Genomic DNA, 111,778 nt, shown 5'->3' on the forward strand with positions numbered 1-111,778 from the left:
CACGCTGGCGTTCGCCTATCCGCGCACCGGCGATCCCGCCAAGCACGCGCGCGAGAACCAGCGCGAGGCATTCTTCCGCGACGAGCTGGCGCAACTGTTCGCGCTGGCGCGGGAGCAGCAACTCGACATCGCCACGCTCAAGGGCAGTTATGCCGGCGCGATGGGCTGGGGCCAGTTCATGCCGTCCAGCTATCGCGATTACGCGGTGGATGGCGATGGCGATGGGCGCGTCGACCTGTTCAACAACCTCGACGACGTGTTCGCCTCGGTCGCCAATTACTTCGCCAAGAAGGGCAAGTGGGAGCGTGGCGGTCCGGTGATGCAGCGAGCGGTGCGCGATGCATCCGCCACGGATTTCATCAATCCCGGCAATGCGGTGACCCTGGATCAGTCGCTGGCTAGCCTGGCTGCCGCCGGCTATCGCCCGGTCGCGGCTCCGCTGGTCACCGGCAAACCGGTCACGTTGATCACGCTCGAAGGCGTGGCCGGCCCGGAATACTGGATCGTCTACAACAACTTCAAGGCGATCACCACGTACAACATCTCGCGCCTGTACGCGACCGCGGTGTACCAGCTGTCGCAGTCGATCGCCGGCCGCGAGCCGGGGACGCCGTGAACCGGCGCGTGCTTCTGCTGGCCGCCTTGCCGTTCGCGCTGGCGGCCTGCGCGACGACCGGCACCGCATCGAAGAGCAAGCCCCCGTCGCCAGGGCTCAAGGTGGTTGTGAAGCCCGCGGGCACCGTGAACGCCACGCCGCCCCTGCAGCGACCAAAGGCGTCGCCGTATGCCGCGGCACAGGAAGACCCGAGCAAGCGCGGCGATTACGTCGCCGGCGGCCTGTTCCGCCCCGGCGAGGCGGACACCGTTCCCGACTACGTGCCGGATGTCGATGCGATTCCCGAGCCAGAGGTGCGCGACGAGCCGCGGTCGCGCGCCGGCAACCGGAAGACCTACAGCGTGCTCGGCAAGCGCTACGAAGTGCTGGACAGCGCACACGGTTACGCCGAGGACGGGTTGGCCTCGTACTACGGCAAGAAGTTCCATGGCCGGCGCACCTCCAACCAGGAGGTGTACGACATGTACGCCTTCACCGCCGCCCACAAGACCCTGCCGCTGCCCAGTTTTGCCCGTGTCACCAACCTCGACAACGGCCGTTCGATCGTGGTCCGGGTCAACGACCGCGGCCCGTTCCATGCCGGCCGTGTGATCGACCTGAGCTATGCCGCTGCGGTCAAGCTGGGCTATCGCGACCAGGGCACCGCGCGGGTGCGCGTCGAGGCACTGACCCAGGCCGATGGCGGTGGCGTGCTGGCATCGACCACCAAGCCGGCCGCTGATACTGCGATGGACCGGCTGGTCGAGCAGTTGCCCGAGGCGCTGGCGAGCGCCGGTGCGGTCGATCCGTCGGTGCCGACCAAGCCCGCGCCCGACATCGGCTACCGCTTCGACATGCAGCAGAACGGCAAGGTCATGTCGGCCGACGAATTCGATGCCTGGATGCAGTCGCGCCGCGTCCGCGTGGCCACCGGCAAGCCGGGAAAGCCTGATCCCGTGCCGGTCTCCGCCGATGCCAAGGCGTCGGCACCCACGCCTGCTGCGGTCGCGCCGCCACCGCCGTCGCCGGTCAACGCGGCCGCGCTGGTTGCCGCCACTACGGCCACCCCGACGGCCACGGCCGACGACGTGACCCTGCAAGTCGCCAGCTTCGCCAACCAGCAGAACGCGCAGCAGGCGCTGGCGATGCTGCACGGGGCCGCGATCGCCCGCGCCCGCCTGTTCGATGCCGACGTCAACGGCAAGAAAATCTGGCGCCTGCGGATCGGCCCGGTCGCGGCCGCGCACGCACCGGAACTCGCGGCGCGGATCGTGGGTCTGGGCTTCGGTCAGCCGCAGCGGGTTAGGGATTGAGTTCCGAGCCGTCATGCCCGCGAGAGCGGGCATCCATGGACTTTGATTTCCCGTGCAGAACGTCCATGGATTCCCGCTTTCGCGGGAATGACGAATAAAATCGTGTATTCGCCGCGCCTGCGCGGCCACCAGGAGTTTGCTTTGATGCGTTCGCGTTCGTTGTTGTTCGTCGCCCTCGCCACCGCCGGCATCGCCTTTGGCTCCGGCCTGTCCATCGCCCAGGTGCCCACGCCCGCACCGGTCGCCAAGCCGGCTGCGCTCAGCGACAACCTGCCGATCCCGGACGCGCCCGCGCCCGCGGTCAGCAAGGCCTGGATCATCATGGACCACGCCACCGGCCAGGTACTCGCCGGCGACAACATCGACACACCGGTGGATCCGGCCAGCATCACCAAGGTGATGACCAGCTACGTGATCGCCGCCGAAATGGCCGCCGGCAAGGTCAAGCCGACCGACCCGGTGATGATGAGCGAGCATGCCTGGCGCAGCGGCGGCGCCGGCACCGACGGCAGTTACAGCGGCTTCGAGGTCAACAAGACCGCGCCGCTGCTCGACATGGAAAAAGGCATGGTGGTGCAGTCCGGCAACGATGCCGCGATCGCGCTCGCCGAACATGTCGCCGGCAGTGAACAGGCCTTCGCGCAGCTGATGAATGCCTACGCGAAGAAGATCGGGATGACCAAGTCGCATTTCGTCAATCCGCACGGTCTCACCGCCGAGGGTCACGTCACCACCGCCCGCGACCTGGCCATCCTCGGCCGCGCGCTGATCCGCGACTTCCCCGAGGCGTACGCCTACAACAAGATCAAGGAGTTGACGGTCGGCCCGATCACCCAGCCGAACCGCAACCTGTTGCTGTGGCGCGACCCCTCGGTGGACGGCATCAAGACCGGGCATACCTCGGCGGCGGGCTACTGCCTGATGGCCTCGGCCAAGCGCGAGGACCAGCGCCTGATCACCGTGGTGATGGGCAACAGCAGCGAGAACCAGCGCGCGGTGGATTCGCAGGCCCTGCTCAACTGGGGCTTCCGCTTCTACGAATCGCACACGCTGTACGAAGCCAACACGTCGCTGGCCACCCCCAAGGTCTGGAAGGGCGCCGCCAACCTGGTCCAGGTCGGCGTGGCCCAGCCGCTGCTGGTGTCCACCCCGCGTGGCAAGTACCAGCAGCTGAAGGCCAGCATGGACCTGCCGAAGTCGCTGGTCGCGCCGATCGCCAAGGGCCAGAAGATCGGCATGGTCAAGGTCACCCTGGACGGCAAGGTCATCGCGCAGTCGCCGCTGGTCGCGCTCAGCGCGGTGGAGAAGGGCGGCTTCTTCAAGCGCCTGTGGCATGAGCTGCTGATGTGGTGGCAGGACTGACTGAGCCTGGCGGGCCTGCTGCGCTCGGCGGCAGTTGGGGAACCGCAATCGGATCCCCATAATCGGGCCATGGACATCAACTCCGACAACCCCGAACACGGCTTCCAGTTCCCCGGCACCTTCGAGCTCTCCGCGATGGGCACTGCCGACAAGGATCTTGAAACCGCGCTACCCACCGCCCTGCTGGATGCCGGCATCGAAGTCGTGCACGAATCGGTGAACTGGAAACATTCCAGCAGCGGCCGCTTCGTCTCGGTTCGCATCGCCTTCCGCGCGAACTCGCGCGAGGAGTACGACCGCGCCCACGAAGCGTTGCGCGCGCATCCTGAAGTGAAGTGGACGCTGTAGCCAGCGACCGGCGGTACGCGTTGCTGCGCGACCTCGGCCGCCAGCCCTACGAGCCGGTGTGGCGTGCGATGCAGGCCTTCACCGACACGCGCAACGAGGGCACGCCGGACGAGCTCTGGCTGGTCGAGCACGACCCGGTGTTCACCCTCGGCCAGGCCGGCAAGCCCGAACACGTGCTGATGCCGGGCGAGATCCCGGTGATCCACGTTGATCGCGGCGGCCAGGTGACCTACCACGGGCCCGGGCAGATCGTGGTGTATCCGCTGCTGGACCTGAAGCGGCTGAAGATCGGCGTGCGCGACTACGTTTGCAGGATCGAGCAGGCACTCATCGACACCCTCGCCGAATGGAACATCGATGCCATGCGCCGCGAGGGGGCGCCCGGCGTCTATGTCGGCGCTGCCAAGATCGCTGCGCTCGGCATCCGCGTGCGCCGCGGCTGCACCTTCCACGGACTGGCATTCAACATCGCCCCGGAAAGCACCGCGCCGTTCCTGCGGATCAATCCCTGCGGCTACCAGGGACTGCAGGTGATCGCGCTGCAGGACCTCGGCGGGCCGTCCTCGCTGGAGGCGGTCAAGCCGGTGTTGCTGGAGGCGCTGGCCCACCAGTTCGGGTTGGCATTGCGCCATGCCGATGGATTGCCCGCGCAACTCGCCGCCTGATCCGCGGTTCTGCGCGATAATCATGCCCATGAGTATCCGGCCATGAGCAGCACGCCCCGCACCATTCCGCTGGCCGTCGTTGCCGATGGTTCCGCTTCGCTGGAGCCGGGCGCGCGCCAGGTCGCCGACCAGAAGATCGGCCGTTCGCCGGTGTCTTTCGCCGAGGCTCCAGTGCTGCGCAAGCCCAGCTGGATCCGCGTGCGCATCCCTTCCGGCAATGCGGTGCAGGCGCTCAAGTCGAAGTTGCGCGAGAACCGCCTGGTCACCGTCTGCGAAGACGCCAGCTGCCCGAATATCCACGAGTGCTTCAGCCACGGCACCGCGACCTTCATGATCCTTGGCGACGTGTGCACGCGTCGCTGCAGCTTTTGCGACGTCGCCCACGGCCGGCCCAAGCCAGCCGACGCCGGCGAGCCGCTGCGGCTGGCCAACACCGTCGCCGACATGGGCCTGAAGTACGTCGTCATCACCAGCGTCGACCGCGACGACCTCCGCGACGGCGGTGCCCAGCATTTCGTCGATTGCATCCGCGAGACCCGCGCTGCAGCGCCTGGCATCCGCATCGAAATCCTCACTCCGGATTTCCGCGGCAAGGGCCGCATGGAACGCGCGCTCGAGATCCTGGCGCAGTCGCCGCCGGACGTGTTCAACCACAACATCGAGACCGTGCCGGATCTGTACCGCAACGTGCGTCCCGGTGCGGACTACCAGTGGTCGCTGACCCTGTTGCAGCAGTTCAAGGCGCAGCATCCGGACGTGCCGACCAAGTCCGGCATCATGCTCGGTCTGGGCGAGACCATGGAGCAGGTGCAGGCCACCCTGCGCGACTTGCGCGCGCACGATGTCGAAATGGTCACCATCGGCCAATACCTGCAGCCAAGTGCGCACCACCACCCGGTGCTGCGTTACTGGACGCCGGACGAATTCAAGGCGCTGGAGGACTACGGCATGGCACTGGGTTTTTCCCACGTTGCCTCCGGACCGATGGTGCGTTCCAGCTACCACGCCGATCGCCAGGCTGCCGGGCTCGCCTGAAACGAAAACGGCGCGGTTGCCCGCGCCGTTTCGTATTGCGGTGTCGCGAATTACAGGTCGAACCCGAAACCCGCGCCGGCGCTGGATTCACCGCTGCTGAAGCTCGCACCCAGCGAGAACGAACCACGGTCGCCCAGCCGCTTGCCGTAACCGATCGACACCGCGCCCTGGCTGCCTTGCGTACCGATGCCGATCGCGATGCGGCCCTTGGCACCATTGCCATTCGCGGCGTTGACGGACATATGGGTCATCGCGCTGCCCATCGCGCCGATCTGGTCGATGCGCCTGTCGGTCTGGGCGAAGCGACGATCCACCTGCTGCTGGTACTGCGTGAAGGTGTCGTTCCAGGCCGCGAACTTCTGGTCGGTGTAGGTCTTCGCCGAGGCCAGGGTCTGCGTGGCGGTGGTGTCGGTGTAGCTCTTGGATGCGGTCAATGTCGCGGCATCACCGGTTGTGGCGAAGCTCTTGGCTGCGGAGAGGGTCGCGACGTCGCCCGCATCGGCGTGCGCGTTCGCACTTTCCAGCGTTGCGGCATCGCCCGCATCGGCATATGCATTGGCCTGTTCAAGCGTTGCCGCATCGCCTGCATCCGCATGGGCGTTGGCTTGCTCCAGCGTCGCGGCATCGCCGGCCTCCACCATCTCGGCCACCTGGGTCATGTCGGCGTTCTCACCATCTTGCCCGGCCGGGCCCTGCGCGCCCGTCGGCCCTTGTTCCCCCTGCGGACCTTGCGACCCGGCGGGGCCTTGCTCGCCCTGCGGACCGGCAGGACCGGCGGGGCCCGGCTCGCCCTGTGGACCCGCGGGGCCTTGCGGGCCGGCCGGGCCCTCCGGGCCACCCACGCTGCCGGCCAGTGCGGTCAGGCGCGCGTCCACCGCCGCAAACGCCGCACCCACGTTGTTGAAATTGCTGCCCTGGATGGTGAAGGTCGGCGCGGTGAACACGCTGCCCGTGAAAGCCGCGCCACCACCGAACCAGTTCGCCAGCATGCGCAACTGGCTGATGTTCACCGCATCGGTATCGGCGATGCCGGCGGCGACGTGGATCAGGCGAGCATTGAGGTCGCTGTCGTAGGGGTCGCCATTGACATCGAGTTGCCCCCTGGAATGCCCGAACGACACCACGCCGGATTCGTCGGCGACCGCCTGGAATCCGATCGCCGTGCTGTTGTCGGCCGATGCGCGGCTCTGGCTGCCGAAGGCACTGCTGTTCTGCGCACTGGCGGAGTTGTTGGAACCGAACGCGCTGCTGTTCGCCCCACCGGCAGAATTTCTGGTGCCGAACGCATTGCTGGAGCGGCCGTCGGCCGTGTTGCTGCGGCCGAAGGCGCCGCTGTCTTCACGAAGGGCCTGGTTGCCACTGCCGAAGGCACTGCTGTCGTTGCCGCTGGCCGTGTTGCCTGCGCCGAATGCACCGCTGAAACGGCCGCCGGCGGTGTTTTCCCTGCCGAATGCGCTACTGCCGCCGCCGTTGGCGCTGACCGTGTTTCCGGAGCCGAATGCGCTGCTGGCGCTGCCGCTGGCCGTGTTTCCTTCGCCGAACGCACTGCTTAGCAGGCCCTCAGCCTGGTTACCGCTGCCGAACGCGTTGCTGTCGTCCTCTCTGGCGAAATTCAAGAAACCGAACGCGCTGCTTCGCAGGCCATCGGCTTGGTTACTGCCGCCGAACGCGTTGCTGTCCTCCTCACTGGCCAAATTTCTGAAACCGAACGCGCTACTTAACTGGCCGCGGGCGATGTTGTTTGCGCCAAACGCGTTGCTGCTTTCCGATTCGGCGAAATTGCTGTGGCCGATCGCACTGCTACGCGGACCTTCGGCGAAGTTCAATGAACCGAACGCGCTGCTTGCCTCCGCGTTGGCCCTGTTGCTGTAGCCGAATGCGCTACTTTGCATGCCGCTTGCAATGTTCCGGTGACCGTAGGCCGATGCTGTCGGGTCGCAGGTGCTGTTCTCGCCGGTGGCACCTTCGCCATCCTCGATGCCCTGGTTGGTGGACGCTGCCGGCACTGGATTGCCGGCGGCATCCAGGCACACCGGATCGGCGGCCAAGGCCGGCATCGACAATGCCAGCAGCAGCGCCAGGGACAGGGCGGAAACAGCCGGCGCGCGCCGGAGGCGGAAGGTGCGAAGGTTCATCGGAAGATTCCTGGGTCGAAAGGCGGGCGAAATGCCGGCCATGTCTTCCCTATGCGCAAGCCGGGGCGGAACCTTGTCATGCCGCGCGAAACACACCAGCGGGCCGATTGCAGGCCGTCTCCGCGCGTATGCGAAACTCGGGGACGAAACACGTCAGATGTTTCCTCCACGTACGGAATTCCCCGCAAATGGCCCACTCCATGCCCGAGACTTCGGTCACCGTCCTGCTGGCGCGCGCGCGCGCAGGCGACGCGGCGGCGATGGATGCCATGTTCGATGCCGTGTACGAGGAGCTCAAACGCGCCGCGCGCGCGCAGTTGCGGCGTACCCGTGACGCGGTGGACACCACCGTGCTGGTGCATGAGGCCTATCTGAAGCTGGCCGGCGGCGTGCAATTGGTGGCGGTGGATCGCAACCATCTGCTGGCGTTGTCGGCGCGGGCGATGCGACAGGTGCTGGTGGATCACGCCCGTCACGCGCAGGCGCAGAAACGTGACGGCGGCGAAGCAGCGTTGACGCTCACCGCCAACCTGGGCGCGGAGGCCGCCGCGGTGGTCGATGTGCTGACGCTCGAAGGGATGCTCGAAGGCCTGCAACGGATCGATCCCCGCGCCGCGCAGATCGTGGAGTTGCGTTATTTCGGCGGCTATTCCGAACCCGAGATCGCCGACATGCTGGGCATCAGCGGAAGCACCCTGAGCCGCGACTGGCGCAAGGCGCGCGCCTTCCTGTTCGCGGAAATGTCGGCGTGAATGACGACGCGATCGGGCGCGCGCGTCGTGCGTTCGAGGTGTTCGAGGCGGCGGTCGAGCAGCACGGCGATCAACGCGAACGTTTCCTGACCGAAGCCTGCGCCAACGATGCCGCACTGCGGATGCAGGTGGATGCGCTGCTGGCAGGGGACCGCAACACCGGCGATCCGTTCGCCGCGGCGGCCGGCTGGAACCATGTGCTGGGCGGCGACACCCATCAGGACGATCCGATGCTCGGCCGCAGCATCGGCGCATGGCGCGTGCTCGATGTCCTCGGCCGCGGCGGGATGGGCGCGGTGTACCGGGTCGAACGCAGCGACGGCGCGTATGCGCAACGGGCGGCGCTGAAGCTGATCCGGACCAGCGCGGATTCCCCCGCCGCGCGCGAACGCTTCCTGCGCGAACGGCAAATCCTGGCCGGCTTGCAGCACACCAACATCGCCACCCTCCTCGATGGCGGCATCAGCGCCGAAGGCGAACCGTATTTCGTGATGGAGCTGGTCGACGGCATGCCGCTGGACCGCTGGTGCGACGGGCAAGGCCTTGGCCTGCGCGAACGCGCGATGCTGTTCCTGCAAGTGCTGGACGCCGTGCGTTACGCGCATCGCAACCTGGTGGTGCATCGCGACTTGAAGCCCTCCAACCTGCTGGTGGATACGAGCGGCCGCGTCAAGCTGCTGGATTTCGGGATCGCCAAGCAACTGGAAGGCGCCGAGCTGACCCGCACCAGCGACCGCGCCCTGACCTTCGAATACGCCTCGCCGGAACAGTTGCACGACGCACCGATCACCACCGCCACCGACATCTGGCAGCTCGGCATCGTGCTGCATCGCCTGTTGTCCGGCGCGCATCCGTTCGGACTGACCCGCGATACCCCGCTGGCCAAACAGTTGCAGCAACTGGAACGCGAACCGGAGCCGTTGACCCGCGCGGCCGCGCAAGCCAGTCCGGAGCTGGCCGCGCAACGTGGCGGACTAACGCCGACGGCACTGACGAAGGCGCTGCGCGGCAACCTGGCGGCCATCGTGCAGGCCTGCCTGCGCCGCGATCCGGACGCGCGCTATGCCTCTGCCGATGCGTTGGGCAACGACCTGCGCGCGTGGCTGGACGATCGGCCGATTGCCGCAGTGCCGTTGTCGCGTGGCGAACGCGCGCGACTCTGGCTGCGCCGCAGCCGCGCATTGGCGGCATCGGCGGGCATCGTGGCCCTTGCGTTGTTCGCCGGCACCGGCGTGGCGCTGTGGCAGGCGAGCGAGGCACGCGAACAGGCGCGCATCGCGGACCAGCAACGCAAGCACGCCGAACGCGAAGCCGCGCGCTCGGACGCGGTCACCCGCTTCCTGACCGACGACCTGTTCCGCCATGCCGATCCTTACGCCAGCGGCGAGCCGGACATCCGCGCACACGAGCTGCTGGATCGCGCCTCTGGCCAACCGATGCAGCGCTTCGCCAAAGCGCCGGACATCCAGGCCGTCTTGCGTACCAGCCTGGCTGCGGCATACCTCGGCCTGGACGACTTCCCCGCAGCCGAAAAGCAGCTTCGCGCGGCGCTGACGTTGCTGTCCGCCGATGCGGGCGAGCGGCAACGCCGACAGCGCGCGCAGACCATGCTCGGCATCGCGCTGGCCAAGCAGGACAAATGGGAGGAGGCGCATGCCGTGTTCGCCGCGGCACTGGCCGCCGAACGCGCATCGGCCGCACCCGACGTGGCCACGCAGTTCGACCTGCGCGGCTGGCTGGCGCAGATGGACTACAAGCGCGGCAAGCTGGAAGCGGCAGGCGATGCCTACGCACCGCTGATCGCCGAGACCGCGCGCGTGCTGGGCGAAACCCATGCGGGGACGCTCGACATGCTCCGGCAAGCCGCCAGCGTCGACCTGGACCTGGGCGAGGAAGCGCGCGCCGAACAGCGCTACCGCCGCGTGTACGAGATCTATGCAACTGCGTTCGGCATCGAGAGTCCGGAAATGCTGGGTCCGGCCGTCGACCTCGGTCGGGTGCTGGTGCGACTGAAGCGCTTCGACGATGCCAATGCATTGCTGCAGCCGGCGGTGCAACGGGCGCGCAAGCAACTCGGCATCGAACACATCGAGACCCAGCGCGCCATCAACGAACTGGCGACCAGCCATCAGTTCGGGAAGCGCTTCGACGAGGCCGAGGCCGGCTTCCGCGAAGTCCTGGCGGTCCGCGAACGCCGCTACGGCGACGACGCCATGGCCACCCGCACCTCGCTGAACAACCTGGCGATGCTGCTCGGCAGCACGGATCGCGATGCCGAGGCGATTCCCTATTTCGAACGCGCGCTCGCCGCCGAGCGTCGCGCGCTGGGAGACAGTCACCCGGACACGCTGGTGCTGTCGCACAACCTGGCGATGGCGTTGCGCGATGTGGGCCAACGCGAACGTTCGATCGACATCCAGCGGCAGAACGTCGACCTGGCCAGGCGCATCCTGCCGGCCGACCACTGGCAGACCTCGATCTACATCGCGGTGCTGGGGCAGACCCTGACCCAGGCCGGCCGCCTGGACGAAGCCGAACCACTCCTGCGCGCCAGCCTTGCCAACTTCAGTCGCCAGTTCGGCGACGATGACGGCCGCACCCGCAAGGCGCAGCAGCTCCTGGAGGCTTGGCAGGCGCGCAAGACGGGGCAGCGTTCCTGAGGCGTTGGAAGCCTGCCGGCAAGCACGACCACGACATCGCCTGATCTCCCGATCACACAGGTGTTGGCCAAGGCGGCGAGACGGCGGGGTGTTTGCGAAGCGGCATTTCGAGCCGCGGAGCAAATACCCGCGGTCTCGCCGCTGAGCCCGGACACGCTCGTGAAGATCGGTCACCCGCCAGCGATCCACAGCGTCCCGAATCCGTTCACACACCCTCGCGCAGGCCCGCTACAGTGGGGACGAGCCGCGGCGGGCCGAACTTCCGGCACTGTGCCGCGGTCGCAGTCCAGCGCATCCTGCAACGACGGCTCCCCACGCCGCGGAACCCACGAATGACATCCAATCGCACCCTGCTCGCCCTGTCCCTTGGCCTTGCACTTGCCGCTCCGCTGGCTCTGCTTGCGCGTTCGGCCGACATCACCTCGCTGCCGTCCGCGCCCACCGCCGACCAGGCCACCACCTCGCGCCTGGTGTACGGACTGCTTTCCGACAGCCGCTATGCGTACCGCCCGCGTGCGCTCGACGATGCGATGTCGAAGGATGTGCTGAAGCGTTACCTGGAGTCGCTGGACCCGGGCAAGGTGTTCCTGACCGCGCAGGACGTCGCCAGTTTCAATCGCTACTCGACGACACTGGACGATGCGATCAAGGGCGGCCAGGTCGAACCGGGCTGGGCGATCTTCGCGCTTTACCGCCAGCGCGTGGATCAGCGCATCGGCCATGCGCGAAAAGTGCTCAAGGGCGAGTTCGACTTCAGCGGCGACGAGCGCTACGAATACGATCGTGAGGACGCGCCGTGGGCCGCCGACGATGCCGAGCTGAACGCGCTGTGGACCAAGTCGGTACGCAATGACTGGTTGCGCCTGAAGCTGGCCGGCAAGCAGCCAGACGAGATCCGCAAGACCCTCGACAAGCGTTACGCGAACCTGCTGTCCAGCGTGGATGAACTGAAGGGCGAGGAAGTCTTCCAGACCTTCCTCAACGCCTATGCCGGCGCGATCGACCCGCATACCGATTACCTGACCCCGCGCAGCGCGGCCAACTTCACCATGACCATCTCCAATTCGCTGGAGGGGATCGGCGCGGTGCTGTTCAAGCAGGACGACGTGATCGTGATCCGCGAACTGGTGCCCGGTGGCCCGGCGATGATGAGCGGCAAGCTGAAGCCGGGTGATCGCATCGTCGGCGTGGGCCAGGGAACCTCCGGCGAGATGAAGGACGTGATCGGCTGGCGTACCGATGACGCGGTCGAGCTGATCCGCGGCACTGCCAATACACAGGTGCGGCTGGACATCGTTTCGGCCGAGGCACCGATGGACGCCAAGCCGGCGCGGGTGGTGCTGACCCGCGCCAAGGTCCGCCTGGAGGACGCGCGTGCCAAGGCCGAAACGATCACCCTGCCGGCTGCCGATGGCCAACCGGCGCGCCGCATCGGCGTGATCAAGCTGCCGGGTTTCTACCAGGACTTCGAGGCGCGCCGCCGCAACGACGACACCTACGCGTCGGCGAGCAAGGATGTCGAGCGCATGCTCGGCGAGTTCCGCACGCAGAAGATGGATGGCGTGGTGCTGGACCTGCGCGGCAACGGCGGTGGCTCGTTGAGCGAAGCGGTCGAACTCACCGGCCTGTTCATCGACAAGGGCCCCGTTGTGCAGGTGCGCGAATCCGGTGGCCGCGTCAGCGTGGACGAGGACCGCAAGACCGGCGTGGCCTGGGACGGGCCGCTGGCGGTGCTGGTGAATCGCGGTTCCGCATCGGCTTCGGAAATCGTGGCCGGTGCGATCCAGGATTACGGCCGCGGCCTGATCATCGGCGAAACCAGCTTCGGCAAGGGCACCGTGCAGAACATGGTCGACCTGGATCGCTGGCCCGCCAACGAGGAGCCGCGTTTCGGCCAGGTCAAGCTGACCATCGCCCAGTTCTTCCGCCCCGGTGGCAGCAGTACCCAGAACAAGGGCGTGGTGCCGGACGTGAGCTTCCCGACCAGCGTGGACGCCAGCGAATACGGCGAGAGCACCTACGACAACGCGCTGCCGTGGACGCGGATCGCCGCGGTGCCGCATGTGCAGTACGGCAATTTCGCGCCGTTGCTGGGCCAGCTGGATGCGCGCCATGACGCGCGGTCGGCCAAGGACGTCGAATTCCAGTGGTGGGTCGAGGACGTGCGCACCTTCCGCGAGGAGCAGGCGAAGAAGTCGATCTCGCTCAACGAGGCCGAGCGCCGCGCCGAGCGCGACAGCTTCGACGCCAAGCGCAAGCAGCGCATCGAGGAACGCAAGAAGCTCGGCATCGCGCTGGATCCGTTGCTGGAAGGTCGCTCCGACGATGGCCTGCAGGCCGACGAACGCAACGTGGCCGAATCGGTCGCGCGCGAGGAAGCGGCGAAGAAGGTCACCGACCCGCTGCTGCGCGAATCCGCGGCGATCCTGGGTGATGCGATCGGCCTGCTCGGCAAGGACGCGAAGCTGGCATCGCAGGTGCTGCCGGAAGCGCGTACCCAGGGCCACTGGGTCGACTGATCGGATCGACCAACGCTCAGCGCTTGCGCCGGCCCTTCGCGGCGGGCGCTAGCGTCGGTAGCTGCAGGCCGCGCTTGACGGTGTCGAACACCAGCCGGGTTTCGTAGCGCTTGATGTTGCCGTCGCTCTTGAAGAGCCGCTCCGCGGTCTCGCGATAGGCGGCCATGCTGGTGGTCGCCATGATCACCAGGTAATCCCACTCGCCGGCCAGCTGGTAGCACTGCTGCACTTCCGGGGTGGCGCGCATGCGCGTGTAGAACGCATTGAGCTGGCGGACCGATTCGCGCTCCATCGTCACCCAGACCGCAGCGAGCACCACCGCCGGGAACGCTTCGGCATCCAGCACCGCGACCTGCCGCAACAACCCATGCGCGCGGTATCGCTTGATGCGCCGTTGTACCGCGCTGGGCGAGAGGCCGACGGCCTCGCCGAGGGCGGTGAGCGTGCGCCCGGCATCGTCCTGCAGGAGCTCCAGCAGGCGGTGGTCGAAGGCATCCAGGACGACGGAAACAGTCACGCAAAAATATTGCGCCACCGCGCATGAATTTTCAAACCGCGTCCACGGCTCGGCGCTAGCCTGAGCGCATGCACACCACCTCTTCGGCCGCCACCCCCACCGGCGGACGGATCGCGCTTGCGCTCGCCGCGGTCTACGTCATCTGGGGGTCCACCTATCTCGCCATCCGCTTCGCGCTGGAGGGCGGCTTCCCGCCGTTCCTGCTCGGCGGCATCCGCTTCACCATCGCCGGCGCGCTGATGTACGCCTTGCTGCGTTGGCGCGGCATGCCCGCACCGACCCGCGCGCAATGGGGCAACGCGGTCGTGCTGGGAATCCTGCTGATGTTGCTGGGCAACGGCATGGTCAACCTGGCCGAGCAGACGGTGTCGTCCGGCATGGCCGCGGTGGCGGTGGCTTCGGCACCGTTGTGGATGGGCATCTTCGCGGCGATGCGCGGCGATCGCCCGACCCGTGGCGAGTGGGTGGGCCTGGGCATCGGCTTCATCGGCGTGCTCTGGCTCAATGCCGGCAGCAGCCTGTCGGCGACCCCTATGGGAATGCTGGCCTTGCTGGTGGCCACGCTGGCGTGGTCGTTCGGCTCGATCTGGAGCCGCGGTCGCGATCTCGCGCCACCGTTCATGAATGCCGCAGCGCAGATGCTTTGCGGTGGCGTGGCGATGATCGTCGTCGGCCTGCTGAGCGGCGAGCGCATGCAGGCGTTGCCGACGCCGCATGCGCTGGGTGCATTCGCGTACCTGATCGTGTTTGGCTCGTGGATCGGATTCACCGCCTACATCTGGCTGCTGCACCACGTGCGCCCCGCGCTGGCCGGCAGCTATGCCTATGTCAATCCGGCGATCGCGGTCCTGCTTGGCGCATGGCTCGCGGGCGAGCGCTTCGGCACGCACGAACTGGTGGCGATGGGCGTGATCCTGCTTGGCGTGGTCGCGATCACCTTCGCCAAGGCGTTCAAGGCGGCATCGCGATGAGCGTCGCGGCATGAGCGCGGCCGTTGGTGCAGGCCCGCTGGATCGGCGCGGCGTGTGGATCGCGATTGCGGCGTACGTCGCCTGGGGCCTGATGCCGCTGTACTGGCATCTGCTGAAGGTGGTCCCGGCGATGCAGATCATGGCCCACCGGGTGGTCTGGAGCGCGCTGCTGGTCTGCGGCTGGCTGGGCTTCAAGTACGGCCGTGGCTGGGTGCGGGAAACGTTGTCGCGGCCGCATGCGGCGCCGCTGCTGGCCCTGAGCGGTGCGCTGATCGCGTTCAACTGGGGGCTTTACATCTGGGCGGTGAATGCCGGCCACGTGGTGGAGTCCGCCCTCGGCTACTTCATCAATCCGCTGCTCAGCGTGATGCTGGGCGTGGTGGTGCTGAAGGAGCGGCTCAACCGGGTGCAGTGGCTGTCGGTGGGGATCGCCGCCATCGGCGTGCTGTGGCTGACCGTGAGCTACGGCAGCTTCCCGTGGATCGCATTGGCGCTGGCCGCGTCGTTCGGCATCTATGGCCTGGTGCGCAAGCTGCTGGGCGTGCCGCCGGTGCGTGGCCTGGGCGTGGAAAGCCTGTGGCTGCTGTTGCCTGCGCTCGCCTTCCTGCTGTGGAGCGAGGCGAGCGGCCAAGGTCAACTGTTGCCGCATGCCGCTGCACCGAGTTGGGGCTGGAGCGTACTGGGCCTGCTGGTGTTCGGCGGCGTGCTGACCTCGCTGCCGCTGATCGGCTTTGCCGCCGCGGTGCAGCGCATTCCCTATTCGCTGGTGGGACTGCTGCAGTACATCTCGCCGACCCTGCAGCTGCTGGTCGGCGTGCTGGTGCTGCACGAGCCGTTCGGTCAGGAACGCGCGATCGGCTTCGGCTTCATCTGGCTCGCGCTGGCGCTGTATGCGGCCGAGGGCCTGCTGCGTTCGCGGCGCACAAAACCCGCCATCGCCTGAGGCGCGGCATCGATCACGCCGCAATCAGACGTGGTGTGGACGCCGCGGTTGTGACAACGCCAGCGGTTCCGGGCAGAAATTGCGTGCAGGCGTTGCGTTGTCCAGCCAGTCGATCACCGTCGGTGCCAGCAGGTCCAGGCGCATCGGCAGACTGATGTGGTCTTCGCCAGCCACTTCGATGTAGTGCGCGCGCGGCGCGGCGGCGGCCAGCGCGCGACCATGCGCGACCGGTACGTGCTGGTCCTCGCGGCCATGCAGCAACAGTACGCACGCCGGCACCTGCGCGAGCGCCGCACTTACGTCGATCTGGTCCAGCGGCAATTGCAGGGTATCGCCGGCATGCGCAATCGCCCGCTCCAGCGCGGCATCGTCCAGTTGCATGCGCAGCATGCGGTGGGTGAGCTGCTGGGCGAGCGTTTCCGGCGGCTTCGACAACATGTGCGGGACCATGTCGCGGATCGCGCTACCGGCGTTGTCGAACGATTCGATGGCGATGACGTTGTCCACCTGCGCACCGAGTTCGCGCGCGCTGAAGATCGCGGTCGCGGCGCCGTAGGACACGCCCATCAGGTGCAGCGGGCCGACCACCTCGCCACGCGCGCGCAGCGCCGTGATCGCATCGGCCACGTCGCGCGCTTCGCGCAGGCCGTAGCCCGAAAGTGCTGTACCGGAACGCCCGTGGTTGCGCAGGTCCAGGCTGATCGTGCGATAGCCGGCCTGCGCGAGTTGCAGCGACCATGGCAGCAGCGAGCCGCCATCCATCATCCAGCCATGCAGCAAGACCACCGTGCCGCGCGGTGCCATCGGGGTGGCGCGCGGGATGGCGAAGTCGAGATCGAACTGCATGCGCCCGTGTTGCGTGCCGTCGGGACGGTAAGCGTAGTCCAGCACGTAGTCGCCCGGATCGAACGCACGCCAGAACAGCGGCACGCCCGCGGACGTGACCACGAAGCCTTGCCGATGCGGCAGTCGCGCCACTGCCTGGTCGATGCGTGCGGTCGGCAGGATCGGCGAAGTGCCGCCGGGCGCGACCAGGCGCTTGCCGAGCATGTCGGCGGCGTCCGGCCAGGCGAAGCCGGCCAGCAACAGGCAGGCGCAGAGGAGGAGCAATGCGCGACGCATGGGCGCGATCCAGACGGCAGGGGGTCGCGCAGCGTATGGGTCGCCGGCCCGCGCATCTACCGCATTCGCGTGACAGTGCGATGACAGGCAGCAGGCATTCAGCCTGTGCCGCCTGTCATCGCGGCGGCGCGTCGTTCAGGCGCCGCGCAGGGCGTCGGTCACCGGCAGGCTGGCCGCGCGGAGGGCGGGGAACAGGCCGCCAATGAAGCCGATCGCCAGCGCCCACTTCAGTCCTTCCCACAGCAGCGCGGGGCTGACCTTGAATTCGAAGCTGAGCTGCGACGTGCCGCCGGCCAGCGTCGAGGCGGTATAGCCATTGAACACCAGCCAGGCGACCAGCCCGCCGAGCAAGCCGCCGAGCAGGGCCAGCAGCATCGTTTCCAGCATCACCGCGATCACCACCGGCACGCCGCGGAAACCGATCGCTCGCAGCGTCGCGATCTCGCGCGCGCGCGAGGCGACGGTGGCGAACATGGTGTTGAGCGCACCGAACACCGCGCCGATCGCCATGATCGAACCCACCACGATGCCGATGATGCGCAGCACCTTGGTCAGCGCTTCGGATTGCTTGCTGAAATAACTCAGCGTGGTATCGGCTTCGACCTGCAGGCGCGGATCCGCCGCCAGGGTCGCCTTGAATGCGTTGAATTCCTTCGCGCCCACGAGCTTCGCGTACATCGACGCACGGCTGCTGCCGCGTCGGTAGGTTGCCGATACCACCTCGGCATCGGCCCACATTTCCGACGCCGTGGCGTCCCTGGAATCGAAGATGCCGACGACCGTCCACGCCTGGTTGCCCAACCGTACCTGCTTGCCGACCGCCAGCCCGGCGAACTGCCGCTGCGCGCCGGTCCCCACCACGAGTTCGCGGCGTCCGGGCTGGAAGGTGCGCCCTTCGACCAGCTTCAGGCCGGGGCGTACCGCGAAGGCCATGTCGCCCACGCCGCGCAGGCTGACGTTGCCGTCGTCCTTGCTGTCCTTCAGCGGAACGGTGGCGGCCACCAGCAGCTCCGCGGATGCGAGCGGCCTGCCTTCGCCATCGCGCGCGATCTGCGGCGCGCGGCTGATCGCATCGATCTGCTCGCGCGACAGCACCGACCCCAGTTCGGCCGACGAGCCACCGCGCAGCACGATGGCGGTGTCCTCGCTGCCGCTGGCGCTCACCGTTTGCCGGTAGCCTTCGCCCATCGCCAGCAGCGCCACCAGCACGCCCACCACGCCGGCGATGCCGATGACCACCACCGACGAAGCGCCGATGCGCTGCGACAGGGTGCTGATGCCGACCTGGGTGACGGAGGCCGCCTGCCGGCCACTGCGGGTGAATGCCATCCACAGGGCGAACAGCGCGACCGCGCCGAGCAGCGCCGGCCACGGCAACACGATCCACGCGGCCAGGAGTGCGGCCAACAGCAGGGCCAGGCCGAAGCCGCGCAACAGTGACTTCATCTTCTTCATGTCGTTCCCCTCAACGGCCCGCGAGGGCATCGACGATGTTCAGGCGCATGGCGCGGATCGCGGGCAGCGCGCCGACCAGCAGGCCGATCGCGACCATCAAAGCGAGGCCCAGCGACCAGCTGCGCCAACCGATCGCCGGCAGGTTGATGGCACCGTTGCTGGCGGCACCCACGATGGGGGCCAGCACCGTCGCCAGCGCCAGGCCGAGTACGCCGCCGATCAGCACCAGTACCACCGATTCGGCGAGGACCATGCCCAGTACGCTGGTGCTGCTGAAGCCGATGGTCTTGAGCACCGCCAGCTCCGACGTGCGTTCGCGCACTGCCTGCGCCATGGTGTTGCCGGTGAGCAACAACAGGGTGAAGAACACCGCGCCCATGATGGAACCCACGATCAGCCCGATGTCGGCCATCTGCTTGAGCTGGGAGGCGAAGGCCGCCTGCTCGTTCATGGTCTTGGTTTCGTGCGGCGAATTCATCGACAGCGCGTCGATGGCCTTGGCGGCGGCGTCGCTGCGGTTCACGTCGGACACGCGGCTGATGTACCAGCCCACGTCACCGTCCACGTAGGGCGTGGATTCCTCGAAGTACTTGTAGTGCATCAGGATCAGCGCATCGAAGAAACCGGCCTGCTTCTTGTCCTTCGGGGTGAGCGTGCCGACGATGTCGAACGACCAGTTCAGGGTGCCGTCGCTGTTGGGGAAGATGTTCGACTGCAACGGGATCTTCTGCCCGACCTTCCAGCCGAAGCGCTTCATCATCGCCTCGCCCACCAGGATGCCGGTGCGGTTGGCCTTCCACGCCTGCACTTGCGCCGGGTCCACGTGGATCTCCGGGTACAGGTCCAGGTAGTTGTCTGCCACCGCGAAGGTGAACAACTGGTTGCGCGGGTTCTGGTAGACGCCGCCGAACCAGTTGGCGTGGGTCACGTCCTCGATGTTGTCGACCTTGCGCAGGCGGGCTTCCAGCGACTGCGGCAGGCTGTCCATGAACGACAGCCGGGACGACGTCTGCAGGCGCTGCGCGCCGTCCGCGTTCTGCCCGAGCGACGCGAACGTGGTGCGGATTCCGTCCAGCATGCCGAACAGCAGGAACGCGGCCAGGATCGAGGCCAGGGTCAGGAAGGTGCGGGTCTTGCGCCGGAACAGCGCCGCCCAGATGAGGTGGAAGTATTTCATCGCATGCTCCCGTGGCCGGCCTCAGGCCGGGTCGGCGTGTTCGCCGACCAGCGTGCCCTTGTCCAGGTGCAGGGTGTGGCTGGCGTACTCGGCGGCCTTGGGGTCGTGGGTGACCATGACGATGGTCTTGCCATGCTCGCGGTTGAGCGTCTGCAGCAGGCCCAGGATGTCCTCGGCGGACTGGCGGTCGAGGTCGCCGGTGGGTTCGTCGCAGATCAGCAGGGTCGGGTCGGAGACGATCGCGCGGGCAATCGCCACGCGTTGCTGCTGGCCGCCGGACAACTCCGCGGGCTTGTGGCTGACGCGATCGGACAGCCCCACCAGCTGCAGCGCGACCTGCGCGTTGCGCTTGCGCTGCGCGCCGGACAGGCGGGTCAGCAGCAATGGCAGCTCGACGTTCTTCTGCGCGGTCAGCGCCGGCATCAGGTTGTAGAACTGGAACACGTAGCCGACGTGCTGGCTGCGCCAGTGCGCCAGCTGGCCCCCACCGAGCTGGTCGATGCGCTGGCCGGCCACTTCGATGGTGCCGGCCGTAGGCGAATCCAGGCCGCCGATGAGGTTGAGCAGGGTGGTCTTGCCGGAGCCCGACGGGCCCATCAGCGCGACGAAATCCCCCTCCGCGATGTCCAGGTCGATGCCGTGCAGGACCTCGACTTTCTCGGGCCCGCGCTGGTAGGTCTTGGTGAGGTTGTGGATCGAAACCAGGGATGCCATGGCTGCCTCGTCGATGGATGTCGGGTCGTTGGTTCTGGGATGGGCGGCGATGCGGTGCTGCCCGCAAGTTCGATGGATGGCGGTCAGTCGGTGCCGGTGGCCACGGGAGTGCCGTCCACCAATCCCGCGGGCGGCGCGACCACCACGGTTTCGCCCGGTGCCAGGCCGGAGATCACTTCGCGGTGTTCGCCGAGCGCGCCGCCGGCCTGCACCTTGCGCAGCTCGACGATGTCCTCGCCGCCGACCACGAAGATGGCGTCGCCGCCATCGCGCCGGACGATCGCGCTGGCCGGGACGCGCACGCCGCGCTTCGGCTCGGCATTCGCCTCTGTGGCCTTTTCCAGGAAGCTCACGGTCACGCCCATGTCCGGCACGATGCGCGCGTCGCGCGCCTTCAGCGCCACCCGCACCTTGACCGTGGCCTTGCCGCGGTCGGCGGTGGGGATGATCGCGATGACCTCGGCGGGGATTTTCCAGTCCGGGTAGGAGTTCAGGGTGGCTTCCACCGGCATCTTCGGCTGGACCCGGCCGATGTAGGCCTCGCCGACGTCCACTTCGACCTCCAGCGAATCCATGTCGACGATGGTGCCGATACCGGTGCGGGTGAAACCGCCGCCGGCGGACAGCGGCGACACGATCTCGCCGGGCTGCGCCGCCTTGGCGATCACCACGCCCGCGAACGGCGCGCGCACGATGGTGTTGTCGACGCCGTTGCTGGCGATGGCCAGGCTGTTGCGCGCGACCTGCGCGTTGCGTTGCGCGGTGGCCACCTGCGCGCGGAGTGCGTCGCGCTGGGCCACCGCCTGTTCGAACTGCGCGCGCGAGACCAGCTTCTGGCCGACCAGCGCGCCGAGCCGTGCGGCGTTTGCCTCGGCTTCCTTCAACTGCGCCTGGCTGCCGAGGATCTGGCTCTGCGCGGCGGCCAGCTGCGAGGCGGACAGGGCGCGCTGGGCATCGGCATCGACCGGATCCAGCGTTGCCATCACCTGCCCGGCTTCGACCCGCTGGCCTTCCTCGATCAGGACCTCGCGCACGCGCCCGGTGATCTTCGACGAGACCGTCGCCATTCGTCGCGCCACCACGTAGCCACTGGCGTCCAGCACGGAGGCACTGCCGCTGCCAGCACTCAGCGAGACCGCGCTCGCCGTCTGCACCGGTACCGCCTGGTCGCGACCGAACAGGAACCAGCCGGCCGCGCCCAGCACCACCACTGCGCCGGCTGCGGCCAGGCCGATCCACAGGCCCTTGCGGGAGGTCGGCGGCGGCGGGGCGCTGCGGTCGATCTTGAGGGAGTTGAGCAGGTCGGCTGAATTGGTCATGGGCGATGCGAAGCAGAGGAGGGATCCGGGATGGACGCCGGCAATGATGCGTGCCGCGTGATGGTCGCCACCTTCGGACAAGCGATTCCTGCTGTCAAGTTTCCTTTACATATCGATGTCGGCGCGCAGGCGGTGGTCGCCGTGGTCGCGAATGCATGCGCCATTCCCGATGCACGCAGGCTAGCGCTGGCGGCGATGGCGGTCACCTGACGGTTGTCATGTCGATTGCATGAAAGCCGCGACTGCCGGCATGGGCATGTTGCGCGGAGGATGCACGCCATCGACCACGGGGAGATGTGCGATGCACGGCAACGATGAGGTACTGGCGCGCTTGCAGCAGGCAGGCAAGGCCTACGGCAAGCTGCGTGCGCTGGACGGGTTGGACCTGTCGCTGCGTGCAGGTGAGGTCACCTCGCTGCTCGGTGCCAACGGTGCCGGCAAGACCACCGCGATCGGCCTGCTGCTGGGCCTGTTGCGCGCGGACAGCGGCACGGTCCAATTGTTCGGGCGCGACCCGCGCGAGCTCGCCGCACGCCGCCGGATCGGGGTGATGCTGCAGACCGCCGGCCTGCCGGAACGCCTGCGCGTCGGCGAGTTGCTCACGCAGGCGCGCAGCTATTACCCGGACGCGCGCAGCATCGCCGACTGCGTGGCGCTGGCCGGCCTGGACGGCTTGCTGGATCGCCCCTACGGCAAGCTCTCCGGCGGCCAGCAGCGGCGCGTGCAGTTCGCCATCGCGGTGTGCGGCCGGCCGCGCCTGCTGTTCCTCGACGAACCCACCACCGGCCTCGACATCGATGCCCGGCAGAAGCTCTGGCAGGCGATCCGCGAACTGGTCGCGCAGGGCAGTGGCGTGCTGCTGACCACCCATTATCTGGAAGAAGCCGAGGCGCTGTCCGACCGCGTGGTCGTGCTCGATCGCGGCAAGCTGGTCGCCGAAGGCAGCGTGCGCGAGATCCGCGCGCATGTCTCGCAACGCCGCGTGCGTTGCATCACCGGCATCGATGCTGCCCTGGCCGCGCGCTGGCCCGGCGTGCGCGAGGCGGTGCGCGATGGCGAGTACCTGCGCATCGTCGCCGAGACGGCCGAACCGGTGGTGCGACGTTTGTTCGATGCCGATCCGGACCTGCACGAACTGGAAGTGCAACGCGCCGGCCTGGCCGACGCCTTCCTCGAACTCACCCGCAACGCCGACTCGGCTGATGTCGAGCAAGCAAAGGAAGCCGCCTGATGAACGCCATCGTCCACCACGCCACGTATTCCTCGTGGCGCAGCTATCTGCAGGAAGCGAAGTGCGAGTTCCTGCGCATGCTTCGCGAGCCGTCGTTCTGCCTGCCGGTGATCTGTTTTCCGGTGCTGTTCTATCTGTTGTTCGGCGTGCTCCTCGACAAGGGCACAGGCGGGGCGTCGCAGTATCTGCTCGCCACGTACGGTGCGTTCGGGGTGATCGGCGCGGGGCTCTTCGGTTTCGGCGTGACCATCGCGGTGGATCGCGAGAAAGGCCTGCTGCGGCTCAAGCGCGCGCTGCCGGTGCCGCCCGGCGCGATGCTGCTGGCGAAGATGGTGATGGCAATGCTGTTCGCCGCGATCATCTCGCTGGTGCTGGCGGTGATCGCCGCGACCGTGGCCGGGGTGGTGCTGGAGCCATCGCAATGGATCCGCCTGTTCGTGATCAACGTGCTCGGCGTGCTGCCGTTCTGCGCGATCGGCCTGTACGTGGGCTCGCTGGTCGGCGGCAACGCGGCACCGGCGCTGCTGAACATGCTGTACCTGCCGATGGCCTTCCTGTCCGGCCTGTGGCTGCCACTGACGATGCTGCCCGACATTCTCTCCACCATCGCACCCGTGTGGCCGGCGTATCACCTGGGGCAGCTCGCGCTGAAAGTGGTCGGCTTCGACATGGGCCAGCCGATCGGCATGCACGTGGCCGTGCTTCTCGGCATCACCGCGCTGTTCTTCGTGCTGGCGCAGCGCCGCCTGTCCGCGGCGGAATGAGCGTGCCATGATCCGCGCAGCCCGCCACCGGAGCGACCCGTGAAGCGTCTTTCCCAGCTGCGCTGGCTGCAACCCGCGCCGGATTCGGTGGCGGCGCAGGAACTGCGCCTGGGGCGTTCGCCGTGGACCAACTTCATCCACCTGGTGTGGTCGGTCTGGGTGTTCCTGACCCCAGCGCTGTCGGGCGGGGAGTACGGATTCAGCTGGCAATGGCTGTGGCTGACCCTGCTCTCGTACCCACTGTTCCTGTGGGCCTACGTCACCAGCGTGTTCGCTGCGCCGCGCCGCGCCCACCTGGCGGCGCTGGCGATGGTGGCGATATGCCTCGCCCTGCTGCCCTGGTATCCCTCGGGCCTGAGCTACTTCGTGTTCGGCTGCGTGATGCTGCAGCCACGGCGCTCGCGCTCGATCCTGCGCTACCTCGGCACGATCGCCGTGCTGAACGTGGTCCTGATCAGCTACGCGCGATACATCGGCTATCCGTGGCAGGCGCTGGTGTGGATGCCGACGGTGACCGCGATCATCGGCGTGATCGTGATGGTCGAACGCATCAACCGCGAACGCGAGGTCGCGCTGAAGCTCTCGCACGACGAGGTGCGCCGGCTGGCCGCGCTGGCCGAACGCGAACGCATCGGCCGCGACCTGCACGACCTGCTCGGCCACACGCTGTCGATGGTGGCGTTGAAGTCGGACCTTGCGGGTCGCCTGCTGGATCGCGATCCTGCCGCCGCACGCAACGAGATCGGCGAAGTCAGTCGCGTCGCCCGCGAGGCGCTGGCGCAAGTGCGTCGCGCGGTGACCGGGATCCGCGCCGCCGGCATCGCCGCCGAACTCGCTGCGGCCAAGCTGCTGCTGGAAACCGACGGCGTCAGCTTCGACTATCGCTTCGACGACGGCTTCGCCGGCAACGCGCTGCCGCCCGGCGTGGAAAGCGCGCTGGCGATGACCGTGCGCGAGGCCGCCACCAATATCCAGCGGCACGCACGCGCGCAACGCGCCGAGGCCAGCTTCGGCATGGACGGCGGCGACGCGGTGCTGCGCATCGTCGACGATGGCCGCGGCGGCGCGATCGTCCCCGGCAACGGACTGGTCGGCATGCGCGAGCGACTGGAAGGCGTGCACGGCAGCCTGCGCATCGATGCCGGCCCCGGTCGCGGCACCCGGGTCGAAGCGCGGGTGCCGCTGGCGGCCAACGATGATCCGATCGACGACGGCATTTTCGACGACGGCCGGATCGACGAAGCGTCGTAGCGATTGGTCGCCACGGGCGATCTGCTAACGTCCCGCGCATGTCGATGCCCCCTCCATTCGCATGATCCGCGTCCTCCTGGCCGAGGACCAGGCAATGCTGCGCGGCGCGCTGTCCGCGCTGCTCGGCATGGAAGACGACATCGAGGTGCTCGGTGCCGCCGCCGATGGCGAAGCCGCCTGGCGCGAGCTGCAGCGGCTCAAGCCCGACCTGCTGGTCACCGACATCGAGATGCCCGGCCTGACCGGCCTGGAACTGGCGCAGCGGATCCAGCGCCACGCGCTGCCGATCAAGGTGGTCATCGTCACCACCTTCGCGCGTGGGGGTTTCCTGCGCCGCGCGCTGGACGCCGGCGTCTGTGGTTACCTGTTGAAGGACGCACCCGCCGAAGACCTGGCCGAAGCCCTGCGCAAGGTCCATCGCGGCGGTCGCGCGATCGACCCGAACCTTGCGCTGGAAGCCTGGGGCGAAGCGGACCCGCTCAACGACCGCGAACGCCAGGCCCTGCGCCTGGCCGGCGAGGGCATGAGCGCGGGCGAGATCGCCGCCAAGCTCAATCTCTCGCAAGGCACCGTGCGCAACTACCTGTCCGAGGCGATCGGCAAGCTCGGCGTCGGCAACCGCATCGAGGCGTATCGGCTGGCGCGGCAGAAGGGTTGGCTGTGACTGCTGCATCGCCGGATGCGGCCTGCGTGCATCGGGCGTAGGCTGCGGGCGACATCCAGAAAGGGAATCACCATGCATCCTGTGCCACGTCCGATGTCGTTCCGGGTGGTCGCCGTGGTCGCCCTGCTCTGGAACCTGTTCGGCCTGCTCTCGTTCTACCTGCATGTCACCGCGACACCCGATGTCGTCGCCACTTGGCCCGAAGCCCAGCAGCAGATCGCCGCGGCGACGCCGCGCTGGATCTTCGTGCCGTTTGCCGTCGCCACCATCGGCGGCGTGCTGGGTTCGCTCGGCCTGCTGCTGGGCAGGCGCTGGGCGGTGCCGGTGTTGCTGCTGTCGCTGCTGGCCATCCTTGTGCAGTTCGGGTCGATCTACGCGATCACGCCCACGTGGGCGCTCACCGGCATCGGCGGCGCGATCCTGCCGCTGTGCATCGGCTTGTTCGGCCTGTTCCTGTGGTGGTACGCGGGCAAGGCGGCGTCGCGCGGCTGGTTGCGCTGAGCCGCGAGACGATCAGCGCATGGCCGCAAACCTCGCCATTTTCCGCTTCGATGGAAAGAATCCCGTTGCGGGATGCCATGGAACCCTGCCGATGATCGCTGTCGTTCGCCCGTGTGTGCTCATCGCCGTCGCCACAGGCGCCTTGCTGCTCGCGGCCTGTGGTCGTGGCCAGCCCGCGCCCGCCAAGCCCGAGCCGCCGGTCGCCACGGACACGCCGCCCGCGACGTCGCCGGCACGGATCGTGGCGGTCGTGCCGCCACCCAAGCCAGTGGCCTACAAGGTCGAGGGCGGCGCCGATGACTGGCACGGCACCGGGATCGTCTGCGATTTCGAGAAGCCGTTTCAGCTCAAGGGTGGCGGTCTGACCGTGTATTTCACCCCGACCTCGAAGGACGGCGGCACCTACAAGTACGACGGCCACCTGAGCGGTTTCGGTGTGCGCGGCGGCGAGGCCTACTCGGTCGAATGGATCGGCAGCGCGCCGGTCAGGATGAAGGGCTGGGGCGTGGGAACGGTAATGACGCCGATCGGGCCGCAGAGCGACAACGGCGTCGAGCACTACACGATCGAGCGATCCACCGAACCTTGCCCGGCGGCTTGAACGCTCAGGCCGCGGCGCGCGCCTTGAGCATCGCGTAACAGGCGCGCAGGCCCTGCGCTTCACCACCGGCCGGCTTGCCGGCGCGGTCGCTGTCGTTCCACGAATAGACATCGACATGCGCCCAGCGCTGGCCTTCGGTCACGAAGCGCTCCAGGAACAGCGCAGCGGTGATGCTGCCGGCCATGGTGCTGGCGCTGCCGTTGGCGAGGTCGGCAATGCCGCTGGTGAGATAGCGCAGGTACGGCCGCCACAGCGGCATCCGCCACAACGGATCGCGCGTCGTGTTCCCGGCCGCCAGCCAGTCGTTGGCCAGCGACTCGTCATTCGCATACAGCACCGGCAGGTCCGGACCCAGCGCGATGCGCGCGGCACCGGTCAGGGTGGCAAAGTCGAGCAGCAGGTCGGGCTTGAGCTCGCAGGCGCGGGTCAACGCGTCGCACAGGACCATCCGCCCTTCGGCATCGGTGTTGTCGATCTCCACGCTCACGCCGGTGCGGGTGGCAACGACTTCACCGGGGCGGAAGGCATCGGGACCGACCGCGTTCTCGACCGCCGGCACCAGCACGGTCAAACCCAGCGGCAGCTTGCGCGCCATGATCAGTTCCGCCAGCGCCAGCGCATGCGCGGCACCGCCCATGTCCTTCTTCATGTTGCGCATGCCGACCGCGGTCTTCAGGTCCAGGCCGCCGGTGTCGAAGCACACGCCCTTGCCGCAGATCGCGACATGCGGATGCGAGGCATCGCCCCAGCTCAGTTCGATGATGCGCGGCGGGCGATGCGAGGCGCGACCGACTGCGTGGATGGCCGGATAATTCTGCGCGAGCAGATCGTCGCCGGTCGTGACCGTCAGCGCCGCGCCATGTGTGGCCGCGAGTTCGCGCGCCAACGCTTCCAGATCGGCCGGCCCCATGTGTTCGGTCGGGGTGTTGACCAGGTCGCGCACGCGTACGCAGGCAGCCAGCAGGTCGAGGGTTTCGACATCGAAGGTGTCGACCAGGCGCGCGGGCAATCGGGTGTTTTTCTTGTAACGGTCGAAGCGGTAGCAGCCCAGGCCCCAGCCGAGATGCAATGCCTGGCGCGTCAGGTCATCGACATCGCCGACGACCTGCCAGTCGCCGCCCGGCAGCGCCAGTGGTGCATGCGCGTAGCTGTACGGATCCAGCGCGTCGCCGATGCCGATCACCGCACCGCCGATCGCGCCCTCCGCATCCGCCCAGCTTTGCGCGGTGCCGGCACTGCCGTCGAAGCGTTGCGCGGCCAGCCAGGCCTGCACGGCCGGCACCTGCGCATCGCGCCAGGAGGCGAAGGCGGCCTTGTGGACGAGGTGCAGCGGCTGCGGCGTCATCGCCGCATCGACCATGGCGAAACCGGCGGGCAGGGTCATGCGGCCTGCTCCTTGTGCAGGTGGGCGTCGAGCGCGTCGGCAAGTTCGCCGAGGGTGGTCACGCGCAAGTCGGCATGGGCAAGCGCCTCCGGCCAGGTGTGGTCGCCGCGGTCGATCCAGCAGGTCTGCAGGCCGGCAGCGGCGGCACCGGCGATGTCGGTGCGCGGATCGTCGCCGACATGCAGCACTTGATGCGGCGGCAGGCCGAGCCGCTTGCAGGCTTCGTGGAATAGGCCGGCATCCGGCTTGGCCGCGCCGTACTCGCGCGCGCTCAGCGAAAACACGAACAACGGGGCGATGCCGACCGCGCCGAGATCGGCATTGCCATTGGTCAGGCCCGCCACCGGCAGGCGCGCGGCGATCCGCTGCAAGCCGGCTTCAGCATCGGCATAGAAATCCACGCGGTTGCGTTCGCGGAAGAAGATCGCGTACGCGGCGGTGGCGAGTGCCGGGTCGTCGCCGCTTTCCTTCAGCGCGCGCTCGATGGTCAGCCGCCGCAGCAAGCCCAGGTCATGCGCATGCTCCGGGAACTGCGCGAACACGCGTTCGCGAAGATGGCGCATCTCGCTGATCGGGAAGCGCTCGGCGGTACGCGGGCTGTGGGCGACGAACCAGTCGTGCAGGGCGCATTCGATGCGCTCGCCGATCGGTGCGAACGGCCACAGGGTATCGTCGAGGTCGAGGGTGACGGCACGGATGGGAGACTTCACCGGCGCATTGTAGGACGCGCCCGCGCCACAGGCGTGATCGCGGTCGCGCTTTGCCGGCATGGCCGGTCTCAGCTCATGTAGCCCGAAGGCCGCATCCGGGGTTGGCTCGCCGATCCCTCATTCGAGCAGCTTCGCCCAGCCTTCCATGCCCTCGATCCGGGTCAGCACGATCTTGACGCAGACCAGCATCGGCACCGCCAGCAGCAGGCCGATGATTCCCCAGATCCAGCCGAACACCATCAGCGCCAGGATCAGGATCAGCGGCGACAGCGCCATCCGCTTGCCGAGCACGATCGGCGTCACGATCTGTCCTTCCAGCGTGTGCAGGCCCAGGTAGATCGTCGCCGGCAGCAACGACTGCACCGGATCGTCGAAGCTGGAGAAGCCCATCAGCAGCATCAACACGATGCCGATCAGCGGCCCGACATAGGGAGCGAAATTGAGGATTGCCGCCATCGTGCCCCACAGCAAGGCCTCGTCGAGCGGCAGATCCATGAAGAAATACAGGCAGCCGGCAAACACCAGGCCGACCACCGCGTTGATCACGCTGATGGTCAGCACGTAGCGACTGACTTCGGTTTCGATCGCCTGCAGGATGCCGACCGTCACCTTCTTTTTCTGCCGGTCCGGCAACAGCGCGATCGCGTGCCGCTGCAGGTCCTGTCCATAGACCATGAAGAAGAACGTCAGCAGTACCACGGCCAGAATCGACGTGATCAGCATCGGCGTGGTGGTGAGCACGCGGTAGGGATCATTGACCTCGGTCCTGACCACCTGCACCGGCCGCGAGGTGTTCTCGCCACCGGCGGCGCGGGCGATGTTCTCGGCGGCCTTGTTCGCCTCCTGCATCGGTTTGGCCAGCTTCTGCAGCTTGGGTGCCAGGCTGCGCAATTCGCGCGGGGCCTCGCGGATCCATTCGCCGGCCGGCTGCACAAGTTGCTGGCCAAGCAGTACCGCCAGCGCGATACCGCTGCACAGCACCGCCAGCGCGGCCAGGAAGCGCGGGATGCGAATGCGCTGGAGCACGCGGATGATCGGGTTGCCGACCAGGGCGAAGAACATCGCCAGCAGCACCGGCAGGATCAGGTCCTGGGTCGCCCACAAGGTGTAGCCGACCGCCAGCACCGCCAGCACCACCAGCGAGGCCGACGCGCGCGGGCGCGTGGGGGGCGAAATGCTGTCAGGGACAATTTCCGGTGTGGCCGGAATGGTCCCTGACACCATTTGCGTTTCCGCGTTGTCTATCGGCGGCGCGCTCATCCGCCGCGCGCAGCCCGTTCGATCGCGGCGATCTCGTCATCGCTGACAGGTGCCACGCCCGCACTGCGGTCCGCGACCGCACCGGTGGCATCCGCGGCGTTGCCCGCGGCATCCGCCGCCTGTTCCGCATCCTCGGCCGCGGCCTGTGCGCTGCCACTGGCCAGCATGCCCGACAGCGCGGTGACCAGGTTGAGCAGGCCACCGCTGCCAGCCAGCTTCAACGGTTGCGTGCGGCCGACCAGGAAACCGCTGGCCAGTCCGGCGATCACGATCCGCCCCGGCGTCCAGCTTTGCCGCCAGGTCGTCTTGACCTGCTGCCATTGCGCGCTGGTGCGGCGCTCGCGGTCTTCTAGCGCCTGTTCGGCCTGTTCCACCTTGGCGATCAATGCATGGAAGCTCATCTGGGTTCCTACGGTGGGGTCACGTCGACGCCCAGCCCCTTCTTCATCGGCTTGCCGGCGGTGGCATTCGCCTCGGCCACGCGTTGCGCGGCGTCGACGCTGGACTCGGCGCTGCCCGGGTTCGGCATCAGGTCGGCCAACTCGCCGAAACCGAGGCGGGCGAACTGGCGACGCGTGGCCTGCATCCGGGTGTGTTCGAAGTAGCGCATCGCCGCGACCACCGCGGCGACGGTGATGGCGATGCTCAATGCGGACGCGATCAACAACGAGACCAGCCAGGAAATCCCGGCCGCCTGCATCGCCGCGATCAGCGCCCCCATCAGCAACAACCAGGAAGACGCGCCGAAGGCGATCGCCACACCGGTGAACGCCAGTGCCCGGCCGAACGCGCTGCGGGCGAGCGAAAAATCCGCGGCGACCAGGATGCGCAGCGCCTTCAGGCTGTCGCTGGCGGCCTTAAGTCCGGCACGGCTGTCCGCGCCCAGCGCATGCAGAGCCTCGCCCAGATCGGGCGGGGCCTGCGGCTTGGCGGCAGGATCGGGCGGTGGCGCGTCGCCGTCGGCGCGCATGCGTGCGGCTTACTTGTCGCTGCGGCCGAGCTTGGAAATGATCCAGCCGGCAGCGAAGGCCACGCCGAAGGCGGCCAGCGGACGCTCGCGGATCAGCTCGGCAGCGCTGTCGATGAGGTCGCGGCCCTTGTCCATCAGCGCGTCCATCTGCTCACCGGCCGCACCGCCCAGGTGTTCGGCGGCGCTCAGCCCGGCCAGCGCGCCGTCGGCCAGTTCGGACTTCATCTGCGCCTTGCCCAGCTGCACTTCGCCGCCGGCCGCGCTGGCAGCGCCCTTGATCGCATCGCCGGCGGCAACCGCCGCCTGCTTCAGGTGAGAGCCGGCTTCGCCGAGATTGGATTTGACCGCGTCGGTGTTGTTGCTCATCCGGAACTCCTCGTGGGGAAACATGTGGAAATGGGGAATGCAGCTTGTAACGAACCATCTTTAACGAAGATGCAGGCTCGCATCGTCCACGTGATGCGACCGTCATGGCGCGATGCCGATCAGCGCATCACCAGCTGGCCGCTGTTGCGTCCGCGCAGCACGCGCAATACCAGTTGTTGCGGTTGCGCCGAAACCGCCGCGCGGAAGCCGGTCAGGTCGCTGAAATTGCCGCCGCTCGAGGCCAGTACCACGTCGCCGCGTTGCAGCCCATTCTGCGCCGCGCGGCTGCCGCGCTGCACCTCTTCGACCAGCACACCGGCCAGCCCCTGACGGCGCAGCGATTCCGGCAGCTCGGCGAAGCTGGCACCGCCCAGGCGTTCGTCCAGCTGCGCGCCCTGCAACGCCTTCGGCGCTTCGCGCAGGCTGGTGGCCAGCTGCAGCGGCTTGCCGTCACGGCGCACGTCCAGGGTGACCCGCGCATTGACCGGTTGCAGGCCCTGGAAATTGCGCAGTGCCTCGGCGTTGTCGATGTGGTCGCCGTTGGCGGCCAGGATCACGTCGCCGACCTTCAATCCGGCGGCTGCACCGGCGGAGCCGGGATAGATCCGGGTCACCACCGCGCCGCGGGTTTCGCCCAGCCCCAGCGCGCGGGCGATCTTGGCGTCCACGTCCTGGGTATCGATACCCAGGGTGCCGCGACGGACCACGCCGCCGGCCAGCAACTGATCCTTGATGTTGTTGGCCAGGTTCACCGGGATGGCGAAACCCAGGCCGATGTTGCCGGCCATCGAGCCCTGCCGGTTGTAGCTGGCGGTATTGATGCCGATCAGCTGGCCGTTGAGGTTGACCAGCGCGCCGCCCGAGTTGCCGGGATTGATCGAGGCATCGGTCTGGATGAAATTCTGGAACCCCGCGCCGGGCAGGTTGTTGCGGCCGATCGCCGAGACGATGCCCGAGGTCACGGTCTGGCTGAAGCCGAACGGGTTGCCGATCGCCACCACGAAGTCGCCGACCTGCAGACCGTCGCTGTTCGCCATCGGGATCGCGGTCAGGTCCTGCGCCGGGATGCGCATCAGCGCCACGTCTGTATCGGCATCGCCACCGATGAACTCGGCCTTGAGCTTGCGGCCGTCGGCCAGCATCACCTCGACCTCGTCCGCGTTCTCGATCACGTGGTTGTTGGTCAGCACCAGGCCGCGCTGGGCGTCGATGATCACGCCGGAGCCCAGCGACTGGGCGATGCGTTCCTGCGGGATGCCGAACATCCGGCGGAACACCGGGTCGTCGCCGAACGGCGTGTTGACCCGGACGCGCTGCTTGCTGGTGACGCTGACCACCGCCGGCAGGACTTTCTTCAACATCGGTGCCAGCGACGGCACCGGCACGCCGTTGACCGCGGTCGGCAGCGCGCCAGCGGCCGGCACGGTTGCAGTGCTGGGGGGCGGTTGCGCACCGGCGGGCGCGTCCAGCATCAGATCGAGGCCGGTGGCGGCGAATCCACCGAAGGCGGCGGCAGCGGTCAGGGCCAGCAGGGTGCGGCGGGCGGTGCTCGGGGCGTGCTGCATTGCGGGACGACTCCGGGATGAATCAGGGGGATGCACCGGTCGGTGCGCATTCACACTTTCCCCCGGCGCGCTTGAATCTTCGGTGAAACCGCGGCGGGATGCGCGTGTCAGCCGGCACCCCCGCTTTGCAAGTGGTTTTCGACAAAATTTGGCGTTGACTTGCCCGGGCACGCTGGGTACCTTCGTTTGCTGGCGAGCCACTACATCTTGTGGTCAAGCTCGTCGAACAGGCCCAAGACTTGTGCCCGGGGAGGGACGCAAGGCTTGGCAGGAACGACGTCGGGGAGCGGCGCGTGACGAGGCTGGAGTTCGGCGGCAACGCCAGGAAAACCAATGACATGCAGGCTGCGCGCAGCGCGCGGCATGCATCGTTGCCGGCGGAATTCGCCGCAGGCGACGCATATCGATCACGACGCGGCCCCGCCGCGCACGCGCAACAGGACAGGAGAGTCGTCAGGCATGAGCACGGTGAGGCTGGAAGCAGTGGCCACGGACGCAAAGCAGGACATCCCGATGCAGCCGGCCTCGCTGGACATCTGGGACAAGAAGTACCGCCTCAAGACCAAGCAGGGCGTGGCCCTGGATGCCGACATCGACGGCACTTACCAGCGCGTGGCCAAGGCGCTGTCCGAAGCCGAATCCACCGCCGAGCTGCAGCAATACTGGATGGAGCGTTTCGCCTGGGCACTGCGCCGCGGTGCCATTCCCGCCGGCCGCATCACCAGCAATGCCGGCGCGCAGGAACACAAGCCGGCGACCAGCACGATCAACTGCACCGTGTCCGGCACCATCACCGACTCGATGGACGGCATCCTCGACAAGGTCCACGAGGCCGGCCTGACCCTGAAGGCCGGCTGCGGCATCGGCTATGAATTCAGCACGCTGCGCCCGCGTGGCGCGTTCGTCGCCGGTGCCGGTGCATACACCAGCGGGCCGATGTCGTTCATGGATATCTACGACAAGATGTGCTTCACCGTGTCTTCGGCCGGTGGCCGTCGCGGCGCGCAGATGGGCACCTTCGAAATCGCCCACCCGGACGTCAAGGACTTCATCCGCGCCAAGCGCGAAGACGGCCGCCTGCGCCAGTTCAACCTGTCGCTGCTGATCACCGACGGCTTCATGGACGCAGTCAAGACCGACGCCGACTGGCCGCTGGTGTTCCCGGTGGCAGTGAAGGAAGCCGACGAGATCGACCTGGCCAACCCCGCCCAGGTGGTCTGGCGCGAGTGGCCGACCCACGCCGGCTACATCACCCGCGAGGACGGCCTGGTGGCCTGCAAGATCTACGGCCAGATCCGTGCCCGCCACCTGTGGGACATGATCATGGTGTCCACCTACGACTACGCCGAGCCCGGTTTCATCCTGATCGACCGCGTCAACGAGATGAACAACAACTGGTGGTGCGAGACCATCCGCGCCACCAATCCCTGCGGCGAGCAGCCGCTGCCGCCGTACGGCGCCTGCCTGCTCGGCTCGATCAACCTGACCAAGTTCGTCAAGCATCCCTTCACCGACAAGGCCAGCTTCGACTGGGAGGAATACAAGGAAGTCGTCCGCGTGTTCACCCGCATGCTGGACAACGTGGTCGAGGTCAACGGCCTGCCGTTGCAGCAGCAGCGCGACGAGATCGCCCGCAAGCGCCGCCACGGCATGGGCTTCCTCGGCCTGGGCAGCACCGTGACCATGTTGCAGATGAAGTACGGCAGCAAGGAATCCTGCGAGTTCACCGAGCGCATCGCCCGCGACATGGCTGTCGCCGGCTGGGAAATGGGCTTGGCGCTGGCCAAGGAAAAGGGCGCCGCGCCGATCATGGACGAGGTGTTCGAGGTCACCGCCGAGATGCTGCGCAAGCGCCCGGAAATGGTGAAGGACGGCTGGACGCTGGGCCAGCAGATCAGCGGCAAGGTGCTGCACGCGAAGTACAGCCGCTACATGCAGCGGGTGGCCGAGGTCGCCCCGGAACTGGTCGCGGAACTGGCGGAGGTGGGCGCGCGCTTCACCCACCACAGCTCGATCGCGCCGACCGGCACGATTTCCCTGAGCCTGGCCAACAATGCCAGCAACGGCATCGAGCCCAGCTTCGCCCACCACTACAGCCGCAACGTGATCCGCGAAGGCAAGAAGTCCAAGGAAAAGGTCGACGTCTGGTCGTTCGAGTTGCTGGCCTATCGCGAACTGGTCAACCCGAAGGCGATGCCGTACGCCGAAGACGCCGCGGCCAGGCTGCCGGACTACTTCATCAGCGCCGACGACATCACCCGAAGGCGCACGTGGACGTGCAGGCCGCCGCGCAGAAGTGGGTGGATTCCTCGATCTCCAAGACCGCGAACGTCCCCACGGACTACCCGTACGAGGACTTCAAGGACATCTACCGCTACGCCCACGAGCAGGGCCTGAAGGGCTGCACCACCTTCCGCTTCAACCCGGCCGCCTTCCAGGGCGTGCTGGTCAAGGACGCCGACCTCGAGAACACCACCTACCGCTTCGAGCTGGAAGACGGCAGCGTGGTCGAGGTCAAGGGCAACGAGCAGATCGAATACGACGGCGAAATGCACACCGCCGCCAATCTCTTCGACGCGTTGAAAGAGGGTTACTACGGCAAGTTCTGACCGCGCCCTGCGGCGGACGCGGCAGTCACGATTCGTCACGCTGCACGCACGCCGCAAGCAGGTATAGGATCGCGCTGTAATACCCACCAACCAATGCCCTACAGGAGGGCTTCATGAGCAATGGAAATGGAGTGGCGGCCACGCTGTCCGATGCCGCAGAAAGCGTGAAAGAGAAAGCGTCCGAGATCGGTGGTGCCGTGGCCAACACTGCCAGCGCCACCGTGGCGAAGGCGAAGAAGGCCGCGAAGTCCGCCGAGAAATCGGTGAAGTCCTCGGTCGCCAGCGCCAAGAAAGCCGTGGCCAAGCGCACCGAGAAGGCCAGCAAGGCGGTCAAGAAGACCGTTGCCAACGCGAAGAAGAAGCTCGCCGCCGCCAGCGCCGATGCCAAGAAGGAAGTGGCCAGCCTGAAGAAGAAGGCGACCGGCAAGAAGGCCGCCAAGAAGGCACCCGCCAAGAAGGCCGCTGGCAAGAAGGCAACCAAGAAAGTCGCCAAGAAAGCCACCGCCAAGAAAGCGGCAGTGAAGAAGGCGGTCAAGAAGGTCGCGAAGAAAGCCACGGCCAAGAAAGCGGCAGTGAAGAAGGCGGTCAAGAAGGCACCCGCCAGGAAGGCAGCTGCGAAGAAGGCACCGGCCAAGAAGTCCGCGGCAAAGAAGGCAATGAAGAAGTCCGCGGCCAAGAAGGCGCCGGCGAAGAAAGCCGCCAAGAAGGCAACGAAGAAGAAGTAAGCACGCACCACGTCCGCCCGGCGTCGCGCCGGGCGGATGGATTCGCAACGCAAATACCCATAACAACAAGACAGCACGGAAACCGGAACACACATGGCCGTCAGGATCGAAAAGAAAATCAAGGGCTACGCCGTCGTCACCCCCGAGGACAAGGCGAAGGAAGCGGTCAAGGTCGACTCCGTCAGTCGCGCCCAGGCGGAGGCCGACCTGCCGGTCGCCGACGTCATCCAGATGCACGAGCGCATCGAGCGCCCGGAAGTGCTGATCGGCAGCACCTACAAGATCAAGTCGCCGCTGGTCGAACACGCCATGTACGTGACCATCAACGACATCGTGCTCAATGCCGGCAGCGACCATGAACACCGCCGTCCGTTCGAGATCTTCATCAACTCCAAGTCGATGGAGCATTTCCAGTGGATCGTGGCGCTGACCCGGATCATGTCCGCCGTGTTCCGCAAGGGCGGCGACGTGACCTTCCTGGTCGAGGAAATGAAGGCCGTGTTCGACCCGAAGGGCGGCTACTTCAAGGCCGGTGGCGTGTACATGCCGTCGCTGGTCGCCGAGCTCGGCATGATCATCGAGGACCACCTGAAGTCGATCGGCATGATGCACGACCCGGAGATGAGCGACGCGACCCGCGCGCTGATCGCGGAGAAGCGCGCGGCGTTCTCCAAGCTGGGCTCAAAAAAAAACTCTGACGTGACCCCGGTCGCCGGCGTGATCGCCGACTCCACCGCGGACCACCAGGAAGAGATCGAAGTCACCGGCGACGGCGCGAGTTTCCCGCCGACCGCGACGATGTGCCACAAGTGTTCGACCAAGGCGCTGGTCCTGATGGACGGGTGTGCGACTTGTTTGAATTGTGGGTATTCGAAGTGCGGGTGATCTCGCAGTAACACGCTTTTACGGCCAGGCACTCGTCTGGCCTGTGTTCAATGGGGATACGGCTATGGCAAAGCACAAAGTTTTTATCAGCTACGATCATTCCGAGGACGCTGTCTACAAATACCTCTTGTGTGCATGGGATGCGAACCCATCGTTCGATTTTGAATTCGACAATCGAAGCCCCAATGTTGCCATCGACAGTACCGATGCGGCGGCAATTAAGACAGCACTTACAAAGAAAATGAAGGAATCCACCCATCTACTTGTACTCGTCGGCGAAAAGTCGAACGAGAGTAAATGGATGAAGTGGGAAATCGACCGAGCAAAAGATACCGATACGAAGCTTAAGATTGCTGCAGTGAAACTCGCTAAAGCGAACATATGTCCGGCTGGTCTACTGGGATGCGGAGCTTCGTGGGCGACCAGCTTTGAGCGCGATCGAATCATCGACGCTCTCAACGGTGCCACTAATAATTACTAGGTAAAGCGGCCACACTAATGAACGCACCTAGGCAGCCAGTTTGCTTCGTAGTAATGGGTTTCGGCCGCAAGACAGACTACGAGTCGGGTCGAACCTTGGATCTCGATGCAACTTTCAGCGAAATCATCTCTCCAGCCGCTGAGGCTAAGGGGTACCGTTGCATCCGAGCTGACAAGATTTCGCACTCGGGGCTCATCGATCTGCCGATGTATGAAATGCTTTTACGAGCAGACCTGGTTATTGCAGATATTTCGACGGGCAATGTAAACGCTGTGTACGAACTTGGTGTAAGGCATGCGCTGCGCCCGCGATCGACAATCATCATAAAAGAGTCGAAGGGCCGCCTTCACTTCGATCTGAATCACGTAAACACGTTTGAATATGAACATTTAGGGGATGACATAGGCTCACGTGAGGCGCGTCGGGCGCAAGCGGATTTAGGGCTCCTCATTGAAGCTACAACGAACTCAAATCGCCCGGATAGTCCCGTTTACACATTTCTTCCGAAGCTTCAGCAGCCACGTTTAACAGATGAGGAGTACGAAGATCTCCTTGACGCCGCCGAAGACGCACAAACGCGCATCACTGCACTCCTAGACGATGGGCAAAATGCAATTGACCAGAGCGATTTCGAAAAAGCGGTAGTTGCATTTTCTTCGGCTAGAGAACTTCGGCCAGATGACACATACATCCTGCAACGACTGGCTCTGAGTACTTATAAGGCGTCTAAGCCTTCTAAGTTGTCAGCCTTAATCGATGCTTTGCGAATTGTCGATCAATTAGGCCCTGATGACTCCAACGACCCAGAGACGACGGGGCTGGCTGGCGCTATCCATAAGCGTCTTTGGCAAGAGACAAAAGATGTTGTTCAGCTGGAACGTGCAACCAAGTTTTATCGTCGTGGATTCGAGATTCGACGCGACTACTACAACGGCGAGAATCTCGCTCTCTGTTATGACCTTTTAGCCGACCAATCGACTGGGGCTGAAAGAATCTTTTATAGGGTTTCAGCTGAGCGTACGCGTCACGAAATCGTTGCGCTTTTAACCGCTATAACGGCAGCTGACACATTTCAGGATCGCAGCGATAGGAAGTGGATATTTGCAACGCTTGCGAATTCCTACTTGGCACTCGGGCGCTTGGATGAGGCTCGCGCAGCGGAAAATGAATTTCGTAATGAACTGCCAGCGGATTGGGAAGTGCAGTCTTTCGAAGAAGGGAAGGTCGCTGCTCAGCGAGACCGGAGCACATAGCGAAACAGGGGTCAGAGTCGACCTTTCTTGAGGCCAGAAAACAGGGGTCAGAGTCGACTTTCCTCAAAGGCAGGCATGTACCTGCTTAGCCCAGGGTGTCCGATGCCCCCGTGTTCAGCGTTGCACTGACATGTGCGTCGCAGACGCGGTATTCCGCGGCCGCATCCGCCGCCACCATTCTTGCCACGAACCAAGGGTCAGCGTCGACTTTGATGCGGGGCGGAGCACTCAAAGCAGTTAACGTAAGTCGACAAGTGGAGTGACCAATGCACACTTTTGCGCGTAGAGCTTCGTTATGTGTAGCCGCTTTAGCTGTGCTTGCAACGCCTGCATACGCTTACAAACTAGCAACCAAGGCCTCAGCCGAAGAACGTCGACTGGCCGGAATCACAAATAGTTCTTGGACAGCGGCGCTTTCTTACATCGCTGCGCGCGGCATGCCGCTGTTGACTGAACCGGTCCACGAAGAAGCTACGAACAGAATCTACGGATGCAATGGCGATGTGTGCGCCGGTGCTGAGGCCACCCAGGCGCCTGCTGCAGTGCTCTCCGGCGTGCGATGGAATGACGATCCACCCTTTCGCATGACAGCGCAGCAGGCGCGAGGCATGGGGTGTCAGACCGCGTCGACTATCCGTTTTGAGACGCAGCCAAATTGTTGGGTAAGCCTGTTCCGTGATGCGGAAAAGCGCGCCGCCAAAGGCGCGAAGTACGGTCCAGGCGACGCAATGCTTTATCGCACCCACTTCGGTGACCTTCAATTTCTTCACGCGATGGCCAGCCGAAACGGCGAGCTTGCGCGAGACACAAAGCAGCGATTGATGGACTGGTTCGAATTCACCTGGCGCTCTGCGCTTGGCGAATACACGTTGGATACAAGGCTGAAAAGCATCACGTCCAACCAAACCATCGTGGCGGCATTTGGAAAAACCGACTGGCGCCTGCTTGATCTATACACGCAGGGTGCGAGTGGCGGATTGCGGGGGCGTGTAAGCGACGTTGCGTTCGGGTCATTGCTTCATGCGTTGGAAGATAGCTACGCAGCCGGGCACGCCGCGCGCGAGGAGTCCAGCGGGAGCGCGCGTTGTTATGCGGGTGACATTAGTGTTGAAGCGCCAGGTGCGATCCTCGCGTTCCATTCCTACAGTCAGCAGGATCACGAAGCACATGAAGAGGCTGACAGCCGTGCCAAGTTCATGGCGGATTTTCAGCAGCCAGGGAACGTAGTGGACGTTGGGCGCGCGTTAGTGCGAGCCCGGGCACAACGGCTGCCTTGGGAAACCATGCGTCCGATGTTCGACTGTCTCCTGACGCTGGAAAGGCCAACCACGCCGGCAGGTCCGGGCGAGGGGTTCGAGAACTTGAACTGAGACGCGTTAGCTTTGCGAGGCATTTCGATCTAAGGAAAAACAGGGGTCGGGGTCGACTTTTCTTGAGGCGGGCATGTCCCGCCTTTCGCATGTCTGGAACAAGCAGAGCTTCCGTCCGCCTTCGGCGACCGGGTAACTTCTATTTGCAGTAGAACACGTGTCAGAGTCGCCTTTTCCCTCCGGAATCTCGGCTCCCGTCCCTTGGGATGAGAGAGCTCCCGACATCGCGGTTGGCAGAGTGGTTATGCCGCAGACCGCAGATCTGCGTAAGTGCCCGCGGAGTGTATGGGGTAGCAGTGCAGCAAAGGGTTTGGCTCCCTCAGTCTCCGCCGCCAGTGGCGGCTACGCCTGGCGCCAGGTCGAAGACTCAAACCTAGATAACCCCCGACAGGTGCCGGAAATAGGAATCGTATGTCCCAGCCCTCGCTCCCGGCGGAGCTTGAATCCCAGGAACCCGCTATTGCAGGTTGTTGCGACGTAGAGAAGCCCGCACTTCAGCGATACGAATTGTTGCTCAGCTGAGGATCTATTGAGGCGACGTTCAAACGTGTTTCACCGCAGATCGATCAAGGGCTAGGCGAAGCACCCGACAACGCCCTCATCGCAGCCCCATCAGCGGCTGCGGGTGCCATCGCACAAGAGACTGCCATGTTTATCGCAATGAGCACTTGCTTGTTGGGATCAAGCTCAGCCGAAAATTCGCCTTGTCCAGTTGTGGTTGCATCCAAAACCGCTTTGGTGCGCTTCACTGCGAGCGAGCCGGACAAGTTGTCCCGGATCGATGACTGCATGGCATTTGTGGCACCAGACAGACCAGCCCATGCCTTCGCGGCATTTCCAGTGCTCAGCGGGGCGGCGACAGTGCCGGCAATGACTCCAAATGTGCCAATCCCGGTTTGCGCAAGCCCCGTTCTGCTGCCATCCGCTTCGTACCAATTGTGCACTTCACGACAGTACATAGTTGACGCCATAAATGCGCTGAGAGCTTCGCGAGTTGTGCACGTCTCTGCTACGCACGGGTGGGTGGCTTTGGGCCAAGGCCACATCGGGCTATGCCGCCCTTGAAAGGTGGCGCAACTTGTCGTCGACAGGCAAAAAACTAGAGCAACTACTGTGCGCATTCGTATCTCTCCCCAGGAGATGTCGTCTGCTGGCGAATCGTTCCGGCGTTAGTCTCTGTTGTGTCTTGGCCAGCCCGCAATGTGAATAGTTCACTACCGAGCCAAGTAAAAGAATGAGGAAACACGAGTCAGAGCCGATTTTTCTCCAGAAAAGGTGTCAGGGACAATTTCCTGTCTTCCCAGGCATCAGCGGAAACCTCGTTGCGTAGCGACGTGTGCCTTCATCGCCGCATCGCGATCTGCGTGAAGGCATGCTCCAGAGCGCGCCGCTAGGATCGGCGCATGCCTCGAACCCTCAACGCGCTGTTCTTCGCCCTGTGCCTGCCTGTGCTCGCCTCCGGCTGTCCCCTCGAACGCGAGGCGCAGGTGCCGCAGGCCCGCGCAGGCGACGCGACAGTTGCAGCCGACGGCTACACGCAGGTCCCACGCAGCGCAGACGGGATCGGCAAGGCCTACATGGGCCGCGAGATTGCGTCGGTGATGGGCTGGCAGGGCGCGGCGTGGCTGGAGCGCGAGGAACGCGAACGCGAGGAGCGCGGCAGCGTGCTGCTCAAGGAGCTGCGCCTGGCGGCGGGCATGCAGGTGGCCGACATCGGCGCGGGGACGGGTTGGCATGCGCGGCGCATGGCGCCGATGGTCGCGCCCGGGCGCGTGTACGCAGTGGACGTGCAGCCGGAGATGGTGGCCATGCTGGAGCGCGTGGCGGCGCAGCCGGGGCTTGCCAACGTGGTGCCGGTGCTGGGTGGCGAACGCGATCCCGGGCTGGCGCCCGGCAGCATCGACCTGGCGCTGATGGTCGACGTGTACCACGAGCTTGCGTACCCGGCGGAGATGCTCGATGCGCTGGTGGTTGCGCTGAAACCCGGCGGGCGGCTGGTGCTGGTGGAATACCGCGCCGAGGACGATGCCGTCCCCATCAAGCCGGTGCACAAGATGAGCCAGGCGCAGATCCGCCGCGAAGTCACCCGGCATGGCCTTGCATGGGAGCGCACCGCGGACTCGCTGCCGTGGCAGCACGTGGTGGTGTTTCGCAAGGCCGAGTGATGCGCTGGAGCGGGAAGAGGGGTCGAGGAACATTCCCGTTTGAATCGATGCAGCAAGTGGCCGGGCTCTGGCGCGCTCTTTCGTTGGCAGATGCATTGATCGAGGAGACGACCATGCCCTTCCGTTTCGCCGCCAGCCTTGCGTTGCTGCTTCTCTCGTTCGCACCGGGGGCGAGCGCGCAGTCGGCGTTCGCCGGACCGCAACCGGTGATTGCCGTCGATATCCCGGCGCAGCCCTACGATGCAGGCACGCTGCGCGTGCTGGTGCCGTCGTCCGCCACCGAGGGGCGCTTCTCGGTGGTGGAGCTCACCGAGCACCCGCCGTATCGCACGCCGGCGCATGTGCACCCGGAGATGGACGAGAGTTTTTACGTGCTCGACGGGACGCTGGCGCTGCAGATCGACGGGCGCAGCCATCGCCTGCCGGCCGGCTCCTTCATCCACATCCCGCGCGGGACGGTGCATGCGCAGGGCAGCGCCGATGATCGCCCGGTGCGGTTGCTGGTCACGCTCTCGCCCGGCGCATTCGAGCAGTTCTTCCTCGATCGCGTGGAACTGGCGAAATCCATCCAGCGCAGCGATGCGGGGTTCCAGGAGCGCTTGCTCGGGATCGTGCGGCGCTATCCGCGCTGGCTGGCGCCACCGCCGATGCCGGAGTAGCCACGAACGTTCCGTTTGCAAAAAGGTGTCAGCGACGATTTCCCTTGGTCGATGTCGGCGACAAACCGGCAAAGAAGCACGCCAAGCCGTTGCTTGACGCAATGACCGACATGCCGCGCGAACTGCGTAACGAAGGCGGGGCAAAGATGATCCGCGCCCTGGTGAACGTGCGACGCGACGCCGACTCATGTTCCCGTTCCTGTAACGCGTGTCTGACCCGCCAATGGAGGTTCCATCGATGCATCGTCTGCTGACTGCTCTGCTGCTCGCACTTGCCGCCACGTCCACGACGCCCGCCGTGGCGGCGCAGGAATCCTGCAAAGGGCTTCGCTACGGTGAAGGCACGCGTGAGGTCTGCCTCAAGCAGGGTGAAAGCTCGTTCGCGGATGCGGTGGTGTCGTTCAAGCCGGGCAAGCGGGCCGCGGCTGGCACGGCCGCCAAGCCCGGACACACGCTGGGCAAGCCCGATTACACGATGCCCTCTGCACCGGGATTCCTCGCGCTGGGTTGCGATGGCGAGTTGGTGGTGCGCTTCGACGACAACGCGCTGGTGCAGTCCGCCGGGCCCGATCTGTACATCTTCGAGGTGGGGCCGGATGTGGAGGCCACCGACGTCGCGGTGTCGATCGATGGCGAAACATGGATCGAGGTGGGGCGGGTCGAGGGCGCGCGCTCCGACCTCGAACTCGAAGGCCTGATCAAGGACGACCAGAGCTATCGCTTCGTGCGCATGCGCAATGCCAGCACCGACTGCGCGGGTCGCTACCCTGGCGCCGATATCGACGCGGTCGCGGCGGTCGGCTCGGCGATGCGGCTGTCGCTGGACAGCGCCGTGCTGTTCGATGTCGGGTCGGCCGAACTGAAGCCCGCTGCACGCGATGAGCTGCTCAGGGTGGCCGGCCTGGTCAAGGCGCGCAGTGGCACTGGCCCCATCCGCATCGAGGGCCACACCGACAGCGATGGCGACGCGGCGATGAATCTGGCGCTGTCGCAACGGCGAGCACAGTCGGTCCTGGATTTCATGGCAGCCGAGGCCGGCCTGGACAGGCAACGCATGCAGAGCATCGGCGCGGGGGAGTCGCGACCTGTCGTCGCCAACGACAGCATCGTCAACAAGGCGCGCAACCGGCGGGTGGAGATGATCGTGCGCTGACCCGGCAAACGACAAACCGGGACGGAGAGCGTCAAGCGGTCAACTCTCTCCGTCCCTGGGGTACGAAAACGGTGTCAGGGACAATTTCCCGCAAAGGCATCGCGGACAACCCTTGGCTACGCATGTCACGGGCATGCAGCAGTGGAATCGGCAAGATCCCGGGTTATCCATCGCTGATGCTCACGCCTACCGCACTGACCGTGGAAGAACGCGCCGCGGTGCTGGCATCGTCCACGTGGCCCGGGATGCCGCTGATGGACAAGCGTACCGCCGACTATCCGGATCGCTATCCCGTCGTCACCGTGAAGTTGAGCCATGAGGGCGCGCTGGAGCGGGCCAACGTGCGCAACTATTACGTCATGGCCTACGGCATCGCCGAGCCCAGCCACACCGACAACATCAATGGCCTGCTCGACTTCCCGGGCGACAAGGCACGTCTGGAACGACTGCAACCGCAGGGTGATCGGGTCTCGCTGAAGTTCTCCGACGAGCGGGAGATCGACGGCGAGATAAGCAGCTGGGCGTTCGATATTCCCGGCTGAGAAGGCCGCGAACACGTGTCGGAACTCACTGACTGAGTCCGCACGTGCATCAAACCCGCCGCATGGAAACGGGCGGCCGAAGCCGCCCGCACGGATGCCGCCACGAAGGAGGCGGAACGCGGTTACTTCGGCATCAGCACGCTGTCGATCACGTGCACCACGCCATTGCTCTGGCGCACATCGGCGGTGGTCACCTTGGCGGTGCCGCCCTTGCCGTCGGTCAGGGTGATGCCGCCCGCGCCATCCGACATGGCGGTCAGGATGGCACCCTGCACGGTGGTCAGTGTGGCGCTGCCGCCGCCGACCTCGATCTGTTGCGTGAGGGCTGCGGCATCCACGTTGCCTGCGACCACGTGGTAGGTCAGCAGGCCGGCGAGGTCGGCCTTCATCTCCGGCTTCAACAGCCCATCCACGGTGCCCGCGGGCAGCTTGGCGAACGCGTCATCGGTGGGCGCGAACACGGTGAACGGACCTGCGCCCTGCAGGGTGGCGACCAGATCGGCGGCCTTCACCGCGGCCACCAACGTACTGAGGTTCGGCGCGGCGGAGGCATTGGTCACGATGTCCTTGCCCGCGTCCATCGCGGCACCGCCGACGCTGGGATTGGCCGGGGTCGCGGGCATCGGGTCTGCCGGCATCGGCGTGGCCGGGGTTTCGGTCGCCACGGGCGGTTCGGCGGGCGCGGGGGGCTCGGCCGCGCTGCAGGCGGCCAGCGCAAGCGCGGTGGCGATGGCGATCGGCAGGGTGAGGTGCGGCTTCATCGGCATTCTCCGTAAGTAAGTGAGGGACGCCCGCCGTTGCGGCTCTCGGCCGGGCGTGCGTAGTGACGATACGAAGGCGCGTGCAAGGCGGATGCATCGGCGGCGTTCGGAAATGCGTTGCGCCAGGTGAAGGTTCCGTTGGCGCTCATGAACGTGCATGCGGCGTCATGAAGCACGCACATGCCTGGATGCGCGCAGCGACACGCGTCTTTGCTGAGTGGCCACGCGCATCTGCCTGAACATTGCCGACACCACACGCGACTGCCTCACCACGCAATCACCGCGGGGTCGGTATCGATACGCCTCCATTCGGAAGGAGACCATGACATGCAGAAGTTGATCATCGCAGCCGGCCTGATGCTGGCCATGTCCACCGCCAGCGCCGATGGCGTGGAGAACAAGTGGCGCGTCGAGTTCAGCGGCAATGCCGAGAGCGCCGGCCGTATCGTCCTGCAGGTCGCGCCGGCCAAGGGCGAGCCGATCCGCGCAGTGGCGGAGGTCGTCAATGGCCGTGCCGAGAACGACGTGGCCCGCGACGTCGGCGCTGCGTTGCAGGCGGTGGCGAGCGACCACTACAACGTCGAGGTCGATGATGGCGAGGACGTGCTGCTGAAGAAGCAGGGCGGAGAGGGCGACTTCGTGGTCACCGTGGTGGAGAACACCGTGCAGGGCGTGCGCATCGACATCGACGCCGAGTGACCCTGGAATGGCGGCGAGGGAATCGATGCGCCGATTCCCTCGCCTGTCGTCCTGCGCTTACTTGACGCGGAACGCCTGCCCCAGCAATTGCGCATCGAAGCCTTCGCTGTCGCCCGCGCCCATTGCATAGCGATACAACGCGGCCGAATAGATCCCGGACAGCGCGGCCTGCACCAGCGCCGCCAGCAGCAATGCGGCGATCACGACGGCCACCACCAACCCGATCAGCACGCCGCTGCCGGTCATCGCCACGGCGACGATCGCCGCAGCGCCGGCAATGATCAGCGCGAAGAAGATGAAGGCGAACACCAGCCCCACGCCGCCCTGGCCGATCAGGTTCTCGCCCCAGGTTTTCTTCAGGAGCAACGCGCTTTCCTTGACCGCGTCCAGCGGGCCGATGTCGCGCGATACCAGCACCGGCACCACCAGGAAACTGGCCAGCGTCCAGGCCACGCCGATCAGGCCCGCGACGATCCTGCCGAGGAAGCCGGCGCGCTCCTGGATCGCGCGCAACACCATGCCCACGGTCGCGGCGATGGCGGCATAGCCCAGGATCGGCATCGCCTTGCTGCCGGCGATGCGCAGGCCGTCGCGCACGGTCGGGTCCCCGCCGTCCAGGCGGATCATCGCCGCGCCGACCAGCGCCGAGTTGAAGAAGAAGATCACGAAGTACTGCACCAGGTAGAACAGGAAGGCCAGCGCGTAGGCCGTCGCCGACATGCCGCCCTCGCGCAGTCCGTCCAGTGCGCCCAGGCCGAACGCCGGCAACAGGAACGCCGCCGCCACGATCAGCGTGCAGATCGCCGACAGCAGCGGGAACACCAGCAGTTCCTTGTCCTTGGCCAGCACGCCGGCACTGGCCTTGATCAGGCCCCAACTGCGGGAAAAGCGCTCGAACATGGCAGTTCTCCAGAACGGAAAATCGTGAGCGGAGTATGCCGGAGGTACCCTGTTTCCGCTGCGGCTAAACTGCGGGTCACGACCATCACCACCCCAAAAGGAACCTCCCATGGCATTCACCACCACGGCCTCCGGCCTGCAGTTCGAAGACACCGTCGTCGGCAGCGGTGCCGAAGCGCAGCCCGGCCGCAACGTCACCGTCCACTACACCGGCTGGCTGTTCGAGAACGGCGAGCAAGGCGGGAAGTTCGATTCCAGCAAGGATCGCGACGAACCCTTCATCTTCCCGCTCGGCCGCGGAATGGTGATCAAGGGCTGGGACGAAGGCGTGCAGGGCATGAAGGAAGGCGGCCAGCGCACCCTGATCATCCCGGCCAGCCTGGGGTACGGCACGCGCGGCGCGGGTGGCGTGATCCCGCCGAATGCCACCTTGAAGTTCGACGTTGAATTGCTGGGTGCCTGACGCGGCAGCCGGCTTGCCCTGAGCGTCCCGGGGCACCAGCGGTGTCCCGGGCTGGAGCGGTGCCTGGGTCAGGAATCGAACGTGTCGCCTGCCGGTGGCAGCGCCGGGAACTGCGCGGTCATGCGTACGCCGGGCATCATGCCCCAGCGGATCCCGATGCGACGCAGGCGCGCTTCCACCCGTTCAAGCGATGCTGCAGGCGTGGCGGAGACGATGGCGTCATGCCGCTCCGCCCACGCGCCAGCGAGGACGAAGACATTGCCGGCGCGCGCCTAGATGTTCGGCATCTCCGATTCCAGCGCATCCAGTTCCGCTTCCAGCGCATCGCTGCCGGGCGTGTCCTGCATCAGGCTGAGGCTGTCCATCTCGGCATCTTCTTCGGGCGTCGATGCCAACATTCCACCCGCACGGGTGGAGCCGACGTGATCGCGGTGTCCACACGCCGTGAATCAGCGAATGGACGGGCATCGGTTTACTGCAGGCGCAAACGCGTGGTGATCGCGCAATGGTCGCTCAACGGGTCGGCGGTGAAGGTCCTCTCGTCGAAGTCGAGCTGGTCGGCGGTGGCCCGGCGATCCAGCACGATGTAGTCGATGAAGTCCTTGTAGCGCGGATTGCAGCGCGCCGATTGGTCGCCGGATGCGCGCGCGAGATCGGCGTTGGCCGGCAAGGCATCGTCCCAGTCTGCCCACACCTTATCGCCCGGCATCACCAGGCGACGGTTGAAGTCGCCGAGGACCGCGAAACGGATCTCTTCGGACGCGCGCGCGTCGATCCAGCGCTCCAGCATCGGTAACTGCTCGAAAAGCGTCGCGCAGGCGTCGTTGCGATCGCCCGCGCTGCAACCGGCCTTGAGGTGCACGGACAGCAGGCGAATCGGCGTTCCATTGACGGGCCTGACGATCACATCGACGCCGGAGCGCAGGTCGGGATTGCCGACCTGAACATCGGTCACGTCGGCCAGGCGATCGAAGGCCAGTCCCTTGCGGATCGCGAAACCGGTGCGTTGTGCGTTGATCGTCAAACCGGGCCGGCCGCCGCACTCGCCATTTCGACCGGTGCCGATGCGCGTTTCGATCACCACGCTGTAGCGCGACGGATCGAACACGCGTTCGGCGGCCGCGCGCGATTCGACCTCCTGGAATGCGATCACGTCGGCGGCCAGGGCGTCCACGTAGTCGCGCATCGCGGCGTAGTCCGCGTCGGTGCGTGGCCGGCAACCCGAGCCATTGCGTTCGGCCAGGTGCTCCATGTTCCAGGAGGCCAGGGTGATCGTCGATGCAGCGGAAGCCTCGATGCCGCGATCGGGAATTCCCGTGCAGGAAGTGGCGAGCAGGCAGAGCGTGGCGAGCAGGGCGTGATGTTTCATGCGTGCAGTAAATCACCTGAGGCTTGCGATGCGTGAAGCGACCCACGATCGCGGACGGCAGCACGCAGAGCGCAGCATGATGGAGTAGGCAGATTCAGCATCCTGCCGCGCTGACCCGCACCTGCTCCAGTGCGCAAGGTCATGTACATTGACGAGCAAGCGATTGTCGCCGCCGCTGTGTCCCTGGATCTCTTCCTGTCACGGAGCCCCACGATGGCCAATCCGCAGCCAATGCTCGGTCCTGTCATCGCACTGGTGGCATGGACGGCACTGATGTGGGGCTGGATGTATGCGACCCGCATCCCGGCGATCCTGCGCCTGCGCATGCGCCTGGACGGCAACCTGCCGCGTGGCGAGCAGATGGCGACGCTGCCGCCACGGGTGCGCTGGAAGGCGGACAACTACAACCACCTGCTGGAGCAGCCGATCCTCTTCTACGCGGTCGGGCTCAGCCTGGCGGTGCTTGGCGATGCGTCCACCGTGTCGCTCGCGCTGGCCTGGACCTATGTCGCGCTGCGGGTGGTGCACAGCCTGTGGCAGGCGTTGGTGAACGTGATCCCGGTGCGCTTCGCGCTGTTCGCGGTGTCGTCGCTGGTGTTGTTCGCGCTGGTGGTGCGCGCCGCGCTGCAGGTGTTCTAGGCGTGCCCGCGAGGCTGCATCAAAAGCGCCAGCTGGCACCGATCAGCGGCCCGGCCAGGGTGGCGTCCACGCGCGTGCCGCGGTCGCGGTAATCCACCGACCAATGGCGCAGGCCTGCCAACAGGTCCACCGCGATGCGCTCGTCCTGGTGCACGCACAGGCCCGTGGCCAACCTCAGCGAACGTTGGTGCAGGCGGCCTTCCGCAGGCACACCCGGCGGGACCAGCCCGTCTTTCGAGGATGCGGAATAACTGAAGTCGCCCAACAGGACCAACCGGTCGCGCCGTGCATAGGCGGACAGGAAGAACGCGCCATCGGAATCCTCCAGCACCTCGCTGAAGGACTTGTCGATCTTTACGGACGGCGCACCCGCGCGCGCCGGAGGGCCAGATGCGCGGGCCGGGAATCGTGCCGCGGTCGATGGCGGCCTTGAGCGGGAAGATCGGACCGCCGGCATCGCGCCGCGATGTGGACGCGGCGTGCACGACGGATGACGAGCGTGCAAGCTTCGTCTGCATGGAGAAGCGCGGTCGGCTCCGTCGTTCTCCTCCCCTATCAACGCTTTGCCGTTGTAGTCACCACAACACGCGAGAACCTGCCCATGTTCAATCACATCATGATCGGTACCAACGACCTCGACCGTTCCGAAGCGTTCTACAACGCCGTGCTCGGCGTGCTGGGCGCGGGCGCGCCGCTGCGCAACCAGTCGCCGAGCGGGCACCTGCGGCTGTTCTATCGCCACGCGGGCAGCACCTTCTGCGTGGCCGAGCCGATCGATGGCGAGCCGGCGACCTGCGCCAATGGCGCGACCATCGGCTTCAAGTGCAGCTCGCCGGAGCAGGCGAAGGAATTCCACGATGTCGCGGTGGCGTCCGGCGGCATCTCGATCGAGGATCCGCCTGGCCTGCGCACCAGCAACATGGGCAGCCTGTACCTGGCCTACGTGCGCGATCCCGACGGCAACAAGCTGTGCGCGCTGTATCGGCCGAAATAATCCGCACAAACAAAAACCCCGGGCGTTGCCGCCCGGGGTTCTGGTGCCGCTCACGCGGCGCAAGCGTCGAGTAGAACTTACTCGGCCTGGACTTCTTCGGCCTGCAGGCCCTTCTGGCCCTGCGCAACCTTGAACGAGACCTTCTGGCCTTCCTGCAGGGACTTGAAGCCCGAGCCCTGGATGGAACGGAAGTGGACGAACAGGTCATCGCCGCTCTGCGGGGTGATGAAGCCGAAGCCCTTGGCGTCGTTGAACCACTTGACGGTACCGGTTTGACGATCAGACATGGTGTTACTCCTTGGAACAGTGGAAAAGGCACGGCCCGCGAAATGCGGTGCCGGACTGTCGAGCAAGGGGTAACGCGAAGCGATGGAGCAGATCGTCTGGAAAGGCCGTTGCCGGCCCTGGAACCTGTTGATCGACACGCATCGGAGCCACGATGTACCGTGATCCCGCTTTGAACAGTGCGCGCACCGTACCTCACTTTTGGACCTAATTGTGAACCGAGGGGTGAATTCCTCGCTCCAGGTATCAGTTCAGCCCGGTTCCACGGGCCGGCAGGCGGCCACGAATCGAGTGATCGCCGGTAATACCCCGGGCACACGTTTGGGGTCGTAAACCCCCACCAGCGGCGTGCTGTGGGTGCCTTCCGGCAGCAGTTGCAGGGTCGCCGGCACCTTGGCGCGCTCCAGTCTGGCGGCCAGTTCACGGCTGTCCTGGGCCTCCACCACCGTGTCGCGCAGGCCGTGGACGAGCAGGAACGCCGGCTCGTCGCCATCGATGAAGTTCACCGGCTGCGCCCGCGGCCATTCCGCTCGATCGCCGAAGATCGGCACAAGATCGCCGGTGATCGCGAAATCATGCGGCCCCGATAACGCGATGGTACCGGCCAGATCGGTCGGTTTCATGCCGTGCGCCTCCAGGTAGCGCCGGTCGGTCGCCAACAACGCGGCGATCTGTGCGCCCGCGGAATGGCCGGCCACGAACAGGCAACGCGGATCGCCGCCCCAGTCCGCGGCATGCGCGCGGGCCCAGGCGACCGCGCTCGCGCCGTCCTCGACGAAGCCGGGGAAGGTGGTCGCCGGATAGGTGCGGTAGTCGGCCACCAGCACCAGCAGTCCCTGGCTGGCCAGGCGGCGGCCGACGAAGCGGTAATCCGCGCGATCACCGGTCTGCCAGCTGCCGCCGTAGAAGAACACCACGACTGGCGCAGGCCCGTTGGCCGCGACAGGGCGGTAGATGTCGATCCCGTGACGCGCGCCGGGCGCGTAGGCCGCGGTGGCATCGGCCGGGGGCTGGCCGCGGTTGGCTACGGTGAAAGCCACCCGCAGGCAGCCGCTGGTCAGCAATGCGGTCGCGGCGAGCAGGGCCGGGCCGAGCCAGCCACGCCGGCGCGGGGAATGGTTTGTCGATGTCATGGCCCGTAGTTACGCGAAGTCGCGTGAAACGGATGCGCTGGCGTGGCTATGCCTCGAAGAAAGCCGCGAATGCCTGCACGGTGCGTTCGATGCTGGCATCGTCCACGTCGAGGTGGGTGACCAACCGCAATGTCGGCAGGTAGCCGATGCTGATGCGGATACCGGCATCGCGCAAGTGTGCGTCGAGTGAGCGCAGTCGGCCGGCCGGCACGTCGATGAACACCATGTTGGTGTGCTGGCCGAGCGGTTTGATGCCGGCGATCCCGCGCAGTCGGTCGGCCAGCCGCGCCGCACGGTCGTGATCCTGTTGCAGGCGCGCCACGTGGTGATCGAGTGCATGCAGGCCGGCAGCAGCGAGGATCCCCGCCTGCCGCCACCCACCGCCGCAGACCTTGCGCCAGCGTCGCGCCTTGTCGATCAACGCATGCGAACCCACAAGCACCGAGCCGACCGGCGCGCCCAACCCCTTCGACAGGCAGATAGAGACGGTATCGAAGTGCCGCGCGATCTCGCGTGCCGGCACGTTGCAGGCGACCGCGGCGTTGAACAGGCGCGCGCCGTCCAGGTGCAGGCCCAATCCGTTCGCTCTTGCCAGGTTGTGTGCGTCTTGCAGGTAAGCCAGCGGAAGCGGACGGCCCTGCCAGGTGTTTTCCAGCGCCAGCAATCTGGTGCGGGCGAAGTGTTGATCCACCGGCTTGATCGCCGCGACGATGCGATCGAGTGGAAGCGAACCGTCATCGGCATGCAGGATCGGCTGCGGCTGGATCGAGCCCAGCACCGCCGCGCCGCCACCTTCGTACTTGTAGGTATGCGCCTCCATGCCCACGATGTATTCGTCGCCGCGTTCGCAATGCGCCAGCAAGGCGAGCAGGTTCGACTGCGTTCCGGTGGGTACGAACAGGCCGGCATCGAAGCCCAGGTCATCCGCCAGCCGCTGTTGTAGCGCGTTGACCGTGGGATCCTCGCCGTAGACATCGTCGCCGACCTGCGCGTCCAGCATCGCCGCGCGCATCGCGACAGTGGGCCGGGTCACGGTGTCGCTGCGCAGGTCGATGATTTCCATGCCTGATTCCTTCGGTCGCCAGGCACATTGTGCCCGGATGCGCACGTGGCGATTCGCCCGGGCCAGCGCGTTGCGGTGCGTGGGGATTCGAACGTACGCGAACCGCTAGAACGTCGCGTCTTGATCGCGACGTGCGCCGGGGCGATGGGAGACATCGTGGCCGGGCGACAGGATGCGGCGATCTGCCGCGCCGTGGACCATCACCCGATTGCGGCCGCCGTCCTTGGCCGCGTAACACATGCTGTCGGCGATCGCGAGCAAGCGCTCGACGGACCGCTCGCCGTTGTCGAATTCGACCAGGCCGATACTGGCGCCGATACGGAATTCGGTGCCATTCCAGACGAATGCGAAGTCCATCACCGCGCTGCGGATTTTTTCCGCCACGTTGCTGGCATCGGCCGGGGCGGCGTTCTCCAGCAGCACGGCGAACTCGTCGCCGCCCAGGCGCGCCACGGTGTCGTGCTCGCGCAGTTGCTTGCGCAGCAACACCGCCAGCTGCCGCAGCAATTCGTCACCGGCGCGGTGACCGCCACGGTCGTTGACCGCCTTGAAACGGTCGAGGTCGAGGTAGAGCAATGCATTGCTGCTGCCGGACTCGCGGGCGTGGCCGATCGCGCGCTGCAGCTGCGCGCGGAAGGCGCGGCGGTTGTGCAGGCCGGTCAGCGCATCGTGGTTGGCGTGATAGGCCAGTTCGCGGGTCAGCCGGGTGGCGGCGGTGACATTGCGGAACGTGACCACCGCACCAAGCGGGCGTTTGTCGCGCGCATGCACGGGCGCGACCGCACCATCGACCAGGATCACGTGGCCATCGCGGCGGACCAGCGAAACGATGGCGTCGAGATCGCTGGAAAAGCCCTCAGACAACACATCGATGCTGCGACCTTGATGGTCGGTGAACTCCACCACGTGGCTCAGCTTGCGGCCCAGGCAAGCATCTTCCTTCCAGCCGGTGAGGTGGGACGCCACCGGGTTGAGGCAGGTCACCCGGCCCTTGGTGTCGACGATGGCGATCCCGTCGGCGATCGCGCACAACGCGCTGTGGTTCCGCTCATGCGATTCCCGGCAGGCGTGCAGTTCGGCGCGCACGGCGGCAAGCTCGGACTGCAGCCGGTTCAGCGTATGCGCTGCTTCGTCTTTTCCCCCACCGGGGGATGCCGGTGAATCATCTGTACCGGTCCTGGTCATCGGCCGGAGCATGACCTGACGCGCGCCAAATTCCGGTGAAGCCCGGTTCCGATGGTGCGTGCCTGGCACTCAACGCGACGTGCGTGACAGCCTTCGCTGGTTGCGTACGGCGGTGTTCCGGGCCGGTCGCAACGCGGCATTGCCCACGCCGATCCACAGCCCGGCGACATCGTTCCAGGCATTCATCCAGCCGGCCGGTGTCCAGGATGCGGGCCGCGCGCCGATCATCATGATCCTCGCCGGCAACATGGCCAGTTCCATCCCGGCCGCCTGCATGCCGTCGGTGGTGGCGTCGATCTTTTCGGCGGTCATGCGCCGAGTTTCCGACTGGTGCCAGGGCGAGAGCATCGTCGCCGGATTGGAGAAGGCCAGCATGCGCGCGGCGATCACATTGGCGGCGGCCGTGCCGGTGGTGTTGAGCAGGGCAGTGGCGGCGCGGGTTTCGCGGCGGGATGACATTGGGTGGGTTCCGGGAGGTTGTGCGGTAGGCACGATGCAGCATGGCGGATGAAAGGCCCGTGCAGCCATGAGGCGAGACCGACCGCCGGATGCGCGCGCTTGCGGCTTCACCATCCGCGCACACGCCATCCGCAAGGCTGCGCGTCATTTCGTGGAGCCAACCCGCATGATCCGTCCCCTGCTGATTGCACTGTCGCTGATCACTGCGCCTGTCTCGGCGCAAGAGGCCGCCCTGTCGAACACCGCGGTGCAGGGCCTTGACCTGCAGCGCTATGCCGGGCAATGGCACGAAATCGCGCGGTTGCCGATGTTCTTCCAGCGCAACTGCGTGGCCAATGTCACTGCGACGTACACCCCGCGCGCGGACGGCATGATCGGCGTGCGCAATGCCTGCGATGACAAGGAGGGCGAGGCGATGGTGTCGGAGGGTGTCGCGCGTCCGGTATCCGGCCAGCCGGGTCAACTGGAAGTTCGCTTTGCTCCCGATTGGCTGGCGTGGGCACCGATGACCTGGGCGGATTACTGGGTGGTGGAGCTGGATCCCGACTACCAGTGGGCGGTGGTCGGCGGGCCGAGCCGCAAATACCTGTGGCTGCTCTCGCGTACGCCGAGCATGTCGCCTGCGCAATTCGATGCGATCAAGGCGCGCGCGGCACGGCGCGGCTATCCGGTCGATCGCCTGGTGATCTCGCCGGATGGCATCAGCGGCGATTGATATCGTTGCAGGATGTCGCAGAACCGCTTCCGGAGAACCGCATGCTCGATAGCCAGGACATCGAATGCCCGTATTGCGGCGAGGCGATCAACCTGCTGCTGGATGCCAGCGCGGGATCGCAGCGCTACATCGAGGATTGCCACGTCTGTTGCCGGCCGATCACGGTGGTGCTCGACGTGGATGCTGACGGCGATGCGATGGTGCGCGTGCAATCCGAAGAAGACGTCTGAGCCGCACTGCAACCTCGCCTCCACGCGCGTTGCGGATGCAGCAACCTTCCAGCATCGGTTGCGCATGCTGCCGGTATGCTGGCCGCCGTCTTCCGCATCCGAGCCCCTCATGCGCACCTGCCTGCCTGCGTTCCTGTTGTTCGCCGCCGCATGTTCCTCCGCCGCGATGGCAGGCGACGGCTTCGCTTGGCCCGAAGCTCGCAAGGCGGCGGTGAACCTGGCCTACGACGATGCACTGGATTCGCAGCTGGATACCGCCATCCCGGCGCTTGATCGCCACGGGTTGAAGGGCAGCTTCTATCTGATCCTGTCGGCGCAATCGGTGCGCACACGTCTGGCCGATTGGCGCGCTGCTGCTGCGAATGGTCACGAACTCGGCAATCACAGCCTGTTCCACCAGTGCTCGGGCAAGGGCCCGGAGCGGAGCTGGGTGGCACCGCAACGTGATCTGGATAGCACCACGGTGGCGCAGATGCGCGACCACGTCGAGGTGGCCAGCACCATGCTGCAGGCGATCGACGGACGCACCCTGCGCACCTACACCGCGCCCTGCGGCGAGGTGGCGGCGATGGATGGCAGTTACTTGGACGAGGTTGCGCCGCTGTTCGTCGGCATCAAGTTGATCGGCGGTGCCGTGGTCGACGACATGGCGACGCTGGATCCATCGGCGGTGCCGGTTGCGGCACCGGTGGGCATGAGCGGCGCGCAACTGATCGCGCTGGTGGAAGAGGCCGGCCGCAAGGGCACGATGGCCAACTTCACCTTCCACGGCATCGGCGGCGACCATCTGCAGGTGTCGGCGGAGGCGCACGAAGAATTGCTCGCCTACCTCGCCGCACATCGCGACGTGTACTGGACTGCGCCCTTCGTCGACATCATGGGTTGGGTGCGCGGGCAACAGGCGAAGCGCGGCGACTGAACCGGCCTCGCAGTCAGTGCCCGGGCATGCCTTCGCCGGATGCCGTTGATACCCGATCCGCAGCCAGCAGCTTCGTGATCCGCGCAGCCATGTAGTCGTGGAACGGGTTGTAGCTGAGCCGTTCCAGGCTGGCCTGCGGCACCACCAGGGTGTTGCGTTCGCCGCGCAGGGCGATCGCGCCGAGTTGCAGCGGATGGCCCTCGCGCGGAATGTGTCCGTACAGCGCATCGTCTTCGGCGAAGGGCAGGGCGATGTGCGAGAGCGAGAACACATCGGCCGGATAGTCGATGCCGAGCGGCTGCATCGCGACTGCACCACCGCCGGCAGGGCGCGTGCGTGCGACCGCGGCAGGATCGTCGAGCGAGGTCGTGCCCACCATCGTTGCCGCATGCGCGTGCGCGGGGCCGTGCAGCAGTGCGTCGGCCCATGCGGTGGTCGCAGGGACCTGCAGCGGTTGCAGCAGGCGGTTGCGGTTGACGTCGAACAGCACCAGTTCGTTGCGATTCGTCGCGAGCTTGTCGAACAGCAGGCGGTCGACGGCGGATGCATCGACGGTGTCGTCGACCACCGACTGGAACGCGAGGATCGGCGGCAGGCCCGACAGGCGGCCATCGGCGGCCAGCGCGGCCAGACCGTCCTGCAATGCGGCAGTGACCAGGTAGGACTCGCGCGCGGCGTGCACCGGGAACGAGTTGTACTTGAACGGGTTGTACTCGGGCAGCACCTCCGACCACGCGGAGCGCGCATAGCGTGGCAATAAGGCAGGCAGCCCGGCGAGTCCCGCATAACGGGCGAAGGCGCTGACCTTGATCATCGGCGACAGCAGGATCAGGTGGTCGGCATCGACCCGTTGCCCGCGCCGCAGCCGCTCGACTTCATGCAGCAGGGCCAGCGCACCGCCATTCGAGTAACCCACCAGGTGCACCGGCAGGCGTCCATCGGCGTGACGCCGGGCTTCGTCCATCGCCACCGCCACCGCGGCCTGCCACTGCGAGCGCTCGGCACGCACCAGCGCGCCCGGCACGGTGCCATGCCCGGGCATGCGCGGCACGATCGCGATGTAGCCCGCCGCGTTGTACAGCGTGGCCAGCCGCAACATGCTGTAGGGCGCGTCGGTCAGGCCGTGCACCAGCACCGCGACCCCGCGCGGCGCGCCGCGCGTCTCCAATACGAACGAACGATTCCAGTCGCGCCGGAAACGGTCGGGCGCACTCAGGCTGCCGGCGGTGTAGCGATTGAGCGGATGCGCGTCTTCCGGCGTCATGGCGGCATCGAGCTCGGCGCGGACGCGCGCAAACAGAGCGGTCTCGCCGGCGATGTAGGCCTGCCAATCGCCGCGCAGGATGTCCGCGGCGGACGGTTCTTCCGCCGCCAGCGTGTGCCACGGCTGCAGCGGCGATGCCTTGGCCGCCTGCCATGCACGCAGCGCCAGCAACGCGATGGCGATGCAGGCCGCGATCACGATCAGTCGCAGCGCGTGGCCTGCACTCGCGGGCAGCCAATGCTGTCGTCCGGTGGGCGTGGCGTCCGGTTGCTTCGAGCTCATGCGCAGGGGATCCGCGATGCAGGCATGGCCCGCATGATGCGGGCAAATCGCGGGCTGCGGGCCTGCATGCGCCACGCGTTATCCTTGCGCGTCGAATCCGATCGGGTCATCCCCATGCAACGCATCCTCGTGTCCCTTGCCCTGTTCGCCGCCATCGGCCTGGCCCATGCCGGCGAAGCCGTCCACTTCGGCAAGCCGCTGCCTTCCACCGCGCCGGTCGCCGTCGCCGATGCAGTCGCGGCGTTCGACCAGCACGCCGGCAAGCCGCAGCGCTTCAGCGGCCGCATCGTCGAGGTCTGCCAGGCCGAGGGCTGCTGGATGGTGCTGGAGGACAACGGCCAGACCGCGCGGGTGATGTTCAAGGATCATGCGTTCCTGATCCCGAAGGACAGCAGCGGCCGCGCCCAGGTTGGGGGCGTGCTCTCGCGCAAGGAACTCACGCCGGAGCAGGTGGCGCACCTGCAGGAAGACGGCAAGGGCCTGGCGGTGTCGCCGGTCGAGTACCGCATCCTCGCCGACGGCCTGGAGATCGAAGCCGGACCGAAGTCGTGACCGCCATGTCGGAACTGCCGCCCTGTCCGCGCTGCGCGTCCGCGTACACGTACGAGGACGGTGGCCAGTATGTCTGCCCGGAATGCGCCCACGAATGGTCGCCGGCGCAGGCAGAGGCCGCTGATGAAGCGAAGGTGGTGCGCGATGCGGTCGGCAACCTGCTGCAGGATGGCGACACCGTCACCGTCATCAAGGATCTCAAGCTCAAGGGCTCGTCGCTGGTGGTGAAGGTCGGGACCAAGGTGCGCAACATCCGCTTGGTCGATGGCGACCACGACATCGACTGCAAGGTCGAGGGCATCGGCCAGATGGGCCTCAAGTCCGAGTTCGTGAAGAAGGCCTGAAGTCGCGTCGTTGCAGGGCGCGAAACCGGGCCTTCCGGCACATGCGCGGCATGCCGCAGCCGGTGAGGCTCGGGCGATGAAACGACTCGCCTGCTTCGCACTCTTGCTGTTCGCCAGCCTGCCCTGCCTTGCGCAGCAAGTCGGCGATCGCGAGTTCGCCCCCAAGGTGTCGCCATCGGCCTTCGCCGAAGGCAAGGGCCCGGTGGTCTGCCTGGACGAGGCGCACCACAACTTCCACACGCTTGACGGACGCTTCCATGCCTTCGGCGCATTGCTGCGCCGCGACGGTTACGTGGTGCAACCGAACCGTTCCGTCTTCGATGCGACGAGTCTGTCCGCCTGCGCGGTGCTGGTCATCGCCAATGCGCAACCCAGCGACGCGAACTGGAACGACTATCCGACGCCCACGCCGTCCGCGTTCGCCCCGGCCGAAATCGCAGCGGTGCGCGAGTGGGTGCAAGGCGGTGGCCGCCTGTTGCTGATCGCCGACCACATGCCGCTGGCCGGCGCGGCGCTGGCACTGGCCGCGGCGTTCGATGTGGAGTTCAGCGACGGCTTCGCGTTCGCCGGTGTGGGCGACGAGGCGAAGGCGAAGCCCACGCTGTTCCGCCTCGACGAGGGGACGCTGGCCGACCACGCGATCCTGCGCGGACGCAATGCCGATGAAGCGATCGCGCAACTGCGCTCGTTCACAGGCCAGGCCTTCCGGGCGCCGGGCGCGCAGCCGTTGATGGTGTTGCCGGCAGGATTCATCTCGCTGCATCCGGCGAAGGCGTGGAAATTCGACGATGCGACGCCGCGAGTCGAGGTCGGCGGCTGGTTGCAGGGCGCGGTGAAGCACGTCGGCAAGGGCCGCGCGGCGTTCTTCGGCGAGGCCGCGATGTTCACCGCGCAATCGACCGGTACCGAGCGCCGCCCGATGGGCATGAACTCGCCGGATGCCGAACAGAACGCGCAGTTCGTGTTGAACCTGTTGCACTGGCTGGCGCCGCCTTCGGCCGGGTCGACGAGCGCGACCCACGGCTGACCTGCGTCAGCCGGCCATCACCCGGTCGCGGCCGGCGTGCTTGGCTGCATACAACGCGGTGTCCGCACGTTGCAGCAGGCTGGCGATAATGTCGCCCGGCTGCACGCTGGCCACGCCGATGCTGATCGTGACCGGCAACGCCGCCGAGGCGAACTTCACCGCCTCGCGCAGGTATTCGCATTGCAGCACCGCCTGGTCGAGGCCGACGCCAGGCAGCACCCAGGCGAACTCCTCGCCACCATGACGCGCCAGCAGGCCGTGCCCTGCGCTCGCCGCACGCATGGTGTTCGCCACCTGCACCAGCACGTCATCGCCGGCGGCGTGGCCGTGGGTGTCGTTGACCGCCTTGAAGTGGTCGATGTCGAGCAGCGCGACGCAGCAGGCGTCATCGCCTTCCAGCGCGAGTTCCAGCGCCGCGCCCAGAGCGCGCCGGTTGGCGAGCCCGGTCAGTGCATCCAGACGCACCTGTTCGTGCAGGTCGGCATTGGCCAGTTCCAGTTGCTCGCTGAAGCGAGTCAGCTGATCCTCGTACCAGTTGCGATCCTGCAGTTGCAACTTCAGTTCGCGGCTCACCCGGTGCAACTCGAGCAGCGAGGACACTTGCCTCGACAAGGCATCGAGCGCCTTCAGCTGGAACGGTTCCAGCTTGCGCGGCGTGTCGTCGAGGACGCACAGCGTGCCCAGCGGCAGGCCTTCGAGATCCAGCAGCGGCGCGCCCGCGTAGAAGCGGATGCCGGGCGCGTCGGTGACCAGCGGGTTGTCGCGGAAACGCAAGTCCTCGCGCGCGTCGGCGATCACCATCGTCTGGCCCGGGTCAAGGATGGCATGCGCGCAGAACGAGACGTCGCGCGAGGTTTCTGTATCCGCCAGGCCGAGGCGCGCCTTGAACCACTGGCGATCGGTATCCACCAGCGACACCAGGGCCATCGGCACGCCGCAGATGGCCGCAGCGATGGACACGAGGTCGTCGAAGGCAGCGTCGGATCCGCTGTCGAGAATCCCGGACCGATGCAGCGCACGCAGGCGCTCGGCTTCGTTGTCCGGTTTCGCTGGGCGCTGCATCTGGCTGTCCGCGATGATGGATGGAGATAGCTTAGCGCCGTGGGTCGCGCCGGCGCCTTCACTCAGATGACCAGCGCCGCATGCAATGGCGCGTCGCCATCCCAGCGCGCGCGTCCGTTGAGGAAACCCAACTCGATCAGCATCGACACGCCGACCACCTCGACCTGCAACTGCTTCGCCAGCCCGTGCGCCGCCAGCAAGGTGCCGCCGGTGGCCAGCACGTCATCTGCCAGCAACACGCGTGCGCCCGGCGGCAGCGCGTCTGCCTGCACCTGCAGCGCGTCCTCGCCGTATTCGAGCGCGTAGGCCTGGGTGAACACGCGGCCGGGCAGCTTGCCCGGCTTGCGCAGCGGGACGATGCCGGCACCCAGCGCGCGCGCCAGCGGTGTGCCGAGCAGGAAACCGCGCGCCTCCATCGCCAGCACGGCGTCGATGCGGATGCCGTGCCACGGCGCCGCCAGCGCTTCGATCGCGTCGTCGAAGGCCGCGGCATCGGCGAGCACCGGCATGATGTCCTTGAACACGATGCCCGGCTTCGGAAAGCCGGGCACGTCGCGGATCAATCGGGTCCAGTGGCTGTTGGTCATGGCGGCGTCATCGGGAGCGGCTGCCCATGATGCCGCGCGAGCCGGTCGCCGCATACACGAAGGGGACGGCAAGCCGTCCCCTCCGGGGCATCCCTGCCACAAGCGGGATCAGAGACCCAGCACGCTCTCCGCGCTGGTGTAGGGCAGGCCATGCGCCTCGGCGACCGGCTCGCAGGTCAGCTTGCCTTCGCAGACGTTGAGGCCTTCGCGCAGGTGCGGATCCTGCTCCAGCGCCTTGCGCCAACCCTTGTCGGCCAGGGCCAGGGTGAACGGCAGGGTCACGCTGTTCAGCGCGAAGGTCGAGGTGCGCGCGACCGCGCCCGGCATGTTGGCCACGCAGTAATGCACGACGCCGTCGACCACGTAGGTCGGGTCGGCATGCGTCGTTGCGCGTGAGGTTTCCACGCAGCCGCCCTGGTCGATGGCGACGTCCACGATCACCGAGCCCGGCTTCATCGTCTTCAGCATGTCGCGGGTGACCAGCTTCGGCGCGGCCGCGCCCGGCACCAGCACCGTGCCGATCAGCAGGTCGGCGCGACGCACCAGTTCCTCGATCGCGGAACGCGTCGAGAACACGGTGGAGATCGAGGTGCCGAACTGGCTGGCGAGGCGCTTCAGCGCATCCGCCGAGCGGTCGACCACGGTGACCTGCGCGCCCATGCCCACGGCAATCGTCGCTGCGTGAGTACCGGACACGCCGCCGCCGAGGATCACGACTTCGGCAGCGGGCACGCCGGGCACGCCGCCCAGCAGCACGCCGCGGCCGCCCTGCGCCTTCTCCAGCGCGTGCGCGCCGACCTGCGGGGCCAACCGACCGGCGACTTCCGACATCGGGGTCAGCAGCGGCAGCGAGCCGTTCGCCGCAGTGACGGTTTCATAGGCGATGCAGACCGCGCCGGAATCGATCAGGTCCTTGGTCTGCGGCGCATCGGGGGCGAGGTGCAGGTAGGTGAACAGGATCTGCCCCGGGCGCAGCTTCTTGCGCTCCTCGGCCAGCGGCTCCTTCACCTTCACGATCATGTCGGCGCTGGCGAAGATCTCGTCGGCGGTCTCGATCATGGTCGCGCCGGCAGCGATGTAGTCCTCGTCGGTCAGGCCGGCACCGAGGCCCGCGCCCTGCTGCACGATGACCTCGTGGCCGTGGTGGACCAGTTCCAGCACAGACGACGGGACCAGGCCGACGCGGTATTCGTGGTTCTTGATTTCCTTCGGTACGCCGACACGCATGCTGGAATCCTCCCGTGGCAGGCGTCGGCGGACCCGGCGCCAGAAGGACGGCAGTATGCGCGGGGGATCGCGCACTTAGTCGCCGAATTCGTTGCCATGAATGCGCGGATGCCGCATTGTCTGCGAATCCGAGGCTCATTCGTCGAATCATATGCGTGCCAATCTGCCGACCCTCGACGACCGCGACCGCGCGATCCTGCGCCTGCTGCAGGCGGACGGTCGGCTGAGCAACCTGGAGCTGGCCCAGCGCATCAACTTGTCGCCTTCGTCCTGCCTGCGCCGGGTCAAGCTGCTGGAGGAGTCCGGGCTGATCGCGCGCTACGTGATGCTGCTCGACGAGAAGCTCGCCGGCCTGCCCGGCACCGCCTTCGTGCTGGTCACCCTGGATCAGCAAGGCCGCGCCGCGCTGGACGCATTCGAGGCCGCGATCAATCGCCATCCCGAAGTCACCGAATGCTGCCTGCTCGCCGGCACCGCCGACTACATGGTGCGCGTGGCCTATGCCGATGCCGCCGACTTCGAGCGCATCCACACCGGCATCCTCACCCAGTTGCCCGGCGTGGTGCGCGTGCAATCCACGCTCGCGTTGCGCACGGTGAAGAAGACCACGGCCTTGCCGGTGTGACGTGGCGCCTGCGGCATCGAGCCGGAGTCAACAAACGCTATGGTCAGAAACGTCGCCCCGGCACTACCCGCGGACTCACTGCGCTCGGCACACTCGCGCCAGTCGATGGCCTGGCGGGGAAGGATGCGCAGCAAGCTGTTTGTTCCGGGCATTCGCCCCGAGTTGTTCGCCAAGGCATGGTCGGGCGATGCGGACGCATTGTCGTTCGACCTGGAGGATTCGGTGCCCGCCGCGCGCAAGCACGAGGCGCGCGGCAACGTGGTCGGATTCCTGTGCGGGCAGGGTGATGCGAGTGGGGCCAAAGCGATCATCGTGCGCACCAACGCCGTGGACACGGCGTGGTTCGGCGGCGACCTGGCCGCGCTGGCCGGCTGCGCCATCGACCTGTTGAATGTCCCGAAGATCGAGGACACGGCGGCAGTCCGCGCGGCGGCCGACGCCGTGCGGGACAGCCACGGCCAGCAGGCACCCGGACTGCTGCTGAACATCGAGACACCGCGTGGGCTGGCGAACGCCGCGGCGATCGCCTGTGCGGATCCCCGCGTCGTCGGCCTGCAACTGGGCCTTGCCGATCTGTTCGAGCCGCATGGCATCGCGCGCACGCCGGCCAATGTGCATGCAGCGATGTTCGCGCTGCGCATGGCGGCGGCGCAGGCCGGGGTGTTCGTGCTGGATGCGGCTTGCGCGCGCATCGAGGATGCGGACGGATTCGAGTCCGAAGCGCGGATGGCGCGCGAGCTCGGCTTCATCGGCAAGAGTTGCATCCATCCGCGCCAGGTTGCGCTGGCGAACCGCGTGTTCATGCCGTCCGAACAGGAGATCGCGTGGGCACGGCGCGTGGTCGCCGCCGCCGCGGATGCCGAGGTGCGCGGGCATGGCGCGTTCCGACTGGACGGGCGCATGGTCGATGCGCCGTTCGTGGCGCGTGCGCGCAACCTGCTGCAGGCGATCGATCGCGAAGAGGAGAATTGAGATGCCGATGCTGAAGGCGCTGGGCTGGGTGGTGGCATGCGTGCTCGGTTGGGCGATGCCCGCGCATGCGGACAGCCTGATGTCCCTGCAGGCCACTCCGGTGGCGGCATTGCCCGCCGATGTGCAACCCACCGCGGTGACCTCGGTAGGCGACCGCATCATCGTCGTGGCCGGCGACACCCTGTGGCTGGAGCGGGCCGATGGCAAAGGCTGGCAGGCCCGCGCCTGGCCGACCGGGCTCGGAGCGGGCCGCCTTGGCGCCATCGCGGTCACGCCCGAGCGCACGCTTGCGCTGCTGGCCGATGCCGAAGGCGGTCCCTCGCTGCGGGCAGCGAGGTTGCGACTGGCCGGCGACGACCTCGTCGTTGAACCGCTGGCCGTCCTCCCGCAAGCCCTCGCGCGGGCACATATTGTGGTGAACAACGGCGGCATGCTGGTGGTCGGGCTGGACACGGCCGGCATGCCGAAGATGTTCTCGCGGCAGAGCGATGCAGCGGATGCGCGCTGGTTGGCGGAAGCCGCCCCGCCTGCGGCGGTCGACAGCCTGCTTGCACAGGGCGCAAGCCTGTATGCCAGCGTTGCGGGCGCGGGAAACGATCGCCTCCTGCGCTGGCAGCCCAAGGTGGGCTGGAACGACGTCGGGGCAATCCCCGGCAACGTGGTGCCGGGTGCCGCGCGTGCGATGGGCCAGGGGCACCTGCTGTTTTTCCTGCGTGACGCTGCGCAGGCGCGTGCCGTCACCTGGCATACGGTGACGCGCGCATGGGCCGAGGTGCCCGGTGCCGGCGTCGCCTCCGGCGCGTTCGCCACGCCGGCCGGAAAGGGCGTCGCACTGGTCATTCCCGGCGGCGCGGGCGCGACGCTCTCGCGTGTCGCATTCGAAGCGCCGGACCTGCTCCTGCGCTGGCTGGACTGGGCGATCATCGTCGTTTACCTGGCCGCGATGGTCGGGATCGGCGGGTATTTCTACCTGCGCGAGAAGGACGGTTCCACGTCATCGTTCTTCGTCGGCGGGCGCAGCATCCCGTTCTGGGCCGCCGGCGTCAGCCTGTATGCGACCAACGTCAGCTCGATCAGTTTCATCGCGATCCCGGCCAAGGCGTTCGAAACCAACTGGCAATACCTGACCAACAACCTGATCGCGGTGCTCGGCTTGATGTTCGTGGCGGTGTGGATCGTGCCGCTGCTGCGCCGGCTGGACCTGATGTCGGTCTTCAGCTACCTGGAAACGCGCTTCCATCCCGGCATCCGGATGATCGCCAGCGCGCTGTGCATCGTCACCCAGATCGGTAGCAGGATGAGCATCATCCTGTTCCTGCCCGCGCTGGCGATCGCCTCGATCACCGGCATCGACGTGGTCTGGAGCATCCTGATAATGGGTGTGTTCACCATCGTCTACACCACGCTTGGCGGCATGAAGGCGGTGATCTGGACCGATTTCGTGCAGGTGTTCGTGATGTTCGGCGGCGCCATCTTCGCCATCGCCTTCATCGTCATGCACATCGACGGTGGTGCCGCCCGTGCCATCGAGGTGGCGCTGGCCGAGGACAAGACCAAGCTGTTCGACTTCAGCTTCGACCTCACCCGGGCCACGGTCTGGGGCTTCATCTTCCTGGTGGTCTTCGACGTGGTGCTGACCTTCCCGAAGGACCAGGTGCTGATGCAGCGCGTGCTGTCCACCAAGTCGGACAAGGAAGCGGGACGCTCGGTGTGGACCTTCGCCGCGATCATGATCCCGGGCGGCTTTTTCTTCTACGCGATCGGCACCGCGCTGTACGTGTTCTACCAGGCCCATCCGGAGCGGATGAACCCGACCCTGCCGCTGGACGCGACGTTCCCGCTGTTCATCGCCGCGGAGCTCCCGATGGGCGTGACCGGGCTGATCATTGCCGGCATCTTCGCCGCCGCGATGTCCACCCTGTCGAGCATCATCAACAGCGTGTCGACGCTGGTGTCGGTCGATTTCTACGAGAAGCTGGCGAAGCACCCGACACCGCAGAAGAGCGTGCGCTTCGCCGAATGGACCGGCGTAGTGGTCGGGGTGCTCGGCATCGTGATCGCGATCGTGCTGTCGCGCTTCGACATCCGCTCGCTGTTCGACGTTTCGATCGAGATGGTCGGCCTGCTCGGTGGCGGCTTCGCCGGTGCGTACACGCTGGGCATGTTCACCCGCCGCGCGAACGCGCCAGGCGTGGCGATCGGCATCGGTGCCAGCCTGGTGCTGACCTTCGTGATCTGGACTTTCCAGTTGGTCCATCCGTATTTCTACCTGGCGATCTCGATCATGCTGTGCATCGTGATCGGCTACGTGGCCAGCCTGTTTTTCCCGGTGCCCACGCGCTCGCTGGATGGCCTGACCATCTATCGCGACGCCAAGACGCCCGTCGCCTCGTGACGCGCCGCGTCGTGCCGGGCAGGCGCGGGCTCGTGTAGCCTGCCGCCCATCGCCGCGCGCGTGCGCGCCATGGAGCGTCGGTGGAAACCCAGTACATCCATACCTTCGTGAGCGTGGTCGACCAGGGCTCGATGGCCGCGGCTGCGCGCACGCTCAACATCACCCCGGCGGCGGTCGCGCAGCAGATCCACACGCTTGAGCGCGAACTCGGCGTGCGTCTGATCGGGCGGGTGGGGCGCACCGTGAGCGTGACCGAAGAAGGCGCGCGCATCCTCGAGCGCGCGCGCGACCTGCTGCGCGGGATCGCCGACCTGCGCAGCATCGCGCAGGACACCGCGCTGTCGGGCGAACTGCGGCTTGGTGCCTGCCCGACCGCGCTGGCGGGCATGCTGCCGGACATCCTTGCGCGGATGGTCGAAGCGTTCCCGCAGATCAACGTGTTCATCAAGCCCGGCTATTCCGCCGAGCTGTACCGCGCGGTCGAAGCAAGCGATCTGGACGCGGCCTTCGTGCTTGAGGCACCGTTCGCGCTGCCGAAGACCTGCGCCTGGCAACTGCTGCGCGAGGAACCGCTGATCATGCTGGTGCCGGCGTCGATGGCGCATCGCGATCCGCACGAGATGCTCGCGACCGAGCCGCTGATTCGCTACGACCGTCATCAGTGGGGCGGCCGACAAGCCGACGAATACCTGCGCAATGCCGGCATCGCGCCCAACGAGCGCTTCGAGGTGAACGCGTTGAATGCGATCGCGGTGATGGTGGATCGCGGCCTGGGTGTCTCGCTGGTGCCGGATTGGTCGCCGCCGTGGCCGGAAGGACTGAAGCTGGCGCGCCTGCCGTTGCCGTTGCCGGCCGAACCGCGGCGGCTCGGCATCGTCTGGGCGCGTTCCAGCGTGCGCGTGCGGCTGGTCAACGTGTTGCTGCAGGAAAGCGCCAAGGCAGCGAGGCAGCAATGACGGGTTCGCGCGCTTCGCGTCGCGGGACGCAAGCGTGCTGCATTGCAGCAACAACAAAAACTAGTCTCTGAACATACGCCGCGGCGGCTGACACATGCACGGGTGGCGGCATAGCCTGCGTGGGACAACATGCAGGCGAGGTTTCGCGATCCCGGGAGGGACTCGCCGCGCCGTACCGCGCACCTGTCCTTGTCCACCAGGCCGACACGCCACAAGGCGCGCCGTTCTCCGCAAATGGCATAGGAATGCACCACATGATCAAACCACTTTCCGCCGCGATCGCCGGCATCCTGCTGGCATCCGTGGCTGCCCCCGCTTTTGCGCAGAGCGCGGCAGCCCAGAACGATGAAAAGGACGAGGCCAAGCAGCTCGACGCGGTGATCGTCACCGGCAGCCGCAGCCCGAAGGCGGTCGACAAGATCCCGGGTGCGATCACCGTGGTTTCGCAGGAGGAAGTCGCGCATACCAGGGCGCTGACCGAGGATGCCACCGCAGTGCTGGCGCGCACGGTCCCCGGTTACGCGGAATCCTCGCAAGCGATGAGCAACACCGGCGAGAACCTGCGCGGCCGCGTCGCCCTGCGCCTGCTGGATGGCGTGCCGCAGGGTTCGCCGCTGCGCGAGGGCAGCCGCAACGGCACTTTCACCGACATGGGCATCGTCGACCACATCGAAGTGATCAACGGGCCGTCCGCATCGGAGGGCATCGGCGCCGCCGGCGGCATCATCAACTACATTTCCAAGATCCCGTCCAAGGAGGGCAACGAGTTCACCCTCAATACCCGCTACTCCACCCAGTTCGGTGACGACAGCGGCGGCTGGAAAATCGCGGGTACCTTCGCCAACAAGACCGCCAACCACGACGTGCTGCTGGCCGCCTCGCGCATCGAACGCGGCATCAGCTACGACGGCAACGGCCGCCGGGTGGGCATGAACACCAGCGGCTCGGTCTCGGATTCAACCGCGGACACGATCTTTCTGAAGGGTGGCATGTATTTCGGCGCGGACGGTGAGCAGCGGCTGGAGGCAAGCGTCAACCTGTTCAAGATCGAGGGCCACGGCGACTACATCCAGGTCGAAGGCTGCCGCTTTGATCCGGACGACTGCCCGGTGCCGACCACCAACACCTCGGAGCGCGGCAGCATTGCCGGCTCGCTGGCCGAATTCAACGACTTCAAGCAATACCAGGCGAACTACAGCCACGCCGATTTTTTTGGCGGCACCTTGCTGGTCAACGCCTACAAGGCCGACCAGGCGATGCGTTACCTGCCGGAGAACGGTGCCGACAAGCAGTTGGTGAAGCCAGCGCCGCCGGATGAAGAGCGCATCTTCGATCAGTCGGAAATCGTGTCGAATAAGCAGGGCCTGCGTACGTCATGGACGCGTCCGGACCTGTTCGGGACCAAAGGCCTGGAATTGCGGGTCGGCCTGGACCTGGTCGAGGACGAGGCGCAGCAACGGCTGGCGCTGACCAACCGGTTGTGGGTGCCGCCCATGGACTACAAGAGCTTTGCCCCGTGGATGCAGCTCAGCTGGGACATAGGCCCGGTCACCGTGAGCGGCGGCATCCGCCGCCAGGATGATGAGCTGATGGTCGCCGACTACACCACGGTGGCATTCAACGACGCGGTGGCGGTGCAGGGTGGCGGTGTCGAATACAAGGAGACGCTCACCAACCTGGGCGTGGTCTGGCGCATCGGCGGGGGCTGGTCGGTGTTCGGCTCCACCGGCGAAGGGTTCACCCTGCCCAACATCGGCATCCCGTTGCGCAACATCAATGCGAATGTGCTGCCCGAGAACCGCCGGGTGGACCGCATCGCCGATATCGCCGCAATCGTGGTCACCAACACCGAGTTCGGTTTCAACTGGCGCGGCGACCGCGGCGCGTTCAGCGGCTCGCACTACGACTCGAAGACCGACTTCGGTGCCTCGCTGGCGATCGATCCGATCAACAACGATTTCATCCTGACGCGCGCGCCGAACCGCATCAAGGGCTATGAGTTCACCGGCGAATGGCGCTTCAACGACGACTGGAAAGCGAGCGCGCTGTATTCGCACATGGAGGGCATGACCGCGTTCTGGGCGGACGATACGCGCGGGCGGTTCAAGGCCGGCGAACTCACCAAGCCGATGGGCGTGCTTGACCTGAATCCGGACAAGTTCAGCTGGTCGGTGAAGTGGGGCGGGCTGGCCAATACCGAAATCACCCTTGGCGCGACGCGGCTGTTCTCGCGCAGCCTGTCCGGCAGCGACACGCGCGCCTTCGACAATGCCTCGTACTTCTACAGCGAAAACACCACGGGATACACGCTGTACGACATGTCCGTGTACTACAAGACGGAGCGTTTCGGCAGCTTCACCCTGGGCATCGAGAACCTGTTCGACAAGCAGTACATCCTGAGCTGGTCGCAGTTGCCGGGCTTCCAGAACTACTGGGCCGGGCGCGGGCGGATGGTGTCGATCAGCCACACCATCACGTTCTGATGGCGCAGGTGTTCGGGTTTCACCACGGGGCCGGGCCTCCCACCGGCCCCGTGGTGCGCGCAGGCCGGTCAATGGCCCGCCGCCGCGTGACTGCGTGGCTGCTGCTGGCGGCGCTGGCGGTGCCTGCCGTCGCCCAGGACGAACGCGCGTTGCCGGTCGCCACGCCGGCATCGCAGGGCGTGTCTGCAGAGCGCCTGCAAAAGCTCGACCGTTTCATGCAAACCTCCACCAGCCCTGCCGGCTACCTGGGTGGGGTGGTGCTGGTGGCCCGCAACGGTCGCATCGTCGAACAGGGCGTTTTCGGCCACCAGGACCTCGCGCGTGCCGAACCGATGCAAGCGGACGCGATCTTCCGCCTGTACTCGATGACCAAGCCGATCGCATCCGTCGCGGTACTGGCGCTGCTGGAAGACGGCAAGCTTTCGCTGGACGATCCGCTGTCGCGCTTCCTGCCCGAATTCGCCGATATACGCGTTGCCGATGGCGGCAGCGTGGACGCGCCGCGCTTGCGCAAGCCGGCACGGCCGGTCACCCTGCGTCACCTGCTCACCCATACCGCCGGATTCGCGGCTGGGCTGGACGGCGATGCGGTCGCCTCTGCCTTGCGCGAACGCGCCGATCCGCATGACGCAAGCGACTTGCGCGACTACGCCGCTCGCGCCGCGCGGCTGCCGCTGGCCGCGGATCCGGGTACGCGTTTCGGCTACGAGGGCACCAATACCGAACTGCTGGCGCGCGTGGTCGAGGTCGCCTCGGGCCAGCACTTCGGCGATTTCCTGAAGCAACGCATCCTGTCGCCGCTGCGCATGCGCGATACCGGTTTCGAGGTGCCGCAGGCGCAACGCCATCGCGTGGTCGACATCACCACGATGGGCGACGACGGTCGCCTGCGCATCGCCGACGGACCGAGTGCACGCACTCCCGGCGCACGCCTCAATGCCTACGAAAGCGGGGCGGGTGGTCTGTATTCCACCGCCGCCGATTACGCGCGCTTCTGCCAGATGCTGCTGGGTGGGGGCAGCCTGGATGGCGCGTCGATCCTTGGCCGCAAAACGGTGGAGCTGATGCTGGGCAATCACCTGGCCGGCATCCTCGATCCTCCGGTCAACCAGTACAGCGGCGCCGAGGGCTTCGGCCTGGGGGGCTACGTGGTGCTGGATCCGGTGCGCCGCGGGCAACCTGGTTCGGTGGGCCAGTTCGGCTGGTCCGGCGCGGCATCGACGAATTTCATGATCGATCCGAAGGAACAGCTGCTGGCGATCCTGCTGCTGCAACACTTGCCACGGCCGGAGCGCACCGACGACCTGCCACGCATCGGCCGCAATGTGCAGGCGTTGGTGTACCAGGCGTTGCTGCCATGAGCGCTTGCGCGCGCGGCCGGCATACTGGCGCTTCCCTGATGCCGATGCGAGCGTACGGGCCATGACCGATCCGCACGAGACGCTGCCCGGCGACGACGAACCGCGTCGCGCCGTGGCCACCGAATACAAGTTCTCCCACGTCACCACCCAGCGCTATCTGCCGACGCCGGGCAAGCCGCCAGGCTGGCCGTTCGCCGAGATCGGTCACTGGATGGTCGACGCCAATGCCAGCGCCGACGACTGGGTCGCCGAACTCCGGGACTGGCGGCGCGAGCACCTGGTGCGGATCGGCTTCGACGACGCCAATTACCGCCGCCCCGAACTGCAGTGGGCGCGCAGCAATTTCGTGCATGCGCAGATGATGGTCGAGGATCGCTTCTTCTTCGATCCGGAGGCGGGCCGCTATACCGTTGATCGCTATCTCGATGACCTCGAGGCGCGCTTCGGCGGCATCGACAGCGTGCTGGTCTGGTTCGTGTACCCGAACATCGGCATCGACGACCGCAACAAGAGCGACCTGGCGCTCGACCTGCCCGGCGGTATCGACGGCCTGCGCGGCGCGGTGGATGCGTTCCATCGCCGCGGGGTCAAGGTGTTCCTGCCGACCATGCCCTGGGACCACGGCACCCGCCCGCCCGAACACAACGACTGGGACACGATGGCGCGCCTCGTCGTCGCGGTGGGTGCCGATGGCATCAATGGCGATACCTACAACGGCGTGCCGCGCGCGTTCTTCGATGCCTGCGACGCCGTCGGCCGGCCGGTGGTGCTGCAGCCGGAGTCCACCATCAGCGCGGAAGAGCAGCTGATCTGGAACGTGCAGAGCTGGGGCAAGAAGGCGCCGAACGAGGTCGTGCCGCCGGTGGCCAAGTTCAAGTGGCTGGAACCGCGGCACATGATCAATTACGAAAACCGCTGGGGCCGCGACCGCAACCACGACCTGCAGTACATCTTCTTCAACGGCATCGGCTACAACGCCTGGGAGAACGTGTGGGGGATCTGGAACCAGTTGACCGACCGCGATGCCGAGTCGCTGCGCCGGATCGCCACCATCGAGCGCGCGTTCGCGCCGCTGATGACCAGCATGGACTGGCGGCCCTACGAAAAGACCCTGCAGCGCGGCGTGTTCGCCAGCCGCTTCCCCGGCGAGGGCCGCAGCCTGTGGACCCTGGTCAACCGCCACGAGTACGCGATCGACGGCGAGCAGTTGCGCCTGCCGCACGCGCAAGGCAGGCGCTGGTTCGACGCATGGAACGGCATCGAGCTGCAGCCGCGCATCGATGGCGACGACGCGGTGCTGTCGTTTGCGCTGGAGCCGCGCGGCTTCGGCGCGGTGCTCGCGCTCGATGCCGGCACGCCGGAGGACGGCATCGATGAATTGCTCGGGGTGATGCGCGAACGCGCGCGCGCGCCGCTGCAATCGCTGTCGAGCACCTGGCATTCGTTGCCGCAGACGCTGGTCGAGATCTCGGCGACGCCTCCATGCGCAACGCCGCCCGAGGGCATGCTCGCGATCCCCGCCGGCGACTTCGATTTCGTGGTCGGCGGCGTGGAAATCGAAGGCCAGACCTGGGAAGGCAATGACGTCCAATACCCGTGGGAACCCAACGCGCGCCGCTTCCATCGGCGGCGGATGGCGATCCCGGCGTTCCACATCGACCGTCACCCGGTGACCAACGCGCAGTTCAGGCGCTTCATCGAATCCAGCGGCTACGCGCCACGCGATCCGCACAATTTCCTGCGCCACTGGCGCGATCGCGCGCCGTTGCCGGGCTGGGGCGACAAGCCGGTGACCTGGGTCGGCATCGAGGATGCGCGCGCCTACGCCGCCTGGGCCGGCAAGCGCCTGCCGCGCGAATGGGAATGGCAGTACGCCGCGCAAGGCACCGACGGCCGCGCCTATCCGTGGGGCAACGACTGGCGCGATGACGCGGTGCCTGTTCCCTGCCGCGAGCGCCACCTGCACGCGCCGGATGATGTGGGCCTGCATCCACGGGGTGCGAGCCCGTTCGGCGTGCAGGACCTGGTCGGCCACGTATGGCAATGGACCGACGAATACCACGATGCGCATACGCGAGCCGCGGTGCTGCGCGGCGGCAGCTATTACCGGCCGCAGACATCGCACTGGTATTTCCCGCAGGCCTATCGGCTCGACCAGCACGGCAAATACCTGCTGATGGCGCCCAGCAAGGATCGTTCCGGCTGCATCGGCTTCCGCTGCGTGGTGGATGCGTGATGCGGGGCAGATCCCCGGGGACGGCGCGGTGTCGCCGGCGATGAGCATCGACCGCATCGCGTTGCGCGGGCCGCTGGGCGACGCGTTGGCCGCGAACCTGCGCGGCCGGCTGTCGCATTTCATCGTCGACGAACACAGCCCGGCCATTGCCTTGTTCGCGCCGGAGCTGCGCGCGCGCAACCAGGAAGGCGACTGGTATGGCGAACATGCCGGCAAGTGGCTGTACGCCGCCGCGCGTGCGGTGATGCATGGCGGCGACGCCACCCTGGCTGGCAACCTGCGCCGGGTGGCCGACTACCTGGTGTCGGTGCAGGAAGCGGATGGCTACCTCGGCACCTATGCGCCGGAGCGCCGCTTCATGCGCAAGCAGCCGCCGAAGCCGGTGAGCTGGGACGGCGCGCCCAGCCTGCGTACCTGGGACATCTGGACGCATGCCTATTTGATCCTGGGTCTGGTCGAAGCCAGCCGCGCCCTGCGCGAGGACGCGTACCTCGCGGCCGCGCGACGCATCGGCGACCTCTGCCTGCACGCGCTGACCGATGGCGGCATCGACATCAATGATCTCGGCAATCACCACGGGATGTCGGCGACAGTGCTGATGGATCCGGCGGTGGAGCTGTATTTCGCGACCGGCGAAACGCGCTATCTGGATCTCGCGAAGCGGATCCTCGCGCAGGTAGAAGCCAATCCCGCGCTGCGCTTGTTGTCGCGCGCGCTGGAGGGCGCGGATGCCTCGGAGATCGCCACCGGCAAGGCCTACCAGCTGATCTGGAACCTGGTCGGGCTGGCCAAGCTGCATCGCGCCACCGGTGAGGCGCGCCTGCTGGAGGCCGTGCAGCGGCTGTCGGAGAACATCCGCGCGCACCACCTCAGTTTGGGTGGCGGACCGTGGGGCGGCGCTGGCCATCGCTCGCGCGAGGTATTCAATCCCGCCAACGTGTTCAGTCCGGAAGGCTATGTCGAAACCTGCTCGACCTTCGCCTGGATCCAGCTCAACCGTGAACTGCTGCGCATCACCGGGCATGCCCGCTACGCAGGCGAAATCGAGCGCAGCGCCTACAACGATCTGCTGGGCGCGCAGGCCGCCGACGGCGAGGACTGGTGCTACTACGTGTTTCCGAACGGACGCCGCACGCACACCACGTACTGGCGTTGCTGCAAATCCAGCGGCGCGATGGCGCTGGAGGAATTGCCGGCGCTGGCCTATGCGGTCGACGGCGACGGCCTGCGCGTGCAGGTCTACGGCGCGGGCGAGGTCCACGCCCGCCTGCCAGGCGCCGGTGCGGTCACGCTGCGCCAGGACACCGAATATCCCTTCGCTGGCGTGATCCGGATGCGGCTGTCGGTCGAACGCGAAGCTGCATTCGCGCTGCGCCTGCGCGTCCCCGAGTGGGCCGCCGAGATCGGCCTGCAGGTCAATGGCGAAGCGGTCCAGGTGGAGATCGATGGCGACGGATTCGCGCTGCTGGCGCGGCACTGGCATGACGGCGATGAAGTCGAGCTGGCCTTGCCGCTGCCGCTGCGCATCCACCATGCCTGCAACCGCAACGTGCAGGAGTCGCGGGCGCCGGACGGCAGCCCGGTGGCGCAGGAAGTGCTGCGCCATGCCTATTGCGCGCTGACCCGCGGCCCGCTTGTGTTCGCCACCGGGCTTGTCGACGGCTACAAGCACGACGAAACTCTGCCCGAGATGCCGACGACGGACTGGATCGACACCACCGCCGGCAGCGCCGCGCTCGCACTGCGCGTGCCGGGCCGCACGCCGATCCTGTTCGAGCCGTATTTCCTGGCCGCTGGCCGCCGCGATGGCAGCTGGCGGCTCACGTGGCTGTCGCTCCCGCCAGCCGCGGCCGAACCGGCCTCAATCAAGAATTCGTAGCGCCAGAACATATGAAGCGCGCCTGTTTATCGCCCGGGTCCTCGCGCAGAGTGGCCCCCATGTTCCCCGCATCGGCCTGGCCGGACCACGCATGCTGAGCCCTTCGCCACCTGCTGCTGCAGCGGCCGCCGCCGGTCCCCTGGCCGGCATCCGGGTGCTCGACCTCAGCGCCTACATCGCCGGTCCCTACGGTTGCACGCTGCTGGCCGACCAGGGCGCGGAGGTGATCAAGATCGAGCCGCCCGGTGGCGACAACCTGCGCCAGTACCCGTCGACGCTGGACAAGGAAAGTCGCGCTTTCCTCGGCATCAACCGCAGCAAGCGTGGCATCATCCTCGATCTCAAGAACGCCGGCGACCACGCCAGGCTGTTGAAGCTGGTGCGCAGCGCGGACGTGCTCGTGCACAACTTCCGTCCCAGCGTCCCGGCGCGGTTGGGCATCGACCATGAACGCCTCAACCTGATCAATCCGCGGCTGGTGTACTGCGCGGTGACCGGCTACGGCGAAAGCGGGCCGATGAAGGACAAGGCCGGCTACGACCAGGTGCTGCAGACGATGACCGGCATGTGCGTCATGCAGGGCAAGCGCGGCGGTGCGCCGGAAATCATCTACGGCTCCGTGGTCGACTATTACGCGGCAGCGTTGCTGGCCGCCGGGGTCTCCTCCGCGTTGTACGAACGCGAGCGCAGCGGTCTGGGCCAGTACGTCGGCGTGTCGCTGCTGCGCAGCGCGTTGACGATGCAGTCCGCGCGCATGGTCTGGGCCGAGGGCGAAGCGCTCGACATCGGCCGCGACATGCGGTCCGGCGGTGTTACCGGCCTGCATCCGACCCGCGACGGCTACCTCTACATTTCCGCCAACACACCGCGGTTCTGGCAGGCGCTGTGTGCGAAGACCGGAATGCAGGCGCTCGCCGCGGACCCGCGCTACGACAGCGTGCGCAAGCGCGCCGCGCACGCGGCGGAGATCGTGCCGATCCTGCACGAAGCACTGCTCGCGCATGACGCCGAGAGCTGGGAGCGCATGTTCGGCGATGAGGTCCCCAGCGCCGCCGCGCGTCGTCTGGAGGACATGTTCGACCATCCCCAGGTGCAGGCCGAGGGCTTGGTCGCCAACCTGGCGCATCCGGTGGTGGGTCACTATCGGGGCGTGACCCAGCCGATCCACTTCGGCCGCACCCCGGGTCCGCCGCCATTCGCCGCGCCCACCCTTGGGCAGCACGACGACGAACTGGCAGGCGCCGGCGAGTCGGCTGGCTGACAGCGAGGGCGGTTGCTGCGTCGACGGACGTCTGCAAGGCAATGCGCGCGCCAGTCCTCCCGATGCCGGGTTCATCACGATGAAGGGCAGGATCGCGGTGATGCGGCAAACTGCCCGCCACCAAAGCCAGCCTGATCGCCATGCACCTCGTACGCGCGCTCGTCCTGTTCGCCAGCCTCGCCGTGGGTGGCGTCTCCATCGCCGCAGATCCCCCGGCCGAAGCGGAGAAGATCAAAGTCCCGCTGCCGTGGAAGCAGGGTCAGGTGCTGCACTACCAGGTCGAACAGGTGGAAACCGACACCAGCCCGGGCTCACGCGAGAAATCGATTTCCACGTCGATGATCGAAGTGAAGACCATCGAGGCCGGCAAGGAGGGCTTCCTCCAGCATTGGCGCGGATACGACAACAAGCAGGAAGTGCTCGAAGGCGACAAGGAACAAGCCAAGGCGATCGCCGACGCGATGGAGGGCCTGGAAGACCTGGCGTTCGTCATCGAAATGGACGGCGAAGGCAGCTACAAGGGCATGCGCAACCTGCAGGAAGTGACCACGCGACTGCGCGCTGCGATGCAGCCGGTGATGCTCAAGTTGGTGCGCGAGACCACGACGAAGGCGACCGCTGCGATGGAGCCGGCCCAGCGCAAGGAGGCGATGGACAAGGTCGAAGCCGAAACGAATGCCGTCCTGGATCGCTTCACCGCCCCGCAGGTGCTCGAAGGCATGCTCACCCGCGACATCCAGACCGTGCTGAATTTCACCGGTGCGGAGCTCGAGAACGACCAGTCCTACGCATTGGACACTACCCTGGAAAACCCGACCGGGGGTCCGCCGTTCCCGGCAAAGCTGACGTTCGGGCTGTACGTGGACAAGGATTCGCCGGAAGACGTTTGGCTGGAATGGACCCTGGAGATCGATCCGGTGAAGGGTGCCGTCGCGATCTGGGACACCGCAGAGCGTCTGTTCGGGCGCAAGATCGACGAGGCCGAGCGCAAGACGCTGCCGTTGCAGGTCAGCATCGTCGACAAGGGATTCATCGTGTTCGAGCGCGCGACCGGCATTCCCGAGATGTACCAATACGTGCGCAACACCAAGATCGCCGAGAACGCCAATTACGAGCGTCGCAGGATGCGACTGGTGGAGCAGGCGCACGACCATGAGTGGTCCGACGAAACCCCGCATGCCACCGAGCCGGAGCTGAGCGCCGAAGAACGCGATGCCCAGCTGTGTGCGGACGATGGTGCCGATATCGCCGCGGCAATCGCGGCGTGCTCGCGGGAACTGGAGCGCAAGGATCTGGAGCCTGCCAAGCGCGCCGCGTGGCACGGGCAACGCGGCTGGCATCGCTACCGGAATGAACAGGGCGCGGAGGGTGTTTCGGATTTCGGCAAGGCGATGCAACTCGATCCGACTGCGCATGAATATGTGCTCGGCCGTTCGCGCGCGAATCGCCAGGCGGGTGATTTCGCGGCGGCATTGGCGGATGCCGATCGCGCGCTGGCGATGGAGCCGAAGTCCTCGCATGCACACGCGGCGCGCGGGGTCGCCTTCGAGGGCATGGAGAAGTGGCCGGATGCGGTGGCCGCGTACGGCAAGGCGATCGACCTGGCCGCGGACAACCCCACCTGGTACGACGCGCGTTGCTGGGCGCGTGCAATGGCCGGCGACCATGCGGGCGGCAAGGCCGACTGCGCGCGTGCCCTGGAGTTGGACGCCGAGTCCTGGAACAGCTACAACTCGCGTGGTTATATCGAGTATCGGTTGGGCAACCACGCCGCTGCAGTGGCGGACTACGACAAGGCCATCCAGCACGTCCCGGAGATGGCCTCGTCCTGGTACATCCGCGGCCTGGCCAAGCGCGCCCTGGGCGATGCCAAGGGTGCGGACGCCGACATCGCCAAGGGTCTGGCACTGGATCCCAAAGTCGCGGAACGCTACGCCGGTTACGGGGTGAAATAAGTCGCATGCAACGTCGCCCGGTCGGCATCGCCGCGATTCTCGCGTTGGCGATCATCGGCGATGCGCACTCACGCACGGTCTACCGCTGCGTGCGCGATGCGACCGTCAGCCTGTCCACCGCGCCGGAACCGGGCAGCAAGTGCGAAGCGAAGACGCTCGACGAAAACGCTGCGATGTTGCCCAACCTGTGGGGCGAGCTCGGCGTGTTCAGCGGCACCTTGTACGAATGGAAAGCGCCGGATGGCGTGCTGATCTACACCACCCGGCGCATGCCGGGGGCGACGCCTTACCTCAAGTTCACCGTCGAAACGCCGAAGGGCTCGCCCGCGCATGAAGGCCTGGGCCAGCTGGGCAAGCCGCGGCTCGACGCGCATGCGCCGACGTTCCGCAAGGCGGCGAAGGCACGCAAGGTCGACGATGCCTTCCTGCGCGCGATCGCCCATGCGGAAAGCGGCTTCGACGACAAGGCGGTGTCGCCGAAGGGCGCGCAGGGATTGATGCAGTTGATGCCGGACGTGCAGCGCGACTACGCCGTGACCGATCCGTTCGATGCCGCGCAATCCATCGATGCCGCGGCGCGCCACCTGCGCGCATTGCTCGCGCGCTACAAGGGCGATTACGCACTGGCCGCGGCCGCCTACAACGCCGGCATCGGCACGGTGACGAAATACCGTGGCGTGCCGCCGTATGCCGAGACCATCGCCTACGTCACGAAGGTGCAGGCCTTGCACGCGCGCTATCGCCAGGCGATGAAGCTGCCGCCGCTGGATCCGCCACTGCGCGCGGCGCAGTAAGCAAGCCGCGCGATTTGAGCAGTCAATGATCCAGCGGCCTACCAGCGCCCATCGATACGCTTTGATGCGTTGTAGACGCAGTTGCCGCCCGTGATCGCTCCGGCATCGTCGAGCACGCGAAAATTGCGTGCCGTCTCGCGCTTGTAGGTCAAGCCACGCGAGGAGCCCGTGGTCAGGCGCAACACGCCGGTGCCGGCGTCGAAGGTATAGCGACCGGTGCGGCCGTCGAAATCGCGATAGGTACTGCCGTCCACGATGCCGAAGTACGCGCCGGTAAACAGGCCGACACCGGGCAGGGTGCATTCCCACACGCTGCCGATCGCAAGCGCTTTGCCGCTGTTGCCAGGGCCGGGGCTTGATTGCGATGCCGGTTTCGTCGCCGGTCTGGTTGCCGGTTTTGATGCCGCCGCCTTCGCGGCAGCGGCAGGAACGATATCGGCGGGATTCCACCACAGCTCGCGACTGCTGTCCTCGACCAGAAAGCGACAACCCCATTTTGGATCGAGTTCACCGCCGGTGGCTTTGACAGGTGTGTCGCCGGTGAACCCTTTGATCACGTATCGCTCTCCGGCCGCCGGGCAGCTTGCTGCCAGCGCTTGCCCCGCGAACATCGCCATTCCGATCAGCGGCAGTCCCAGAATTTTCATTGCCTCCTCCACCAACAAGCCAACAAGCAGAATGCCAGGCGAGCATAGCCTGCTTGCGCAAGCCGAGCTCCTGCGCGATACCTAGCCCGCTCCGATTCTTGGGTAGGAGGAAGGTTATGGCTACAGGAAATTGAAACGCCATCTTCGGGCAGTCTGCCGGGCGGACGGCGGTCACGCGAGCGCCCGTCTTGGGCCCGGATCGAAGTCGGCGCGTGGGATTCCGGCCTGGCTGATGGTCCCTGACGCCATCTGCACGAGATCTTGAATGCGCCGCGCGATTAGCCGGTCTTTGCGCGCGCGTGGTTAAGCAAATGTTGGTGTTCATCTTGGCGCGCGGGACGCGTTCAGACGCCACCCGTAAGGTGCGAATCGTGAGTTGCGGGATGCGTTGGCCCTGTCAGCGGCGCATCCCGCAACCGCACCAGACGATCCGTTTTGATCCCCCGCAGAACGAGAGGTATCCCATGCACAAGACCAACAAACTCGCCATCCTGTCCATCGCCCTGGCTTCGGCCCTGGCGGCACCGGCGGCGTTCGCGCAGAGCGCCCCCGCCAATCCGCAGGATCCAACGCCGCAATCGATGCCGCAGCAGCAGCCCACCGAAGCGGTTCCGCAGGCCGCCCCGGCGCAGAAAACCTGGGCCGAACTCGATGCCAACGGCAATGGCTCGTTGAGCGCCAGCGAAGCCGCTCCCATCGAAAGTCTCACCAAGGTGTTCGCGAAGGCCGACAAGGACGGCAATGGCGAGTTGACTGCCGATGAGTACAAGACCTGGCTGGCGGCCAATGGTGGTGGCAAGCCCAAGGCCGGGCAGGGCTGACGCAAGACTGAACAACAACAAGAAAAGTTGAAGGTTGTGGCACGAAGGGCGGCTCAGGCCGCCTTTCGTTTGCCTGCGATTTTTTCGGGCACGTACACTGCGCGCATGAATACGCAACGTAACGGGGGTATCGGTCTGGTCGGTTTCGATGCCGACGACACCCTCTGGCGCAGCCAGGATTATTTCGATGACGCGCAGGCGCAATTCGAGCGCATCGTCGCCGGTTACGTGGATCTGGACGATGTGGCCGGCCGGCTGTACGCCGTGGAGAAGCGCAACCTCGCGCTGTTCGGCTACGGCGTGAAAGGCATGGTCCTGTCGATGGTCGAAGCCGCGGTCGAGATCACCGAGGAGCGCATCAGCGCCGGCGACCTGCATCGCATCGTCGGCCTGGGCAAGGCGCTGTTGCGGCATCCGGTCGAACTGCTGGACGGCGTGCGCGAGGCCGTCGAGACGATCGCCGCCACGCATCCCGTCGTGCTGATCACCAAGGGCGATCTGTTCCACCAGGAAGCCAAGGTCCGCGACAGCGGCATGGCCGACCTGTTCCGCCGCATCGAGATCGTCAGCGAAAAGGATCCCGCGACCTATGCGCGTCTGTTCGAGGAATTCGGCATCGCGTCGCAGCGCTTCCTGATGGTCGGCAATTCGCTGCGCTCGGACATCGCGCCAGTGATCGAGCTCGGCGGGTGGGGCGTGCATGTGCCGTACCACACGACCTGGGCGCATGAGGCCGATGCCAGCCTGCAACACGGCGGCGAGCGCATGCGCACGATCGCCGGCATCGCCGAACTGCCGCAGGCGATGCGTGAGCTGGATGCCATCGCCGCGCGCTGAAGCGGGCCCGCGGCATTGATGCACAATTCGCGGATGTCGCGTCGATCGCTCATGTTGCTGGTTTCCCTGTTGCTGCTCGCCGGCTGCGACGCGGCTCCGTCGCGCGCACCTGCGGCGGGCCGGCAAGCGTCGTCGGCCATCGACCCCGCCATCGTGGACAGCGCGCTGGAGTTCCGCGGACAACGTCCGTGCGTGGATTGCGCAGGCATCGACGCGTGGTTGCGCCTGCAATCGGGCGACGGCCTGCAGCGCTACCAACTGGTCGAGCGCTACCGCGATGGCGGCCCCGGCCTGCGCTTCGAGGACGAAGGCGATTGGACTGCGCAAGGCGACTTGCTGCGGCTTACGTCATCGCAGGGCGGCGAGCGCGTCTACGTTCGCCAGGAAGACGGCAGCCTGCAGGCGCGCGGCATCGATGGCGCGTTGTTGCCGGCGCTTGCCGACGATGTCCTGCTGCCGACCCGATTGGACGATGGGCAGTGACGGATGGCATCGCGACCTTCGGCGGCGGTTGCCATTGCGGGCGCGTGCGTTTCGAGGTCGATGCGGCGCGCGGTTTCGAGGTGCTCGACTGCAATTGTTCGATCTGCCGGATGACCGGCTTCCTGCACCTGATCGTGCCGGCCACGCGCTTCCGCCTGCTGTCCGGTGCGGATGACCTGGTCGAATACACCTTCAATACCGGCGCGGCGAAGCACCGGTTCTGTGGGCATTGCGGGATCAAGAGTTTCTACGTGCCGCGCAGCCATCCGCATGGCTTCAGCGTCAACGCACGCTGCCTGGATGACATCGATCTTTCTGCATTGCGAGTGGTCACGTTCGATGATGGCGATCGCGATGCCGCAACGGCGGCAGTCGCGCATTTGGCCGACGCCTGAGCCAACCAACAAATTCACACACAACATAGTGAATGTTGACGCCGATGCCGCTTGGCGGCATGATCCGGGCAAGGCTGCTCATGCGGTCTGAAAGCCTGGGAGGGCTCCAATGCGAAAGCGCGTGACCACGGCATCCCTGCCGCGGCGATGGTGTCGGGATGTGCCCTTCATCGCGTCGTGGATCGGCCCGCCGGCATTGGAGCATGGCGATGGCGGCGGTTGACCTTGCCGCGCGGGCGGGCGCAGAACCTGCCAGCAAGCCGCTTCCCGGCGCGTGGGTCGCGCTGGCGATGCTCACTTTCATCTACGTGCTCAATTTCCTCGACCGTCAGTTGCTGGCGATCCTGGCCAAGCCGATCCAGGACAGCCTGGGTGTCTCCGATACCCAACTGGGGTTGATCGGCGGACTGTACTTCGCGCTGTTCTACTGCCTGATCTCGATTCCGGTCGGCTGGCTCGCCGACCGCAGCAACCGGGTCAAGGTGCTCTCGCTCGCATGCGCCATCTGGAGCGCCGCCACCGTGGCCTGCGGGATGGCGAGCACCTATCCGCAATTGGTGGTCGCGCGGATGAGCGTGGGCGTGGGCGAGGCCGGCGGCGTGCCGCCGTCGTACGCGATCATTTCCGACTATTTCCCGCGCGGGCAGCGCGGCACCGCGCTTGGCCTGTTCAACCTGGGGCCGCCGATCGGCGCGGCGATGGGCATCGCCTTCGGTGCATCGATCGCCGCGGCCTACAGCTGGCGACTGGCTTTCATTCTGGTCGGCGCGATCGGCATCGTGGCCGCGCTGGTGCTGCTGGTGCTGGTGCGTGAACCGGTGCGTGGTGGCTTGGACGCACCGCGTGCCGATGCGGCATCGACCTCTGCATCCGCCAAGGCCGGTTTCGGCGAAACGATGAAGATGTTCGTGAGTCGCCCGGAGCTGGTGCTGGCCGCACTGGGCAGTGGCGTGACCCAGATCGTGACCTACGGGCTGGGCAATTTCACCACCCTGTTCCTGATGCGCGAGAAGGGCATGGTGCTGGAGGAGGTCGCGCTCTGGTACGCGCTGGTGGTCGGCATCGGCATGAGCGCGGGGATCTTCGTGTCCGGGCGGATGATCGACCGCTTCACCCGCCGCTCGCGCAAGGCCTATGCGCTGCTGCCGGCCGCGACCCTCGCGCTGGCGGTGCCGTTCTACATCGCCTTCGTGTGGGCACCGAGCTGGCCGATGGCCCTGCTGTTCCTGCTTGGGCCCACCTTCCTCAACTACTTCTACTTGTCCTCCGCAGTCACCCTGGTGCAGGAAGAAGTGCGTCCCGAGCAGCGGGTGATGTCCGGTGCGTTGCTGCTGCTGGTGATGAACCTGATCGGGCTGGGCCTGGGGCCGACCTTCGTCGGCGCGGCCAGCGACTGGTTCCGCGCCAGCCATCCGGACAACTCGCTGCAGATGGCCCTGTACACCCTCGTGCCGTTCTACTTCGTCGCCATCGGCCTGTTCCTGTGGCTGGCGCGCGTGCTTGGACGCGGCACACCATCGCCCATCGTCGGAGGTGCCAGCGCATGAAACACCGTCGCATCATCGCAAGTTGTGCCGTGGCCGCGGGCCTGGCGCTGTCGCTGTCCTGCATCGCTGGAGGAGTTTCGATGACGTCACCCGCAAGCGGCCCGGTCGTGGCCATCCAAAGCGGTTCTGTCGAAGGATCGAACGAGGCCGGCCTGCAGGTGTTCAAGGGCATCCCTTATGCCGCGCCACCAGTCGGCAAGTTGCGCTGGAAGCCGCCTACCGCAGTCGCGGCATGGAAGGACGTGCGTGCGGCGAAGGACTTCGGCAAGGCCTGCATCCAGCCGACCACCCGCGCACCGAGCATCTACAGTTCCGATGTCAGCCCGACCGGCGAAGACTGCCTGACCCTCAACGTGTGGGCACCGGATGATGCGAAAAACGCACCGGTATTCGTGTGGATCCACGGCGGCGCGCTGTGGTCCGGCACCAGCAAGGAAACGATGTACGACGGCAGCGCACTGGCGCGCCAGGGCCTGGTGGTGGTGTCGATCAATTACCGGATGGGCGTGCTCGGCTACCTGGCGCATCCGCAGCTCAGTGCGGAATCCGCCGATGGCGTGTCCGGCAACTACGGCCTGCTCGACCAGGTCGCCGCGCTGCAGTGGGTACAGGACAACATCGCCAAGTTCGGTGGCGATGCCGGCAACGTGACCATCGCCGGCGAATCCGCCGGCGGGCTCAGCGTGCTGTACCTCATGGCCTCGCCGAACGCGCGCGGGCTGTTCCACAAGGCGATCGCGCAGAGCGCGTACATGATCTCCACCCAGCACCTGAAGGAGGATCGCTACGGCGTGCCGGCGGCGGAAAAGATCGGAATACAGCTGGCGGCGAAGTCGCAGGTGGTGAACATCGCGGGGCTGCGCGACATCGACGCGCAGGCGCTGACCGACGGTGCTGCGGTGCTCGGCTTCATGCCGTTCGCTGCAGTCGATGGCAAAGTCCTGCCGCGACAACTGGTGGACAGTTTCGGCCATCGCGAACAGGCACCCGTGCCGTTGCTGGTCGGCTTCAACAGCGGCGAGATCCGCTCGCTCACGATGCTCGCGCCGCCGGTGCCGGCGAATGCCGCCGCGTATGAAAGCGCGATCCGCGAACGCTACGGCGACCTCGCCGACGAGTTCCTGCGCCTGTATCCGTCCAGCGATATGCAGGAAAGCATCTATGCGACCACGCGCGATGCGCTGTACGGCTGGACCTCGGAGCGGCTGGCGCGCGCGCAGGCGGCGATCGGCCAGCCGTCGTATCTCTATCTGTTCGACCACGGCTATCCGGCGGCGGATGCGGCCGGCCTGCACGCTTTCCATGCCAGCGAGATCCCGTATGTCTTCGGCACCTTCGACAAGACGCCGCCGCGCTGGCCGAAGGTGGAAGCGGCGCCGCGCGAGACGCGGATGTCCGACGCGATGATCGGCTACTGGACCAGCTTTGCCCGCGATGGCGTGCCGCAGGCGAAGGGCGAGGCCGCCTGGCCGCGTTTCGCGCAGGGCAAGTCGTACATGCGTTTCGGCGATGAGCCGCAAGTCGAGCGTGCGTTGATGCCCGGCATGTTCGAACTGCACGAGGCCGCGATGGTGCGCCGGGCGAAGGCCAACCAGGCCTGGAACTGGAACGTGGGGATGGTCTCGCCGGTCCTCGCCAAGTAACGGCGACTTCGCCGCACGTCTCAGCGCGTGCGGTTTGCCGACTTCTTCGCGGGTGCCTTGTTCGCGGGCGTTTTCTTCGCCGCAGGCTTCGGCTTGGCGTCCGCGCTGCCGACGCCCGGTGCCAGCGAATGGAAGCCGGCGGCCATGAACTTCGCAATGCGCTGTTTGACCGCATTGAAGTCGTCGGAGTGGCAGAGCCCGCCGGACAGGCGGTCGATGCGGCCGGTGCGCGCCAGCGTGTTCATCAGCGCGCCGGTCACGAAGTGGTAGCCCCAGAAAATGTCTTCGTCGGCATGCCCGGGCAGCGCCTGCTTGAGGATGCCGACCAGCTTCAGCACCACCGGGTCGAAGTGCACGTCCATCAGCGCCGCGCCCTCGGGCGTATTGCTGGCGCGGGCACCGAACGCGGCGTAGTTCATCCAGCCTTCGCCGCCCTGCACGTACAGGTCCAGGTCGGTGTCCAGGAACGCATGCAGTGCGCCTTCCACCGTCGGCGCGTCGCCGGCCTCGGCGGCGTAGCGATCCAGCGCGGCCATGCGCGCGCTGCTGGTGACGGCGGCGCGGCGCGCAAACACTTCCTCGAACAGGTTCTGCTTGTCCTGGAAGTAGTAGTGCACCAGCGTGGTGTGGATGCCGACGTGCTGGGCGACATCGCGCAGGGTCACGCCGTGCAGGCCGTGCTTCGAAAACAGGTACTCGGCGGCGTCGAGGATCTGCTCGATGCTTTCCGCGCGCTGTTCCGCCTTGCTGCGGCGCACCCGTTTCTTCAGGGCCTGTGGCATCGGGTCGCTGCGCTCTTCATCGTCCCCGAGTCTAGGCAGCGCACTCCGCAACCGTCAATCGGATGCGACATCCGCAGTGTCTGCCGACATCGCGTCCTCGCGCAGGCGCTGCTTGTCGATCTTGCCGGTGGCGGCCAGCGGCATCGCGGCCAAGGCGAACACTGCGTCTGGAAGCCACCACTTCGCGACCTTGCCATGCAGGCAGGCCAGCATGGTATCCGCGTCCAGCACTTCGCCGTCATGCAGTTCCACGAACAGCACCGGCCGCTCGCCCCATTTCGGATCCGGTCGCGCGACCACCGCGACCTGGCGCACGGCCGGATGACGGCCGACGATGTCTTCCATCTCCGCCGGATTGATCCATTCGCCGCCCGACTTGATCAGGTCCTTGGCGCGTCCGCGGATGCTGAGATGGCCGGCCTCGTCGATGCTGGCGAGGTCGCCGGTATCGAACCAGCCGTCGGCATCGACCGCGTCGTCGCCGGCCAGGTAATAGCGATCGACCACGCTGGCACCGCGTACCTGCAACTGGCCCTCGTTGCCGTGCTGCTCCGGCAACGGCAAGCCATCGGCGTCGATGACGCGCATGTCCAGGCCCATCGGCGCGCGACCCGACCCCTGTGCCTCCGACCAGCGCGCGCCCGGCGGGGCGATGGTGCCAAGCGGCGAGAGTTCGGTCATGCCCCAGCTGGACTGCACCTGCACGCCCAGGCGTTCCTCGATGCGGCGGATCAGTGCCTCCGGGCAGCGCGAACCACCGATCAGCACGCGCTTGAGGTCGGGCAGCGCGTCGCCGGTCGCTTCGACATGGTCGACCACGCCCAGCCACAGCGTGTACACGCCGACCGCGAGGGTGACGCTTTCTTCGCGCATCAGCGTGGCCAGGTGCGCGCCATCGGCATGGCGCCCGGGCAATACCAGTTTCGCGCCCACTGCCGGTGCCGCGAAGGGCAGGCCCCAGCCATTGGCATGGAACATCGGCACGCCGACCAGCACGCTGTCGTCGCGCGTGAGTGCCATCGCCTCGGCCTGCAAGGTGCGGAGTGTGTGCAGGTAATTGGAGCGGTGCGTGTACAGCACGCCCTTCGGCGCGCCGGTGGTGCCGGAGGTGTAGCAGAGCCCGGCCGATGCGTTTTCGTCGAAGTCGCCCCACGTGACCGGCGTGCCCAGGGTTTCAAGCAGGGACTCGTGCGACCACAGGCGCGCGGTCGAGCCGGGCAGCGCTGCATCGCCCGGCAGTGGTTCATCGAGGATCACCACGTGTTCGACGCGCGGGCACAGCGGCAGCAGCTCGCACAGCAGCGGCCACAGGCTTGCTGCAACCGCGAGCACGCGATCGTCGGCTTCGTCGATGATCGTTGCGAGGTGCTGCACGGTGAAGCGCGGATTGAGCGTGTGGCAGACCAGGCCCGCGCCCATCGTGGCGTAGTAGGTCTCCAGGTGATGGCGGGTATTCCACGCCAGCGTGCCGACGCGATCGCCGGTCGCCAGCCCGAGTGCGAGCAACGCCCCCGACAACCGGTTGCTGCGCTCGCGCAACGCGGCATAACCGATGCGATCGACCGCCGTGCCCGGTTCCGCCCACACGATCTCGCGCCGCGGCGCCCAGCGGGCGGCGTGGTCGATGAACTTGTCGACGGTCAGCGCGTGGCGTTGCATCGTGCCTCGATCCGGAAAGCGGCAAACGCACCGGCCGCGTGCTGCGGCCGGCGATGGGCAGTGATCAGAACCATTTGGTCGCGCGCAGGCCGAACTGGCGCGGCGCACCGGCAAAACGCAGGCCGGAGTTGATCGCCGCCACGTAGCGCTGGTCGGTCAAGTTGGTGCCGTACAGCGTGACCAGCCAGTCGCCGCGTTGCCAGGCGATCTGCGCGGTGACGATGTTGCGGCTCTCGATCAGGTCGCCGCGCGCTTCGTTCTGGAACAGCGTGGCCCACTGTTCGGAGACGTGGCTGTAGGTGATGCGCGGGGTGAGCGTGCCGCTGCCGACGGTGAAGCTGCGTTGCACACCGAGGTTGAACGTCAGCTCCGGCGCATAGGTCTGGTCGCGGCCCTTCAGGTCGATGCAGCTCACGCTGACCGGTCCGGTCAACGGATTGCAGGGCAACACCGAGACGCTGCGAGGATCGGTGGCGTAGAACTGGCCGAGCTTGCTGCTCAGCACGCCCAGCCCGGAATCGATCCGCCACTTGCCCAGGTAGGCCTGCACCTGCGCCTCGAAACCATGCATCTTGGTGGTTTCGGGGACGTTGAGTTCGAAGCCGAACACCGGCAGGTCCGGATAGCCGATGGTGACCTGGAAGTTGTCGTAGTTGTTGTAGAAGGTATTGAGCTGGGTGTGCACGCGCCCGTCCAGCCACACCGCCTTCCAGCCCAACTCGAAGCTCTGCACCTTCTCGCCGTCGAACGGCGCGGGTACGCCGAACCCGACCGGCACATTCAAGCCGCCCGGACGGAAGCCGGTCGCCGCGAAGGCATACAGGAAGTGATTGGCATCGACCTCGTAGTTCAGTGCGACCTTGCCCGAGAAATTCTTGAACTTCGCGGTCTGGATCGACTGGATCGGCGTGCCGTATTGGGAAACGTCGATGTTGTTGGTGGTGTCGCTGTGCGCATAGCGCCCACCGAGTTCCAGCTCCAGCTTGTCGGTGATGTTGAAGCCCACCTGGCCGAACAGCGCCGAGGTCTTCTTCGGGTTGGTGCCCTCCAGGCGGTACTCGGTGAACACGCTGCCCGGAGGCGCGCCGATCACGAACTCGCCGGGCAGGAAGGTGTAGGTGTCCTTCTGCCAGTACGCGCCGAGGATCCAGTTGATCCGGCCCGTCTCCGGTGAGATCAGGTTGAACTCCTGCGACCAGATGGTTTCGTCGACCACGTCGCGGAAGATGGTGTTGCCGGTGCTGGTGCCGTCGAGGTCGGCCGCATACGCGGTCTGGCCCTGCTGGTAGCCACTGGTCGAGCGGAACCTGATGCCATTGGCGAAACGGTAGTCGAGCTTCAGCACCGAACGAGTGAAACGGTCGTGCGCCTTCATCTCCGCATTGGCGGTGATGTCGAACAGGTCGTTGGTCGCGGTCACCGGATCGGACGGATACGCGCCCATGTCGAGGTCGTTGTAGTCGGTCTTGAACAGCACCGACAACGCCTCGCTCGGCGTCCACAGCAGGCCAAGCCGCGCGCTGCGCGAACGCAGGCGGCCGTCGCTGCCGGTCCACGGCCCGGTGATGTCCCAGAAACTGTCGCGGTTCTCGCCATTGACCGAGATGCGCGCCGCCAGCGTCTCGCCGATCGGCAGGTTGATCGCGCCCTGCAGGGCCACGTCGCTGTAGTTGCCGAGCTGGCCGGCCACGTAGCCTTCGACTTCGCCGCCGACCACCGGATCCTTGGAGGTGACGAACACCGCGCCGCCGGTGGCGTTCTGGCCGACGAAGGTGCCCTGCGGCCCGCGCAACACTTCAACGCTGGCGATATCGTAATAGGGTTCGCCGGCGAAGTAGCCGGGGAAGGTGGCCACGCCATCGCGATAGGTGATCACGCCGGTGGTGGTCTGGGTGTTGTGTTCGGCCTTGCCGATGCCGCGGATGTTGAAGTCGATGCCCTGGCCGAAGTTGTTGACCGTCGCCGAGGGGGTGGCGAACTGCAGCTGGTCGACCACGCTGACGCCCCACTTCTCGAGGTCCTCGCCGCTGAGCACGGTGGCCGCAAGCGGCGTGGTCTGCAGCGGTTCGTCGCGACGTTCGGCGGTGACCACCACGGTGTCGAGGGTGCGCGCCTGCTGGTCGGCATCGTCCGCCTCCGGCGTTGCGGACTGCGCGGCCGCAGTGCCGCCCCACGTGAGCAGCAGCAACGGGATCGCCACGCTCAAGGCGTGCCTTCTGAAACCCTTCATGAGTCCTCCCTCCCAGGATTCGTCGGTCGCGCGGATTGCGCGAGTGGGCCTATCTGACACCGTCTTTTGTCAAACGTCAATATTCATTCACGAATGAATAAAGATATTTACCGCCCCTGGCACCAGTGCTAGTCTCGCCCGCGCCCTTCCGGGCAGGACTGGAGCTTCAAGATGATCGATCTGGCGGGGCGGGTGGCGATCGTGACGGGGGCCGGCGGTGGCCTGGGCCGGCAACATGCGTTGCTGCTGGCATCGCGCGGCGCGAAGGTGGTGGTGAACGACCTTGGCGACGGTGCGCAAACGGTCGCCGCGGAGATCGTCGCGGCCGGCGGCCAGGCGCGTGCGCTGCAATGCTCGGTCACCGATGCCGCCGCGGTGCAGGCGATGGTCGATGGCGTGCTCGCCGAATGGGGCCGCATCGACATTCTGGTCAACAACGCCGGCATCCTGCGCGACAAGTCGTTCGCGAAGATGGCGCTGGAGGATTTCCGCCTGGTGGTCGACGTGCACCTGATGGGCGCCGCCCACTGCACCAAGGCGGTGTGGGACGCGATGCGCGCGCAGGGCTACGGCCGCATCGTGATGACCACCTCGTCCTCCGGCCTCTACGGCAACTTCGGCCAGGCCAATTACGGTGCCGCGAAGATGGCGCTGGTCGGCCTGATGCAGACGCTGGCGCTGGAAGGCGCGAAGCACGACATCCGGGTCAACTGCCTGGCACCGACCGCGTACACGCGGATGATGGAAGGGATCCTGCCCGACGACCAACTGGCCTTGCTCGATCCCGCGCTGGTCAGCCCCGCGGTGCTCGCATTGGTGGCCGATAACGCACCGACCCGCGCGATCCTCTGCGCCGGCGCTGGCGGCTATGAACTGGCGCAGATCACCCTGACCCAGGGCATCCACTTGGGTGCGGCACCCACCGCAGAATCCTTGCTGCAACGCTGGGCCGAACTCGCTGATCGCGATGGCGAAATGGTGCCGGGCACCGGCTTCGACCAGGCCCGCCACGAGTTGCGAAAGGCCGGTTTCGACTTCGACGCCGCAGCGAGTTAATCCGCCGCGATCTGCTCGCGCGGCACCCGCACCACGCCTTCCATCAGCACGCGCGCGGAGCGCGACATCACCGCCTTGGTCGCGACCCATTGGCCGTCGACCTGCTTCACATCGGCACCGACCCGCATCGTGCCGGAGGGATGGCCGAAGCGCACCGCGTCGCGGCTGCCACCACCGGCCGCGGCGTTGACGAGCGTGCCGGGCACCGCCGCAGCGGTGGCGATGGCGACCGAGGCCGTGCCCATCATCGCGTGGTGCAATTTGCCCATCGAGATCGCCCGCGCCAGCAGGTCGATGTTGGCCGCTGCCACATGCTTGCCACTGGACGAGACGTAATCCTTCGGCGGCGCAACGAACGCGATCTTCGGCGTGAGCGGGCGCGCCGCCGCCTGCGACACATCGGCGATCAAGCCCATGCGCACCGCACCGGCCGCGCGAATCGCTTCGAGCCTGGCCAGCATCGCCTTGTCCTCGTTGATCGCCGGCTGCAATTCGGAGCCATCGAAGCCCAGCGCCGCAGCATTGACGAAGACCATCGGCACGCCCGCATTGATCAACGTGGCCTTGAACGTGCCAACGCCGGGCACGTCGAGTTCATCGACCAGATGGCCGGTGGGAAACATCGCGCCATCGTCTTCGCCCTCGTCAGCGGGATCCAGGAATTCGAGTGCGATCTCGGCGGCCGGGAAGGTCACGCCGTCCAGCGCGAAGTCGCCGGCTTCCTGCACCTCGCCATCGCGCATCGGCACATGCGCCACGATCGTCTTGTGGATGTTGGCCTGCCAGATCCGCACCGTGCAGATGCCGTCACGCGGTACGCGAGCGGGATCGACCAGCCCGTTGGCGATCGCGAACGGACCCACCGCCGACGACAGGTTCCCGCAGTTGCCGCTCCAGTCGATGAAGTCGCCCTCGATCGGCACTTGCCCATAGAGATAATCGACGTCGTGATCCGGCACCGACGACTTGGCGATGATCACCACTTTGCTGGTGCTGGACGTCGCACCGCCCATGCCGTCGGTGTGCTTGCCGTAAGGATCCGGCGAGCCGATCACCCGCACTAGCAATGCATCGCGCGCCTTGCCCGGCGCACGCAAGTCTTCGGGCAGGTCATCGAGCTTGAAGAACACGCCCTTGGACGTGCCGCCGCGCATGTAGGTGGCGGGGATGCGGAGCTGCGGTGTGAAGTTGGTCATATCAGGCCACCTTGTTCGCCGCCAGGAAATCCTGCGCAAACCGCTGCAATACGCCGCCCGCCTCGTACACCTCGACATCCTCGTCGGAATCGAGCCGGCAAATGACCGGCACCTCGACGGTCTCGCCATTCGCGCGATGGATCACCAGCGTCAGCGTCGCGCCCGGCGTGCGTTCGCCTACGACGTCGAAGGTTTCGGTGCCGTCGATCGCGCAGGTCCTGCGGGTGTCACCGGGCAGGAATTCCAGCGGCAGCACGCCCATGCCGACCAGGTTGGTGCGATGGATGCGCTCGAAGCCCTCGGCCACGATCGCTTCCACGCCCGCCAGGCGCACGCCCTTGGCCGCCCAGTCGCGCGAAGAACCCTGGCCGTAGTCGGCGCCGGCGATGATGATCAGCGGCTGCTTGCGGTCCATGTAGGTTTCGATCGCTTCCCACATGCGCATGACCGTGCCTTCGGGTTCGACCCGGGCCAGCGATCCCTGCTGGACCATGCCGTCGACCACGGCCATTTCGTTGACCAGCTTGGGATTGGCGAAGGTCGCGCGCTGCGCGGTGAGGTGGTCGCCGCGATGGGTGGCGTAGGAATTGAAGTCTTCTTCCGGCAAACCCATCTTGTGCAGGTATTCGCCGGCCGCGCTGTCCAGCAGGATCGCGTTCGATGGCGATAGATGGTCGGTGGTGATGTTGTCCGGCAGCAACGCCAATGGGCGCATGCCGCGCAGCGTGCGTTCGCCGGCCAACGCACCCTCCCAGTACGGCGGGCGACGGATGTAGGTGCTCTGTGGCCGCCAGTCGTACAACGGGCTCACCGGCTCGCCATGTTCGACGCGCACGTTGAACATCGGCCCGTAGACCTTGCGGAACTGCTCCGGCTTGACGCTGGCCTTCACCACCGCATCGATCTCGGCGTCGTCGGGCCAGATGTCCTTCAATCGCACCGGCGTGCCGTCGTGGTCGAGGCCAAGCACGTCCTTCTCGATGTCGAAACGCACCGTGCCGGCGATGGCATACGCGATCACCAGCGGCGGCGAGGCGAGGAAGGCCTGCTTCGCGTACGGATGGATGCGGCCGTCGAAATTGCGGTTGCCGCTGAGCACCGCGGTCGCGTAGAGGTCGCGCTCGATGATCTCCTGCTGGATCGCGGGATCCAGCGCGCCGCTCATGCCGTTGCAGGTGGTGCAGGCGAACGCGACGATGCCGAAGCCGAGTTGCTCCAGTTCCGGCAACAGGCCCGCCTCTTCCAGGTACAGCTGCACGGCCTTCGAGCCCGGCGCCAGCGAACTCTTCACCCACGGTTTGCGGGTCAGGCCCTTCGCGTTCGCGTTGCGCGCGAGCAGCGCCGCGGCGATCACGTTGCGCGGATTGCTGGTGTTGGTGCAGCTGGTGATCGCGGCGATGATCACCGCGCCATCCGGCATCAGGCCCTGCGCTTCCTGTCGGAGCGCGCCGTCGAGCCCCACCGCGATACCGCGTTCGGCAAGATCGCTGACCGGCAGGCGGCGATGCGGATTGGACGGGCCGGCCATCGTGCGCACCACGCTCGACAGGTCGAAGTGCAGGGCGCGTTCGTATTGCGCATCGGCCAGGTCGTCGGCCCACAGGCCTGCGGCCTTCGCATAGGTCTCCACCAAGGCGACCTGCGCGTCCTCGCGTCCGGTGAGGCGCAGGTAATCGAGGGTGTTGTCGTCGATGAAGAACATCGCCGCGGTCGCGCCGTATTCCGGTGCCATGTTGCTGATCGTGGCGCGGTCGCCGATGGTCAGCGCGGCCGCGCCTTCGCCGCGGAATTCGAGGTATGCACCGACGACCTTTTCCCTGCGCAGGAATTCGGTCAGCGCCAGCACCACGTCGGTGGCGGTGATGCCGGCCTGCGGCTTGCCGGCCAGTTCCACCGCGACGATCTCCGGCGTGCGCATCCACGACGCGCGGCCGAGCATCACGTTCTCCGCTTCCAGTCCGCCCACGCCGACCGCGATCACGCCCAACGCATCGACATGCGGCGTGTGCGAATCGGTTCCGACGCAGGTGTCCGGGAACGCGACGCCCCGCCCTTGGCCGGTGTATTGCACGTAGACCACCGGCGACATTTTCTCCAGGTTGATCTGGTGCATGATCCCGTTGCCCGGCGGGATGACATCGACGTTCTTGAACGACTGCTTGGTCCAGTCGATGAAGTGGAAACGGTCCTCGTTGCGGCGATCCTCGATCGCGCGATTCTTGGCAAATGCGTTCGGGTCGTAGCCACCGCATTCCACCGCCAGCGAGTGGTCGACGATCAGCTGCACCGGCACCACCGGGTTCACCTGCGCCGGGTCGCCGCCCTGCTCGGCGATCGCATCGCGCAGACCGGCCAGGTCGACCAGCGCGGTCTGGCCGAGGATGTCGTGGCAGACCACCCGCGCCGGGAACCACGGGAAGTCGAGGTCGCGGCGGCGTTCGATCAGTTGCGTGAGGTACGCGTCGCGCATCGCCGGATCCGCCTTGCGGACGATGTTCTCGGCATGCACGCGGGCGGTGTAGGACAACGTGGCGTAGGCATCGGGGCGGATCGCCTCGATGGCGGCGCGCGCGTCGAACCAGTCGAGGTTGGTGCCGGGCAGGGGCTTGCGGAAATCGACGTTCATTGGCGTTGGCTACGTGGTCGCGTCAGGCCGCCATTGTCGCGCATCGCCCCGGCGCACGCAGTTGGACACGTGGATGGACGATCGTCGTCCGTACAATGGCGCCCGCATGACCATCGCGCCCGCCATCCCCGCCGCTGAGCTGCGCCTGTCCGTCGCCCCGATGATGGACTGGACGGATTCGCATTGTCGCGCCTTCCATCGCGTGCTCGCGCCGCATGCGCGGCTGTACAGCGAGATGGTCCACGCCAATGCGGTCATCCATGGCGATCGCGCGCGCTTGCTGGCGATGGATCCGGCGGAACATCCGGTTGCGTTGCAGCTGGGCGGCAGCGAGCCGGCCTTGCTGGCGCAGGCCGCGCGGATCGGTGTCGAGGCCGGCTTCGACGAGGTCAACCTCAATTGCGGTTGTCCGTCCGATCGCGTGCAGGCCGGTCGCTTCGGCGCCTGCCTGATGCGTGAACCGGTGCTCGTCGCCGAGGGCGTGGCCGCGATGATCGCTGCGGTGGCCGGCGTGCCGGTGACGGTGAAGTGTCGGCTCGGCGTGGACGACGACCACGAGTGGGAACGCTTCCTCGCCTTCATCGACACGATTGCGACCGCAGGCTGCGTGACCTTCGTGGTGCATGCGCGCAACGCCTGGCTGCAGGGTCTGTCGCCGAAGGAAAACCGCGAGGTGCCGCCGCTGCGCTACGACTGGGCTTACCGGTTGAAGCAAGAGCGACCCACGCTGCAGGTGATCGTCAATGGCGGCATTGCCGATGCGGCGGAAGCGACCGCGCATCTCGACCACGTGGACGGCGCGATGCTCGGCCGCGCCGCATACCACACGCCCTATCTGCTGCACGAACTCGATGTTGCATGGTTCGGTGGTTCGACAGGCTCACCACGAACGGAACTGCAGTCGCGTGGCGACCTGCTGCGTGCGTATCGGCCGTATGTCGAAGCCCAGCTCGAACGCGGGGTGTTTCTCAAGCACATCGTCCGCCACGTACTTGGCCTGTTCGCAGGCCAACCGGGCGGACGCGCGTTCCGGCAGATGCTCAGCGAGGGGGCGCACAAGCCGGGTGCCGACTGGTCGCTGGTCGAGCAGGCGCTGGCGCTGACCGAACGCAGGGAGCAGGCCGCATGATCACCCGCGACATCGACACCTTTGCCGCTTTCGCGCGTGAGGCATCGGCGGATTTCGGTCCGGCGACGGCGCGTGCCGCATTCCTGGTCGCGCCCGATGGCTTCGCCCTTGCCGAACAGTCGGCGCAGGACAATGCATACATGGCCGAGGCGGCGGCTTTCGACGCGTCCCGCGCCTCGGCCCAGCACCGCGACCTGCAGCGTGCGATCTCCGCCGTGCTGCCGACGATCTGCTTCGCCGGCGACCCGGTCACGCCGGATGCGCTGTTCCCCAACAACGTGTTCGGCACCGCCGCTGGTCGCGTCGTCATCGGTCGAATGCGTCATCCAGTGCGCCAGCGTGAGGCCACCCGCGCCGACATCCGAAGCTTCTTCCGCGAGGTACTGGGACGCCAGGAAATCGACCTGTCGACGCAGCCGCATGCCTGCGAACTGACCGGCGCGCTGGTGATCGACCGCGCCCGCGGCCTCGGCTTCTGCGGCCTGTCGGAACGCTGCGATGAAGAGGGCGCGCGGCTGATGCACGAGGCCCTCGGCCTGCGCGCCACCCTGCTGTTCGAACTCGCGCCGGGGGAGTACCACACCAATGTGGTGCTGGCGGTGCTGGCCGGTCGCGCGGCGGTGATCTGCCCGCGCGGCTTCGCCGATCCGGCGATTCCGGCGGCCATCGCGGATCTCTACGCACCGCATGCTGCGGTCTGCGATGACGCCGAACATGCGGCTTTCGTCGGCAACTGCATCGCGCTGTCGGCGGACACGGTGTGGATGAGCGCGAACGCTGGGGTCGCCTTGTCCGATGCGCATCGCCGGCAACTGGCGGCGGCGGGGTTCGCGGTCGAAACCGTGGGGCTGGAGGCCATCGAGGCCGCGGGCGGATCGCTGCGCTGCTGCATCGGCGAGATGTATTGAGCGGCGGGTCACACCCTCACACCATGCGTATGTGCCTGAATGGCGGGGTATCCTGTTCAGGAAACTTCAGGGCGGATTCACCGCCTGGATCCAGAATGGCAGCCGATCCCGCTCCCTCGATGTCGCCACACACCATGACCCGAGTCCCCAAGTCCTTGTCGAACCTGCTGTGCGTGGCCGTCCTGGCAGGGCTGCCCCCGGCTTCGGCGTGGGCGCAGCAGTCACCGCCACCGCCGCAGCGTGACCGTGGCGATGCGCGCAACAACGACGACAACCGTCGCGGCAGCCTGTCGGATGCCGTGCGTCGGGTCGAGCGTGACACCCGCGGTGAAGTGCTGTCGGCGGAGCGCGTGCAGTACGACGGCCGCGACATGCACCGGGTCAAGGTGGTGGACGACCAGGGCCGTGTGCGCGTGTTCATGCAGGATCCGCAGCGTCGCGACAGCGGCTCCACGCCGTCGCCGCGCAGCGGCGGCAACACTGGTGGTGGCAACAACGACCGTGGGCAGGCACCGCGCCGACCGCCTGCACGCGACGATGACGACTGATCGCGCAAGCTGAACCTGTTCAGCCTGCTGTTGTCGGGCAATCCGATCCCCATTCCCGAGGAGTTCCCATGCGTATCCTGCTCGTCGAAGACGAAGCCCCGCTGCGCGAGACCCTGGCCGCGCGCCTGAAGCGCGAAGGCTATGCCGTGGATGCTGCGCAAGATGGCGAAGAAGGTCTGTACATGGGCCGCGAAGTGCCGTTCGACGTCGGCATCATCGACCTTGGCCTGCCGAAAATGTCGGGCATGGAGCTGATCAAGGCCCTGCGCGATGAAGGCAAGAAATTCCCGGTGCTGATCCTGACCGCGCGTTCCAGCTGGCAGGACAAGGTCGACGGCCTCAAGCAGGGTGCCGACGATTACCTGGTCAAGCCCTTCCACGTCGAGGAGTTGCTCGCGCGCATCAATGCTCTGGTGCGCCGCGCTGCCGGCTGGAGCAAGCCCACGCTGGAATGCGGTCCGGTGATGCTGGACCTGGCCGCGCAGACGGTCAGCGTCAACGGCGGCAACGTCGACCTGACCAGCTACGAATACAAGGTGCTCGAGTACCTGATGATGCATGCCGGCGAGCTGGTCTCGAAAGCCGACCTCACCGAGCATATCTACCAGCAGGATTTCGACCGCGATTCCAACGTGCTGGAAGTCTTCATCGGCCGCCTGCGCAAGAAGCTGGATCCGGACGGCGCGCTCAAGCCTATCGAAACCGTCCGCGGCCGCGGTTACCGCTTCGCCATCGCGCGCAGCGGCGACTGAGTTCCCGGCGGGATCCGACGGAGTGGTCGCGCCCGAGCCGGCCGTCGAAGGCGAGGGCGCGAGCCGGGCAGCGCGCCTGCGCCGTTTGCGCATCGCCCAACCGCGCTCGCTGCAGTCGCGGCAGTTGTGGGCGGCGAGCCTGGGCCTGATCGCCTTTCTCGCACTGGCCGGCTATGCACTCGATCGGGCGTTCCAAAGCACCGCGCAGAGCGGCATGCGTGAACGCTTGCACAGCTATGCAATGGCATACGCGGCCAGCGACTTCGCGCGCGACGGCAGTCTTGTCCCACCGTTCGATGTGCCGGATCCCCGTTTCAAGCGACCGGGGAGCGGCCTGTACGCGCAGATCGTGCTGCCTTCTGGGCATTGGGAATCCGATTCCGGACAGGGGCCGCAGTTACCGACGGGTGCGATGCTGGATGCTGGCCAGCAGGTGTTCGAGGGGCCATTGCCACTGACCCGCATCGACGGCGGCGCCGGTCAGGTTTACCGCTACGGCTACGGGCTGATCTGGACCGGGAGCGAGGACTCCCGTCGCGAATTCCGCTACACCGTCTACATCCTTGAAGACACCACCGCGCTGGGTCGGCAGGTGGCCGCGTTCCGTTCCGCGTTGTGGATCAATCTGGGCGGCGCCGGCGTCGTCCTGCTGCTGCTGCAGATGTTGGTGCTGCGCTGGAGCCTGCGTCCCCTGCGCGACGTGATCGGCGAACTCAAGCGCGTGCAGAACGGCCAGGCCGCGGGCATGAGCGAGGCGCATCCGCGCGAGCTCGAACCGCTCACCGAAAGCATCAACGCCTTCATCGAGGGCGAGCGCGAGAACCTGGACCGCCAGCGCAACACGCTGGCCGACCTGGCGCACAGCCTGAAGACGCCGCTGGCGGTGCTGCGAACGCGCCTGGACAGCGGTGCCGATGAAGCCGAATTGCGCAGCGAAGTGGAAACCCAGTTGCGCCGGATGGGCGACCTGGTCGGCTACCAGCTGGCGCGCGCCGCGCGCTCCGGTCACCAATTGTTCGCCGCGCCGATCGAGATCGAGCCGCAGGCCGAGCAGATCGTCACCGGCCTGGAAAAGGTCTATGCCGCCAAGCGCGTGCTGTGCGAATTCGAGATCGCCGCCGAGGCGCGCTTCCACGGCGAAACCGGCGACCTGCAGGAACTGCTGGGCAACCTGCTGGAGAACGCGTTCAAGTGGGCGAGGTCGAAGGTGTTGCTGACGGTGGCCGAGGGCACGCCGGTGCCGGGCCGGCGCCCGGGCCTGTCGATCACCGTCGAGGACGACGGCCCCGGCATCGCCGACGATCGCATCGCCCATGTGCTCCAGCGCGGCGTGCGCGGCGACGAGCGGGTGCACGGCCACGGCATTGGCCTGGCGATCGTGCAGGACATCATCAAGGCCTATCGCGGCGAGCTGCATGTCGGCCGTTCGCAGGAGCTGGGCGGCGCGAAGTTCGAGGTCGTGTTGCCGCCGGGGTTGTAAATGTTGACGCCGCACGCGCGCCCCGCGGCTTGGGGCAAGGCTTCGCCGCTCTGTCCAGTCATCCAGGGCTGACGCCGCAGGCGCGGGCCATCCATGGCCCGCTCGAAGTCTTGCCCCAAGCCACGGGGCGCACCCGAACAACGTTGTCAGGCCAGCAATGGTGCCCCGTAGAACCGCTGCAAATGCGCTGCGACAGCGGGCATCGCCTCGCGCAGCGTTGCGGCATCGCTGAAATGGTGCTCCGTGCACACCGCGAAAAACTCTTCCGGCGATTCCGCGGCATACGGATCAATCGCGGTCTCGCGGCCGGCATCAACGTCTTCGCACAGCGTTTCATATGCGCGCTGGAAATCCGCAGCCCACAGTCGTTGCCAGTCGCGGGGCAACGGCGGGGTGCCGTCCATGGCGCCATCCAGGGCGTCGAGCTTGTGGGCGATCTCGTGCGCGATCACGCAGAAGCCGTCGCCGGGCGCGGCAATGTCCGCGCGCACGTCGGCCCATGACAGGATTACCGGGCCGCGTTGCCAGGCTTCGCCGATCAGTTCGTCGTCACCTTCATGCAGCACGCCCTGCGCATCGATGTGGTTGCGTTGCACCCGGAACGCTTGCGGGTAAACCAGCAATTGCGACCAGCCGTGCAGGCCCTCGCGGCCGAATTCGAGCAGCGGCAAGCAACACAACATCGCAAGACGCAGGCGCTGTACCTCATTCAGGCGGAGGCCCTGCAACGGGGTGATCGCCTTGTCGCGGAGGAATTCGGCGGCCAGCAGGCGCAGGCGTTGCTCGCGGTCGGTACTGATGTGGCGCAGCCAAGGCAGGCCGGCGGCGGCTTGCCGCCAGAGCGTGTCATCGAGAATGGGGGGTGTCGCCTTGCGGCGCGAGAACGGCCAGATCACGCGAACGGATCAGGCAACACGGGCTGCCCTTAGCGGAACATGCCCGGCAGGAAGCTGTGGAAGCGGGGCGGGTTGGTGCGGGTGCCGCCGGTGGCGCGCGGCGAGGCCGACACCGCCGGCTTGGCCTTGTGGGTCTGCCGGGCCGCAGGGACGACCGCTTCGTCGACCTGGCCGTCGTCAGTGCGTTCGGCCGTGCTGGCGACGGCGTCCGGGCAGGCGTCCTCCGCGACCGATTGCCGGGATTCGCTGGCCATGGCGTGGCCGCTGGCGGCCAGCAGGACGAGGCAGAGCAGCATGGGACGCAAGCGCATGGCGGTCACCGGAAAGAAAGGGGTGCGGAAGGCATGTCCCCACCTCCCACTATAGCGTGGATGCGCGCCGGGCACGAAAGGTTGCGTTGCTGCGTCGCAGCAGGCATTACGCCCCCTTCGACCGCAGACTGCGGGCATGTCCGTGGCCATCGCCGACCCGCCTGCCGTCACCGCACCCGCCCTGCGCCGGGCACTGATCGCGGGCGCCCGTCGGGTGATCGCGGCCCGCGATGAACTCAACCGCATCAACGTGTTCCCGGTGGCCGATGGGGATACCGGCAGTAACCTGGCATCGACCCTGGGCAGCGTGCTGCAGGGCGCACTGAGCCGGCGCAGCCGCCACATCGGCGAATTGCTGGTCGGGATCGGCAATGACGCGATCGACGGCGCGCGCGGCAATTCCGGCGCGATCATGGCGCAGTTCCTGGTCGGCCTGGCCGACCAGGCGCGCAATGCGCCGGTGCTGGATGCGGTCAACCTCGCGCTGGCGGTACGGCGTGGTGCCGATAGTGCGCGCGCGGCGCTGGCGCAGCCGGTCGAGGGCACCATCCTCAGCGTGATCTCTGCCTTCGCCGATGCGCTGGACGAAGCCGCGCAGCAGCCGCAAGGCGACCCCAAGGGTGGTTTCGCGCGGGCCCTGCAGCGGGCACGCACGGCCCTGGCCGACACCCCGAAGCAGATGGCGCTGTTGCAGAAAGCGGGCGTGGTCGATGCCGGCGCGCGCGGGTTCGTCGACTGGCTGGAGGGCATTGCCGAATACGTCGAGGGTGGCCCGCGCGCGATCCGCCTGCACGGTCTCGCGTCGGTGGCGGCCAACGATGGCGGGCCTATGCCGGCGCACGTGCATGAAGACGTGGATCCGGCGCATCGCTATTGCACCGAATGCCTGGTGACCGGCGATGGCATCGACCGTGCCGCATTGCAGGCCGTTCTGGCGGATGCCGGCGTCGATTCGCTGGTGGTCGCGGGCAGCGGCACCCGGGTACGCGTGCATGGTCATGTGGGCACGCCGCAACGCTTGTTCGATGCCTGCGCGGAGTTTGGCCACGTCGATGCGATGAAGGCCGACGACATGGTCCTGCAGCAACGCAGCACGGAATCGCCGACCCTGCTCGCCGTCGTCACCGACAGCGCCGCGGACTTGCCGGTGGCGATCGCGGAACGCTTCGGCATCCATGTGGTACCGGTGCGGGTAAGCCTGGACGGGCGCGATTACCTGGATCGGCTTGGCCTGACCGCAGGCGAGTTCTATCGACGCATGGCCACCAGCGCACGCTTGCCGCAGACCAGCCAGCCGCCGCCTGGCGACTTCCGCCGTGTTTTCGATCATGTGCTGGCCTACCAGCCGGGTGCGGTCTACGTGGGCGTGTCGCGGGCGTTGTCCGGGACCCTGCAGTCCGGCGAGACCGCCGCGCGCGGGCGCGACAAGCAGCCGCGCTGCATCGATACCGGACATGTCTGCGCGGGCCAGGCACTGCTGGCGTGGCGCGCGGGCGAAATGGCCGTGGCCGGCGCGGACGCCGATGCCATCGAGTCCGAATTGCAGCGCCTGCGTCCGCTGACCACGACCTGGGCGATGGCGCGCGACATCTCGCATGCGGTGCGCGGTGGCCGCATCCCGCGCTGGGCCGAGCCGATGGTGCGCTGGAGCGGGCTGACCCCGATCGCGGCGGTGTCCCCGCAGGGAACGCTGAAGGTCGCCGGCGGATTGTTCGCGCGCAAGCAGGCGCCGGCGGCGTTTGCACGTTACGTTGCCAAGCGCACGCCGACGGCGCCTGGCTGGCGGTTGATCGTCGGTCACAGCGATGCGCTGGCCGATGGCGAGCGCCTGCTGGCCGCCTTGCGCGAACGCCTGCCGGTGACGGAAGCGCATCTGGTCGAGGTGGGGCCGGCGGTCGGCGCACATGCCGGGCCGGGCACGCTGGTGGTCGGGCTGCAACCCTCACCCGGATGACGCAGGCCGGGCGACTATCATCATCGCCATGCCGCCTCTCGCCCTGACCGCATTCCTGTTGCTGCTCGCCTATCTGCTCGGCTCTGTGTCCGGCAGCTTGCTGTTGGGCCGTTTCCGCAACATCGACATCCGCGAGCACGGCAGCGGCAATGCCGGCGGCACCAATGCGCTGCGCACGTTGGGCTGGAAATTCGCCCTGGGGGTGGCCGTCATCGACATCGCCAAGGGCGCACTGGCTGCGTGGCTGGCGCTGCGCTACGCGCCGCTCGGTACCGGCTTGACCGTCACTGCGCATGGTTACCTCGCCGCGGCGCTGGCGGTGGTCGGGCATGTCTGGCCGATCTGGCACGGATTCCGCGGCGGCAAGGGCGCGGCGACCGGCGTCGGTGGCCTGCTCGTATTGTGGCCGTGGATCGTGCCGGTGCTCTTGCTGGTCTGGATCCTGGTGCTGGTGAGCACCGGCTATGTCGGCCTGTCCACGGTGGTCGCTGCGTTGTGCCTGCCGCTCGCGGCATGGTTGTTCGATGCCGGCCCGGAGCGGATGAGCTTCGCGATCGTCATCGGTCTGTTCCTGGCATGGACGCATCGCGCCAACCTGGTGCGGCTGTGGCATGGCAAAGAATCGCGCTTCGAGCGTGCGCGCCTGCTCTATCGCCTGTACGGCCGCAGCCGGTACTGAACGATGCGAACCGGCGATGCGCAGCAGGAGCGCGCCTTGTTGCAACGGCTGTCCGCCGGGCCGGTGAGTGGCGGCACCCTGGCGCGCGAGGCCGGCCTGACCCGCGCCGCGGTGTGGAAGCGCATCGATGCGCTGCGCGAGGCCGGCATCGGCATCGACGCATCGCCCGGCCGCGGTTATCAGTTGCAACAATCGCTCGACTTGCTGGACGCCAATACGATCCGTGCTGAATTACCGGCTGATGTGAAGGGCGCATTGGCCGGGCTCGACATCGCGTGGTCGCTGGACTCGACCAACAGCGAATTGCTGCGTCGTGACACGCCGGCAAGCGGCTGCGCTGTGCTCCTGGCGGAACGCCAGACCGGCGGTCGTGGGCGGCGCGGACGCGCGTGGGCCTCGCCGCTGGCGGCGCATGTGTATCTGTCGTTGTCGCGGCGTTTCGATGGTGGGCTGGCGCGGCTCGGTGGCCTGAGCCTGGTGGCCGGCATTGCGGCTTGCGAGGCCCTGCATGGGCTCGGTTTCGACAGCGTGCGCCTGAAGTGGCCGAATGATCTGGTGGTCATCGATGGCGATGGCCTGCGCAAGCTCGGTGGCCTGCTGGTCGAAGGCGGCGGCGAAGTCGCCGGCGCGGCGCGGGCGGTGATCGGGATCGGCCTGAACGTGCGGATGCCGGCACGCAACGGTGCCAGCATCGACCAGCCCTGGGCTGAACTGGCCGGACTTTCGGAGCAACCGTCCTCGCGCAATGTCGTGGTGACTGCGCTGCTCGCACACTTGCTGCCGGCGCTGGACGCATTCGACGCGCACGGCCTGGCCCCGTTCCTGTCGCGCTACGCGGGTTTCGATGCGCTGGCCGGTCGCGAGGTCGCGATCCACGAAAGCACCGGCGCATGGCCCGCAACCGCGCTCGGCATCGCCGACGACGACGGCGCGCTGCGCGTGCGCGATGCGAGCGGCACGGAACGCCGCGTGCATGCCGGTGACGTGAGCGTGCGCGCCCCTCGACAAGACTCGGGACAGGCATGAGTACGTGGTTGTTCGACCTCGGCAACACCCGGCTCAAGTGCGCGCCGTTACTGGCTGATGGCGGCATCGGCGAGACCGCGGCCATCACTCACGATGACGGCACGGATTGGCTCGACGCCTTGCCCTCCGGCGGCGTGGCCTGCATCGCCAGCGTTGCATCGGATGCGCGTCGTGCCGCCTTGTTCGATGCGTTGTGCGCGAGCTTCACCCGCCTGCACCGGGTGCGCACCGAACGCGTCCTCGGACCGCTGCGCATTGCCTACGAGAACCCGGCGCATCTTGGTGTGGATCGTTTCCTGGCGATGCTCGGGCAGTGCGGTGAAGGCCCGGCGCTGGTTGTGGGCGTGGGCACTGCGTTGACGCTCGACCTGATCGATGCCGACGGCCTGCATCGCGGCGGCCGCATCGCGCCATCGCCGCGGACGATGCGCGAGGCGCTGCACGCACGCGCAGCGCAATTGCCGTTGGATGGCGGCGTCTATGCCGAGTTCGCCGACGACACCGTCCACGCGTTGGCCTCGGGTTGCGAAGGCGCGGCGTTGGCGCTGATCGAACACAGCCTGGAGGCGGCGCGGTCGTTGCTCGGCGTGGTGCCGGCGCTGTGCCTGCATGGCGGTGGCGGGGACGCCTTGCGTGACCGCTTGCCCGCGCATCGCTGGCGGCCGGATGCGGTGTTGCACGGGCTGGCGCGCTGGCACGCGCTGCGCATCGCATAAACTGGCCCGATGCTGCTGCGCGCAACCCTCGTCATCCTGTTCATGCTCAACCTGGGCGCGGCCGCCTGGTGGGTGCTGCGTCCTTCTGTGGTCGATGCCGGTGCTGCGCAAGCGACTGCCGCCGGCGCACCCGGCCTGCGGTTGGTCAACGAACCGCTGGTCGCGGCCATGCCGATACTCGCGCAATCGCAGCCTGTCGCACCTGCGCCCACCACGTCACCCGTGGCGGGCGTCCCACCAGCCGAGTCCGCGACCTCCACAGCGACGGTCTGCCTGCGCTTCGGTCCATTCGCGGACGCCACGGCGCGCGATGCGGCCCGCAATGCGCTCACCGCGGCGGGCGTCTCCGCGGTGACCCGCGACAGCCCGGCCCGTTCCGCGCGCGGCTGGAAAGTGGCGATGCCGCCGCTGGCCTCGCGCGAGGACGCGGTGGCGATGGCCGAGCGGATCAAGGCCGCCGGCATCAGCGACCTGTACGTGATGAACGAAGGCGCGGACGCCAACAGCATCGCCCTTGGGCGCTTCGGCAGCGAGGATGCCGCACGCCGGCGCGAAGCCGAAGTGCGCGGCAAGGGCTTCGCCGCGCAAGCCACCCCACTTGGCGACACCCCGTCGCAGGCCTGGTTGGATGCGCGCCTGCCGACCGCGATCAGCCCCGCATCGCTGGCTGCCGTCGCGCCGTCGCGCGGCATCGACTGCGCCACCCTGCGCTGAACCGGGTTTGGGCCGCCGGCTGTGCCGGGCTAGAATTGAATCCAGCGCCGCTTTAGCTCAGCAGGTAGAGCAACCGCCTTGTAAGCGGTAGGTCATCCGTTCGATTCGGATAAGCGGCACCACAGCCACCGCCGGCAACGCAGGCGTTGCGTGTCCCCACCGCAGCGCAGATGAGGGACTTCCGATGAGCCGCAGCACTCCCCCTGTTTCCGTGTTCGGCGTGCCCACCGACATCGGGGCCTCCCGCCGCGGTGCTTCGATGGGCCCGGAAGCGCTGCGCGTCGCCGGTCTGGTCGAGGCGATCGCTGCACGCGGGATCGACGCCCGCGACATTGGCGATGTGCAGGGCCCGCGCAACCCGACCAGCGCACCGGTCGACGGCTACCGTCACCTCGACGAAGTCGTGGCGTGGAATCGCGCGGTATTCGACATGAGCACGCGCGAACTGCAGGCCGGGCGCATGCCGATCATGCTCGGCGGGGATCATTGCCTGGGCATCGGTGCGATCGCCGCGGTCGCCGCGCATTGCCGTGCGACCGGCAAGAAACTGCGGGTGCTGTGGCTGGATGCGCACGCCGATTTCAACACCCGCGAGATCACGCCGTCCGGCAACATCCACGGCATGCCGGTGGCCTGCCTGTGCGGCCTGGGTCCCGACGTGTTGACCGGCATGGCCGGCTTCACCCCCGCGGTGACGCCCGACCAGATCCGCCAGATCGGCATCCGTTCGGTGGATGCCGGCGAGAAGCGCCTGGTCCAGCAGCACGGCCTGGACATCTACGACATGCGCTACATCGACGAGGTCGGCATGCGTCGTGCGATCGAGGAAGCGCTGGACGGCGTGGATGCCGACACCCACCTGCATGTCAGTTTCGATGTCGATATGCTGGATCCGGCGATCGCCCCCGGTACCGGCACCCGCGTGCCTGGCGGGGTGAACTACCGCGAAGCGCAGCTGATCATGGAAATGGTGGCCGACACCGGTCGCATGGGTTCGCTGGATCTGGTCGAGGTCAATCCCGCGCTGGACAAGCGCAATGCGACTGCGCGGCTCGCGGTTGACCTGGTGGAAAGCCTGTTCGGTAAATCGACGCTGATGCGCGACTGAGCTCGCGGCTCGCTCCGCGGTTCATCCGCGGTTGGGCGAACCGAACATCACTGCACGCCGGCTTCACTACCGGATGGGGTTTCATCGTCTGCGTGGGCCGTGTGATTGCTGCAGGCCTGCCCCGAATACGGCCAACCCATGAGGAGAGTCACATGAAGCGTTTGTTCGCACTGCTGCTGCTCGCGATGTTTTCGATGTCCACCCTGACCGCCTGCAACACCATGGCGGGTGCCGGCAAGGACGTGCAGAAGGTCGGCGAAAAGGTCGAGGACAAGGCGCAGGACTGCAAGGATGGCAAGTGCTGAGTCGCGCACTTCCTTCGCACTGACGAAGGAGGGAAGACCGCAAGGATGCGTGGCGGGCCGGGGCAACCCGGTCCGCCTCTTGCTTGATGGGTGCCGGTTGCAACGCATCGATCCGACTGGCTAAGCTCGCCGCGTTCACAACCCTGAAGTGAGGCGGTCATGATCAAGATGAGCAGGTTGGGCGCGGCGATGCTGCTGTGCATGGTCGTGCTGGCAGGCTGCAACACCGTCGCCGGTGCCGGCAAGGACGTGCAGAAGGTCGGCGAGAAGGTAGAGGAAGCCGCGAAGAAGTAAGCCGCATTGCATCGCGGAGAAAGGAAGGCCGGCGCACGCCGGCCTTCGTCGTTTCGCGGCGGCGATCTCAATGCCGGTACGGCGGATCCTGCACGAAGCCATTGGGGAACGCCCGCGGCGTGGTGCCCGCATACGGCGCCCGGTAGCGCGGCAGGATGCCCAGCGCGATCAGGGCGTCGGCATCGTCGTAGCGCAGTTGGCTGACCTGCTGCGGCGTGCGGCTCGCGCGCACGAACTCGGTCTGCCCGACCGGTGCCCATTCGCGCTGGCCATGGCCGGTGCCCAGCCGCTGCGGCATCGCCTCGGCTTCGGACGCCATCGCGCGGTCGGCGCTGGCGGCCGATGCCGCGGCCTTGCGGGCCTCGTTGCGGGCCATGCCACCTGCAATCGGCGGCGCAGGTGGCGGTGCGTACACGGGCCGTACCTGGCGTTCGCGGAACACCGCGACGCCGACCACGCCCACGTTCGCGGGCCGCCCGGTACGTGCGGCATAGCTGTCCGGCAGGTCGGTGAACACGAACTGGGCGATGTCGTCGAGCGACTTGCGCCAGCCGGCGATCTCGGCGCTTTCCCACGGCTCCAGCACATAGCCACCCTGCGATGGCGAGGCGGTCTGCCCGGTGACGGCGTTGACGCCATCCACCGACAGCACGACCAGCACGCGCTCGCCGGTGTTGTTGGTCAGACGCACCGAATAGCGATGGCCGGGCACGCCGGCGATCCAGTCCTGGCCGCGGTGGCGGTATTCGGGCAGGATCTGCCTGCTGTCGCGGTCGACCACGTCCAGCAGCACGAGGTCGCGCGCCGCAACCGGCATCGAGCAGGCAACGGTGGAGGTGAGGGCAAGGGCAAGCAGCAGGCGACGAAACATGGCGACGGTCTCCCAGCGCGGAAGTGCGCTGCCCACATGCCAACGCGCGGCGCACAGGAACGGGGTTGCGGGGCGTCGCAGTTACACTGTGCGGCCCCGAATCACCGCCTCGGCCCGCGCCTCGCATGAGCCACACCCGCGTCCTCACCGGCATCACCACCTCCGGCACCCCGCACCTCGGCAACTATGTCGGCGCGATCCGCCCGGCCATCGCTGCGTCGCGCGCGGCCGGCGTCGAGAGCTTCTATTTCCTCGCCGACTACCACAGCCTGATCAAGGCGCAAGACCCGGCGCGGACGCAGCGCTCCACGCTGGAAATCGCGGCGGCATGGCTGGCCTGCGGACTCGAACCGGACAAGGTTTGGTTCTATCGCCAGTCCGACATCCCGGAAATCCCCGAGCTGACCTGGCTGCTGACCTGCGTGGCCGGCAAGGGCATCCTCAACCGTGCGCATGCCTACAAGGCGGCGGTCGACCGCAACCGCGCCGAGGGCGAGGACGACGATGCCGGGGTGAGCGCGGGCCTGTTCATGTACCCGGTGCTGATGGCCGCGGACATCCTGATCTTCAATGCACACAAGGTGCCGGTCGGGCGCGACCAGGTGCAGCACATCGAGATGGCGCGCGACTTCGGCCAGCGCTTCAACCACATCTACGGGCAGGATTTCTTCATGCTGCCGGAAGCGGCGGTGGACGACAACGTGGCGACCTTGCCCGGCCTCGACGGCCGCAAGATGAGCAAGAGCTACGACAACACCATCCCGATGTTCGCCTCGCGCAACGAGCTGAAGAAGCTGATCGCCGGGATCCTCACCGACTCGCGCGCGCCGGGCGAACCCAAGGACATCGAGGGTTCCGCGTTGTTCCAGATCTACCAGGCGTTCGCCTCGGCGCAGGACACTGCGGCGTTCGCGCAAGCGTTCGCCGACGGCATCGGCTGGGGCGATGCCAAGCAGCAGCTGTTCGAACGCATCGATGCCGAAGTCACGCCGCTGCGCGAAAAATACGAAGCCTTGATGGCCCGGCCCGCCGAGATCGAGGCGATCCTGCGCGATGGCGCGGCGCGTTTGCGCGCGCAGCACGCCACCCCGACCCTGCAGCGCCTGCGCGAGGCCGTGGGCTTGCGCGACCTCTCGCAGGTCAGCACGGTCGATGCGAAATCGGCGAAGAAAGACGCAAGCGTGGCTGCGCCGACGTTCAAGCAATACCGCGATGCCGACGGCAAGTTCTACTTCAAGCTGGTGCAGGGCGAACGCGTGCTGCTGCAGAGCACCGGCTTCGCCTCGCCTCGCGATGCCGGCCAGCGCATCGCCGCGATCAAGCAGGGCGAGATCGGCGACGGTGCGAGCGACTTCGCGCTGGGCGACGGCGTGACCGACGAGGAAGTGAACGCCGCGCTCGCGGCCTTCGTCGCCGCGCAACTGGAAGGCGAGGGCCAGGCATGAGCAATGACGTCGCCGGCATCCCTGCCTTGGCGCTGATCCTGTTCACGCCGTGGTTCCTGATTCTGGCCGCGCTGTACTGGCTGTACCCGCGGCAGCCACGCAACGCCGCGCGCCTGCGCTTCGACGCGATCGCCCTGCTGCTGGCCTTTGCGGGTTGCCTGGCCAGCCTCTACTGGAGCTTCGGCATCGCCGATCGCAGTTACGGACAGCTGTGGCCGCAGATCCTGGCGACCTCGGTGGGTTACGGCGTGTTCCTGGCAGTACTCACGGCGGCGTTCTACCTGCGCCGCAGGATGCTGGCGACGGGCTGATCAGTCCCGCGATGTGGCGCGGAGCCCGCTCTTGTGGGAGGGGGTTCAGCCCCGACAGAGGAAGGCATCGGGGCTGAAGCCCCTCCCACATAAGCCTCGCCTGGCCCAAGACAGTTGCTTCTAGAGGGTCAGTCCCAATCGTTCCAGGCGACGCCGCGCTCCGGGAACTTCGTCCGCACGATGCAGAAGCGTTGCCCGGTCGGCGCTTCCATCACCCACCAGCGCTTCACGAAGGCGATTTTCTTCGCGCCGAGCGCTTCGAGGCGATCCGCCTCTGCGTTCACGTCATCGGCTTCGATGTCGAGGTGCACTCGAGAGGGATGCGCGACCTTCTGCACTTCGATGTGCAGGTCGCCCGGCGTGTCGCCGAGCATCTGGTATTCGGCATCGCCATCGCCGGCGTCGCGGTCCGCAATGCTGCAACCGAGTGCTTGCGCCCAGAAATCGGTGGCGGCATCGAGATCATCGGTGTTGCAGTCGATGATGAAACCGGAGAGACGGCTGCGATGGGGCATGGCGATTCCTCCATAGCCCGGGTAAGGGCAGCGCACCCGGGTAGTGGCGATGCGAACCCGGGTGCGGCCTTCGGCCTTACCCGGGCTACGAACTATGCCGGCTGGGC

109 protein-coding genes, 1 tRNA gene and 1 pseudogene (2 of these 111 running past the window's edge) are annotated in these 111,778 nt (G+C 66.8%); 72 read left to right on the forward strand and 39 right to left on the reverse strand.

All coding sequences use genetic code 11. From position 1 onward, the window contains the following. The 6 genes from mltB to lipA form a co-directional block, all read left to right on the forward strand. Positions 1–616 carry the 3' portion of a lytic murein transglycosylase B gene (gene mltB / locus H9L16_RS06700; RefSeq protein WP_233449419.1) on the forward strand. Its footprint begins 434 nt before the window's first position, so 616 of the gene's 1,050 nt are visible here — the last part of the coding sequence; its start codon lies beyond the left edge, outside the window; its stop codon occupies positions 614–616. An 8-nt stretch (positions 617–624) separates the two neighbouring features. Continuing rightward, positions 625–1,908 carry a septal ring lytic transglycosylase RlpA family protein gene (locus H9L16_RS16385; protein WP_308427071.1) on the forward strand — a complete coding sequence of 428 codons (1,284 nt, stop codon included), beginning with the start codon at positions 625–627 and terminating at the stop codon, positions 1,906–1,908. Between the two features lie 144 nt (positions 1,909–2,052). Next, positions 2,053–3,270: a D-alanyl-D-alanine carboxypeptidase family protein gene (locus H9L16_RS06710; protein WP_187554087.1), complete on the forward strand. Its 1,218-nt coding sequence runs from the start codon at positions 2,053–2,055 to the stop codon at positions 3,268–3,270. A gap of 69 nt (positions 3,271–3,339) precedes the next feature. Beyond that, positions 3,340–3,618, forward strand: coding sequence for a DUF493 family protein (locus H9L16_RS06715; RefSeq protein ID WP_187553753.1), 279 nt, complete (start codon positions 3,340–3,342; stop codon positions 3,616–3,618). Then, positions 3,606–4,283: a lipoyl(octanoyl) transferase LipB gene (lipB, locus tag H9L16_RS06720; protein ID WP_187553754.1), complete on the forward strand. Its 678-nt coding sequence runs from the start codon at positions 3,606–3,608 to the stop codon at positions 4,281–4,283. Before H9L16_RS06715 ends, lipB begins: the two co-directional genes overlap by 13 nt. A 42-nt stretch (positions 4,284–4,325) precedes the next feature. Then, positions 4,326–5,318: a lipoyl synthase gene (gene lipA, locus H9L16_RS06725; RefSeq protein ID WP_187553755.1), complete on the forward strand. Its 993-nt coding sequence runs from the start codon at positions 4,326–4,328 to the stop codon at positions 5,316–5,318. A 50-nt stretch (positions 5,319–5,368) separates the two neighbouring features. Here the strand turns inward: lipA and H9L16_RS06730 are convergent, their stop codons facing one another. Further along, positions 5,369–7,453, reverse strand: coding sequence for a YadA-like family protein (locus H9L16_RS06730; RefSeq protein WP_187553756.1), 2,085 nt, complete (start codon positions 7,451–7,453; stop codon positions 5,369–5,371). Positions 7,454–7,641: 188 nt separating this feature from the next. On the opposite strand from H9L16_RS06730, the gene H9L16_RS06735 reads away from it, so the two are divergent. The 3 genes from H9L16_RS06735 to H9L16_RS06745 all read left to right on the forward strand — a co-directional run bounded on the left by H9L16_RS06735 (position 7,642) and on the right by H9L16_RS06745 (position 13,384). After that, a complete protein-coding gene (locus tag H9L16_RS06735) occupies positions 7,642–8,205 on the forward strand; it encodes an ECF-type sigma factor (protein WP_187553757.1) in 564 nt (187 codons plus the stop codon). After that, a complete protein-coding gene (locus H9L16_RS06740) occupies positions 8,202–10,865 on the forward strand; it encodes a serine/threonine-protein kinase (protein ID WP_187553758.1) in 2,664 nt (887 codons plus the stop codon). Before H9L16_RS06735 ends, H9L16_RS06740 begins: the two co-directional genes overlap by 4 nt. Positions 10,866–11,197: 332 nt before the next feature. After that, positions 11,198–13,384 (forward strand): carboxy terminal-processing peptidase, encoded by a 2,187-nt coding sequence (locus tag H9L16_RS06745; protein WP_187553759.1) that lies wholly within the window; start codon positions 11,198–11,200, stop codon positions 13,382–13,384. A gap of 16 nt (positions 13,385–13,400) precedes the next feature. Here the strand turns inward: H9L16_RS06745 and H9L16_RS06750 are convergent, their stop codons facing one another. Then, positions 13,401–13,901 (reverse strand): Lrp/AsnC family transcriptional regulator, encoded by a 501-nt coding sequence (locus H9L16_RS06750; RefSeq protein WP_187553760.1) that lies wholly within the window; start codon positions 13,899–13,901, stop codon positions 13,401–13,403. A gap of 68 nt (positions 13,902–13,969) precedes the next feature. Between H9L16_RS06750 and yedA the strand changes: the two genes are divergently transcribed. Both yedA and rarD read left to right on the forward strand, forming a co-directional pair. Further along, positions 13,970–14,872, forward strand: coding sequence for a drug/metabolite exporter YedA (yedA, locus tag H9L16_RS06755; protein ID WP_187553761.1), 903 nt, complete (start codon positions 13,970–13,972; stop codon positions 14,870–14,872). Between the two features lie 10 nt (positions 14,873–14,882). After that, the gene (rarD, locus tag H9L16_RS06760) at positions 14,883–15,815 is read left to right on the forward strand and encodes an EamA family transporter RarD (protein ID WP_187553762.1); all 933 of its coding nucleotides are present in this window, start codon (positions 14,883–14,885) and stop codon (positions 15,813–15,815) included. A 24-nt stretch (positions 15,816–15,839) separates the two neighbouring features. Here rarD and H9L16_RS06765 read toward each other — a convergent pair whose 3' ends face one another. The 5 genes from H9L16_RS06765 to H9L16_RS06785 all read right to left on the reverse strand — a co-directional run bounded on the left by H9L16_RS06765 (position 15,840) and on the right by H9L16_RS06785 (position 21,602). Beyond that, positions 15,840–16,937: an alpha/beta fold hydrolase gene (locus H9L16_RS06765; RefSeq protein WP_187553763.1), complete on the reverse strand. Its 1,098-nt coding sequence runs from the start codon at positions 16,935–16,937 to the stop codon at positions 15,840–15,842. Between the two features lie 135 nt (positions 16,938–17,072). After that, positions 17,073–18,392, reverse strand: a complete 1,320-nt coding sequence (locus tag H9L16_RS06770; RefSeq protein WP_187553764.1) for an ABC transporter permease — start codon at positions 18,390–18,392, stop codon at positions 17,073–17,075. A 10-nt stretch (positions 18,393–18,402) separates the two neighbouring features. After that, positions 18,403–19,569 carry an ABC transporter permease gene (locus H9L16_RS06775; protein ID WP_187553765.1) on the reverse strand — a complete coding sequence of 389 codons (1,167 nt, stop codon included), beginning with the start codon at positions 19,567–19,569 and terminating at the stop codon, positions 18,403–18,405. 21 nt (positions 19,570–19,590) lie between these two features. After that, positions 19,591–20,283, reverse strand: coding sequence for an ABC transporter ATP-binding protein (locus tag H9L16_RS06780; protein WP_187553766.1), 693 nt, complete (start codon positions 20,281–20,283; stop codon positions 19,591–19,593). Between the two features lie 83 nt (positions 20,284–20,366). Further along, on the reverse strand, positions 20,367–21,602 hold the full coding sequence (locus H9L16_RS06785) for an efflux RND transporter periplasmic adaptor subunit (RefSeq protein WP_187553767.1): 1,236 nt from the start codon (positions 21,600–21,602) through the stop codon (positions 20,367–20,369). A gap of 30 nt (positions 21,603–21,632) precedes the next feature. Between H9L16_RS06785 and H9L16_RS06790 the strand changes: the two genes are divergently transcribed. From H9L16_RS06790 to H9L16_RS06820, 7 genes are all read left to right on the forward strand, one after another. Further along, positions 21,633–21,812 carry a hypothetical protein gene (locus tag H9L16_RS06790; RefSeq protein ID WP_187553768.1) on the forward strand — a complete coding sequence of 60 codons (180 nt, stop codon included), beginning with the start codon at positions 21,633–21,635 and terminating at the stop codon, positions 21,810–21,812. Between the two features lie 91 nt (positions 21,813–21,903). Next, positions 21,904–22,833, forward strand: a complete 930-nt coding sequence (locus H9L16_RS06795) for an ABC transporter ATP-binding protein (protein WP_187554088.1) — start codon at positions 21,904–21,906, stop codon at positions 22,831–22,833. Then, positions 22,833–23,597 (forward strand): ABC transporter permease, encoded by a 765-nt coding sequence (locus H9L16_RS06800; RefSeq protein WP_187553769.1) that lies wholly within the window; start codon positions 22,833–22,835, stop codon positions 23,595–23,597. The genes H9L16_RS06795 and H9L16_RS06800 overlap by 1 nt, the downstream gene beginning before the upstream one ends. A gap of 39 nt (positions 23,598–23,636) precedes the next feature. Then, positions 23,637–24,848, forward strand: coding sequence for a sensor histidine kinase (locus H9L16_RS06805; protein WP_187553770.1), 1,212 nt, complete (start codon positions 23,637–23,639; stop codon positions 24,846–24,848). 61 nt (positions 24,849–24,909) lie between these two features. Further along, positions 24,910–25,512, forward strand: a complete 603-nt coding sequence (locus tag H9L16_RS06810; RefSeq protein ID WP_187553771.1) for a response regulator transcription factor — start codon at positions 24,910–24,912, stop codon at positions 25,510–25,512. A 72-nt stretch (positions 25,513–25,584) separates the two neighbouring features. Further along, positions 25,585–26,013 carry a hypothetical protein gene (locus H9L16_RS06815; RefSeq protein ID WP_187553772.1) on the forward strand — a complete coding sequence of 143 codons (429 nt, stop codon included), beginning with the start codon at positions 25,585–25,587 and terminating at the stop codon, positions 26,011–26,013. A gap of 19 nt (positions 26,014–26,032) precedes the next feature. Then, the gene (locus tag H9L16_RS06820; protein WP_187553773.1) at positions 26,033–26,614 is read left to right on the forward strand and encodes a hypothetical protein; all 582 of its coding nucleotides are present in this window, start codon (positions 26,033–26,035) and stop codon (positions 26,612–26,614) included. Positions 26,615–26,618: 4 nt separating this feature from the next. Here the strand turns inward: H9L16_RS06820 and H9L16_RS06825 are convergent, their stop codons facing one another. The 7 genes from H9L16_RS06825 to H9L16_RS06855 all read right to left on the reverse strand — a co-directional run bounded on the left by H9L16_RS06825 (position 26,619) and on the right by H9L16_RS06855 (position 32,869). Further along, on the reverse strand, positions 26,619–27,998 hold the full coding sequence (locus H9L16_RS06825) for a leucyl aminopeptidase family protein (RefSeq protein WP_187553774.1): 1,380 nt from the start codon (positions 27,996–27,998) through the stop codon (positions 26,619–26,621). Next, the gene (locus tag H9L16_RS06830; protein ID WP_229796634.1) at positions 27,995–28,708 is read right to left on the reverse strand and encodes an HAD family hydrolase; all 714 of its coding nucleotides are present in this window, start codon (positions 28,706–28,708) and stop codon (positions 27,995–27,997) included. The genes H9L16_RS06825 and H9L16_RS06830 overlap by 4 nt, the downstream gene beginning before the upstream one ends. Before the next feature lie 117 nt (positions 28,709–28,825). Next, on the reverse strand, positions 28,826–29,932 hold the full coding sequence (locus H9L16_RS06835) for an AI-2E family transporter (protein WP_187553776.1): 1,107 nt from the start codon (positions 29,930–29,932) through the stop codon (positions 28,826–28,828). A 32-nt stretch (positions 29,933–29,964) separates the two neighbouring features. Further along, a complete protein-coding gene (locus H9L16_RS06840) occupies positions 29,965–30,369 on the reverse strand; it encodes a hypothetical protein (RefSeq protein ID WP_187553777.1) in 405 nt (134 codons plus the stop codon). Positions 30,370–30,377: 8 nt separating this feature from the next. Beyond that, a complete protein-coding gene (locus H9L16_RS06845) occupies positions 30,378–30,938 on the reverse strand; it encodes a phage holin family protein (RefSeq protein WP_187553778.1) in 561 nt (186 codons plus the stop codon). 9 nt (positions 30,939–30,947) lie between these two features. Continuing rightward, positions 30,948–31,304, reverse strand: coding sequence for a hypothetical protein (locus H9L16_RS06850; RefSeq protein ID WP_187553779.1), 357 nt, complete (start codon positions 31,302–31,304; stop codon positions 30,948–30,950). Positions 31,305–31,423: 119 nt separating this feature from the next. Further along, entirely contained in the window at positions 31,424–32,869 is a 1,446-nt protein-coding gene (locus H9L16_RS06855; RefSeq protein WP_187553780.1) for a Do family serine endopeptidase, read from the reverse strand. Positions 32,870–33,328: 459 nt separating this feature from the next. Here H9L16_RS06855 and H9L16_RS06860 point away from each other — a divergent pair. The 10 genes and pseudogenes from H9L16_RS06860 to H9L16_RS06905 all read left to right on the forward strand — a co-directional run bounded on the left by H9L16_RS06860 (position 33,329) and on the right by H9L16_RS06905 (position 44,711). Beyond that, a pseudogene (locus H9L16_RS06860) lies at positions 33,329–35,478 on the forward strand (adenosylcobalamin-dependent ribonucleoside-diphosphate reductase). A gap of 113 nt (positions 35,479–35,591) precedes the next feature. Continuing rightward, positions 35,592–36,203, forward strand: a complete 612-nt coding sequence (locus H9L16_RS06865; protein WP_187553781.1) for a hypothetical protein — start codon at positions 35,592–35,594, stop codon at positions 36,201–36,203. Positions 36,204–36,296: 93 nt separating this feature from the next. Next, a complete protein-coding gene (locus H9L16_RS06870) occupies positions 36,297–37,088 on the forward strand; it encodes a TSCPD domain-containing protein (RefSeq protein WP_187553782.1) in 792 nt (263 codons plus the stop codon). Between the two features lie 64 nt (positions 37,089–37,152). Further along, positions 37,153–37,569: a TIR domain-containing protein gene (locus H9L16_RS06875; RefSeq protein ID WP_187553783.1), complete on the forward strand. Its 417-nt coding sequence runs from the start codon at positions 37,153–37,155 to the stop codon at positions 37,567–37,569. Between the two features lie 53 nt (positions 37,570–37,622). Beyond that, the gene (locus H9L16_RS06880) at positions 37,623–38,822 is read left to right on the forward strand and encodes a tetratricopeptide repeat-containing protein (protein WP_223158186.1); all 1,200 of its coding nucleotides are present in this window, start codon (positions 37,623–37,625) and stop codon (positions 38,820–38,822) included. A 437-nt stretch (positions 38,823–39,259) separates the two neighbouring features. Further along, positions 39,260–40,192, forward strand: coding sequence for a hypothetical protein (locus tag H9L16_RS06885; RefSeq protein ID WP_187553785.1), 933 nt, complete (start codon positions 39,260–39,262; stop codon positions 40,190–40,192). A gap of 1,403 nt (positions 40,193–41,595) precedes the next feature. Next, positions 41,596–42,357, forward strand: coding sequence for a class I SAM-dependent methyltransferase (locus H9L16_RS06890; RefSeq protein WP_187553786.1), 762 nt, complete (start codon positions 41,596–41,598; stop codon positions 42,355–42,357). Positions 42,358–42,470: 113 nt separating this feature from the next. Continuing rightward, entirely contained in the window at positions 42,471–43,016 is a 546-nt protein-coding gene (locus H9L16_RS06895; protein WP_187553787.1) for a cupin domain-containing protein, read from the forward strand. A gap of 238 nt (positions 43,017–43,254) precedes the next feature. After that, positions 43,255–44,169, forward strand: coding sequence for an OmpA family protein (locus H9L16_RS06900; protein ID WP_187553788.1), 915 nt, complete (start codon positions 43,255–43,257; stop codon positions 44,167–44,169). A 176-nt stretch (positions 44,170–44,345) separates the two neighbouring features. Beyond that, positions 44,346–44,711, forward strand: a complete 366-nt coding sequence (locus tag H9L16_RS06905) for a hypothetical protein (protein WP_187553789.1) — start codon at positions 44,346–44,348, stop codon at positions 44,709–44,711. Positions 44,712–44,833: 122 nt separating this feature from the next. Here the strand turns inward: H9L16_RS06905 and H9L16_RS06910 are convergent, their stop codons facing one another. Further along, positions 44,834–45,349 (reverse strand): fasciclin domain-containing protein, encoded by a 516-nt coding sequence (locus H9L16_RS06910; protein ID WP_229796662.1) that lies wholly within the window; start codon positions 45,347–45,349, stop codon positions 44,834–44,836. 450 nt (positions 45,350–45,799) lie between these two features. Here H9L16_RS06910 and H9L16_RS06915 point away from each other — a divergent pair, with 450 nt between their 5' ends. After that, positions 45,800–46,171: a hypothetical protein gene (locus tag H9L16_RS06915; protein ID WP_187553791.1), complete on the forward strand. Its 372-nt coding sequence runs from the start codon at positions 45,800–45,802 to the stop codon at positions 46,169–46,171. A 57-nt stretch (positions 46,172–46,228) separates the two neighbouring features. Here H9L16_RS06915 and H9L16_RS06920 read toward each other — a convergent pair whose 3' ends face one another. Continuing rightward, positions 46,229–47,071: a DUF6159 family protein gene (locus H9L16_RS06920; RefSeq protein WP_187553792.1), complete on the reverse strand. Its 843-nt coding sequence runs from the start codon at positions 47,069–47,071 to the stop codon at positions 46,229–46,231. A gap of 109 nt (positions 47,072–47,180) precedes the next feature. Between H9L16_RS06920 and H9L16_RS06925 the strand changes: the two genes are divergently transcribed. Further along, a complete protein-coding gene (locus tag H9L16_RS06925) occupies positions 47,181–47,534 on the forward strand; it encodes an FKBP-type peptidyl-prolyl cis-trans isomerase (RefSeq protein WP_187553793.1) in 354 nt (117 codons plus the stop codon). Between the two features lie 272 nt (positions 47,535–47,806). On the opposite strand, the gene H9L16_RS16325 is transcribed toward H9L16_RS06925, so the two are convergent. Next, complete coding sequence (locus H9L16_RS16325) at positions 47,807–47,929, reverse strand: hypothetical protein (RefSeq protein ID WP_267904702.1); 123 nt, start codon at positions 47,927–47,929, stop codon at positions 47,807–47,809. Between the two features lie 77 nt (positions 47,930–48,006). After that, the gene (locus tag H9L16_RS06930; RefSeq protein WP_187553794.1) at positions 48,007–48,903 is read right to left on the reverse strand and encodes an endonuclease/exonuclease/phosphatase family protein; all 897 of its coding nucleotides are present in this window, start codon (positions 48,901–48,903) and stop codon (positions 48,007–48,009) included. 213 nt (positions 48,904–49,116) lie between these two features. On the opposite strand from H9L16_RS06930, the gene H9L16_RS06935 reads away from it, so the two are divergent. Beyond that, positions 49,117–49,542, forward strand: a complete 426-nt coding sequence (locus H9L16_RS06935) for an MAPEG family protein (protein WP_187553795.1) — start codon at positions 49,117–49,119, stop codon at positions 49,540–49,542. Between the two features lie 19 nt (positions 49,543–49,561). Here the strand turns inward: H9L16_RS06935 and H9L16_RS06940 are convergent, their stop codons facing one another. After that, the gene (locus H9L16_RS06940; protein ID WP_187553796.1) at positions 49,562–49,873 is read right to left on the reverse strand and encodes a hypothetical protein; all 312 of its coding nucleotides are present in this window, start codon (positions 49,871–49,873) and stop codon (positions 49,562–49,564) included. Between the two features lie 270 nt (positions 49,874–50,143). Here H9L16_RS06940 and H9L16_RS06945 point away from each other — a divergent pair, with 270 nt between their 5' ends. Next, positions 50,144–50,536 carry a VOC family protein gene (locus H9L16_RS06945; protein ID WP_187553797.1) on the forward strand — a complete coding sequence of 131 codons (393 nt, stop codon included), beginning with the start codon at positions 50,144–50,146 and terminating at the stop codon, positions 50,534–50,536. Between the two features lie 77 nt (positions 50,537–50,613). Here the strand turns inward: H9L16_RS06945 and H9L16_RS06950 are convergent, their stop codons facing one another. The 5 genes from H9L16_RS06950 to H9L16_RS06970 form a co-directional block, all read right to left on the reverse strand. After that, positions 50,614–50,823, reverse strand: a complete 210-nt coding sequence (locus H9L16_RS06950) for a cold-shock protein (protein ID WP_100321765.1) — start codon at positions 50,821–50,823, stop codon at positions 50,614–50,616. 249 nt (positions 50,824–51,072) lie between these two features. After that, a complete protein-coding gene (locus tag H9L16_RS06955; protein ID WP_187553798.1) occupies positions 51,073–51,954 on the reverse strand; it encodes an alpha/beta hydrolase in 882 nt (293 codons plus the stop codon). Positions 51,955–52,000: 46 nt separating this feature from the next. Continuing rightward, positions 52,001–53,017, reverse strand: coding sequence for a low-specificity L-threonine aldolase (gene ltaE / locus H9L16_RS06960; protein WP_187553799.1), 1,017 nt, complete (start codon positions 53,015–53,017; stop codon positions 52,001–52,003). A gap of 105 nt (positions 53,018–53,122) precedes the next feature. Next, positions 53,123–54,103 (reverse strand): diguanylate cyclase domain-containing protein, encoded by a 981-nt coding sequence (locus H9L16_RS06965; RefSeq protein WP_187553800.1) that lies wholly within the window; start codon positions 54,101–54,103, stop codon positions 53,123–53,125. 168 nt (positions 54,104–54,271) lie between these two features. Further along, on the reverse strand, positions 54,272–54,661 hold the full coding sequence (locus H9L16_RS06970; RefSeq protein ID WP_187553801.1) for a hypothetical protein: 390 nt from the start codon (positions 54,659–54,661) through the stop codon (positions 54,272–54,274). A 166-nt stretch (positions 54,662–54,827) separates the two neighbouring features. Between H9L16_RS06970 and H9L16_RS06975 the strand changes: the two genes are divergently transcribed. The 3 genes from H9L16_RS06975 to H9L16_RS06985 all read left to right on the forward strand — a co-directional run bounded on the left by H9L16_RS06975 (position 54,828) and on the right by H9L16_RS06985 (position 56,525). Further along, a complete protein-coding gene (locus H9L16_RS06975; protein ID WP_187553802.1) occupies positions 54,828–55,376 on the forward strand; it encodes a lipocalin family protein in 549 nt (182 codons plus the stop codon). Between the two features lie 41 nt (positions 55,377–55,417). Continuing rightward, positions 55,418–55,606, forward strand: coding sequence for a CPXCG motif-containing cysteine-rich protein (locus tag H9L16_RS06980; RefSeq protein ID WP_187553803.1), 189 nt, complete (start codon positions 55,418–55,420; stop codon positions 55,604–55,606). A gap of 109 nt (positions 55,607–55,715) precedes the next feature. Continuing rightward, positions 55,716–56,525, forward strand: coding sequence for a polysaccharide deacetylase family protein (locus H9L16_RS06985; RefSeq protein ID WP_187553804.1), 810 nt, complete (start codon positions 55,716–55,718; stop codon positions 56,523–56,525). 13 nt (positions 56,526–56,538) lie between these two features. Here H9L16_RS06985 and H9L16_RS06990 read toward each other — a convergent pair whose 3' ends face one another. Further along, the gene (locus tag H9L16_RS06990; RefSeq protein WP_187553805.1) at positions 56,539–58,071 is read right to left on the reverse strand and encodes an alpha/beta hydrolase; all 1,533 of its coding nucleotides are present in this window, start codon (positions 58,069–58,071) and stop codon (positions 56,539–56,541) included. 114 nt (positions 58,072–58,185) lie between these two features. Here H9L16_RS06990 and H9L16_RS06995 point away from each other — a divergent pair, with 114 nt between their 5' ends. The 3 genes from H9L16_RS06995 (at position 58,186) to H9L16_RS07005 (ending at position 59,994) form a co-directional block, all read left to right on the forward strand. Continuing rightward, complete coding sequence (locus H9L16_RS06995) at positions 58,186–58,623, forward strand: DUF4920 domain-containing protein (protein WP_187553806.1); 438 nt, start codon at positions 58,186–58,188, stop codon at positions 58,621–58,623. Positions 58,624–58,628: 5 nt separating this feature from the next. Next, positions 58,629–58,967, forward strand: coding sequence for a zinc ribbon domain-containing protein YjdM (locus tag H9L16_RS07000; protein ID WP_187554089.1), 339 nt, complete (start codon positions 58,629–58,631; stop codon positions 58,965–58,967). Positions 58,968–59,043: 76 nt separating this feature from the next. Next, complete coding sequence (locus H9L16_RS07005; protein ID WP_187553807.1) at positions 59,044–59,994, forward strand: DUF4350 domain-containing protein; 951 nt, start codon at positions 59,044–59,046, stop codon at positions 59,992–59,994. Between the two features lie 6 nt (positions 59,995–60,000). Here H9L16_RS07005 and H9L16_RS07010 read toward each other — a convergent pair whose 3' ends face one another. The 3 genes from H9L16_RS07010 to ald all read right to left on the reverse strand — a co-directional run bounded on the left by H9L16_RS07010 (position 60,001) and on the right by ald (position 62,870). Then, entirely contained in the window at positions 60,001–61,056 is a 1,056-nt protein-coding gene (locus H9L16_RS07010; RefSeq protein ID WP_187553808.1) for a GGDEF domain-containing protein, read from the reverse strand. Positions 61,057–61,118: 62 nt separating this feature from the next. Then, positions 61,119–61,643, reverse strand: coding sequence for an adenine phosphoribosyltransferase (locus tag H9L16_RS07015; RefSeq protein WP_187553809.1), 525 nt, complete (start codon positions 61,641–61,643; stop codon positions 61,119–61,121). Between the two features lie 108 nt (positions 61,644–61,751). Then, positions 61,752–62,870 carry an alanine dehydrogenase gene (gene ald, locus H9L16_RS07020; protein WP_187553810.1) on the reverse strand — a complete coding sequence of 373 codons (1,119 nt, stop codon included), beginning with the start codon at positions 62,868–62,870 and terminating at the stop codon, positions 61,752–61,754. Positions 62,871–63,021: 151 nt separating this feature from the next. Between ald and H9L16_RS07025 the strand changes: the two genes are divergently transcribed. The 11 genes from H9L16_RS07025 (at position 63,022) to H9L16_RS07075 (ending at position 79,787) form a co-directional block, all read left to right on the forward strand. Further along, a complete protein-coding gene (locus H9L16_RS07025; RefSeq protein WP_187553811.1) occupies positions 63,022–63,495 on the forward strand; it encodes an Lrp/AsnC family transcriptional regulator in 474 nt (157 codons plus the stop codon). A gap of 123 nt (positions 63,496–63,618) precedes the next feature. Further along, positions 63,619–64,467, forward strand: a complete 849-nt coding sequence (locus H9L16_RS07030; RefSeq protein ID WP_187553812.1) for an HpcH/HpaI aldolase/citrate lyase family protein — start codon at positions 63,619–63,621, stop codon at positions 64,465–64,467. Between the two features lies 1 nt (position 64,468). Then, positions 64,469–66,862 carry a sodium:solute symporter gene (locus H9L16_RS07035; RefSeq protein WP_187553813.1) on the forward strand — a complete coding sequence of 798 codons (2,394 nt, stop codon included), beginning with the start codon at positions 64,469–64,471 and terminating at the stop codon, positions 66,860–66,862. An 80-nt stretch (positions 66,863–66,942) separates the two neighbouring features. Beyond that, positions 66,943–67,818: a LysR family transcriptional regulator gene (locus H9L16_RS07040; RefSeq protein ID WP_187553814.1), complete on the forward strand. Its 876-nt coding sequence runs from the start codon at positions 66,943–66,945 to the stop codon at positions 67,816–67,818. A gap of 254 nt (positions 67,819–68,072) precedes the next feature. Then, on the forward strand, positions 68,073–70,301 hold the full coding sequence (locus H9L16_RS07045; protein ID WP_187553815.1) for a TonB-dependent receptor: 2,229 nt from the start codon (positions 68,073–68,075) through the stop codon (positions 70,299–70,301). Positions 70,302–70,372: 71 nt separating this feature from the next. Further along, positions 70,373–71,662 (forward strand): serine hydrolase domain-containing protein, encoded by a 1,290-nt coding sequence (locus tag H9L16_RS07050; protein WP_187553816.1) that lies wholly within the window; start codon positions 70,373–70,375, stop codon positions 71,660–71,662. A 61-nt stretch (positions 71,663–71,723) separates the two neighbouring features. Beyond that, entirely contained in the window at positions 71,724–73,898 is a 2,175-nt protein-coding gene (locus H9L16_RS07055) for a formylglycine-generating enzyme family protein (protein ID WP_187553817.1), read from the forward strand. Then, a complete protein-coding gene (locus H9L16_RS07060; RefSeq protein WP_229796632.1) occupies positions 73,891–75,777 on the forward strand; it encodes a glycoside hydrolase family 127 protein in 1,887 nt (628 codons plus the stop codon). Before H9L16_RS07055 ends, H9L16_RS07060 begins: the two co-directional genes overlap by 8 nt. A 91-nt stretch (positions 75,778–75,868) precedes the next feature. Continuing rightward, positions 75,869–77,038 (forward strand): CaiB/BaiF CoA transferase family protein, encoded by a 1,170-nt coding sequence (locus H9L16_RS07065; protein WP_187553818.1) that lies wholly within the window; start codon positions 75,869–75,871, stop codon positions 77,036–77,038. Between the two features lie 140 nt (positions 77,039–77,178). Beyond that, positions 77,179–78,993 carry a tetratricopeptide repeat protein gene (locus H9L16_RS07070; RefSeq protein WP_187553819.1) on the forward strand — a complete coding sequence of 605 codons (1,815 nt, stop codon included), beginning with the start codon at positions 77,179–77,181 and terminating at the stop codon, positions 78,991–78,993. A 5-nt stretch (positions 78,994–78,998) separates the two neighbouring features. Further along, positions 78,999–79,787, forward strand: coding sequence for a lytic transglycosylase domain-containing protein (locus H9L16_RS07075; RefSeq protein ID WP_187553820.1), 789 nt, complete (start codon positions 78,999–79,001; stop codon positions 79,785–79,787). Between the two features lie 38 nt (positions 79,788–79,825). On the opposite strand, the gene H9L16_RS07080 is transcribed toward H9L16_RS07075, so the two are convergent. After that, entirely contained in the window at positions 79,826–80,434 is a 609-nt protein-coding gene (locus tag H9L16_RS07080; protein ID WP_187553821.1) for a hypothetical protein, read from the reverse strand. Positions 80,435–80,898: 464 nt separating this feature from the next. Between H9L16_RS07080 and H9L16_RS07085 the strand changes: the two genes are divergently transcribed. The 6 genes from H9L16_RS07085 (at position 80,899) to H9L16_RS07110 (ending at position 86,160) form a co-directional block, all read left to right on the forward strand. After that, positions 80,899–81,255 (forward strand): EF-hand domain-containing protein, encoded by a 357-nt coding sequence (locus H9L16_RS07085; protein WP_187553822.1) that lies wholly within the window; start codon positions 80,899–80,901, stop codon positions 81,253–81,255. Between the two features lie 105 nt (positions 81,256–81,360). Further along, positions 81,361–82,092, forward strand: a complete 732-nt coding sequence (locus H9L16_RS07090) for an HAD family hydrolase (RefSeq protein ID WP_187553823.1) — start codon at positions 81,361–81,363, stop codon at positions 82,090–82,092. A 33-nt stretch (positions 82,093–82,125) separates the two neighbouring features. After that, positions 82,126–82,575 carry a copper resistance protein NlpE N-terminal domain-containing protein gene (locus H9L16_RS07095; RefSeq protein ID WP_187553824.1) on the forward strand — a complete coding sequence of 150 codons (450 nt, stop codon included), beginning with the start codon at positions 82,126–82,128 and terminating at the stop codon, positions 82,573–82,575. Beyond that, complete coding sequence (locus H9L16_RS07100; RefSeq protein WP_187553825.1) at positions 82,572–82,970, forward strand: GFA family protein; 399 nt, start codon at positions 82,572–82,574, stop codon at positions 82,968–82,970. Before H9L16_RS07095 ends, H9L16_RS07100 begins: the two co-directional genes overlap by 4 nt. A 209-nt stretch (positions 82,971–83,179) precedes the next feature. Beyond that, the gene (locus H9L16_RS07105; protein ID WP_223158187.1) at positions 83,180–84,517 is read left to right on the forward strand and encodes a spinster family MFS transporter; all 1,338 of its coding nucleotides are present in this window, start codon (positions 83,180–83,182) and stop codon (positions 84,515–84,517) included. 80 nt (positions 84,518–84,597) lie between these two features. After that, positions 84,598–86,160, forward strand: coding sequence for a carboxylesterase/lipase family protein (locus tag H9L16_RS07110; RefSeq protein WP_223158188.1), 1,563 nt, complete (start codon positions 84,598–84,600; stop codon positions 86,158–86,160). Positions 86,161–86,180: 20 nt separating this feature from the next. On the opposite strand, the gene H9L16_RS07115 is transcribed toward H9L16_RS07110, so the two are convergent. The 3 genes from H9L16_RS07115 to H9L16_RS07125 all read right to left on the reverse strand — a co-directional run bounded on the left by H9L16_RS07115 (position 86,181) and on the right by H9L16_RS07125 (position 90,831). Next, a complete protein-coding gene (locus H9L16_RS07115) occupies positions 86,181–86,942 on the reverse strand; it encodes a TetR/AcrR family transcriptional regulator (protein WP_187553828.1) in 762 nt (253 codons plus the stop codon). A 54-nt stretch (positions 86,943–86,996) separates the two neighbouring features. Beyond that, positions 86,997–88,601, reverse strand: a complete 1,605-nt coding sequence (locus tag H9L16_RS07120) for an AMP-binding protein (RefSeq protein ID WP_187553829.1) — start codon at positions 88,599–88,601, stop codon at positions 86,997–86,999. Between the two features lie 64 nt (positions 88,602–88,665). Continuing rightward, positions 88,666–90,831: a TonB-dependent receptor gene (locus H9L16_RS07125; protein WP_187553830.1), complete on the reverse strand. Its 2,166-nt coding sequence runs from the start codon at positions 90,829–90,831 to the stop codon at positions 88,666–88,668. Positions 90,832–91,002: 171 nt separating this feature from the next. Here H9L16_RS07125 and H9L16_RS07130 point away from each other — a divergent pair, with 171 nt between their 5' ends. Beyond that, the gene (locus tag H9L16_RS07130) at positions 91,003–91,887 is read left to right on the forward strand and encodes an SDR family NAD(P)-dependent oxidoreductase (RefSeq protein WP_187553831.1); all 885 of its coding nucleotides are present in this window, start codon (positions 91,003–91,005) and stop codon (positions 91,885–91,887) included. On the opposite strand, the gene prpF is transcribed toward H9L16_RS07130, so the two are convergent. Both prpF and acnD read right to left on the reverse strand, forming a co-directional pair. Then, positions 91,884–93,083 carry a 2-methylaconitate cis-trans isomerase PrpF gene (prpF, locus tag H9L16_RS07135; RefSeq protein WP_187553832.1) on the reverse strand — a complete coding sequence of 400 codons (1,200 nt, stop codon included), beginning with the start codon at positions 93,081–93,083 and terminating at the stop codon, positions 91,884–91,886. The two genes, H9L16_RS07130 and prpF, sit on opposite strands and share 4 nt — an antisense overlap. Position 93,084: 1 nt before the next feature. Beyond that, entirely contained in the window at positions 93,085–95,709 is a 2,625-nt protein-coding gene (acnD, locus tag H9L16_RS07140; RefSeq protein ID WP_187553833.1) for a Fe/S-dependent 2-methylisocitrate dehydratase AcnD, read from the reverse strand. A gap of 106 nt (positions 95,710–95,815) precedes the next feature. Between acnD and dusA the strand changes: the two genes are divergently transcribed. From dusA to H9L16_RS07165, 5 genes are all read left to right on the forward strand, one after another. Continuing rightward, positions 95,816–96,838 (forward strand): tRNA dihydrouridine(20/20a) synthase DusA, encoded by a 1,023-nt coding sequence (gene dusA, locus H9L16_RS07145; RefSeq protein WP_187553834.1) that lies wholly within the window; start codon positions 95,816–95,818, stop codon positions 96,836–96,838. After that, positions 96,835–97,746, forward strand: a complete 912-nt coding sequence (locus H9L16_RS07150; RefSeq protein ID WP_187553835.1) for an arginine deiminase-related protein — start codon at positions 96,835–96,837, stop codon at positions 97,744–97,746. The genes dusA and H9L16_RS07150 overlap by 4 nt, the downstream gene beginning before the upstream one ends. Before the next feature lie 134 nt (positions 97,747–97,880). After that, complete coding sequence (locus H9L16_RS07155) at positions 97,881–98,294, forward strand: PepSY domain-containing protein (RefSeq protein ID WP_187553836.1); 414 nt, start codon at positions 97,881–97,883, stop codon at positions 98,292–98,294. Positions 98,295–98,362: 68 nt separating this feature from the next. After that, positions 98,363–99,046, forward strand: coding sequence for a response regulator transcription factor (locus tag H9L16_RS07160; RefSeq protein WP_187553837.1), 684 nt, complete (start codon positions 98,363–98,365; stop codon positions 99,044–99,046). 76 nt (positions 99,047–99,122) lie between these two features. Continuing rightward, entirely contained in the window at positions 99,123–100,526 is a 1,404-nt protein-coding gene (locus tag H9L16_RS07165) for an ATP-binding protein (protein WP_229796661.1), read from the forward strand. A gap of 146 nt (positions 100,527–100,672) precedes the next feature. Here H9L16_RS07165 and H9L16_RS07170 read toward each other — a convergent pair whose 3' ends face one another. Together H9L16_RS07170 and H9L16_RS07175 are read right to left on the reverse strand one after the other, a co-directional pair. Continuing rightward, complete coding sequence (locus tag H9L16_RS07170) at positions 100,673–101,422, reverse strand: M90 family metallopeptidase (RefSeq protein WP_187553838.1); 750 nt, start codon at positions 101,420–101,422, stop codon at positions 100,673–100,675. Between the two features lie 29 nt (positions 101,423–101,451). Beyond that, a complete protein-coding gene (locus H9L16_RS07175) occupies positions 101,452–101,733 on the reverse strand; it encodes a hypothetical protein (protein ID WP_187553839.1) in 282 nt (93 codons plus the stop codon). A 136-nt stretch (positions 101,734–101,869) separates the two neighbouring features. On the opposite strand from H9L16_RS07175, the gene H9L16_RS07180 reads away from it, so the two are divergent. The 9 genes from H9L16_RS07180 to H9L16_RS07220 all read left to right on the forward strand — a co-directional run bounded on the left by H9L16_RS07180 (position 101,870) and on the right by H9L16_RS07220 (position 108,529). After that, positions 101,870–103,687 (forward strand): DegV family protein, encoded by a 1,818-nt coding sequence (locus H9L16_RS07180; protein ID WP_187553840.1) that lies wholly within the window; start codon positions 101,870–101,872, stop codon positions 103,685–103,687. 28 nt (positions 103,688–103,715) lie between these two features. Next, positions 103,716–104,366, forward strand: a complete 651-nt coding sequence (gene plsY, locus H9L16_RS07185; RefSeq protein ID WP_187553841.1) for a glycerol-3-phosphate 1-O-acyltransferase PlsY — start codon at positions 103,716–103,718, stop codon at positions 104,364–104,366. A 3-nt stretch (positions 104,367–104,369) separates the two neighbouring features. Further along, positions 104,370–105,392: a bifunctional biotin--[acetyl-CoA-carboxylase] ligase/biotin operon repressor BirA gene (birA, locus tag H9L16_RS07190; RefSeq protein ID WP_187553842.1), complete on the forward strand. Its 1,023-nt coding sequence runs from the start codon at positions 104,370–104,372 to the stop codon at positions 105,390–105,392. Then, complete coding sequence (locus H9L16_RS07195) at positions 105,389–106,108, forward strand: type III pantothenate kinase (protein WP_187553843.1); 720 nt, start codon at positions 105,389–105,391, stop codon at positions 106,106–106,108. The genes birA and H9L16_RS07195 overlap by 4 nt, the downstream gene beginning before the upstream one ends. A gap of 9 nt (positions 106,109–106,117) precedes the next feature. Then, entirely contained in the window at positions 106,118–106,822 is a 705-nt protein-coding gene (locus tag H9L16_RS07200; RefSeq protein WP_187553844.1) for an SPOR domain-containing protein, read from the forward strand. A 46-nt stretch (positions 106,823–106,868) separates the two neighbouring features. Then, a tRNA-Thr gene (locus H9L16_RS07205) sits at positions 106,869–106,944 on the forward strand. Positions 106,945–107,006: 62 nt separating this feature from the next. Continuing rightward, positions 107,007–107,930, forward strand: a complete 924-nt coding sequence (gene rocF, locus H9L16_RS07210) for an arginase (protein WP_187553845.1) — start codon at positions 107,007–107,009, stop codon at positions 107,928–107,930. A 152-nt stretch (positions 107,931–108,082) separates the two neighbouring features. Then, the gene (locus H9L16_RS07215) at positions 108,083–108,235 is read left to right on the forward strand and encodes an entericidin A/B family lipoprotein (RefSeq protein ID WP_187553846.1); all 153 of its coding nucleotides are present in this window, start codon (positions 108,083–108,085) and stop codon (positions 108,233–108,235) included. 189 nt (positions 108,236–108,424) lie between these two features. Then, positions 108,425–108,529: an entericidin A/B family lipoprotein gene (locus H9L16_RS07220; RefSeq protein WP_425507259.1), complete on the forward strand. Its 105-nt coding sequence runs from the start codon at positions 108,425–108,427 to the stop codon at positions 108,527–108,529. Between the two features lie 67 nt (positions 108,530–108,596). Here the strand turns inward: H9L16_RS07220 and H9L16_RS07225 are convergent, their stop codons facing one another. Then, positions 108,597–109,400, reverse strand: a complete 804-nt coding sequence (locus H9L16_RS07225) for a hypothetical protein (protein ID WP_187553847.1) — start codon at positions 109,398–109,400, stop codon at positions 108,597–108,599. A 125-nt stretch (positions 109,401–109,525) separates the two neighbouring features. Here H9L16_RS07225 and H9L16_RS07230 point away from each other — a divergent pair, with 125 nt between their 5' ends. Further along, the gene (locus tag H9L16_RS07230) at positions 109,526–110,845 is read left to right on the forward strand and encodes a tryptophan--tRNA ligase (protein WP_187553848.1); all 1,320 of its coding nucleotides are present in this window, start codon (positions 109,526–109,528) and stop codon (positions 110,843–110,845) included. Then, positions 110,842–111,156 (forward strand): hypothetical protein, encoded by a 315-nt coding sequence (locus H9L16_RS07235; RefSeq protein WP_229796631.1) that lies wholly within the window; start codon positions 110,842–110,844, stop codon positions 111,154–111,156. The genes H9L16_RS07230 and H9L16_RS07235 overlap by 4 nt, the downstream gene beginning before the upstream one ends. 128 nt (positions 111,157–111,284) lie before the next feature. On the opposite strand, the gene H9L16_RS07240 is transcribed toward H9L16_RS07235, so the two are convergent. Further along, entirely contained in the window at positions 111,285–111,671 is a 387-nt protein-coding gene (locus H9L16_RS07240) for a VOC family protein (protein WP_187553849.1), read from the reverse strand. A 92-nt stretch (positions 111,672–111,763) separates the two neighbouring features. Next, positions 111,764–111,778 carry the end of a dihydrolipoamide acetyltransferase family protein gene (locus H9L16_RS07245; protein WP_187553850.1) on the reverse strand. 1,308 nt of this gene lie beyond the right edge of the window, so only the last 15 of its 1,323 coding nucleotides appear in the window; its start codon lies off the right edge, out of view — the gene reads right to left on this strand; the stop codon is at positions 111,764–111,766.

It is taken from the genome of Thermomonas carbonis (assembly GCF_014396975.1).
In the GTDB taxonomy this organism is placed as follows: Bacteria; Pseudomonadota; Gammaproteobacteria; order Xanthomonadales; family Xanthomonadaceae; genus Thermomonas; species Thermomonas carbonis.

Excerpts from the sequence above, each read along its gene's own strand:
- H9L16_RS06710 (WP_187554087.1), top strand. The coding sequence starts at position 2,053 with ATGCGTTCGCGTTCGTTGTTGTTCGTCGCCCTCGCCACCGCCGGCATC.
- H9L16_RS06715 (WP_187553753.1), top strand. The coding sequence starts at position 3,340 with ATGGACATCAACTCCGACAACCCCGAACACGGCTTCCAGTTCCCCGGC.
- lipA (WP_187553755.1), top strand. The coding sequence starts at position 4,326 with ATGAGCAGCACGCCCCGCACCATTCCGCTGGCCGTCGTTGCCGATGGT.
- H9L16_RS06730 (WP_187553756.1), bottom strand. The coding sequence starts at position 7,453 with ATGAACCTTCGCACCTTCCGCCTCCGGCGCGCGCCGGCTGTTTCCGCC.
- H9L16_RS06735 (WP_187553757.1), top strand. The coding sequence starts at position 7,642 with ATGGCCCACTCCATGCCCGAGACTTCGGTCACCGTCCTGCTGGCGCGC.
- H9L16_RS06745 (WP_187553759.1), top strand. The coding sequence starts at position 11,198 with ATGACATCCAATCGCACCCTGCTCGCCCTGTCCCTTGGCCTTGCACTT.
- yedA (WP_187553761.1), top strand. The coding sequence starts at position 13,970 with ATGCACACCACCTCTTCGGCCGCCACCCCCACCGGCGGACGGATCGCG.
- rarD (WP_187553762.1), top strand. The coding sequence starts at position 14,883 with ATGAGCGCGGCCGTTGGTGCAGGCCCGCTGGATCGGCGCGGCGTGTGG.
- H9L16_RS06765 (WP_187553763.1), bottom strand. The coding sequence starts at position 16,937 with ATGCGTCGCGCATTGCTCCTCCTCTGCGCCTGCCTGTTGCTGGCCGGC.
- H9L16_RS06770 (WP_187553764.1), bottom strand. The coding sequence starts at position 18,392 with ATGAAGAAGATGAAGTCACTGTTGCGCGGCTTCGGCCTGGCCCTGCTG.
- H9L16_RS06775 (WP_187553765.1), bottom strand. The coding sequence starts at position 19,569 with ATGAAATACTTCCACCTCATCTGGGCGGCGCTGTTCCGGCGCAAGACC.
- H9L16_RS06780 (WP_187553766.1), bottom strand. The coding sequence starts at position 20,283 with ATGGCATCCCTGGTTTCGATCCACAACCTCACCAAGACCTACCAGCGC.
- H9L16_RS06785 (WP_187553767.1), bottom strand. The coding sequence starts at position 21,602 with ATGACCAATTCAGCCGACCTGCTCAACTCCCTCAAGATCGACCGCAGC.
- H9L16_RS06790 (WP_187553768.1), top strand. The coding sequence starts at position 21,633 with ATGGACGCCGGCAATGATGCGTGCCGCGTGATGGTCGCCACCTTCGGA.
- H9L16_RS06795 (WP_187554088.1), top strand. The coding sequence starts at position 21,904 with ATGCACGGCAACGATGAGGTACTGGCGCGCTTGCAGCAGGCAGGCAAG.
- H9L16_RS06800 (WP_187553769.1), top strand. The coding sequence starts at position 22,833 with ATGAACGCCATCGTCCACCACGCCACGTATTCCTCGTGGCGCAGCTAT.
- H9L16_RS06810 (WP_187553771.1), top strand. The coding sequence starts at position 24,910 with ATGATCCGCGTCCTCCTGGCCGAGGACCAGGCAATGCTGCGCGGCGCG.
- H9L16_RS06815 (WP_187553772.1), top strand. The coding sequence starts at position 25,585 with ATGCATCCTGTGCCACGTCCGATGTCGTTCCGGGTGGTCGCCGTGGTC.
- H9L16_RS06820 (WP_187553773.1), top strand. The coding sequence starts at position 26,033 with ATGGCCGCAAACCTCGCCATTTTCCGCTTCGATGGAAAGAATCCCGTT.
- H9L16_RS06825 (WP_187553774.1), bottom strand. The coding sequence starts at position 27,998 with ATGACCCTGCCCGCCGGTTTCGCCATGGTCGATGCGGCGATGACGCCG.
- H9L16_RS06835 (WP_187553776.1), bottom strand. The coding sequence starts at position 29,932 with ATGGTGTCAGGGACCATTCCGGCCACACCGGAAATTGTCCCTGACAGC.
- H9L16_RS06840 (WP_187553777.1), bottom strand. The coding sequence starts at position 30,369 with ATGAGCTTCCATGCATTGATCGCCAAGGTGGAACAGGCCGAACAGGCG.
- H9L16_RS06845 (WP_187553778.1), bottom strand. The coding sequence starts at position 30,938 with ATGCGCGCCGACGGCGACGCGCCACCGCCCGATCCTGCCGCCAAGCCG.
- H9L16_RS06850 (WP_187553779.1), bottom strand. The coding sequence starts at position 31,304 with ATGAGCAACAACACCGACGCGGTCAAATCCAATCTCGGCGAAGCCGGC.
- H9L16_RS06855 (WP_187553780.1), bottom strand. The coding sequence starts at position 32,869 with ATGCAGCACGCCCCGAGCACCGCCCGCCGCACCCTGCTGGCCCTGACC.
- H9L16_RS06865 (WP_187553781.1), top strand. The coding sequence starts at position 35,592 with ATGAGCAATGGAAATGGAGTGGCGGCCACGCTGTCCGATGCCGCAGAA.
- H9L16_RS06870 (WP_187553782.1), top strand. The coding sequence starts at position 36,297 with ATGGCCGTCAGGATCGAAAAGAAAATCAAGGGCTACGCCGTCGTCACC.
- H9L16_RS06875 (WP_187553783.1), top strand. The coding sequence starts at position 37,153 with ATGGCAAAGCACAAAGTTTTTATCAGCTACGATCATTCCGAGGACGCT.
- H9L16_RS06880 (WP_223158186.1), top strand. The coding sequence starts at position 37,623 with ATGGGTTTCGGCCGCAAGACAGACTACGAGTCGGGTCGAACCTTGGAT.
- H9L16_RS06885 (WP_187553785.1), top strand. The coding sequence starts at position 39,260 with ATGCCGCTGTTGACTGAACCGGTCCACGAAGAAGCTACGAACAGAATC.
- H9L16_RS06890 (WP_187553786.1), top strand. The coding sequence starts at position 41,596 with ATGCCTCGAACCCTCAACGCGCTGTTCTTCGCCCTGTGCCTGCCTGTG.
- H9L16_RS06895 (WP_187553787.1), top strand. The coding sequence starts at position 42,471 with ATGCCCTTCCGTTTCGCCGCCAGCCTTGCGTTGCTGCTTCTCTCGTTC.
- H9L16_RS06900 (WP_187553788.1), top strand. The coding sequence starts at position 43,255 with ATGCATCGTCTGCTGACTGCTCTGCTGCTCGCACTTGCCGCCACGTCC.
- H9L16_RS06905 (WP_187553789.1), top strand. The coding sequence starts at position 44,346 with ATGCTCACGCCTACCGCACTGACCGTGGAAGAACGCGCCGCGGTGCTG.
- H9L16_RS06910 (WP_229796662.1), bottom strand. The coding sequence starts at position 45,349 with ATGCCGGCAGACCCGATGCCCGCGACCCCGGCCAATCCCAGCGTCGGC.
- H9L16_RS06915 (WP_187553791.1), top strand. The coding sequence starts at position 45,800 with ATGCAGAAGTTGATCATCGCAGCCGGCCTGATGCTGGCCATGTCCACC.
- H9L16_RS06920 (WP_187553792.1), bottom strand. The coding sequence starts at position 47,071 with ATGTTCGAGCGCTTTTCCCGCAGTTGGGGCCTGATCAAGGCCAGTGCC.
- H9L16_RS06925 (WP_187553793.1), top strand. The coding sequence starts at position 47,181 with ATGGCATTCACCACCACGGCCTCCGGCCTGCAGTTCGAAGACACCGTC.
- H9L16_RS06930 (WP_187553794.1), bottom strand. The coding sequence starts at position 48,903 with ATGAAACATCACGCCCTGCTCGCCACGCTCTGCCTGCTCGCCACTTCC.
- H9L16_RS06935 (WP_187553795.1), top strand. The coding sequence starts at position 49,117 with ATGGCCAATCCGCAGCCAATGCTCGGTCCTGTCATCGCACTGGTGGCA.
- H9L16_RS06945 (WP_187553797.1), top strand. The coding sequence starts at position 50,144 with ATGTTCAATCACATCATGATCGGTACCAACGACCTCGACCGTTCCGAA.
- H9L16_RS06950 (WP_100321765.1), bottom strand. The coding sequence starts at position 50,823 with ATGTCTGATCGTCAAACCGGTACCGTCAAGTGGTTCAACGACGCCAAG.
- H9L16_RS06955 (WP_187553798.1), bottom strand. The coding sequence starts at position 51,954 with ATGACATCGACAAACCATTCCCCGCGCCGGCGTGGCTGGCTCGGCCCG.
- ltaE (WP_187553799.1), bottom strand. The coding sequence starts at position 53,017 with ATGGAAATCATCGACCTGCGCAGCGACACCGTGACCCGGCCCACTGTC.
- H9L16_RS06970 (WP_187553801.1), bottom strand. The coding sequence starts at position 54,661 with ATGTCATCCCGCCGCGAAACCCGCGCCGCCACTGCCCTGCTCAACACC.
- H9L16_RS06975 (WP_187553802.1), top strand. The coding sequence starts at position 54,828 with ATGATCCGTCCCCTGCTGATTGCACTGTCGCTGATCACTGCGCCTGTC.
- H9L16_RS06980 (WP_187553803.1), top strand. The coding sequence starts at position 55,418 with ATGCTCGATAGCCAGGACATCGAATGCCCGTATTGCGGCGAGGCGATC.
- H9L16_RS06985 (WP_187553804.1), top strand. The coding sequence starts at position 55,716 with ATGCGCACCTGCCTGCCTGCGTTCCTGTTGTTCGCCGCCGCATGTTCC.
- H9L16_RS06990 (WP_187553805.1), bottom strand. The coding sequence starts at position 58,071 with ATGAGCTCGAAGCAACCGGACGCCACGCCCACCGGACGACAGCATTGG.
- H9L16_RS06995 (WP_187553806.1), top strand. The coding sequence starts at position 58,186 with ATGCAACGCATCCTCGTGTCCCTTGCCCTGTTCGCCGCCATCGGCCTG.
- H9L16_RS07000 (WP_187554089.1), top strand. The coding sequence starts at position 58,629 with ATGTCGGAACTGCCGCCCTGTCCGCGCTGCGCGTCCGCGTACACGTAC.
- H9L16_RS07005 (WP_187553807.1), top strand. The coding sequence starts at position 59,044 with ATGAAACGACTCGCCTGCTTCGCACTCTTGCTGTTCGCCAGCCTGCCC.
- H9L16_RS07010 (WP_187553808.1), bottom strand. The coding sequence starts at position 61,056 with ATGCAGCGCCCAGCGAAACCGGACAACGAAGCCGAGCGCCTGCGTGCG.
- H9L16_RS07015 (WP_187553809.1), bottom strand. The coding sequence starts at position 61,643 with ATGACCAACAGCCACTGGACCCGATTGATCCGCGACGTGCCCGGCTTT.
- ald (WP_187553810.1), bottom strand. The coding sequence starts at position 62,870 with ATGCGTGTCGGCGTACCGAAGGAAATCAAGAACCACGAATACCGCGTC.
- H9L16_RS07025 (WP_187553811.1), top strand. The coding sequence starts at position 63,022 with ATGCGTGCCAATCTGCCGACCCTCGACGACCGCGACCGCGCGATCCTG.
- H9L16_RS07030 (WP_187553812.1), top strand. The coding sequence starts at position 63,619 with ATGCGCAGCAAGCTGTTTGTTCCGGGCATTCGCCCCGAGTTGTTCGCC.
- H9L16_RS07035 (WP_187553813.1), top strand. The coding sequence starts at position 64,469 with ATGCCGATGCTGAAGGCGCTGGGCTGGGTGGTGGCATGCGTGCTCGGT.
- H9L16_RS07045 (WP_187553815.1), top strand. The coding sequence starts at position 68,073 with ATGATCAAACCACTTTCCGCCGCGATCGCCGGCATCCTGCTGGCATCC.
- H9L16_RS07050 (WP_187553816.1), top strand. The coding sequence starts at position 70,373 with ATGGCCCGCCGCCGCGTGACTGCGTGGCTGCTGCTGGCGGCGCTGGCG.
- H9L16_RS07055 (WP_187553817.1), top strand. The coding sequence starts at position 71,724 with ATGACCGATCCGCACGAGACGCTGCCCGGCGACGACGAACCGCGTCGC.
- H9L16_RS07060 (WP_229796632.1), top strand. The coding sequence starts at position 73,891 with ATGCGTGATGCGGGGCAGATCCCCGGGGACGGCGCGGTGTCGCCGGCG.
- H9L16_RS07065 (WP_187553818.1), top strand. The coding sequence starts at position 75,869 with ATGCTGAGCCCTTCGCCACCTGCTGCTGCAGCGGCCGCCGCCGGTCCC.
- H9L16_RS07070 (WP_187553819.1), top strand. The coding sequence starts at position 77,179 with ATGCACCTCGTACGCGCGCTCGTCCTGTTCGCCAGCCTCGCCGTGGGT.
- H9L16_RS07075 (WP_187553820.1), top strand. The coding sequence starts at position 78,999 with ATGCAACGTCGCCCGGTCGGCATCGCCGCGATTCTCGCGTTGGCGATC.
- H9L16_RS07080 (WP_187553821.1), bottom strand. The coding sequence starts at position 80,434 with ATGAAAATTCTGGGACTGCCGCTGATCGGAATGGCGATGTTCGCGGGG.
- H9L16_RS07085 (WP_187553822.1), top strand. The coding sequence starts at position 80,899 with ATGCACAAGACCAACAAACTCGCCATCCTGTCCATCGCCCTGGCTTCG.
- H9L16_RS07090 (WP_187553823.1), top strand. The coding sequence starts at position 81,361 with ATGAATACGCAACGTAACGGGGGTATCGGTCTGGTCGGTTTCGATGCC.
- H9L16_RS07095 (WP_187553824.1), top strand. The coding sequence starts at position 82,126 with ATGTCGCGTCGATCGCTCATGTTGCTGGTTTCCCTGTTGCTGCTCGCC.
- H9L16_RS07105 (WP_223158187.1), top strand. The coding sequence starts at position 83,180 with ATGGCGGCGGTTGACCTTGCCGCGCGGGCGGGCGCAGAACCTGCCAGC.
- H9L16_RS07110 (WP_223158188.1), top strand. The coding sequence starts at position 84,598 with ATGACGTCACCCGCAAGCGGCCCGGTCGTGGCCATCCAAAGCGGTTCT.
- H9L16_RS07115 (WP_187553828.1), bottom strand. The coding sequence starts at position 86,942 with ATGCCACAGGCCCTGAAGAAACGGGTGCGCCGCAGCAAGGCGGAACAG.
- H9L16_RS07120 (WP_187553829.1), bottom strand. The coding sequence starts at position 88,601 with ATGCAACGCCACGCGCTGACCGTCGACAAGTTCATCGACCACGCCGCC.
- H9L16_RS07125 (WP_187553830.1), bottom strand. The coding sequence starts at position 90,831 with ATGAAGGGTTTCAGAAGGCACGCCTTGAGCGTGGCGATCCCGTTGCTG.
- H9L16_RS07130 (WP_187553831.1), top strand. The coding sequence starts at position 91,003 with ATGATCGATCTGGCGGGGCGGGTGGCGATCGTGACGGGGGCCGGCGGT.
- prpF (WP_187553832.1), bottom strand. The coding sequence starts at position 93,083 with ATGACCAACTTCACACCGCAGCTCCGCATCCCCGCCACCTACATGCGC.
- acnD (WP_187553833.1), bottom strand. The coding sequence starts at position 95,709 with ATGAACGTCGATTTCCGCAAGCCCCTGCCCGGCACCAACCTCGACTGG.
- dusA (WP_187553834.1), top strand. The coding sequence starts at position 95,816 with ATGACCATCGCGCCCGCCATCCCCGCCGCTGAGCTGCGCCTGTCCGTC.
- H9L16_RS07150 (WP_187553835.1), top strand. The coding sequence starts at position 96,835 with ATGATCACCCGCGACATCGACACCTTTGCCGCTTTCGCGCGTGAGGCA.
- H9L16_RS07155 (WP_187553836.1), top strand. The coding sequence starts at position 97,881 with ATGACCCGAGTCCCCAAGTCCTTGTCGAACCTGCTGTGCGTGGCCGTC.
- H9L16_RS07160 (WP_187553837.1), top strand. The coding sequence starts at position 98,363 with ATGCGTATCCTGCTCGTCGAAGACGAAGCCCCGCTGCGCGAGACCCTG.
- H9L16_RS07175 (WP_187553839.1), bottom strand. The coding sequence starts at position 101,733 with ATGCGCTTGCGTCCCATGCTGCTCTGCCTCGTCCTGCTGGCCGCCAGC.
- H9L16_RS07180 (WP_187553840.1), top strand. The coding sequence starts at position 101,870 with ATGTCCGTGGCCATCGCCGACCCGCCTGCCGTCACCGCACCCGCCCTG.
- plsY (WP_187553841.1), top strand. The coding sequence starts at position 103,716 with ATGCCGCCTCTCGCCCTGACCGCATTCCTGTTGCTGCTCGCCTATCTG.
- birA (WP_187553842.1), top strand. The coding sequence starts at position 104,370 with ATGCGAACCGGCGATGCGCAGCAGGAGCGCGCCTTGTTGCAACGGCTG.
- H9L16_RS07195 (WP_187553843.1), top strand. The coding sequence starts at position 105,389 with ATGAGTACGTGGTTGTTCGACCTCGGCAACACCCGGCTCAAGTGCGCG.
- H9L16_RS07200 (WP_187553844.1), top strand. The coding sequence starts at position 106,118 with ATGCTGCTGCGCGCAACCCTCGTCATCCTGTTCATGCTCAACCTGGGC.
- rocF (WP_187553845.1), top strand. The coding sequence starts at position 107,007 with ATGAGCCGCAGCACTCCCCCTGTTTCCGTGTTCGGCGTGCCCACCGAC.
- H9L16_RS07215 (WP_187553846.1), top strand. The coding sequence starts at position 108,083 with ATGAAGCGTTTGTTCGCACTGCTGCTGCTCGCGATGTTTTCGATGTCC.
- H9L16_RS07220 (WP_425507259.1), top strand. The coding sequence starts at position 108,425 with ATGCTGCTGTGCATGGTCGTGCTGGCAGGCTGCAACACCGTCGCCGGT.
- H9L16_RS07225 (WP_187553847.1), bottom strand. The coding sequence starts at position 109,400 with ATGTTTCGTCGCCTGCTGCTTGCCCTTGCCCTCACCTCCACCGTTGCC.
- H9L16_RS07230 (WP_187553848.1), top strand. The coding sequence starts at position 109,526 with ATGAGCCACACCCGCGTCCTCACCGGCATCACCACCTCCGGCACCCCG.
- H9L16_RS07235 (WP_229796631.1), top strand. The coding sequence starts at position 110,842 with ATGAGCAATGACGTCGCCGGCATCCCTGCCTTGGCGCTGATCCTGTTC.
- H9L16_RS07240 (WP_187553849.1), bottom strand. The coding sequence starts at position 111,671 with ATGCCCCATCGCAGCCGTCTCTCCGGTTTCATCATCGACTGCAACACC.